This window comes from Tolumonas lignilytica (assembly GCF_000527035.1).
GTDB lineage: Bacteria > Pseudomonadota > Gammaproteobacteria > Enterobacterales > Aeromonadaceae > Tolumonas > Tolumonas lignilytica.
Genome location: NZ_AZUK01000001.1, coordinates 749728 through 865070 on the forward strand (window position 1 = coordinate 749728; position 115343 = coordinate 865070).

Annotated in this window: 105 protein-coding genes, 9 tRNA genes and 1 other RNA gene (2 of these 115 only partly in view); 63 read left to right on the forward strand and 52 right to left on the reverse strand. The window is 48.6% G+C overall.

The window, feature by feature from the left end; translation table 11 throughout:
- From infB to rlmE, 10 genes are all read right to left on the reverse strand, one after another.
- Positions 1–1562: the 5' portion of a translation initiation factor IF-2 gene (gene infB / locus H027_RS0103445; protein WP_024871142.1), read on the reverse strand. It extends 1144 nt beyond the left edge of the window; the window shows 1562 of its 2706 coding nt (coding positions 1–1562); the start codon lies at positions 1560–1562; its stop codon lies beyond the left edge, outside the window.
- Positions 1563–1579: 17 nt separating this feature from the next.
- Entirely contained in the window at positions 1580–3079 is a 1500-nt protein-coding gene (gene nusA, locus H027_RS0103450) for a transcription termination factor NusA (RefSeq protein WP_024871143.1), read from the reverse strand.
- A gap of 15 nt (positions 3080–3094) precedes the next feature.
- On the reverse strand, positions 3095–3553 hold the full coding sequence (gene rimP / locus H027_RS0103455; protein ID WP_024871144.1) for a ribosome maturation factor RimP: 459 nt from the start codon (positions 3551–3553) through the stop codon (positions 3095–3097).
- Between the two features lie 142 nt (positions 3554–3695).
- Positions 3696–3772, reverse strand: a tRNA-Met gene (locus H027_RS0103460).
- A 50-nt stretch (positions 3773–3822) separates the two neighbouring features.
- Positions 3823–3907, reverse strand: a tRNA-Leu gene (locus H027_RS0103465).
- A 6-nt stretch (positions 3908–3913) separates the two neighbouring features.
- Positions 3914–4261, reverse strand: a complete 348-nt coding sequence (gene secG / locus H027_RS0103470) for a preprotein translocase subunit SecG (RefSeq protein WP_024871145.1) — start codon at positions 4259–4261, stop codon at positions 3914–3916.
- 210 nt (positions 4262–4471) lie between these two features.
- Positions 4472–5806, reverse strand: coding sequence for a phosphoglucosamine mutase (gene glmM, locus H027_RS0103475; RefSeq protein WP_024871146.1), 1335 nt, complete (start codon positions 5804–5806; stop codon positions 4472–4474).
- Between the two features lie 18 nt (positions 5807–5824).
- The gene (folP, locus tag H027_RS0103480) at positions 5825–6667 is read right to left on the reverse strand and encodes a dihydropteroate synthase (protein ID WP_024871147.1); all 843 of its coding nucleotides are present in this window, start codon (positions 6665–6667) and stop codon (positions 5825–5827) included.
- Between the two features lie 57 nt (positions 6668–6724).
- On the reverse strand, positions 6725–8662 hold the full coding sequence (gene ftsH, locus H027_RS0103485; RefSeq protein ID WP_024871148.1) for an ATP-dependent zinc metalloprotease FtsH: 1938 nt from the start codon (positions 8660–8662) through the stop codon (positions 6725–6727).
- 42 nt (positions 8663–8704) lie between these two features.
- Complete coding sequence (gene rlmE / locus H027_RS0103490; RefSeq protein ID WP_024871149.1) at positions 8705–9334, reverse strand: 23S rRNA (uridine(2552)-2'-O)-methyltransferase RlmE; 630 nt, start codon at positions 9332–9334, stop codon at positions 8705–8707.
- Positions 9335–9428: 94 nt separating this feature from the next.
- Between rlmE and yhbY the strand changes: the two genes are divergently transcribed.
- Positions 9429–9722, forward strand: coding sequence for a ribosome assembly RNA-binding protein YhbY (gene yhbY, locus H027_RS0103495; protein ID WP_024871150.1), 294 nt, complete (start codon positions 9429–9431; stop codon positions 9720–9722).
- 65 nt (positions 9723–9787) lie between these two features.
- Here the strand turns inward: yhbY and greA are convergent, their stop codons facing one another.
- From greA to grpE, 4 genes are all read right to left on the reverse strand, one after another.
- Positions 9788–10264 carry a transcription elongation factor GreA gene (gene greA / locus H027_RS0103500; protein ID WP_024871151.1) on the reverse strand — a complete coding sequence of 159 codons (477 nt, stop codon included), beginning with the start codon at positions 10262–10264 and terminating at the stop codon, positions 9788–9790.
- Between the two features lie 147 nt (positions 10265–10411).
- Positions 10412–11542 carry a molecular chaperone DnaJ gene (dnaJ, locus tag H027_RS0103505; RefSeq protein WP_024871152.1) on the reverse strand — a complete coding sequence of 377 codons (1131 nt, stop codon included), beginning with the start codon at positions 11540–11542 and terminating at the stop codon, positions 10412–10414.
- An 82-nt stretch (positions 11543–11624) separates the two neighbouring features.
- Entirely contained in the window at positions 11625–13562 is a 1938-nt protein-coding gene (dnaK, locus tag H027_RS0103510; protein WP_024871153.1) for a molecular chaperone DnaK, read from the reverse strand.
- Between the two features lie 143 nt (positions 13563–13705).
- Entirely contained in the window at positions 13706–14299 is a 594-nt protein-coding gene (gene grpE, locus H027_RS0103515) for a nucleotide exchange factor GrpE (protein ID WP_038149149.1), read from the reverse strand.
- A 146-nt stretch (positions 14300–14445) separates the two neighbouring features.
- Here grpE and nadK point away from each other — a divergent pair, with 146 nt between their 5' ends.
- The 3 genes from nadK to H027_RS0103530 all read left to right on the forward strand — a co-directional run bounded on the left by nadK (position 14446) and on the right by H027_RS0103530 (position 17501).
- Entirely contained in the window at positions 14446–15330 is an 885-nt protein-coding gene (nadK, locus tag H027_RS0103520) for an NAD(+) kinase (protein WP_024871155.1), read from the forward strand.
- Between the two features lie 89 nt (positions 15331–15419).
- Positions 15420–17087 (forward strand): DNA repair protein RecN, encoded by a 1668-nt coding sequence (gene recN / locus H027_RS0103525; protein ID WP_024871156.1) that lies wholly within the window; start codon positions 15420–15422, stop codon positions 17085–17087.
- A 72-nt stretch (positions 17088–17159) separates the two neighbouring features.
- Positions 17160–17501 (forward strand): outer membrane protein assembly factor BamE, encoded by a 342-nt coding sequence (locus H027_RS0103530; RefSeq protein WP_024871157.1) that lies wholly within the window; start codon positions 17160–17162, stop codon positions 17499–17501.
- A 49-nt stretch (positions 17502–17550) separates the two neighbouring features.
- Here the strand turns inward: H027_RS0103530 and H027_RS0103535 are convergent, their stop codons facing one another.
- The gene (locus H027_RS0103535; protein WP_024871158.1) at positions 17551–17850 is read right to left on the reverse strand and encodes an RnfH family protein; all 300 of its coding nucleotides are present in this window, start codon (positions 17848–17850) and stop codon (positions 17551–17553) included.
- Positions 17843–18277: an SRPBCC family protein gene (locus H027_RS0103540; protein ID WP_024871159.1), complete on the reverse strand. Its 435-nt coding sequence runs from the start codon at positions 18275–18277 to the stop codon at positions 17843–17845. The genes H027_RS0103535 and H027_RS0103540 overlap by 8 nt, the downstream gene beginning before the upstream one ends.
- Positions 18278–18409: 132 nt before the next feature.
- On the opposite strand from H027_RS0103540, the gene smpB reads away from it, so the two are divergent.
- Both smpB and ssrA read left to right on the forward strand, forming a co-directional pair.
- The gene (smpB, locus tag H027_RS0103545) at positions 18410–18892 is read left to right on the forward strand and encodes an SsrA-binding protein SmpB (protein ID WP_024871160.1); all 483 of its coding nucleotides are present in this window, start codon (positions 18410–18412) and stop codon (positions 18890–18892) included.
- A gap of 46 nt (positions 18893–18938) precedes the next feature.
- Positions 18939–19298: a transfer-messenger RNA gene (ssrA, locus tag H027_RS18635) on the forward strand.
- Positions 19299–19391: 93 nt separating this feature from the next.
- Here ssrA and H027_RS0103550 read toward each other — a convergent pair.
- Complete coding sequence (locus H027_RS0103550; RefSeq protein WP_024871161.1) at positions 19392–19682, reverse strand: hypothetical protein; 291 nt, start codon at positions 19680–19682, stop codon at positions 19392–19394.
- Positions 19683–19765: 83 nt separating this feature from the next.
- Entirely contained in the window at positions 19766–20011 is a 246-nt protein-coding gene (locus tag H027_RS0103555; RefSeq protein WP_024871162.1) for a hypothetical protein, read from the reverse strand.
- Between the two features lie 460 nt (positions 20012–20471).
- On the opposite strand from H027_RS0103555, the gene H027_RS0103560 reads away from it, so the two are divergent.
- The 6 genes from H027_RS0103560 to gluQRS all read left to right on the forward strand — a co-directional run bounded on the left by H027_RS0103560 (position 20472) and on the right by gluQRS (position 25064).
- A complete protein-coding gene (locus tag H027_RS0103560; RefSeq protein ID WP_024871163.1) occupies positions 20472–20696 on the forward strand; it encodes a hypothetical protein in 225 nt (74 codons plus the stop codon).
- 236 nt (positions 20697–20932) lie between these two features.
- Positions 20933–22084, forward strand: a complete 1152-nt coding sequence (locus H027_RS0103565) for an iron-containing alcohol dehydrogenase (protein WP_024871164.1) — start codon at positions 20933–20935, stop codon at positions 22082–22084.
- A 153-nt stretch (positions 22085–22237) separates the two neighbouring features.
- The gene (locus H027_RS0103570; protein WP_038149151.1) at positions 22238–22825 is read left to right on the forward strand and encodes a nucleoside deaminase; all 588 of its coding nucleotides are present in this window, start codon (positions 22238–22240) and stop codon (positions 22823–22825) included.
- Positions 22825–23361, forward strand: coding sequence for an RNA 2',3'-cyclic phosphodiesterase (gene thpR, locus H027_RS0103575; protein ID WP_024871166.1), 537 nt, complete (start codon positions 22825–22827; stop codon positions 23359–23361). Before H027_RS0103570 ends, thpR begins: the two co-directional genes overlap by 1 nt.
- A gap of 328 nt (positions 23362–23689) precedes the next feature.
- On the forward strand, positions 23690–24139 hold the full coding sequence (gene dksA, locus H027_RS0103580) for an RNA polymerase-binding protein DksA (RefSeq protein WP_024871167.1): 450 nt from the start codon (positions 23690–23692) through the stop codon (positions 24137–24139).
- 55 nt (positions 24140–24194) lie between these two features.
- On the forward strand, positions 24195–25064 hold the full coding sequence (gene gluQRS / locus H027_RS0103585; protein ID WP_024871168.1) for a tRNA glutamyl-Q(34) synthetase GluQRS: 870 nt from the start codon (positions 24195–24197) through the stop codon (positions 25062–25064).
- On the opposite strand, the gene H027_RS0103590 is transcribed toward gluQRS, so the two are convergent.
- Together H027_RS0103590 and H027_RS0103595 are read right to left on the reverse strand one after the other, a co-directional pair.
- Positions 25061–28132, reverse strand: a complete 3072-nt coding sequence (locus H027_RS0103590) for an efflux RND transporter permease subunit (RefSeq protein ID WP_024871169.1) — start codon at positions 28130–28132, stop codon at positions 25061–25063. The genes gluQRS and H027_RS0103590 overlap by 4 nt on opposite strands.
- Before the next feature lie 5 nt (positions 28133–28137).
- Positions 28138–29295 carry an efflux RND transporter periplasmic adaptor subunit gene (locus tag H027_RS0103595; protein ID WP_024871170.1) on the reverse strand — a complete coding sequence of 386 codons (1158 nt, stop codon included), beginning with the start codon at positions 29293–29295 and terminating at the stop codon, positions 28138–28140.
- Between the two features lie 202 nt (positions 29296–29497).
- Between H027_RS0103595 and pcnB the strand changes: the two genes are divergently transcribed.
- The 8 genes from pcnB to H027_RS0103635 all read left to right on the forward strand — a co-directional run bounded on the left by pcnB (position 29498) and on the right by H027_RS0103635 (position 36831).
- Positions 29498–31015 carry a polynucleotide adenylyltransferase PcnB gene (gene pcnB / locus H027_RS0103600; RefSeq protein ID WP_024871171.1) on the forward strand — a complete coding sequence of 506 codons (1518 nt, stop codon included), beginning with the start codon at positions 29498–29500 and terminating at the stop codon, positions 31013–31015.
- Positions 31008–31493 (forward strand): 2-amino-4-hydroxy-6-hydroxymethyldihydropteridine diphosphokinase, encoded by a 486-nt coding sequence (gene folK / locus H027_RS0103605; protein ID WP_024871172.1) that lies wholly within the window; start codon positions 31008–31010, stop codon positions 31491–31493. The genes pcnB and folK overlap by 8 nt, the downstream gene beginning before the upstream one ends.
- Before the next feature lie 23 nt (positions 31494–31516).
- A complete protein-coding gene (panB, locus tag H027_RS0103610; protein WP_024871173.1) occupies positions 31517–32311 on the forward strand; it encodes a 3-methyl-2-oxobutanoate hydroxymethyltransferase in 795 nt (264 codons plus the stop codon).
- Between the two features lie 12 nt (positions 32312–32323).
- A complete protein-coding gene (panC, locus tag H027_RS0103615; RefSeq protein WP_024871174.1) occupies positions 32324–33190 on the forward strand; it encodes a pantoate--beta-alanine ligase in 867 nt (288 codons plus the stop codon).
- Between the two features lie 63 nt (positions 33191–33253).
- The gene (panD, locus tag H027_RS0103620; protein WP_024871175.1) at positions 33254–33634 is read left to right on the forward strand and encodes an aspartate 1-decarboxylase; all 381 of its coding nucleotides are present in this window, start codon (positions 33254–33256) and stop codon (positions 33632–33634) included.
- A gap of 42 nt (positions 33635–33676) precedes the next feature.
- On the forward strand, positions 33677–34270 hold the full coding sequence (gene pth, locus H027_RS0103625; RefSeq protein WP_024871176.1) for an aminoacyl-tRNA hydrolase: 594 nt from the start codon (positions 33677–33679) through the stop codon (positions 34268–34270).
- A 19-nt stretch (positions 34271–34289) separates the two neighbouring features.
- Positions 34290–35381 carry a redox-regulated ATPase YchF gene (gene ychF / locus H027_RS0103630; RefSeq protein WP_024871177.1) on the forward strand — a complete coding sequence of 364 codons (1092 nt, stop codon included), beginning with the start codon at positions 34290–34292 and terminating at the stop codon, positions 35379–35381.
- A gap of 202 nt (positions 35382–35583) precedes the next feature.
- A complete protein-coding gene (locus H027_RS0103635; protein ID WP_038149152.1) occupies positions 35584–36831 on the forward strand; it encodes a cyclic di-GMP phosphodiesterase in 1248 nt (415 codons plus the stop codon).
- Positions 36832–36875: 44 nt separating this feature from the next.
- On the opposite strand, the gene H027_RS0103640 is transcribed toward H027_RS0103635, so the two are convergent.
- Both H027_RS0103640 and H027_RS0103645 read right to left on the reverse strand, forming a co-directional pair.
- Positions 36876–39308 (reverse strand): formate C-acetyltransferase/glycerol dehydratase family glycyl radical enzyme, encoded by a 2433-nt coding sequence (locus tag H027_RS0103640; RefSeq protein WP_024871179.1) that lies wholly within the window; start codon positions 39306–39308, stop codon positions 36876–36878.
- Positions 39309–39310: 2 nt separating this feature from the next.
- Positions 39311–40225, reverse strand: coding sequence for a glycyl-radical enzyme activating protein (locus H027_RS0103645; RefSeq protein WP_024871180.1), 915 nt, complete (start codon positions 40223–40225; stop codon positions 39311–39313).
- 131 nt (positions 40226–40356) lie between these two features.
- On the opposite strand from H027_RS0103645, the gene fsa reads away from it, so the two are divergent.
- From fsa to H027_RS0103675, 6 genes are all read left to right on the forward strand, one after another.
- Complete coding sequence (gene fsa, locus H027_RS0103650; protein ID WP_024871181.1) at positions 40357–41010, forward strand: fructose-6-phosphate aldolase; 654 nt, start codon at positions 40357–40359, stop codon at positions 41008–41010.
- A gap of 171 nt (positions 41011–41181) precedes the next feature.
- Positions 41182–41258 (forward strand) — tRNA-Met (locus H027_RS0103655).
- Between the two features lie 4 nt (positions 41259–41262).
- Positions 41263–41337: transfer RNA gene (locus tag H027_RS0103660), tRNA-Gln, on the forward strand.
- Between the two features lie 15 nt (positions 41338–41352).
- Positions 41353–41427 (forward strand) — tRNA-Gln (locus H027_RS0103665).
- Positions 41428–41447: 20 nt separating this feature from the next.
- A tRNA-Gln gene (locus H027_RS0103670) sits at positions 41448–41522 on the forward strand.
- Between the two features lie 10 nt (positions 41523–41532).
- A tRNA-Met gene (locus H027_RS0103675) sits at positions 41533–41609 on the forward strand.
- A 55-nt stretch (positions 41610–41664) separates the two neighbouring features.
- On the opposite strand, the gene H027_RS0103680 is transcribed toward H027_RS0103675, so the two are convergent.
- The 6 genes from H027_RS0103680 to lrp all read right to left on the reverse strand — a co-directional run bounded on the left by H027_RS0103680 (position 41665) and on the right by lrp (position 48703).
- On the reverse strand, positions 41665–41895 hold the full coding sequence (locus H027_RS0103680) for a hypothetical protein (RefSeq protein ID WP_024871182.1): 231 nt from the start codon (positions 41893–41895) through the stop codon (positions 41665–41667).
- 110 nt (positions 41896–42005) lie between these two features.
- Positions 42006–43304 carry a serine--tRNA ligase gene (gene serS / locus H027_RS0103685; RefSeq protein ID WP_024871183.1) on the reverse strand — a complete coding sequence of 433 codons (1299 nt, stop codon included), beginning with the start codon at positions 43302–43304 and terminating at the stop codon, positions 42006–42008.
- 138 nt (positions 43305–43442) lie between these two features.
- A complete protein-coding gene (locus H027_RS0103690; protein WP_024871184.1) occupies positions 43443–44789 on the reverse strand; it encodes a replication-associated recombination protein A in 1347 nt (448 codons plus the stop codon).
- Complete coding sequence (gene lolA / locus H027_RS0103695; protein ID WP_024871185.1) at positions 44789–45412, reverse strand: outer membrane lipoprotein periplasmic chaperone LolA; 624 nt, start codon at positions 45410–45412, stop codon at positions 44789–44791. The genes H027_RS0103690 and lolA overlap by 1 nt, the downstream gene beginning before the upstream one ends.
- A gap of 1 nt (position 45413) precedes the next feature.
- Positions 45414–48044: a DNA translocase FtsK gene (locus tag H027_RS0103700; RefSeq protein WP_024871186.1), complete on the reverse strand. Its 2631-nt coding sequence runs from the start codon at positions 48042–48044 to the stop codon at positions 45414–45416.
- A gap of 167 nt (positions 48045–48211) precedes the next feature.
- Entirely contained in the window at positions 48212–48703 is a 492-nt protein-coding gene (gene lrp / locus H027_RS0103705; RefSeq protein WP_015879379.1) for a leucine-responsive transcriptional regulator Lrp, read from the reverse strand.
- Positions 48704–48865: 162 nt separating this feature from the next.
- Between lrp and ald the strand changes: the two genes are divergently transcribed.
- From ald to infA, 5 genes are all read left to right on the forward strand, one after another.
- Positions 48866–50002: an alanine dehydrogenase gene (gene ald / locus H027_RS0103710; protein WP_024871187.1), complete on the forward strand. Its 1137-nt coding sequence runs from the start codon at positions 48866–48868 to the stop codon at positions 50000–50002.
- Positions 50003–50176: 174 nt separating this feature from the next.
- Positions 50177–51133, forward strand: coding sequence for a thioredoxin-disulfide reductase (trxB, locus tag H027_RS0103715; RefSeq protein WP_024871188.1), 957 nt, complete (start codon positions 50177–50179; stop codon positions 51131–51133).
- 126 nt (positions 51134–51259) lie between these two features.
- Positions 51260–51964: a leucyl/phenylalanyl-tRNA--protein transferase gene (gene aat, locus H027_RS0103720; RefSeq protein ID WP_024871189.1), complete on the forward strand. Its 705-nt coding sequence runs from the start codon at positions 51260–51262 to the stop codon at positions 51962–51964.
- Positions 51961–52674, forward strand: coding sequence for an arginyltransferase (locus H027_RS0103725; protein ID WP_024871190.1), 714 nt, complete (start codon positions 51961–51963; stop codon positions 52672–52674). The genes aat and H027_RS0103725 overlap by 4 nt, the downstream gene beginning before the upstream one ends.
- A gap of 67 nt (positions 52675–52741) precedes the next feature.
- Positions 52742–52960: a translation initiation factor IF-1 gene (gene infA, locus H027_RS0103730; protein ID WP_015879384.1), complete on the forward strand. Its 219-nt coding sequence runs from the start codon at positions 52742–52744 to the stop codon at positions 52958–52960.
- A 62-nt stretch (positions 52961–53022) separates the two neighbouring features.
- Here the strand turns inward: infA and clpA are convergent, their stop codons facing one another.
- Positions 53023–55299 carry an ATP-dependent Clp protease ATP-binding subunit ClpA gene (gene clpA, locus H027_RS0103735; RefSeq protein WP_024871191.1) on the reverse strand — a complete coding sequence of 759 codons (2277 nt, stop codon included), beginning with the start codon at positions 55297–55299 and terminating at the stop codon, positions 53023–53025.
- A 52-nt stretch (positions 55300–55351) separates the two neighbouring features.
- Complete coding sequence (gene clpS / locus H027_RS0103740) at positions 55352–55666, reverse strand: ATP-dependent Clp protease adapter ClpS (RefSeq protein ID WP_024871192.1); 315 nt, start codon at positions 55664–55666, stop codon at positions 55352–55354.
- 214 nt (positions 55667–55880) lie between these two features.
- On the opposite strand from clpS, the gene cspD reads away from it, so the two are divergent.
- Positions 55881–56099 carry a cold shock domain-containing protein CspD gene (cspD, locus tag H027_RS0103745; RefSeq protein WP_024871193.1) on the forward strand — a complete coding sequence of 73 codons (219 nt, stop codon included), beginning with the start codon at positions 55881–55883 and terminating at the stop codon, positions 56097–56099.
- A gap of 105 nt (positions 56100–56204) precedes the next feature.
- On the opposite strand, the gene icd is transcribed toward cspD, so the two are convergent.
- On the reverse strand, positions 56205–57458 hold the full coding sequence (icd, locus tag H027_RS0103750) for an NADP-dependent isocitrate dehydrogenase (RefSeq protein WP_024871194.1): 1254 nt from the start codon (positions 57456–57458) through the stop codon (positions 56205–56207).
- A gap of 267 nt (positions 57459–57725) precedes the next feature.
- Here icd and H027_RS0103755 point away from each other — a divergent pair, with 267 nt between their 5' ends.
- The 4 genes from H027_RS0103755 (at position 57726) to purB (ending at position 61390) form a co-directional block, all read left to right on the forward strand.
- Positions 57726–58181, forward strand: a complete 456-nt coding sequence (locus H027_RS0103755; protein ID WP_024871195.1) for an NUDIX hydrolase — start codon at positions 57726–57728, stop codon at positions 58179–58181.
- Between the two features lie 67 nt (positions 58182–58248).
- Positions 58249–59358 carry a tRNA 2-thiouridine(34) synthase MnmA gene (gene mnmA, locus H027_RS0103760; RefSeq protein ID WP_024871196.1) on the forward strand — a complete coding sequence of 370 codons (1110 nt, stop codon included), beginning with the start codon at positions 58249–58251 and terminating at the stop codon, positions 59356–59358.
- Between the two features lie 2 nt (positions 59359–59360).
- Positions 59361–59984, forward strand: coding sequence for a high frequency lysogenization protein HflD (gene hflD / locus H027_RS0103765; RefSeq protein ID WP_024871197.1), 624 nt, complete (start codon positions 59361–59363; stop codon positions 59982–59984).
- A gap of 35 nt (positions 59985–60019) precedes the next feature.
- Complete coding sequence (gene purB, locus H027_RS0103770) at positions 60020–61390, forward strand: adenylosuccinate lyase (RefSeq protein WP_024871198.1); 1371 nt, start codon at positions 60020–60022, stop codon at positions 61388–61390.
- 70 nt (positions 61391–61460) lie between these two features.
- Here purB and nifA read toward each other — a convergent pair whose 3' ends face one another.
- Both nifA and nifL read right to left on the reverse strand, forming a co-directional pair.
- Positions 61461–63053 carry a nif-specific transcriptional activator NifA gene (nifA, locus tag H027_RS0103775; protein WP_024871199.1) on the reverse strand — a complete coding sequence of 531 codons (1593 nt, stop codon included), beginning with the start codon at positions 63051–63053 and terminating at the stop codon, positions 61461–61463.
- On the reverse strand, positions 63050–64576 hold the full coding sequence (gene nifL / locus H027_RS0103780) for a nitrogen fixation negative regulator NifL (RefSeq protein WP_024871200.1): 1527 nt from the start codon (positions 64574–64576) through the stop codon (positions 63050–63052). Before nifL ends, nifA begins: the two co-directional genes overlap by 4 nt.
- 357 nt (positions 64577–64933) lie before the next feature.
- Between nifL and rsxA the strand changes: the two genes are divergently transcribed.
- The 12 genes from rsxA (at position 64934) to H027_RS17425 (ending at position 76970) form a co-directional block, all read left to right on the forward strand.
- Complete coding sequence (gene rsxA, locus H027_RS0103785; RefSeq protein ID WP_024871201.1) at positions 64934–65512, forward strand: electron transport complex subunit RsxA; 579 nt, start codon at positions 64934–64936, stop codon at positions 65510–65512.
- A gap of 12 nt (positions 65513–65524) precedes the next feature.
- Positions 65525–66070, forward strand: a complete 546-nt coding sequence (locus tag H027_RS0103790) for an RnfABCDGE type electron transport complex subunit B (protein WP_024871202.1) — start codon at positions 65525–65527, stop codon at positions 66068–66070.
- Positions 66063–67511, forward strand: a complete 1449-nt coding sequence (gene rsxC / locus H027_RS0103795; RefSeq protein WP_024871203.1) for an electron transport complex subunit RsxC — start codon at positions 66063–66065, stop codon at positions 67509–67511. Before H027_RS0103790 ends, rsxC begins: the two co-directional genes overlap by 8 nt.
- On the forward strand, positions 67508–68488 hold the full coding sequence (locus H027_RS0103800) for an RnfABCDGE type electron transport complex subunit D (protein ID WP_024871204.1): 981 nt from the start codon (positions 67508–67510) through the stop codon (positions 68486–68488). Before rsxC ends, H027_RS0103800 begins: the two co-directional genes overlap by 4 nt.
- Positions 68485–69117 (forward strand): electron transport complex subunit RsxG, encoded by a 633-nt coding sequence (gene rsxG / locus H027_RS0103805; RefSeq protein WP_024871205.1) that lies wholly within the window; start codon positions 68485–68487, stop codon positions 69115–69117. Before H027_RS0103800 ends, rsxG begins: the two co-directional genes overlap by 4 nt.
- Complete coding sequence (locus H027_RS0103810; protein ID WP_024871206.1) at positions 69114–69815, forward strand: electron transport complex subunit E; 702 nt, start codon at positions 69114–69116, stop codon at positions 69813–69815. Before rsxG ends, H027_RS0103810 begins: the two co-directional genes overlap by 4 nt.
- Entirely contained in the window at positions 69815–70087 is a 273-nt protein-coding gene (locus H027_RS0103815; protein WP_024871207.1) for an RnfH family protein, read from the forward strand. Before H027_RS0103810 ends, H027_RS0103815 begins: the two co-directional genes overlap by 1 nt.
- A gap of 195 nt (positions 70088–70282) precedes the next feature.
- Positions 70283–70819: a flavodoxin gene (locus tag H027_RS0103825; protein WP_024871208.1), complete on the forward strand. Its 537-nt coding sequence runs from the start codon at positions 70283–70285 to the stop codon at positions 70817–70819.
- A 512-nt stretch (positions 70820–71331) separates the two neighbouring features.
- The gene (locus H027_RS0103830; protein WP_024871209.1) at positions 71332–72864 is read left to right on the forward strand and encodes a Re/Si-specific NAD(P)(+) transhydrogenase subunit alpha; all 1533 of its coding nucleotides are present in this window, start codon (positions 71332–71334) and stop codon (positions 72862–72864) included.
- 13 nt (positions 72865–72877) lie between these two features.
- Positions 72878–74374, forward strand: a complete 1497-nt coding sequence (gene pntB / locus H027_RS0103835; protein ID WP_024871210.1) for a Re/Si-specific NAD(P)(+) transhydrogenase subunit beta — start codon at positions 72878–72880, stop codon at positions 74372–74374.
- Positions 74375–74553: 179 nt separating this feature from the next.
- Positions 74554–75789, forward strand: a complete 1236-nt coding sequence (gene yjeH / locus H027_RS0103840; RefSeq protein WP_024871211.1) for an L-methionine/branched-chain amino acid transporter — start codon at positions 74554–74556, stop codon at positions 75787–75789.
- The gene (locus tag H027_RS17425; protein ID WP_024871212.1) at positions 75786–76970 is read left to right on the forward strand and encodes a metallophosphoesterase; all 1185 of its coding nucleotides are present in this window, start codon (positions 75786–75788) and stop codon (positions 76968–76970) included. The genes yjeH and H027_RS17425 overlap by 4 nt, the downstream gene beginning before the upstream one ends.
- Positions 76971–77005: 35 nt before the next feature.
- Here H027_RS17425 and nifM read toward each other — a convergent pair whose 3' ends face one another.
- From nifM to H027_RS0103875, 6 genes are all read right to left on the reverse strand, one after another.
- On the reverse strand, positions 77006–77845 hold the full coding sequence (gene nifM / locus H027_RS0103850) for a nitrogen fixation protein NifM (protein ID WP_024871213.1): 840 nt from the start codon (positions 77843–77845) through the stop codon (positions 77006–77008).
- Positions 77839–78303 (reverse strand): nitrogen fixation protein NifZ, encoded by a 465-nt coding sequence (locus H027_RS0103855; RefSeq protein WP_024871214.1) that lies wholly within the window; start codon positions 78301–78303, stop codon positions 77839–77841. The genes nifM and H027_RS0103855 overlap by 7 nt, the downstream gene beginning before the upstream one ends.
- The gene (nifW, locus tag H027_RS17430; RefSeq protein WP_024871215.1) at positions 78300–78626 is read right to left on the reverse strand and encodes a nitrogenase-stabilizing/protective protein NifW; all 327 of its coding nucleotides are present in this window, start codon (positions 78624–78626) and stop codon (positions 78300–78302) included. Before nifW ends, H027_RS0103855 begins: the two co-directional genes overlap by 4 nt.
- Before the next feature lie 19 nt (positions 78627–78645).
- Positions 78646–79809, reverse strand: a complete 1164-nt coding sequence (gene nifV, locus H027_RS0103865) for a homocitrate synthase (RefSeq protein ID WP_024871216.1) — start codon at positions 79807–79809, stop codon at positions 78646–78648.
- A gap of 174 nt (positions 79810–79983) precedes the next feature.
- A complete protein-coding gene (locus H027_RS0103870; RefSeq protein ID WP_024871217.1) occupies positions 79984–81366 on the reverse strand; it encodes an amino acid permease in 1383 nt (460 codons plus the stop codon).
- 191 nt (positions 81367–81557) lie between these two features.
- On the reverse strand, positions 81558–83648 hold the full coding sequence (locus H027_RS0103875) for a putative bifunctional diguanylate cyclase/phosphodiesterase (protein WP_024871218.1): 2091 nt from the start codon (positions 83646–83648) through the stop codon (positions 81558–81560).
- Positions 83649–83952: 304 nt separating this feature from the next.
- Between H027_RS0103875 and H027_RS0103880 the strand changes: the two genes are divergently transcribed.
- A complete protein-coding gene (locus H027_RS0103880; protein WP_038149155.1) occupies positions 83953–84825 on the forward strand; it encodes an SMP-30/gluconolactonase/LRE family protein in 873 nt (290 codons plus the stop codon).
- A gap of 33 nt (positions 84826–84858) precedes the next feature.
- On the opposite strand, the gene H027_RS0103885 is transcribed toward H027_RS0103880, so the two are convergent.
- Entirely contained in the window at positions 84859–85473 is a 615-nt protein-coding gene (locus tag H027_RS0103885; RefSeq protein ID WP_024871220.1) for a TetR/AcrR family transcriptional regulator, read from the reverse strand.
- A 295-nt stretch (positions 85474–85768) separates the two neighbouring features.
- Between H027_RS0103885 and H027_RS18250 the strand changes: the two genes are divergently transcribed.
- The 6 genes from H027_RS18250 (at position 85769) to epd (ending at position 90568) form a co-directional block, all read left to right on the forward strand.
- The gene (locus tag H027_RS18250) at positions 85769–86515 is read left to right on the forward strand and encodes an AfsA-related hotdog domain-containing protein (protein WP_024871221.1); all 747 of its coding nucleotides are present in this window, start codon (positions 85769–85771) and stop codon (positions 86513–86515) included.
- The gene (locus H027_RS0103895) at positions 86512–87054 is read left to right on the forward strand and encodes a hypothetical protein (protein WP_024871222.1); all 543 of its coding nucleotides are present in this window, start codon (positions 86512–86514) and stop codon (positions 87052–87054) included. Before H027_RS18250 ends, H027_RS0103895 begins: the two co-directional genes overlap by 4 nt.
- A gap of 12 nt (positions 87055–87066) precedes the next feature.
- On the forward strand, positions 87067–87741 hold the full coding sequence (locus H027_RS0103900; protein ID WP_024871223.1) for an HAD family hydrolase: 675 nt from the start codon (positions 87067–87069) through the stop codon (positions 87739–87741).
- Positions 87738–88376, forward strand: coding sequence for an HAD family hydrolase (locus tag H027_RS0103905; protein ID WP_024871224.1), 639 nt, complete (start codon positions 87738–87740; stop codon positions 88374–88376). The genes H027_RS0103900 and H027_RS0103905 overlap by 4 nt, the downstream gene beginning before the upstream one ends.
- 10 nt (positions 88377–88386) lie before the next feature.
- Positions 88387–89397: an NAD-dependent epimerase/dehydratase family protein gene (locus H027_RS0103910; RefSeq protein ID WP_024871225.1), complete on the forward strand. Its 1011-nt coding sequence runs from the start codon at positions 88387–88389 to the stop codon at positions 89395–89397.
- Between the two features lie 154 nt (positions 89398–89551).
- Entirely contained in the window at positions 89552–90568 is a 1017-nt protein-coding gene (gene epd / locus H027_RS0103920) for an erythrose-4-phosphate dehydrogenase (protein WP_024871226.1), read from the forward strand.
- A gap of 84 nt (positions 90569–90652) precedes the next feature.
- Here epd and H027_RS0103925 read toward each other — a convergent pair whose 3' ends face one another.
- On the reverse strand, positions 90653–91315 hold the full coding sequence (locus H027_RS0103925) for a sugar phosphatase (protein ID WP_024871227.1): 663 nt from the start codon (positions 91313–91315) through the stop codon (positions 90653–90655).
- 59 nt (positions 91316–91374) lie between these two features.
- Positions 91375–91560 carry a hypothetical protein gene (locus H027_RS0103930; protein WP_024871228.1) on the reverse strand — a complete coding sequence of 62 codons (186 nt, stop codon included), beginning with the start codon at positions 91558–91560 and terminating at the stop codon, positions 91375–91377.
- A gap of 131 nt (positions 91561–91691) precedes the next feature.
- Between H027_RS0103930 and H027_RS0103935 the strand changes: the two genes are divergently transcribed.
- Positions 91692–92576 (forward strand): LysR family transcriptional regulator, encoded by an 885-nt coding sequence (locus H027_RS0103935; RefSeq protein ID WP_024871229.1) that lies wholly within the window; start codon positions 91692–91694, stop codon positions 92574–92576.
- Between the two features lie 55 nt (positions 92577–92631).
- Here H027_RS0103935 and H027_RS0103940 read toward each other — a convergent pair whose 3' ends face one another.
- From H027_RS0103940 to gltX, 5 genes are all read right to left on the reverse strand, one after another.
- Positions 92632–93375, reverse strand: coding sequence for a phosphoadenylyl-sulfate reductase (locus H027_RS0103940; protein ID WP_024871230.1), 744 nt, complete (start codon positions 93373–93375; stop codon positions 92632–92634).
- Positions 93365–95053: an assimilatory sulfite reductase (NADPH) hemoprotein subunit gene (cysI, locus tag H027_RS0103945; RefSeq protein ID WP_024871231.1), complete on the reverse strand. Its 1689-nt coding sequence runs from the start codon at positions 95051–95053 to the stop codon at positions 93365–93367. The genes H027_RS0103940 and cysI overlap by 11 nt, the downstream gene beginning before the upstream one ends.
- On the reverse strand, positions 95053–96867 hold the full coding sequence (locus tag H027_RS0103950; protein ID WP_024871232.1) for an assimilatory sulfite reductase (NADPH) flavoprotein subunit: 1815 nt from the start codon (positions 96865–96867) through the stop codon (positions 95053–95055). The genes cysI and H027_RS0103950 overlap by 1 nt, the downstream gene beginning before the upstream one ends.
- Before the next feature lie 269 nt (positions 96868–97136).
- A complete protein-coding gene (locus H027_RS0103955) occupies positions 97137–97784 on the reverse strand; it encodes a TIGR04219 family outer membrane beta-barrel protein (protein WP_024871233.1) in 648 nt (215 codons plus the stop codon).
- A gap of 67 nt (positions 97785–97851) precedes the next feature.
- The gene (gltX, locus tag H027_RS0103960) at positions 97852–99258 is read right to left on the reverse strand and encodes a glutamate--tRNA ligase (protein ID WP_024871234.1); all 1407 of its coding nucleotides are present in this window, start codon (positions 99256–99258) and stop codon (positions 97852–97854) included.
- Positions 99259–99465: 207 nt separating this feature from the next.
- Here gltX and H027_RS17440 point away from each other — a divergent pair, with 207 nt between their 5' ends.
- Positions 99466–102864 carry a PAS domain S-box protein gene (locus tag H027_RS17440; protein ID WP_024871235.1) on the forward strand — a complete coding sequence of 1133 codons (3399 nt, stop codon included), beginning with the start codon at positions 99466–99468 and terminating at the stop codon, positions 102862–102864.
- Positions 102827–103822: an HD domain-containing phosphohydrolase gene (locus H027_RS0103970; protein WP_024871236.1), complete on the forward strand. Its 996-nt coding sequence runs from the start codon at positions 102827–102829 to the stop codon at positions 103820–103822. Before H027_RS17440 ends, H027_RS0103970 begins: the two co-directional genes overlap by 38 nt.
- A gap of 18 nt (positions 103823–103840) precedes the next feature.
- Here H027_RS0103970 and H027_RS0103975 read toward each other — a convergent pair.
- Positions 103841–103915 (reverse strand) — tRNA-Gly (locus tag H027_RS0103975).
- Between the two features lie 269 nt (positions 103916–104184).
- Positions 104185–104258 (reverse strand) — tRNA-Gly (locus H027_RS0103985).
- 302 nt (positions 104259–104560) lie between these two features.
- On the opposite strand from H027_RS0103985, the gene rapA reads away from it, so the two are divergent.
- The 3 genes from rapA to H027_RS0104000 all read left to right on the forward strand — a co-directional run bounded on the left by rapA (position 104561) and on the right by H027_RS0104000 (position 109056).
- Positions 104561–107437 carry an RNA polymerase-associated protein RapA gene (gene rapA, locus H027_RS0103990; RefSeq protein WP_024871237.1) on the forward strand — a complete coding sequence of 959 codons (2877 nt, stop codon included), beginning with the start codon at positions 104561–104563 and terminating at the stop codon, positions 107435–107437.
- A gap of 76 nt (positions 107438–107513) precedes the next feature.
- Complete coding sequence (locus H027_RS0103995; protein WP_024871238.1) at positions 107514–108176, forward strand: RluA family pseudouridine synthase; 663 nt, start codon at positions 107514–107516, stop codon at positions 108174–108176.
- Between the two features lie 13 nt (positions 108177–108189).
- Positions 108190–109056: a DUF3530 family protein gene (locus H027_RS0104000; RefSeq protein WP_024871239.1), complete on the forward strand. Its 867-nt coding sequence runs from the start codon at positions 108190–108192 to the stop codon at positions 109054–109056.
- A 5-nt stretch (positions 109057–109061) separates the two neighbouring features.
- Here H027_RS0104000 and djlA read toward each other — a convergent pair whose 3' ends face one another.
- Genes djlA through H027_RS0104015 form a run of 3 tightly spaced genes read right to left on the reverse strand, consistent with a single transcriptional unit; the run spans position 109062 to position 111542 of the window.
- The gene (djlA, locus tag H027_RS0104005) at positions 109062–109892 is read right to left on the reverse strand and encodes a co-chaperone DjlA (RefSeq protein WP_024871240.1); all 831 of its coding nucleotides are present in this window, start codon (positions 109890–109892) and stop codon (positions 109062–109064) included.
- Positions 109882–110562: an N-acetylmuramate alpha-1-phosphate uridylyltransferase MurU gene (gene murU, locus H027_RS0104010; RefSeq protein ID WP_024871241.1), complete on the reverse strand. Its 681-nt coding sequence runs from the start codon at positions 110560–110562 to the stop codon at positions 109882–109884. The genes djlA and murU overlap by 11 nt, the downstream gene beginning before the upstream one ends.
- Positions 110559–111542 carry an aminoglycoside phosphotransferase family protein gene (locus H027_RS0104015; protein WP_024871242.1) on the reverse strand — a complete coding sequence of 328 codons (984 nt, stop codon included), beginning with the start codon at positions 111540–111542 and terminating at the stop codon, positions 110559–110561. The genes murU and H027_RS0104015 overlap by 4 nt, the downstream gene beginning before the upstream one ends.
- Before the next feature lie 138 nt (positions 111543–111680).
- On the opposite strand from H027_RS0104015, the gene lptD reads away from it, so the two are divergent.
- Both lptD and surA read left to right on the forward strand, forming a co-directional pair.
- Entirely contained in the window at positions 111681–114050 is a 2370-nt protein-coding gene (gene lptD / locus H027_RS0104020) for an LPS assembly protein LptD (protein WP_024871243.1), read from the forward strand.
- A gap of 13 nt (positions 114051–114063) precedes the next feature.
- On the forward strand, positions 114064–115343 hold the 5' portion of the coding sequence (gene surA, locus H027_RS0104025) for a peptidylprolyl isomerase SurA (protein ID WP_024871244.1). Its footprint extends 28 nt past the window's final position; the window shows 1280 of its 1308 coding nt (coding positions 1–1280); its start codon is at positions 114064–114066; its stop codon lies off the right edge, out of view.

Genomic DNA, 115343 nt, shown 5'->3' on the forward strand with positions numbered 1-115343 from the left:
CGGTCTGGATCAGCTTCAGGTTTATCAATTTTGTTGACTGCAACAACAATTGGAACACCTGCAGCCTTAGCATGTTGAATTGCTTCAATAGTTTGCGGCATAACACCGTCATCTGCGGCAACAACCAATACAACGATATCAGTCGCTTTAGCACCTCGAGCACGCATTGCGGTAAATGCTGCGTGACCTGGCGTATCCAGGAACGTAATACTACCGTTATCCGTGTCTACGTGATAAGCACCGATATGCTGCGTAATCCCGCCCGCTTCGCCAGAAGCAACCTTCGCTTTACGGATATAATCCAGCAACGACGTTTTACCGTGGTCAACGTGACCCATAATGGTCACAACAGGTGCACGATCTTCACGGGTAGCAGTGGAATCACGATCCTGCAATACAGCTTCTTCCAGCTCATTTTCGCGGCGCAGGGTGACTTTATGACCCATTTCTTCCGCAACCAACTGAGCGGTTTCTTGATCAATGACTTGGTTGATGGTGGCCATAGCCCCCATTTTCATCATCACTTTAATGACTTCAACGGCTTTCACCGCCATCTTCTGAGCCAACTCACCAACAGTAATGGTTTCACCGATAATGATGTCACGGTTTACTGGTTGAGCAGGTTTCTGGAAGCCATGCTGCATTGAATTCGGTGTGTGAACTTTAGCCCGTTTACCTTTTCTGGCACGAGGATTACGTTCTTCACGAGCTTCATCATGCGGCGATTTTTTAGCCTTAGTGACGCCAGTACGACGACGGCCTTTGCTTTCATCCTGACGTTCGCGTTCAGCTTCTGCTTCTTTCACGAACTTAGATGCAGCTTCCCCGACATCATCACTCAATTCTGCACGACGACGAGCTTCTTCTTCCGCAGCCCAACGAGCTTCATTTTCCTCTGCCAGACGACGAGCTTCTTCAGCAATGCGCTGTGCTTCAGCCTCAGCCTTACGACGAGCCTCATCTTCCTGTTTCTTACGTAATGCCTCTGCTTCACGCTTGGCATTTTCATCTGCGCGTTTATCTGCCTCAGCTTTCACTTTTTTGGCCTTCTCATCCGGAGATTTTGCTGCATCGTTTGCAACAGCTTCTATCGATTGCTTCTTGACCTCAGCCTCTTTGCGCGCTTTATCTTCGGCTTCTTTGCGGGCTTTAGCTTCCGCGTCCTTACGCGCTTGTTCAGCTTTGGCTAATTCGTCTTGGCGTGCCTTTTCAGCGTCCAGGCGCGCCTTTTCTTCTGCTTCTTTCTGTTGAGCATCGTCAATCACTGAACGATGAACATACGTTTTTGATTTACGAACTTCAATTTGAACTTCTTTATTTTTTCCGCCAGCACCTTGAACATTCAAAGTGCTTTTGGTTTTACGCTGCAGTGTCATGCGTTTAGGTTCTGCATTATCTGCACCGTGCTGTTTTTTCAGATGTTCTAACAATGCCTGTTTTTCATGTTCGGTAACCATTGCTTCCGCATCTTTAGTCAAACCGGCATCTTTAAATTGTTGAACTAACCGGTCAACCGGTGTTCCCACTTCAATGGCTAGTTGTTTTACTGATAAATCGGCCATTCACTACCCTCCGCAGTTTACTCTGCTTGCTCACCGAACCAGCAGATATTACGAGCTGCCATAATCAATTCACCGGCTTTCTCTTCGGTCATCCCCGGAATACCACTCAGATCGTCAATGCCTTGTTCAGCCAAATCCTCCAGAGTTGGTATTCCCCGGGCAGCCAGCTCATAGGCTAAATCCTGCGTCATACCTTGTAATGCCAGCAGATCATCTGCAGGTTTAGCTCCCGCCAGGGTTTCTTCTTTTGCCAACGCCTGTGTGCTTAAAGCCTGCTTAGCTCGTTCACGTAACTCTTCAATCTGTTCATCATCTAAGTCTTCAATGCGTTGTAATTCGCTCAAAGGAACATAGGCAATTTCTTCAACAGTTGAGAAGCCCTCTTCAACCAACAATTCAGCAAAATCATCATCAATATCCAACGCCTGCGTGAACAGGTTCAAGATGCGATCTTTTTCTGCCTGATGCTTGGTTTGCATATCCTCGACTGTCATCACATTCAGCTCCCAACCGGAAAGCTGTGATGCCAGACGAACATTTTGTCCGTTACGACCAATGGCCTGAGCCAGATTGCTGGAGACAACAGCAATATCCATCGTGTGGTTATCTTCATCTACAATCAGAGATGCCACATCAGCCGGTGCCATTGCATTGATAACAAACTGAGCTGGATTATCGTCCCACAGGACAATATCAATACGCTCTCCCGCCAATTCACCAGATACGGCCTGAACGCGGGCGCCACGCATACCAACACAAGCACCTACAGGATCAATGCGGCGGTCATTGGTTTTTACGGCAATTTTGGCACGAGAACCCGGATCACGTGCTGCACCTTTGATTTCGATGATTTCTTCACCGATTTCAGGCACTTCAATGCGAAACAGTTCTTTCAGGAAATCAGGATGTGTTCTGCTAATGAACAATTGTGAGCCACGGGCTTCTGGTTTAACTGCCGCTAAAAGCCCTTTAACCCGATCGCCATTGCGGAATGATTCACGTGGCAGCATATCTTCACGATAAAGCACACCCTCAGCATTACTACCCAGATCAAGAATGATACTGTCACGGTTAACTTTTTTCACAACGCCAGTGACAATGGTGCCTTCTTGATCACGGAATTGTTCAACAATCTGAGCACGTTCAGCTTCACGAACTTTTTGAACAATAACTTGTTTTGCCGTTTGTGTTGTAATTCGGTCAAACGTGATTGACTCAATTTGTTCTTCAACATAATCACCCAACTGAATAGTAGGATCATCATATTGTGCGGCATCCAATGAAATTTCACGATACGGGTTTTGCATAATCCCGTCGCCTTCCACTACCTGCCAACGACGGAAAGTATCAAAATCGCCCGTTTTACGATCGATTGCGACACGAACTTCAATATCGCCTTCATATTTCTTTTTGGTTGCTGTCGCTAACGCAGTTTCCAGAGCCTGGAAAATTTTTTCGCGAGGGACTGCCTTTTCATTGGAAACGGCATCAACAACTAAAAGGATTTCTTTATTCATTATCCAATAGCCTCGTCAATCAAAGTTCGGAATCAAGTTTGCCTGTTGAATATTGGCAAAGGCCAGAATTTCATCTCGGCCATCAACAGTAATGGTGATCATTTCGCCATCAACCTGCTTAATGGTGCCCTTATATTTACGTCGGTTATTAACGGCCATACGCAACGTGACTGCCACGACATGATTTATATATCGGGCATAATGGGCTGGTTTCAGTAATGGACGATCCATCCCAGGTGAAGACACCTCAAGATAATATTCAGTGGTGATTGGATCTTCCACATCCAGCAATGCGCTTACCTGATGACTGACTTCTGCACAATCATCTACCGAAACACCATTTGCATGATCAATGTAAACCCGCAATGTAGAATGTTTACCGGCACGGATAAACTCAATTCCCCACAATTCATAGCCTAATGCAACAACAGGAGCATCAAGCAATTCTGTCAGGCGTTGTTCCAAGGTAGCCAATAGACCCTCCGTAAATAAAAAAAGGGCATCAGAGGCCCAATATTATGTCCACCGGATGGTGGTAACAGAATCCGGATAACAAAAAGCCCCGTTCAAAGAACTGGGGCCCGTATAGCCTGATCGCCAAGACGATCATGAAAATTGGTTGCGGGGGCTGGATTTGAACCAACGACCTTCGGGTTATGAGCCCGACGAGCTACCAAGCTGCTCCACCCCGCGTCAAATTACGCTAATGATAACATAACGAGGACTATGCTATCAAACTAAATTGGTGCCCAGCGCGGGACTTGAACCCGCACGCCTATTGGCACTACCCCCTCAAGATAGCGTGTCTACCAATTCCACCAGCTGGGCTTTATTTTAGTTTGGAACGTCAGTATTTTTCTTCTCAACCGGAGTTTTTTCTACTGGCTGTTCAGTTTTCTTTTCTACCACGGCCGGTTTCGTTAAATCCGACCAAGTATCAGCGGGCTTAGTGCGGTTATTGGTAATAGCACCCAGCACCAAGCTGATAATAAAAAATATGATTGCAAGAATCGCAGTACTTTTTGTTAAAAAGTTACCAGATCCTGATGCTCCAAATACAGTATTAGAAGCGCCAGCGCCAAACGATGCTCCCATTGAAGCACCCTTTCCCTGTTGCACCAACACTAAACCAATTAGTGCGATAGCTACTAACAGATATAAAACCAGCAGGACTTCGTACATGTTATTCCTCTAACGCCCTTAATTGAACAACCGATCTACCTCGGTAATATAAGCGGCAGGATACTAGCATCGGAAAAATATTTTCTCAATCTAACTAGTTTTATTCCCAGCTATGGCTACAAAGCGAGGCAATACTAGCCAGCCTTTCTAACTCTGACAAGCAGATTTTCAAAAAAGCCGACTAATTGCATATTTTTAAAACAAAAAAGTCTATTTTACAGCAGATACTTCCGCAGCAATTTTCTCAGCAAGTTGCTGAACTAACTGCTCGGACTCACCTTCAACCATCACTCTGATCAATGGTTCAGTACCCGATTTACGCAATAACACCCGACCTGTTTTTCCTAATCTATCTTCGACATCCCGAACAATTTGCTGTACTGATGGAGATGTCAGTGGGTTATGCTCACCTGAAAAGCGAACATTAATCAGGATTTGTGGGAATTTTTTAATGTCTTGGCGCAATTCAAACAAGGTTTGACCGGCACGACTTGCCGCTTTTAATACCTGCAAAGCAGCAATAATACCATCGCCCGTGGTGGTTTGATCTAAGCAGATAATATGGCCTGAGTTTTCGCCACCGAGTCGCCATCCCTTCTCTTGAAGCAACTCCATAACATAGCGATCGCCTACTTTGGCTCTTATTAATGGAATATCAAGCTTAGTTAGCGCGACTTCTAACCCCATGTTAGTCATCAAAGTTCCAACCACACCGCCAGTTAATGCGCCTTGTTGCTGAAGATCTCGAGCGATGATATAGAGCAATTCATCACCATCAACTTCATATCCCGTATGATCAACCATAATCAGGCGATCACCATCACCATCAAATGCAATGCCCAGATCTGCTTTTTCTTGCAATACTCGATCTACTAACGCTTTAGGGGCTGTCGAACCAACCTGATCATTGATATTCAAACCATCCGGTGCACATCCCATGGCAATGACATCCGCGCCTAATTCACGAAATACGGATGGTGCGATGTGATAGGTTGCACCATGAGCACAATCTACGACAATTTTTAATCCATCAAGACTGAGCTCGCTAGGAAAAGTGCTTTTGCAAAACTCAATGTAACGGCCTGGCGCATCATCAATTCGTGATGCTTTACCTAGCAAGGATGATTCAACGCAGCAGATATCATCATCCATTGCATTTTCAATCGCAGTTTCAATTTCGTCAGGTAATTTAGTGCCTTTAGTAGAGAAAAACTTAATCCCATTATCATAATACGGATTATGTGAGGCACTAATTACAACACCCGCTTCCGCACGAAAAGTTCTGGTCAGATAAGCGACTGCAGGTGTAGGCATCGGCCCCAGTAAGACAGGTTTCAGACCAGCAGCAGAAAGTCCGGCTTCCAGTGCAGCTTCCAACATATAACCTGAAATTCGGGTATCTTTGCCAATTAGAACTTTTTTGCTCCCCTGCTTGGCGAGAACCTTACCCGCAGCCCAGCCTAATTTCATTACAAAATCAGGCGTAATCGGCATTTCACCCACTTTGCCCCGCACACCGTCGGTACCAAAATATTTTCTGCTCATTTTTTATCCGGATAAATATTAACTAATACGTAGTTTCTGATATTGTTGTGCATGCCAGAAAACTCGTACGGCATCTGTAGTGGCCCGTACGTCATGAACACGAATAATACGCGCCCCCTTCGAAAGTGCATAGAGTGCAGCACCAATACTTCCAGGTAATCGTTCATCTATTGCACAATTAAGAAAATTACCAATCATGCTTTTTCGGGATACACCAATTAAAATTGGATGCTTGACACCCAACTCATTCATTCGCCCCAATAACTCAAAATTCTGTTCGAGTGTTTTCCCAAACCCAAAGCCAGGATCAATGATTAATTTCTCATCCGAAATCCCTGCGTTAAGACAAGCGGTGATCCTTTCATGCAGAAACGAAGACACTTCTGTGACTATATCGGTATATGACGGTTTTTGTTGCATTGTTTGCGGGTCACCTTGCATGTGCATTAAACAAACCAATGCATTATGGGATGCTGCCACGGCCAAAGCACCATCATCTTGCAATGCCTTGATATCATTAATTAAATGAGCTCCAGCTTTACAAGCCTCATTCATCACGGCAGTTTTATAGGTATCAACAGAAATCATGACATCTAGCTTCTGCGATATCCGTTCAATGATAGGTATGACTCTATCCAGCTCTTCCTGTTCTGGTACAAAGGCTGCACCGGGTCGTGTCGATTCACCGCCGATATCAATGATATCGGCACCTTCTCGTATCATTTCCTCTGCCCGGAAAAGCGCTTTATCTAATTGGTTAAAACGAGAACCATCAGAAAATGAATCTGGCGTAATGTTTAGAATCCCCATGATTCGGGGTTGTGATAAATCTAAATTTCGTCCGCAACCAGTCACTATCATTATTTTTCTCCAATAAAAAAACCCCAGACATAATGTCTGGGGTTTATATGGCCATGATTAATTTGCAGTATCAGATGGTGCTGAATGCTCTTCAGAGTTATTACTAATCTCTGAATTTTCATTGTTTCCAGAAGAATTAGAACCGCCCGCTGTTGGCGTTCCGTTATTTTGACCATAATCTGCTGGTAAGCGAACTTCTCTACGCGCCATCAAGTCATCAATCTGATGAGCATCGATAGTTTCATATTTCATCAATGCATCTTTCATCGCATGGAGTATATCCATGTTTTCCATCAGCAATTGCTTCGCTCGTTCATAATTACGGTTAATAACCTGTTTGACTTCGGTATCGATAATACGAGCGGTATCGTCAGACATGTGTTTCGCTTTGGCCATAGACCGACCAAGGAACACTTCACCATCCTCTTCCGCATATAACATCGGCCCTAACCGCTCGGACATCCCCCACTGTGTCACCATTTTTCTGGCTAGCTCAGTGGCGCGCTCGATATCATTGGATGCGCCTGTCGTTACACGCTCGTTACCATAAATAATTTCTTCCGCCAGACGTCCGCCATATAAACTGGAAATCATGGATTCCAGATATTGTTTGGAATGACTCCAGCGATCCTGTTCTGGTAAATACATGGTTACACCCAAAGCTCTGCCGCGAGGGATAATCGAGACCTTATAAACAGGATCATGTTCAGGCACAAGGCGACCAATGATTGCGTGACCAGCTTCATGATATGCCGTCATCTCTTTTTCAGATTCGGACATAACCATCGACTTGCGCTCAGCCCCCATCATGATCTTATCTTTGGCTCGCTCAAACTCCGCCATTCCGACCAAGCGTTTATTGCCACGAGCCGCAAATAATGCTGCCTCATTCACCAAGTTCGCTAAATCAGCACCAGAAAAACCAGGCGTTCCACGAGCAATCAGTGAAGCATCAACATCATCACCTAATGGTACTTTGCGCATATGCACTTTGAGGATTTGTTCTCGTCCTCTTACATCCGGCAAACCCACTACGACTTGACGGTCAAAGCGACCTGGACGCAACAACGCAGGGTCCAGTACATCAGGACGGTTAGTAGCCGCAATGACAATAATAGCTTCATGCCCTTCAAAACCGTCCATTTCAACCAGCATCTGGTTCAGGGTCTGTTCACGTTCATCGTGACCACCACCTAATCCCGCACCACGTTGGCGACCGACAGCATCAATTTCATCAATGAAAATGATACAAGGTGCCGCCTTTTTGGCTTGCTCGAACATATCACGAACACGTGACGCCCCCACACCGACAAACATTTCTACGAAATCAGAGCCAGAAATAGAGAAAAATGGAACTTTCGCCTCACCTGCGATCGCTTTCGCCAGTAATGTTTTACCCGTACCTGGCTGACCAACCATCAGAATACCCTTAGGTATTTTGCCACCCAATTTTTGGAATTTAGATGGATCACGCAGATAATCAACCAGCTCTTTGACTTCTTCTTTAGCTTCATCGCAACCAGCGACGTCCGCAAAAGTGGTTTTGATCTGATCTTCACCCATTAACCGGGCGCGACTTTTACCGAAAGACATCGCGCCTTTCCCGCCGCCCCCTTGCATCTGTCGCATGAAGAAAATCCAGACCCCAATCAATAACAGCATTGGGAACCAGGAAATGAAGATACTGGCCAATAAACTAGGTTCTTCGGGTTTATCTCCCACAACGCGGACATTGTGATTCAATAAGTCATTAATCAGTTGGTTATCTTGAATCGGCATAACGGTTGTAAATTTTTCTCCGTCACGCTTCTGACCATTGATAACTTTGCCATCAATGTGCACTTCGCGGATTTGATCCTGAGCTACATCACGGACAAAACTGGAGTAATCCAGTTGCCGCCCCGAGTTATCGCTAGGACTAAAACTCTGGAATAATGACATTAATACAACAGCAATAACTAACCACAGGATCAGATTTTTCGCCATATCACTCAATTCTCTAACCTCGCAATTGATGGCTAAGATAGTTTCAGGTTACTACAGTTTGAAACCTGTAGCCACAATATAGACTTCCCGCGAACGGGCTCGCGATGAATCAGGTTTACGAATTTTGACCACAGAAAACAATGATCTAACTTCTTTGAGGTACTCCTCAAACCCAGCCCCCTGAAACACCTTTACCACAAAACTGCCTTTGGCAGCCAGAACTTGCTTACACATATCAAGAGCCAGTTCAACCAGATACATGGATCTAGGCTGATCAACCGCTGGTGTGCCGGACATATTTGGAGCCATGTCGGAGAGTATAATATCTACTTTCTGTTCGCCAACCCGCCCCAATAACGTATTTAGTACTGCCTCTTCTCGAAAATCACCTTGCAAAAAATCAACCCCAGCAATGGGATCCATAGGTAAAATATCGCATGCAATGACCCGTCCATGTGGTCCGACCTGTTCAACACAGAACTGTGACCAACCGCCAGGTGCCGCACCAAGATCTACGACGGTCATTCCCTGTTTGATCAATTTATCTTTTTGCTGGATTTCATCAATTTTGAATACGGCACGGGAACGTAACCCTTGTTTTTGTGCTTGTTGCACATATTTGTCTTCAAAATGCTCTTTTAGCCAACGTGTAGAGCTGGCTGTACGCTTCTTTTTACTCATGCAAATGACTCTGGGTACGAACCCTATTAGTATTAAAGTGTAGATGGGGTTAAAATGTGGCGTTTTCAATATTTAATACAGAAGAAATAGTGCCATGAATTTAACAACCAAACAAAAGCAATATTTGAAAGGACTGGCTCATGACCTGAAACCAGTTGTCATGCTGGGTCAGCATGGACTAACTGAAGGGGTGCTGGCCGAGATCGATTCGGCACTAAACCATCATGAGTTAATCAAAGTTAAGGTTTCAGCGGCTGATCGCGAGACTAAGAAATTAATCGTTGATGCCATTGTTCGAGAAACCAAAGCTGTACAAGTTCAGGTCATGGGCAATGTCTTAACTTTGTTCCGTCCTTCTGAAGAAAAGAAGATCCATATTCCGAAATAAAAACAACAACGCCATCTGTTGCAACGAGTTACAGCAGATGGCGTTTGTCATTAAGGCTATCGTCATTAGATATATTCGACCTGCACAATCTCAAAATCGACTTTACCCGCAGGTGTGGTAATAGTTGCAACATCATCAACTTCTTTACCAATCAGTCCACGAGCAATCGGTGAGTTAATAGAGAGCATTCCTGACTTAATATCAGATTCATCATCACCCACAATACGATAAGTGATCTCTTCTTCCGTATCACATTTCAGTACTGTCACGGTAGAACCAAAAATTACGCGACCTGTATTTGGTAATTTAGTCACATCAATGATCTGGGCATTTGATAATTTAGCTTCAATTTCCTGAATTCGACCTTCACAGAAACCTTGTTGTTCCCGTGCCGCGTGGTATTCAGCATTTTCTTTTAGGTCACCATGTGCGCGGGCTTCAGCTATTGCCTGGATGATTTGTGGGCGCTGTACTGTCTTCAGTTGTTCTAGTTCTTCGCGTAATTTTTCCGCGCCGAGCACGGTCATTGGTGTCTGACTCATATTCCTGAACCTAATTGTACGATCAAAGCGTTAAACCAACGCAAATAAGAAAAGATGATATGAACGAAATTCATATCATCTCACTGCAAAAATGGAATGTCTGACTATACATCAGTGTCCGTCTTAAACAAACAGACACCCATCGTTTTAGCCAGTCAGATCATCAAAGAAGCGCTTAACACCTTCAAAGAATCCTTCTGCCTTTGGCTTATGTGTTTTCACGCCAGAACCATTCAAGGAGTCTTCCAGTTGTTTCAGCAATTCCTTTTGTTCGTCGCTCAGTTTCACTGGTGTTTCAACAACCGCTTTACACAGTAAATCACCTTCACTACCCGACCGCAATGAACGAACACCTTTACCCCGTAAACGGAACATCCGCCCTGTCTGAGTTTCGGATGGGATTTTCAGCATCACCCGGCCATCCAGTGTTGGTACGGCTACCTCACCACCCAAAGCGGCTGTAGTAAAGCTGATCGGAATTTCACAATACAGGTTATTACCATCCCGGACAAAAATTGGATGTTCTTTGACGTGCACCTGTACATACAAATCACCAGCCGGTGCACCGAACTCTCCAGCCTCACCTTCTCCAGCCAAACGAATACGATCACCTGTATCGACGCCTGCAGGGATCTTAACTGATAATGTTTTAGTTTTTTGAACTCGACCATCGCCATGACATTTCCGACATGGGTCAGTAATGATCTTGCCTTTACCATGACAATGCGGACACGCCTGAGTTACAGCAAAGAAGCCTTGCCGCATTTGAACTTGACCGGAACCATGACAGGTTGGACACGTCTGTGCCGATGTACCTGAACGAGCCCCGGAACCATGGCATTCATCACATTCAACCAGCGTAGGAACTTTGATCTCTTTGCTGACACCTCGAACAGCCTCTTCGAGAGTCAGTTCCATGTTGTAACGGAGATCGGCACCTCGTGCAGCTCGCTGGCTACGGCGTCCACCGCCAAAGATGTCACCAAAAATATCACCGAATACATCGCCAAAATCAGCCCCACCACCAAAACCACCTGGACCTGCCTGATTTGGATCAACGCCCGCATGACCAAATTTGTCGTAGGCGGCACGTTTCTGAGCATCGGTCAGAATTTCATAGGCTTCTTTGGCTTCTTTAAATTTTTCTTCCGCTTCCGGATTATCAGGATTGCGATCTGGGTGATATTTCATCGCCAGCCGTTTATAGGCTTTCTTGATTTCACGCTCATCGGCAGAGCGTTCAACCCCTAATATTTCGTAATAATCTCGCTTTGCCATAGTGAATTATCCATACCTTTTGGATAGACAGACGGGCGTTGGTTACCCAACGCCCGTAATTACTGCCAATGATCGTTAATGCTTATTTTTTGTCGTCTTTAACTTCTTCAAACTCGGCATCAACAACATCATCGTGAGCTTTGTTACCAGCAGTTTCCGCACCAGCCTCAGCACCTGAATGTGCGTGGGCCTGATGTTGTTGCGCTTGTTGCTGTGCAATTTCCATCAGTTTTTGAGATGCAGTCATCAGCTCTTGCTGTTTAGCTTCGATAACGGCTTTATCATCACCCTTGACGGCATCTTCCAGTGCTTTCACTGCACTTTCAATTTTCGCTTTTTCATCCGCAGGCAATGCATCGCCTGCTTCAGTGATCTGCTTGCGTGTTGCATGCACTAAAGCATCTGCGTGGTTACGGGCCTGAACCAGTTCTTCAAATTTCTTATCTTCTGCCAGATTTGCTTCAGCTTCACGAACCATGCGTTGGATTTCATCATCAGACAAGCCAGAAGAAGCCTGAATGGTGATGTTTTGTTCTTTGCCGGTATCTTTGTCTTTCGCACCAACATGCAGAATACCATCAGCATCGATGTCAAAAGTCACTTCAATCTGAGGCAAACCACGTGGTGCTGGACGGATACCTTCCAGATTGAACTGCCCCAGTGATTTATTATCAGAAGCGCGTTTACGCTCACCCTGCAGTACATGGATAGTTACGGCAGACTGATTGTCGTCGGCAGTTGAGAACACTTGCGATTTTTTGGTTGGAATCGTGGTGTTTTTCTCAATCAGCGTAGTCATTACGCTACCCATGGTTTCGATACCCAGTGACAGTGGTGTCACGTCCAGCAGCAGTACGTCGTGTTTTTCACCCGCCAGTACACCGCCCTGGATTGCCGCACCCATAGCAACAGCTTCGTCAGGGTTTACGTCTTTACGAGGTTCTTTACCGAAGAAATCAGCAACCGCTTTCTGAACCATTGGCATACGAGTCTGACCACCAACCAGAATGATGTCATCCAGTTCGCTGACTGACAGGCCTGCATCTTTCAATGCAATTTTCAGTGGTTCGATAGACTGCTTCACCAGATCCTCAACCAGTGATTCCAGCTTGGCACGAGTCACTTTGATGTTCATGTGTTTAGGACCAGTAGCGTCTGCGGTAATATATGGCAGATTCACTTCTGTCTGCTGAGCAGATGACAGCTCGATTTTCGCTTTTTCTGCTGCATCTTTCAGACGTTGCAGAGCCAGCTGATCTTTACGCAGATCAATACCCTGTTCACGTTTGAATTCTTCAACCAGATAATTGATCAGACGGTTGTCAAAATCTTCACCGCCCAAATGGGTGTTACCGTTGGTTGACAATACTTCGAAGGTTTTTTCGCCATCCATTTCATCAATTTCGATGATAGAGATATCGAATGTACCACCACCCAAGTCATAAACTGCGATTTTACGTTCGCCTTTAACTTTGTTCACGCCGTAAGCAAATGCAGCCGCTGTTGGTTCGTTGATGATTCGTTTTACATCCAGACCCGCGATACGACCCGCATCTTTGGTGGCCTGACGTTGTGCATCGTTGAAATAAGCAGGCACTGTAATTACGGCTTCAGTAACTGGCTCACCCAGAAAATCTTCCGCAGTTTTCTTCATTTTTTTCAGCACTTCAGCTGAAATCTGAGGTGCCGCCAATTTACGGCCTTTTACGTCAACCCATGCATCACCGTTGTCAGCACGCACGATATCGAACGGCATGATTTTGATATCACGTTGTACTTCTTCATCTTCATAGCGGCGACCGATCAGACGTTTGATCGCATACAGCGTGTTTTTAGGGTTAGTCACTGCCTGACGTTTCGCTGGTTGACCTACCAGAATTTCACCATCATCGGTGTAAGCAATGATGGAAGGAGTTGTGCGATCGCCTTCCGCATTTTCAATTACACGAGCGGTGTCACCATCCAGAATTGCTACACAAGAGTTGGTGGTGCCCAGGTCAATACCGATGATCTTACCCATTTGATATGTCTCCAGAATTTCTTACTGCATTTAAACCGTTATCAGCTATGTGGGGACTGAATCTTTTTTTTCAAGTTCACCCACGCAACGGCGTTGATTGTTATATGGTGTTGTCCCCGCATCGATTCAAGAGGGACAATAAATTAAACTTCTACATCGACACTGGCTGATGGCGCTTTGCTGACCATGACCATGGCTGGACGGATCACCCGGCCATTCAGCTCATAACCTTTTTGCATGACCGCAATAACTGTATTCGGTGCAACATCGGCATTCTCAACCATGCTCATGGCCTGATGCTGATTCGGGTCAAATAACTGACCTTGTGGATCAATGGCGGTCACGCCAAATTTGGCCACGCTGTTTGCCATTGATTTCAACGTCAGCTCCACGCCTTCCACCAGCGGTTTGACGACTTCATTTTCTTTATCGGCAACCAACAGAGTTCGTTCCAAATTATCCAGAACAGGAAGCAGTTCTGTTGCAAATTTCTCCAAAGCAAATTTATGTGCTTTTTCAACATCTAACGCCGTACGACGACGTAAATTTTCCATTTCAGCAACAGTTCTTAATGCGCGATCTTTTTCATCAGCAGCGATGCTGTTTGCCTGTTCCAGTTTTTGTTCTAGTTCAACAACATAAGCGGGATCAATCGCTACGCCTTCGATAGCAACAGTTTCTTGTTCCTGCGCCTCTGTAGTCTGAGTGTCCTGATTAATCGGTTCTTGATTTGTCATCTTTTACTACCTGAATATCACTGAATGGCACAAATATGGGGATGGCATTGATATTTTCAAGAGGCTATTTTGCATCTGCAGGTAATTTATTGGTTCAACAGGTAAAAGAGTTATACTGCCATCATTGTCATTTTCGGAATGTAGTCATGACTCAGACTTTTCGTACGCTGGCATTACTGGGTAAAGCAAACAATGATGAAGTACAGCAAACCATCAGAGCATTGTATGAATTTTTACATGATCTGGGTTATCGGGTACTGACGGAAACCAAATTAGCACGCCAACTCCCATGTGAACCTGGTGATTGTCTGGATATTGTCGAATTAGGGAAAATCGCAGATTTAGCCATTATCGTGGGTGGTGACGGCCATATGCTGGGCGCGGCGCGAGTTTTAGCTCGCTATGATGTACCGGTTATTGGTGTAAACCGCGGTAATTTAGGATTCCTGACCGATTTATCGCCACATGATTTCAAAACTTCACTGCAACAAGTTTTAGCGGGCGATTATCAATCCGAACATCGTTTTTTGCTAGAAACCACCATCTATCGGCATGGTGAAGTGAAATCATCGAATACGGCATTGAATGAGGCTGTGTTACATCCAGGCAAAATCGCACACATGATTGAATACTCTGTCTATATTGATGATAGCTTTGTATTTAGCCAGCGTGCTGACGGCATGATAATTTCCACCCCAACAGGGTCTACCGCATATGCGCTTTCCGCTGGTGGGCCAATCTTAATGCCACAATTGGATGTAATGACTTTAGTACCAATGTTCCCGCATACCTTGAGCTGTCGTCCCATTGTTATTGATGCACATCGACAGGTTAAGCTGGTGATATCACCAGATAATCATGACGATCAGTTGCATGTCAGTTGCGATGGCCATGTTACATTATCAGTCCATCCCGGTGATGAGATTATTATTCGGCGCGCACCACATCAGTTAACGTTACTGCATCCTAAAGATTACGATTACTTTAACGTATTGCGCACAAAACTAGGCTGGAGCAATCAACTGTTTTAATATACAGTAAAAATTCCCTCACGCCCCTTTACTGTATTTACATACAGTATATACTCAAAATAGTTTATCTGCAGAGGGGCCTGCTTGGTATGCTGACTCAACTCACTATTCATAATTTTGCAATTGTTCGTTTTCTAGAGCTGGATCTTCGCGATGGTATGACCTGTGTCACTGGTGAAACCGGCGCAGGAAAATCTATCGCGATTGATGCATTGGGTCTGTGTCTCGGAGAACGAGCAGATGCAGGCATGTTGCGATACGGTGCTGAAAAAGCGGAAGTTATTGCCCGCTTTAATATTGAAAAAAATATTCATGCTCAGCAATGGCTTCAAGCCAATGAACTAGACACTCAGGACGAATGCATTTTACGACGCATCGTGACGCAAGAAGGACGCTCCAGAGCCTATATCAATGGCACCCCCGTTCCTTTAAATCAGCTCAAGCAACTGGGCAACACCCTGATCAATATTCACGGCCAACATGCTCACCAATTATTGTTAAAGCCCGAATATCAGTTAGCGGTTCTGGATGCTTATGCCAATCATCAGGGATTACTCGAGTTAACTCGCCAGCACTACCAAAACTGGCGGAGTTTACATGCAGAACGGCAACGTTTGCGCCAAGCGCAGGAACAGCGTCAGGCCCGATTGCAGTTATTAGAATACCAAGTACACGAACTGGATGAGTTTGCTTTACAGCCAAACGAATTTATCGAAATTGAAGCAGAACACACCCGACTAGCTAATAGTGAATCATTACGTAATGACAGCCACTATTGTTTGCAACAATTACATGATGGTGACGATGTCACTATCAGTGTATTGATGAAAAATGTCCTCGATAAACTAAGCCCGTTAAGTGAATTCGACCCTCACTTAAAGAATGTCATGCAGATGCTGCAAGACGCCCAGATCCAAATTGAAGAAAGCCATTATGAATTAAGAAGTTATCTCGACAACCTGGATCTTGATCCGTCTCGTTTCGTCGAAGTTGAAACTCGTCTTTCAAAAATAATGGAATTAGCGAGGAAACATCATGTCAGACCGGAAGAACTGGCAGAAAAACACCGGTTATTACGTCAAGAATTAACTGAATTAAGTGCAGCCGATGAGCGTTTACAGGAGCTGGCAACGGCACTGCACAATGCCCGCGAAGATTATCTTGCAGCCGCCAATAAATTGTCCGCAAGCAGGCAGCGTTATGCGGCAGAACTCAGTCAGCAGATTACCGGTCAAATCAGCCAATTAAATATGCCTGATGGCCGATTGGAAATCGTGTTTCATCCTCAGGAGACTCCAACACCGACAGCTCTGGGGCTGGATATTCCAGAGTTCCAAGTTTCTACCAATCCAGGGCAGCCATTGCAAGGTCTCGCCAAAGTTGCATCCGGAGGTGAATTATCCCGAATCAGCTTGGCCATCCAGGTTATTACGGCGCAACGCGTGGCGACACCCACCCTCATTTTTGACGAAGTCGATGTAGGCATCAGTGGTGGTACAGCGTCTATTGTTGGCAAAATGTTACGCAAACTCGGCCAGTCAACCCAGGTGTTAGTTGTAACCCACTTACCGCAAGTAGCAGGGCATGGACACCAGCAATATTTGGTAGCCAAACAAACAGATGGTCAGCAAACAGAAACGTCGATGAAATTACTGGATACAGAGACACGACTGCAGGAATTAGCCCGTTTATTGGGTGGTGATCAGATCACATCCAATACATTAGCGAATGCCCGAGAGTTGCTGATCAGTGGCTAACCCTTTCCCTGAGGATATTTACCCGTTATCATCTGAGCAGCTTAATTGACTGTCGGACAAAGAAGAACAGACATGCAAAATCGCAAATGGGTAATCGCACTGTTAGCCAGCCTGATGATCTCGACCATGACTGGTTGCGTTTATCGTATTGATATTCCACAAGGTAACTATGTCGAACAGAAACAAGTCGATCAACTGCGCGTTGGTATGACAAAGGAACAAGTGGAATATGTAATGGGAAGTTCAATGGTAACTGACCAAAACGATCCCAATGTCTGGTATTACATCTATTATCTCAAACCCGGCTGGGGTGATGCGGAACGGAAAGACATGCGTCTGATGTTCAAAAATGATCGTTTAGCCGCTATTTCCGGTGATTTCCGCACTCCGGTAGATTTCTACAAACCACTCTGATTATTTGAGTGTGCAGGATTGTTTAAGCCGTCAGTTTCTGACGGCTTAATTATTTCAATGTCTGTAATTTTGCTTTTTCAGCCCGTTGTCGGCGAATTTCTTTTGGATCAGCTAATAAGGGGCGATAAATTTCAATCCGGGTTGCATGGTTAAGTGGTGTGCTCAATGGCACAACCCGACCAAATAAACCCACTTTATTCACCGCTAAATCAATTTCAGGATGTCTCGCCAATATTCCTGATTCGCGAATCGCATCCTCGACACTACATCCTGCGCTTACTTTCAACACGAGCGTTGTTTGTTGCATAGGCAATGCATAAACGATTTCAATTTGCAGCAGATCAGACACCGTAAACCTCTTTTGCCCGTTGAGTGAATGCTTGCACCATTGCACCCGTGAGTTCTTTAAATATCTTTCCAAAAGCCAATTCAATCATGACAGACTTAAACTCAAACTCTAGATCTAGTTCAATTTTACAGGCTTGTTCATCAAGTGAGATGAAACGCCAGATACCACGTAACATCTTGAAAGGCCCTTCTACCAACTCCATATTGATAGCGTTAAAAGGCATTAAGGTATTTTTGGTAGTAAATGTTTTTTGAATTCCGGCTTTAGATACGCTGACTACAGCTACCATTTGGTCAGTCGATTTTTCAAGGATCTGTCCATTGACACATCCTGGCAAAAAGAAAGGATAAGCCTCTACGTCATTGACTAATCTGAACATTTGCTCTGCACTGAACATCACCAGCGCACTGCGGTTAACTCGCGCCATAATCACTCCTTTTACTTACAACAATTCTAGCATGACGAAGCAAACATTCGCTAAACCTGTGTGGCTTTGGTTTTACAGCTTTATTACAGTACGTATAATGTAGCGCTTAAATTTATAAAAGGTTTCAGCGACATGAGTAAAGACAAAACAAAGAAAGGCGGTGACAGTACTATTGCGCTGAACAAAAAAGCCCGCCACGAATATTTTATTGAAAGTAAATATGAAGCCGGTTTATCTCTGCAAGGATGGGAAGTTAAATCACTGCGTGCCGGCAAAGCCAATATTGGTGACAGCTATGTGCTCGTCCAGAATGGTGAAGCCTTTTTGTTTGGAGCCACCATTACCCCGCTGAATGTTGCATCGACTCATGTAGTATGCGATCCAACGCGGATCCGTAAATTGCTGCTACAAAAACGCGAATTGGAACGCTTGATCGGCCTGGTTGAACGTCAAGGTTATACCCTCATTCCATTAGCCATGTATTGGAGTCGGGCTTGGGTCAAAGTTGAAATTGGTCTTGCTAAAGGTAAGAAAGAACACGATAAACGCGAAGACCTGAAAGAGCGTGAATGGCAACGCGACAAAGAACGGATGATGAAAAACAAAGGCAGATAATCTTGGATAGCATCTGTTTCTGAGGTATAGTAACAATAACACATTGGGGGCTGATTCTGGATTCGACGGGACACTCGAAACCCAAGGTGCATGCCGAGGTGCGGTAGGCCTCGTAAATAAACCGCAAAAAATAGTCGCAAACGACGAAACTTACGCTTTAGCAGCTTAATAACCTGCTCGAAGCCCTTCTACCCTAGCTTGCCTATGTCCTAGGGGATTGGAAGGTCATCTTTCATAGGATCGCGTGGAAACCTTGTCTGGGGTGGAAGCGTTAAAACTAATCAGACTAGTTATTCAGTGGCGTGTCGGTCCGCAGCTGGGTGGCGAATGTAAAGATACGACTAAGCATGTAGTACTGAGGATGTAGGTTTTTCGGACGCGGGTTCAAATCCCGCCAGCTCCACCACTTCATTAAAGCCCTGTTTTTACAGGGCTTTTTCTTTTTCGATATAAAACAAATCAAAAACTCACTCCCCCATCATAAACCTATTATCAGCAATCAAAGTTTGTGTTCCTCGAATTCCGTGATATCCGGTACATCTAACAGCAACTGAGCCCCATATTTATTAAGTAAATCAGGAGAAATCACTGAAGCTTCGGGTGATAAATAGTAAATAGAATCAGTATCTGTATGTTTGTAATAGTAACGGGCATGCTCTGGGGAGAAAGGATTGTTTATATAGGCTGTATAGAGCTCGCCAGTAAAATTCATACTTGCAATAAATTGAGTCTCATCATTATTGTTAAATATAACGACATGCCATGGTATTGCCTGAGGATGAAAAACCATAGGAAACCTTACTGAACAAGTTGAATGCTTATATTCATTTCAATTAAACGTATAAACGTCACACATGTTAATGACTTAGATCATTACTCGATATTTAAAAGACGGATTTTTTCTCGCAGCGCAACTAATACATCCTCACTTGAATCATATACAACAACTTCCAGTGTTTTAGGTATGTTGTTGCTTTTGCTGAATACAGCAATATCTTTAACCGCTTTTTTGGACGGTTCATATAAAAAATTTAGTCGAACACCCTGATAAACAGCAAAGATGAAATCAGCCTGCTCTATATGCTCTTTGGTCAATTCGTGGAATGAAACTATATTCATTTGATTCTCCAGATTTGAACAAAATTTATATATAACATAAAAACAGAAAAAGTATATTATTTATACAATCTGTAACAAAAAACCAACACTTCGGTCGCTCACGATTTTTACGCAATCAACGGGCATAGCCAATGGAAACGTGCGTTTTGTGTTCCACAATCAGCTTAAAAACACACGTAATTGTTATAAAAATGATAAAAATAATTCAGAATTATAAATATGTTTGCCACAGAGATAACCTTACTATATATTAGAAATCGCTTGATGATTGTGTCATAACCATTCTACTTCTCTCGCTACACCGTCTCTTCTGCATTTTCCTATAGAAAGTCTCGTTGTTTCAGAATAGTTCCATCGTAATGATGTTATTTCAGCGTTTTCATTCGATATTTCGTACTTTCAACTTAAATCAAACTAAAAGCCAATTCCTGTATGGAAATCGGCTTATTAAAGGACACTTATGTTTATCAATATTTCAAATACTATTAGCGTATCCAAACACATGGGACACCAACAAAACAGTTGGATCTGTTATAAGCCCCTGGATGGTAACGAACAACGAAAAAAACCATTATGGAAACGCCAAACTGGGCTAATGAGCGCCCGCGCCATGCATGATTGGCTGGTAAAGCAACACACTGATAATAATGCTGTTGTGGCTTTTCAAAACATTGCGGGGTTGTGATTCACAGTCAATGTCATGAAGATCCATCCCTCTTGTGTTCGACCACTTTAACGCTCTAAATACAACGTATTAAGCACAGTAAAATTTTATCGTTTTTTAATATTTAAAATAAAAATACTGTTAAGTCAGTCAAAGATGTTCTTGTGGTTCTGAATGAAGATGATATTAGTTTAAGACTCAATAAAGTCTTATTTCATATACATCTTTCACTTCAAAACTAACAGCAGGAGCGTTTCATGAGTGTCATGCATTTTTCTGTTCCACGCGATATCGTCTATGGCGAAAATGCCATGCAAACTCTCAGCACATTAAAGGGTAAACGTGCTGCACTAGTTACCGGTGGTAGTTCGATGCAACGCCTCGGTTTTTTAGAACAAGCACAGGCATTACTGGCCAAAGCCGGTATGACGACCATTGTGATTGATGGTGTGGAGCCTAATCCGTCTGTGGCAACTGTTCAGCGTGGTGCCAAGGCCATGCTGGAATTTGAACCGGACTGGATTGTCGCTATCGGCGGGGGATCTGCACTGGATGCAGCAAAGGTAATGTGGTGTTTTTATGAACACCCTCATTTGAAGTTTGAAGATATTATTGCGGTTGGTTCCATGCCATCGTTACGGAATAAAGCTCGCTTTGTTGCCATTCCTTCTACCAGCGGTACCGCGTCTGAAATCACCGCCTTTTCGGTCATTACCGATACCGAAAATCACATCAAATACCCGATTGTGGCCGCAGACATGGTGCCTGATCTAGCGATTCTTGATCCGGCCTTACCAGAGTTTATGCCAGCACATATTACAGCCAACACAGGCATGGATGTCCTGGCGCATGCCACAGAGGCAGTTGCCTCTATTGCAGCGACCTCATTCACCGATCCTTATGCCATTGAAGCCATTAAATTGGTTCTGGAGAATCTGGAAACCGCCTACGCAGAACCCCACAACAAAACCGCACGCTACAATATGCATAATGCCTCGGCATTAGCTGGCATGGCGTTCACCAATGCCTCATTAGGTTTAATCCATTCGCTGGCACACAAAATAGGTGGCGAATTTGGTGTCACACACGGACTGGCAAACGCAATCCTGATGCCTTACATCATCAACTTCAACCGCCAATTCACGCATAAATATGAACGTGTGGAACAGTTGCTAGGCATTTCAGATCTGGCCGAAGCCGTTCATCAACTTAACGCCAGACTCAATATTCCGCGCTGCTTTAAAGAATGTCAGGAAGTTGATTTTGATGAGAGCAAATTTCGCGATGTGTTGAATCGCATGAGCGAAAATGCACATGCAGATCCATGTACCTTGACCAACCCTGGTAAACCGACGGTGGCTGATGTCAAGGCGCTTTATATCGCAGCTTATTATGGTGCCGCAATGTAAAGTCAACCCGCTTGGATTCGGGCGGACGGTGTTTACATCGTCCGCTTTTTTATTAGCAGAACAATTTTATTAGTAGAACTAATGCTACTATGCCGCTCCGTTGATGAAATAAATCAGGAGTATCGCGTCGTGTGTCAAAACCACAATATAACTATGACTCATTCGCCACAGGCACAATTAAGTATTCATTTGCCTGACTGGATCAACGAGGTGGTGGACTGGCAACGCACATTACATTCTGATGAAGAAAAGATGGCACTGGCCATCGAACTGGCTCGCCAAAATGTGCTGCGTGGGACAGGTGGCCCTTTTGGTACCATTATTGTTCATCAGCAGACGGGCGCATTATTGAGCGTCGGGGTTAACCAGGTCATGTCCCAGAATAACTCCACATTACATGGTGAAGTTATGGCCATCATGTTAGGTGAACAACGCTTGCATCAATTCAGTTTGGCCAGCTCCACAGAAGGTTATGAGCTGTTTACCTCTTGTGAACCCTGTGCCATGTGCATGGGCGCCATTCTGTGGTCGGGTGTGAAACGTCTGGTCTGCGCCGCTACCGGTGATGATGCGCGCGCGATAGGCTTTGATGAAGGCCCCGTCTTTGAGCAATCTTATGATTATCTGCGGAATGCAGGAATTGAAGTAGAACGCCATGTACAGCAATTGGCAGGAAAAGCCGTGCTCGAATTATATCTGCAGGAAGGGGGCATCCTTTACAATGGTCAGGCCGACAGCTGATGTTACGCCGTTTGTTTTTCGCCTTACCCGCTCAGTCGCTAGCGGCTGAACTGCAGGATTGCCAACATAGGTTAAATAGTGACGGTCACCGAAAACCGGTCAAGTTGGATAATTTTCATCTAACCCTGCATTTTCTTGGCCTGCAGGATGACAATCTGTTACCCAAGTTGTACCAAGCCGCCGAAGGGGTGCACGGTTCCCCTTTCGAAGTGACTCTGGATCAATATGGTTTGTTCCGCCATGCGCAGTGTTTATGGCTCGGGCCTCAACACATCCCTGCCGCACTGCTGAATCTGGTCGATCAATTAGGTTCCGCACTCAAGGCATTGGATCTACCGGTCAGTGCGGATTATCGCCCCCATATCACCTTATTTCGTCATGCACAGGGCGTAGCTACCGTACCTGCACCCACGCTGAATTTACCCGTATCTGAGTTTATTCTGTATGAGTCGAACTCATCCGAACAGGGCGTTTGCTACACACCTTTACAGCGTTGGCCGTTAGTTGAGCAATCTCTGCAGGAAAAGCAGCAATAGTTCATATTTCTGTGACATAACCAAACGTGAATGTCTGAGCAGGACTAAAATAGTAGGAAACGGAAGCCTCTGTTTATCACTATTTTGATAATTTATTTTGCTAAAAGTATTGAAATAGTATGAGCGCATCCCCATAAAGTGGTGCCTGTTGAAAATCACAATCAGGATCCGGAATTTCTTAAAGCGGTTGTGATTAAGATCCAGGCTTGGCTAACATTTTTTGCCAACGGATTTGCGAGACGAGGCTGCATCTGATATAGATACCGGCCTCAAAATTCATCGCCAGCACACAGTGACGTGCTGTGTCATGTAAAAGTAGGAGATAGGCATGTCAGCAGAAGATAACAAAAAATCTCTGGGACCGCTGGCCATCGCGGGCGTCACCCCTTATCAGGTAGCCCCTGGTGAGGAGTACATGAATGACCAGCAGAAAGAGCACTTCCGGAAGATTCTGGAAGCATGGAAAACCCAGCTGCGTGAAGAAGTTGACCGTACCGTTGATCATATGAAAGATGAAGCGGCTAACTTCCCGGATCCTGTAGACCGGGCAGCACAGGAAGAAGAATTTGCGTTGGAATTGCGTGCGCGTGACCGTGAGCGCAAGCTGATCAAAAAGATCGAAAAAACGCTGAAAAAACTGGAAGAAGATGACTTCGGTTATTGTGAATCCTGCGGTGTAGAAATCGGTATTCGTCGCCTTGAGGCTCGTCCAACCGCAGAACTGTGTGTGGATTGTAAAACACTGGCTGAAATTAAAGAAAAACAGCTCGTAGGTTAAACAACGACACCATGACAAGGGAGCCACGGCTCCCTTTTGTTTTTATAAACAGATTATGACTTATATCGGACGTTTTGCACCCTCACCTTCCGGCCCGTTACATTTTGGTTCACTGATTGCTGCGGTAGGCAGTTATCTGCGTGCACGCTCCCAGCAAGGAAAATGGCTGGTACGAATTGAAGATCTTGATCCGCCCAGAGAACAGCCCGGTGCCGCAAAGGGCATATTGCAAACCCTTGAGCGTTTTGGATTGTACTGGGATGGCCCGATTATTTATCAGAGCCAGCGACACGAGCGTTATCAGGCCATTCTGGACGAGTTGTATCGACAAGGAAAAACCTACCACTGCCGTTGTACTCGCGCTCAGATTCAAGCCGCTGGGGGCTTTTATCAGGGAACCTGCCGCGATAAACAGTATCCAGCCAAGGATGCCGCCGTCCGCTTACGCCTTACTACGCCCTGTTATGCGTTTCATGATCAACTATTAGGTTTAGTTGACGTTGAACATCGCTTAGCCGCAGAAGATTTTATTCTTAAACGCCGGGATGGGTTGTTTGCTTACAACCTGGCCGTGGTGGTTGATGATGCAGATAGCGGTATTACCGAAGTGGTCAGAGGGGCTGATCTGCTTGAACCCACCGTGCGTCAGATCGCCTTATATCAACAACTCGGCTGGACTGAACCAGACTGGCTGCATCTGCCGTTGGCCTTGCAAGAGAATGGGCTGAAATTATCCAAACAGAACCATGCGCCTGCCATTGACGGTTTACCTGTTGTGGAAACCCTATGCCAGGTTTTGACCTTTCTGGGGCAACCACTGCCTGAATATTGTTTCGATCTGACAGCGGAAGCCCTGTTGGACTGGGCCATCACACACTGGCAGTTGTCACGCGTGCCGACAACCGCCAGTGTTCATCGCGCCTAGTGACGAAAATTAAGTTTGGCGTGCCAGGGAGCCAGATAATGATAAATCACAGGGGTCAGATAAAGCGTGACCACCTGAGACAGTAACAGCCCGCCCACGATGGCGACCCCCAGCGGTTGACGCAATTCTGCACCAGCCCCCAACCCCAGCGCGATCGGTAACGCACCTGCCAGCGCGGCAATTGATGTCATCATGATAGGGCGGAAACGGATCAAACACGCCTGATGGATCGCCTGATCCGGCGCCATTCCTTCCCGCTCTCGCTCCAAAGCAAAATCGATCATCATGATGGCATTTTTCTTGACGATGCCAATCAGCAGCAAGATCCCCACAAACGCATATAAGGTGATCGGGAATTGGAACAGCCACAGGGTCACCAAAGCGCCTAAACCGGCAGAGGGCAAACCGGAAAGAATGGTTAAGGGATGAACAAAACTCTCATATAACATGCCCAATACGCCATAAACCACCAGCAGCGCCAAGAGCAGTAACACCATCATGCCAGACTGTGAACCGGCAAATGCAGCCGCACTCCCCTGCAAGCTGGTCACCAGCGTTGCTGGCGGTAATAGATCTTCCTTCACCTTGTCTAATGCCGCCAGTGCATCACTGAGAGCCATCCCCTGACGCATATTGAAGGAGATGGTTGCCGCAGGTAATGTTCCCAGATGATTGACGGTTAACGTTTGTGGTTGTCGTGTGTAGCTGGCGACAGTATCCAGACTAATTAACACGCCATTACTATTGCGAATACGGATCCGGCTTAAATCTGCCGCTTGCTGCTGATACTCAGGTAATACCTCAAGAATAACGGCATATTGATTGGTGTCGGCATAAATGGTCGAAACTTGCCGGGCCGCGAAGGCACTCTGCAGTGTCGTTTCAACCTGACTGTAATTTAAACCATAACTGGCCAATTTATCGCGATCTACTTTAACCGCGAGACCCGCGCCCACCACTTCCTGATCGCTGGTAACATCCATCAAACCGGGGATGGCCCGGATAGCCTTCAAGAAACGATCATGCCACAGTTTCAATTCATCAAAATCGTTACTTTGCAGTGTGAATTGATATTCAGAGGCAGTCGACATACCGCCAATACGAATAGATGGCGGGTTACGCAAAAACACGTTCATACCGGGGATATGTGACACTTTCTTGCGTAACTCGGCAATGACCTGATCGGCTGACGGCCGTTGATTGCTAGGCACCAGCCGAATCGTCATGGAACCGCCGTTGGAACTGCCGTTCGGGCCGGTACTGCCGACAGACGACATAAATGCCGCAACGTTAGGGTCTTGACGGATGATCTCGGCCACCCGCTGTTGCATGCGCGACAATGTTTCAAACGAAGTATCCGGTGCCGCCTTGGTTGTCAGGGTGATTTGTCCACTGTCGGTGCTCGGCAGGAAATCTTTCGGCAATTGCTGATACAGCAACACAGAAAGAATGATAGAGGCCAAGAATACCGCAAGGACGATGCGAGGGTGGCGCAACGCGCTCACCAAAGAGAGGCTGTAATTTTCTGTCAGCGAATCAAATGCTCGCTCCAGCCATTGTGCAATAACGCCCTGTTCCTTCGTTTCATGTTGCGGACGTAATACACGACTGCAAAGCATCGGAGTCAAGGTTAACGACACCAGACCCGATACCGCAATGGCGGCGCTAATGGTGACCGCAAATTCATGCAGCAACCGCCCCATCAGCCCCCCCATAAACAACAAGGGAATAAACACGGCAACCAGAGAGAGCGTCATCGATAGAATGGTAAACCCGATTTCGCGGGCCCCTTTGCGTGCGGCCTGCAGCGCAGGCATACCCTCTTCCATATGCCGGACAATATTTTCCATCATGACAATAGCATCATCGACCACGAAACCCACAGCCAGCGTCAACGCCAGTAATGACAAATTATCCAGACTGTAATTCAGGATATACATGACCGGTACGGCACCCAATACCGATAACGGGACGGCCAGTGCAGGGATAACCGTGGCTGATAAGTTACGCAGGAATAACCAGATCACCAACACCACTAAGGCGCAAGAAAGCAGCAACGTGAACTGCACATCATGGATCGAGGCGCGTATTGACTCGCTGCGATCGTAAAGAATATCCATGTGGATGGAGTCAGGCAGAATGGCCTGAAATTGCGGTAATGCTTTTTTGACCGCATCAACCGTGCTGATGGTATTGGCACCCGGTTGACGCTGTACCGCCAGAATAACGCCCGGTTTATTCACGAACCAGCTGGCGACCCGGGTATTTTCTTCACTATCCAGCACGTTGGCGACTTCAGTCAGATAAAGCGGAGCCCCATTGTGATAAGCAATCACCAATTTGCGATACGCCGCTGCATTTTCTAACTGCCCATTACTTTGCAGACTCAGACTACGATGCGCACCATCCAGATCACCGATCGGCTGATTTACATTGTTGTTTGCCACAGCAGTCGCCAGTTCATCCAGCCCCAGATTGTGAGCCGTCAGTTTGTCGGGATCGGCCTGAATACGTACGGCATAGGGTTTGGCACCATAGACCCCAACCTGAGCCACACCAGGCAGCATGGACAGTGATTGTGCCAGCTTGCTTTCGGCATATTCCGTAACGGTTGAGATAGGTAACGAATCAGAATGAAGAGCAATATAAAATATCGGCGCATCAGCTGGATTTGTTTTTTTCATCGATGGCAAAGAGGTCATGTTCTGAGGCAGTTTGCGCTGTGCTGCACTAATGGCACTTTGCACGTCCAATGCAGCACCATCGATATTACGATCCAAATCAAACTGAATGGTGATCTTCGTCGTTCCCTGAGAACTCGTCGAGCTGATATTGTCGATTCCAGCAATTGTAGCCAGTTGGCCCTCGAGCGGTGTTGCCACCGCCGATGCCATCGTTTCCGGCGATGCGCCTGACAAACTGGCAGTGATATTGATGGTGGGAAAATCAATCTGCGGCAATTCACTGACCGGTAATGCCTGATATGCCAGCACCCCAAACAAGGTAAAAAAAGACATCAACAAACAGGTCATGACTGGTCGACGAATCGATAACATCGAAAGTTGCATGATCTTTACTCCGCAGCCGATGTTGTCGTTTTAGCCGGTTTAGGCGCTTTCTTCATCTTATCCGGATGCACGACATTCACGCTGGAACCGTCATTCAGACGAAACTGTCCCTCCGTCACAACCTGATCACCTGCCTGCAATTCGCCTTCAACGGCACTCCAACCTTCATTAGAAGCGAGCTCCTGAACTACCACTCGCGTGGCAATGCCATTATCTACCGTGAATAATTGCAACCCATCTGGCCCTTGTTGCAATGCCTGAGCGGGTACTACCAGCACCTGTTTTAACGTCCGTGGCGCCAGCTGCACCGTGACATACTGCCCCGGCAACCAGTCATTGTGTGGGTTTTTAAAATCGGCTTTTAAGGCGACGGAACCACTGTTGCTATCAACATTATTATCCAGAAATGAAACCTTACCTGAACGCTGTTCTTCCAAGCTGCCACTATTCACTTGCGCTGTTACCTCCAACGCACCGACTCGTAAGGTTTTTTCGATATCAGAGAGATATTTTTCCGGCAGGGTAAAGCTGACCGCGATAGGGTCTAACTGATTCAGCGTGGTCAATATGGTGCTATAGGCCTGTACCGTGGCGCCGACAGAGACGAGATGTGTCCCTACCCGCCCGCTGAACGGGGCTTTAATTTTGGTGTAATCCAGATTACGGGCCGCAATAGCCAAACTGGCATCATCCTGTTTAACCTGAGCGGCGATAGATTGTGCAGTTGCTTGATAACCATTCATATCGGCATCAGAGATGAATTTTTTCTGCAACAACACCTTAGCGCGATCAAGATCAGCCACCGCCTTTTTCAATAAAGCCTGATCATGTTGTAAAACTGCCTGCGCCTGCTGCCATTTATTCCGATAATCGCTGTCGTCAAGCTCAACCAGCACTTGCCCTGCAGTGACCTCGGCCCCTTCATCAAACAAAATTCGCGCAACCTGACCTTCAATACGCGGCTTGATATCTACCGAAGATTTCGCCACCACACGACCGACAGACTGCCAGCTGGCTTTAAAGTCTTCTCTTTTTACTGAGGCAACAACGACTTGCGTTGTTCTTTTTGCCGCCGCCGTCGATTGTGTTTTCTCATTTAAAGAAAATCGATAACCAACAACTGCCACCACCGCCACTAATGCGCCCCAACGCCAAATGTTCATGTTTTCTCCGTCATTGTTGTTGAACATTCCCCGACCGATCTAAGGCGCAGTATCTGTGTTAATGTTGGTAAAAGTGTGTCAAACAGTAGGAACAGCCGCATAATTTATCGGGAATTTTGAAAATAACATGATAAGTCAGCCCTGATGTTCGCATTTCGGCTGTGGTGCGCTATCATACCGCCCGCTCTTTTTTGTGTCAGAAATACCGAGGTGTACTATTTTTTCCCATATCGCCAATTTGTATCGCAAAGTGCTTGGTAAAGAAGAGACGCCAACGACACCCAAAAACACCGCTACACCACCCGCGGGATCTCAACGTCAGCGTGTTACCAACAGCAGCAAACCAGCAGCAACAGGTTTAAAACGGCGCATCTTAACCCGAGACCAGCACACGATCTCTCGCAGCATGATCAGTGATAATGCACTGAAGGTATTATACCGACTGAATAAAGCCGGGTATCAGGGCTATCTGGTTGGTGGTGGTGTTCGTGATTTATTGCTCGGAAAAATCCCCAAAGATTTTGACGTGGTAACAGATGCGCACCCTGAGCAAATCCGTAAATTGTTCAATAATTGCCGCCTGATCGGACGCCGCTTCCGTCTGGCCCATATTGTTTTTGGCCGGGATATCATCGAGGTAGCGACATTCCGAGGTCATCACCATCAGGTTCACACCAGCAAAAACATAGCGGAACAATCGGAAGAAGGCATGCTATTGCGTGACAACGTATATGGCACTATTGAAGAAGACGCCGAACGCCGCGACTTCACCGTCAATGCGTTGTATTACAACATTAAAGATTTTTCACTGCATGACTTCCATGGTGGTCTGGACGATCTGGCTGCCGGTAAGCTGGAGCTGATCGGCGATCCGGAAACCCGCTATCGGGAAGATCCGGTCAGAATGTTGCGTGCCGTACGATTTGCCGCAAAACTGGGCCTGACAATCAGTGAGCGCAGCGCAGAACCGATTGCACGCCTAGCCCCCCTGCTGCAAGACATTCCTGCCGCCCGTTTGTTTGAAGAAACGATCAAGTTGTTTCTGGCCGGACACGCACTCAGCACTTACCATCTGCTGCGGAAATTTGGCTTATTCCAGCAACTGTTCCCTCAGGTTGCCAAACTGCTGACCCCCGACAGTAACTCGGCTTACGAACGTTTTCTGGAAAAAGCCTTATCCAATTCAGATAAACGCGTCGCATCCGACCAGCCGGTGACCCCGACCTTCTTCTATGCCACCCTGCTCTGGGGTGTTGTCGCATTGCGTCAGCGCGAAATCAGCAACGAAAGCAATCTGCCGTTTCAGGATTCCATGCAAATGGCCATGAATGAAGCGATTGAACAGCAAATTCATACGGTTGCTATTCCGCGTCGTTTTACCAGCGATGTCCGGGAAATCTGGTTATTGCAGGAGCGTCTACCCCGTTATTCCGGCAAACGTGCAGAGAAACTGTTTGCACAACCGAAATTTCGTGCGGCGTTTGACTTCCTCGAATTGCGAGCGCATGTCGAACCACGTCTGCGCGATATTGTTGCCTGGTGGCAGGATTATCAGCAAACGCATGATTTTGTTCGCCCCGAGCCTTCGCATGTCCGGCCGACTCGCGGCACTGCCGCAGCGACGGAGCAGCCGGGTCACAGCGAAGAGCATCCACCACGAAAACGTCCACGTCGCCGCCGCCGTTATCCGCAGCAATCAGGCCAGCGTCGTAATGACTGACGTCTTTGTCGCTCTCGGCGCGAATCTGTCTAATCCGAAAAAACAGATCCTTCGCGCCATTGATGCATTGCAGCATTTGCCAGACAGCAAGTTGATTGCCTGCTCGCCACAATACAGTTCTGCCCCGATGGGACCGCAGGATCAGCCGGATTACGTGAATGCCGTCGCGCAACTGCAGACGACCTTATCTCCGCATCAGCTGCTCGATGAGCTGCAGCGCATAGAGCTGGAACAAGGTCGTGTACGGAAAGATGAGCGTTGGGGCCCACGGACGCTGGACTTGGATTTACTTTTATATGGACAGCAAGTGATTCAGGATGAACGTTTGACCGTTCCGCATTACGGCATGACACAGCGTGCTTTCGTACTCATTCCGTTATACGACATAGCACCCGCACTGATCTTACCGGATGGCCGTCAATTAGCTGAACTCGTTGCTGCTTGTGATAGCAGTACGCTGTTCCGTCTACCTGATTAATTATCGATTCGCAGGAGTCCCCAATGAGCAAAATAAGCCTGACCCAAATTCAGAACATGAAACAAAGCGGTGAAAAAATCGCGATGATCACCGCTTATGATGCCACTTTCGCCCGTCTTTTTGATGATGAAGGGGTTCATTCCATTCTGGTTGGTGATTCACTGGGCATGGTGGTACAGGGACATAATGACACGCTGCCCGTCACGATGGATGACATGGTCTATCACACCGCTAACGTTGCCCGAGGGGTTCAAAACGCGCTGCTCATCGCTGATTTACCCTTTATGAGTTATAGCGATGTGCAATCGGCTTGTATCAATGCCGGTCGTTTGATGGCAGCCGGTGCCAAGATGGTGAAAATTGAAGGCGGCGACTGGTTGTGCGAAACCGTTAAACAACTGAACCGCAATGGCGTTCCTGTTTGTGCTCATCTGGGTTTAACACCACAATCGGTACACTTGTTCGGCGGTTTCCGCATTCAAGGTCGCGATGCCCAACGAGCAGAAGAAATTTATCATCATGCGCTGGCGCTGCAGAATGCTGGCGTCCAGATGGTGGTCTTGGAATGTGTACCGGAACAACTGGCCGAGCGCATTACCAAGGCGCTGCGGATCCCAGTTATTGGCATCGGTGCCGGCGCGCAAACAGACGGTCAGGTGCTGGTGATGCAAGATGCACTGGGTGTCACAACCGGTTACATACCTAAATTCAGCAAAAATTTCTTGGCAGAAACCGGAGATGTCCGCAAAGCGATCCGCCTGTATGTGGAACAGGTCGCTAATGGTCAGTTCCCGGCTGCCGAACATACCTTCAACTAAGGAAGTCTGATCGTGTTAGTCACAGAACAGATCGACGCCCTGCGCGCCGCTATCCGGGATTTTCGCCAACAAGGGAAACGCATTGCGTTTGTCCCAACAATGGGAAACCTGCACCATGGTCATCTGACGCTAGTCCGTCAGGCCAAACAACATGCCGATGTGGTTATCGTCAGTATCTTTGTCAACCCGATGCAATTTGACCGGGCGGAAGATCTGGCAAACTACCCACGCACCTTGCGTGAAGACTGTGCGTTGCTGGAACAGGAAGGTGTTACCGCGGTATTCACGCCAACACCGGCCATCATGTATCCGCAGGGGCTGGAGAACCAAACATTCGTTGAAGTGCCTGGTATTTCCTCACTGCTGGAAGGCGCCATGCGTCCGGGTCATTTCCGCGGCGTCAGCACCGTTGTCACCAAGTTGTTCAATATTGTGCAACCCGATATCGCCTGTTTTGGTCAAAAAGATTACCAACAACTGGCATTGATCCGTAAAATGGTACGGGATATGGCCATGCCGATCGAAATCATCGGTGTGCCGACTGTACGCGCAGAAGATGGATTAGCACTGAGTTCCCGTAATGGTTACCTCACGCCAGCAGAAAGAGCGCTTGCTCCTGAACTTGCCAAAGTGATGACCTGGCTGGGTAATGAATTATCAGCCCGTCAACACGCTATCCCCGCATTAATTGCAGAAGCCGCTGACAAACTGAATGCTCAAGGTTTCCGTACTGATGCCATTGATGTTGTTGATGCGGAGAGTTTATTGCCGCTGACCAGTGACAGCGCTCAGGCAGTCATTCTGATGGCCGCCTGGTTAGGCCCGAAAGCGCGTCTGATCGATAATTTAGTGGTCAATTTGCGTACAACCACCAGATAGTTTATAGTCGCGCCGCAGGTGTGCTCTAGACACACCGTAGCCGTGTAATGTAAGGAAAAAGCAATGCAACGAATCATGCTGCGAGGCAAACTGCATCAGGCCCGTGTTACCCATGCGGTTCTGAACTATGAAGGCTCCTGTGGTATCGACCAGGACCTGCTGGATGCTGCCGGTATCGTCGAATATGAAGCGATTGATATCTACAACGTTGAAAATGGCGAACGTTTCTCCACCTACGCTATTTCCGGAGAACGCGGCTCTCGCATGATCTCTCTGAACGGCGCTGCCGCCCGCAAAGCCGCCGTCGGCGACCGAGTCATCATCTGTGCCTATGGCCCAATGAGTGAAGACGAAGTCAAACAGCATAAACCCCGTCTGGTTTATCTGGATGCCGAAAACACTATTGTTCGAACCAGTAAAGACATTCCGCTGCAACTGGCCTGATAAAGGCCAGTTTTCTTTCTACCTGTCGGAATAGAATTGACCATGACACAAGCCATACAACTGATTGTCGGATTGGCTAATCCAGGGCCGGAATATGCCCACACCCGCCATAATGCCGGCGCATGGTATGTGGCCGAGCTGGCTGCCCGTTATAACGGGAGTCTGCGCGAAGACCCTAAGTATTTCGGCATTACCGGTCGCATACAGATCAACGGTCAGGATGTTCGTTTATTGATCCCGACGACCTTTATGAATCTGAGTGGGAAATCTGTCGCCGCATTAGCCAAATTTTTTCAGATCCCGCCGGAAGGCATTCTGGTGGCGCATGACGAACTGGATTTGCCTCCCGGAGTGGCCAAATTCAAGCAAGGCGGCGGCCACGGCGGTCACAATGGCCTGAAAGACATCATCAGCAAACTGGGTAACAACAATCAATTTCACCGCCTGCGCTTAGGAATTGGCCATCCCGGCTCGAAAGAGCAGGTCGTCGGCTTCGTGCTGACCAAAGCGCCCAAAGCTGAACAACAACTGATTGATGCTGCGGTGGATGAAGCCGTACGTGCAACTGATATACTATTCACTACTGATATGACCAAAGCCATGAATCGCTTACACAGCTTCAAGGCTACAGCCTGATATTGAGGAATCAACCACTATGGGTTTTAAATGCGGCATCGTCGGCTTGCCAAACGTAGGTAAGTCCACCCTGTTCAACGCACTAACGAAAGCGGGCATCGAAGCAGCCAACTTTCCGTTCTGCACGATCGAACCGAATACCGGTGTGGTTCCTATGCCTGATCCTCGCTTGGATCAACTGGCTGCGATCATCAAGCCTCAACGCATCGTACCCACCACCATGGAATTCGTAGACATTGCCGGTCTGGTAAAAGGTGCGTCCAAAGGTGAAGGTCTGGGTAACCAGTTCCTGACCAACATCCGCGAAACCGAAGCGATTGGTCACGTCGTTCGTTGTTTTGAAAACGACAACATCATCCACGTTTCCGGCAAAGTCAATCCGGCCGAAGATATTGAGACTATCAATACCGAACTGGCACTGGCGGATCTGGACACTTGTGAACGTGCCATCCAGCGTGTACAGAAGAAGGCCAAAGGCGGCGATAAAGACGCTAAAGCCGAACTGGAAGCACTGGAAAAATGTCTGCCGCAGCTGGAACAAGCTGGCATGCTGCGTGCGCTGGATCTGAGCGATGCGGATAAAGCAGCCATCCGTTACCTGAGTTTTCTGACGCTGAAACCAACCATGTACATTGCCAACGTCAATGAAGATGGTTTTGAAAACAACCCATACCTGGATCAGGTACGCGCGATTGCAGAAAAAGAAGGCTCCGTGGTAGTGCCAGTCTGTGCCGCCATCGAAGCCGATCTGGCGGAAATGGAAGATGAAGATCGTGCTGAATTCATGGCCGAGTTAGGTCTGGAAGAACCCGGTCTGAACCGAGTGATCCGTGCTGGCTACAAACTGCTGAACCTGCAAACCTATTTCACTGCGGGCGTCAAAGAAGTGCGTGCCTGGACCATTCCTGTGGGTGCAACCGCACCTCAAGCCGCCGGTAAGATCCATACCGACTTCGAAAAAGGCTTTATCCGCGCGCAGACCATTTCGTTTGAAGACTTCATCACCTACAAGGGTGAACAGGGTGCAAAAGAAGCCGGTAAAATGCGAGCCGAAGGTAAAGACTACATCGTTAAAGATGGTGACGTACTGAACTTCCTATTTAACGTCTGATACGTACGCCTTTCTGTTCCCGATGCCCGCTTTTGCGGGCATTTTTGTTTAAATTCAAAAAGAAACCACATTTTTAAAATAATAATTTATTGCACATCCCCGCTTCCTCACGTACAAATTAACTCCTCCTTGTTATTATTCAGCGACTACTATAATTATATAATTTCAATAATATCGTTCAGCTAAGAGAGAGCCGCAGTCGATGAGCCAGACAACTTCGATTCCTGTTGAGCAACTTAAAATCGGGCATTATGTCGTCTTACCCTTTGGCTGGAAAAATCATCCCTTCCTGTTTAGCTCTTTTCGCATCAAAGACAATGAACAACTGAAAATCCTGCGCTCTCTGGGTGTAAAAAATATTCCGGTTGATCTAAACAAAAGCATGGTTGAAGACAGCGAACCGCTCGAAGCCACCATTCCGGAATCCCCTCCCTCAGAAGCAGAACCTGAAATCGTCTTGCCGGATCCCCATAAGGCGCAACAGCAGGCAGCCCGCCGCTCAATCCGCCAAGCCGAACGAAGCTTCAGCAATGCAATTTCACCGTTGCGAGAGTCACTGACCAGACTGAATCTGAAACCGGATGAAGGATTAGCCACTGTCGCCGAGTTGATCCGTAATGCCGCTGCCACGCTGAATGCCACCGAAGGTTCCATTGGGTTTCACTTGGTACGGTCTGTACGTAATGGCGATCCGTTATTGTTGCATAGTCTCAATGTCGCGTTTATTGCGATGTTAATTGCCAAGGAAGCAGGTTGGGAGCCGTTAGCTATACAAGATGCTGGATTAGCCGGGTTAGTCCATGACATCGGTGAATTACGCATTCCTACGCAGGTCAGCCGGAAACGGACGGAATTAACGACGGCTGAAACCAATTACCTGAAAATGCATGTCCAATATGGCTATGAACAGTTAACCCAGTTAAAAGCATTTAATCCGGCTGTGCGTCAGGTTGCCCTGCAACATCATGAATGTCAGGATGGCTCTGGCTATCCTGCCGGATTAAAAGGGGATGATATTCCGCTACTCAGTCGTTTGATTGCCGTGGTCGATTATTATGAAGAGCAACTGCACCCACGAAATGGACTGGGTTCCTTGCATCCAAATCAGGTGATCGCCGGATTATACAAAAAGGCAGGCAAGCAATTTGATGTCCAGTTGACCCAACTGCTGATCAAAGTACTGGGGATCTATCCACCGGGCAGTCTGGTAACCCTCAGCGACAATACCCTGGCGCTGGTGATGTCCAGTGAACCATCATCTCCGTTGAAGCCGATGGTTTTACCCTATGAAAAAGGTCGGGTACCGGAAGGCGTTGATCTGATTTCATTACAGAATGACGAGCGTACTATTACAGGCATTGTTGCTTCCGATGAATTGAACTCACAGCAAATTGAATACTTCGGATTAACCAAACACGCCTGTTACTATTTCTCTTTACCGCACCAATAAAAAAGGCCCGGCAACCTCTGCCAGGCCTGTATTTCATCACAGGTTTAATGCAGGGTGTGTTCTGTACGGGCAATAATGTCATCCTGCGTATCCGGCGATAATGCCGTGAAAAAGGCAGAATAACCCGCAACACGAACAACCAGATCGCGATATTGATCAGGATGCGCTTTCGCTGCCAGTAATGTCTCTCGTGAGACAATGTTATATTGCACATGCCAGCCTTTGTGCACCTCAAAGAAAGTGCGCAGCAATGTCATCAGTTTTTGCCGGTCACGCGGTTGCTCCAGACTGGTCGGGTTCAACTTCTGATTCAGCAATACCCCGCCCAGAATGGCGGCTGTCGGCAATTTACCAAGCGAATTAAAGACGGCCGTCGGACCATGTGTATCCGTGCCGGATGATGGGCTGGCCCCCTCCGCCAGCGGTGTTCTGGCTTTCCGTCCATCCGGCGTCGCCATGGTGCCTGCCCCGAACGGCACGTTGGCAGAAATTGACGAGGTGCCTGCATAATATCCCCCGCCAATCGGACCACGGCCATAGCGGGTATTATGGAAATGGCTGATTTCATCGATGTAACTCTGATAAGCACCCACCAGTAATTCATCTACAGAATCGACATCATTTCCATATTTAGCGGCACGATTTAATAACATCTGCCGTAATGCTTCGCCCTCTTCCCCGGCGAAATCGTCGGCCAGTTTTGCCGCCAGTTCCTGTTGGGTAATTTTACCGCTGAACACAAAATCGCGAACTGCGGCCAGGCTGTTTCCCGTATTGGCGATCCCGACCTGCAGACCGGAAACCCAGTCATATTTTGCCCCGCCTTGCTTCGCGGTCTTACCGCGTTCAATACAGTCATCAATCAGCGCGGAACAGATGATATCGTGGGCATTTTCTTCCAACATGGTGTCAATGACACAATCAATTTCAATGGTCTTGCGCGCGTAATAACGCACTTGCCGATCCCAGGCTGACATCACTTCATCGAACGTGCTGAAGTTCCCTAATGTCAAGCCTTTATCCTGTGGCAGAAAGGTTTTTCCGGTCGTGGCATCTGTTCCTTGTTCCAGTGCTGCCAGCATGACCCTGGTAAAATTAAGGAAACTCATCCCCGTACAGCGATATCCCCACTTGCCGGGCACCGCCGTTTCAATACAGCCTATCGCGGAATAGTTATAAGCGTCCTCTTTTTCCACCCCCAATTTAATAAATTCAGGAATGACAATCTCATCGTTATTAAAGGCCGGCATACCGAAACCGCAGCGGATCACCGACATGCAGGCATCCAGAAAATCGTTACTCATCCCTGCGTGATATCGCACGCTCAAGTTTGGCTGAGTAGAACGTAACCGGCCACACGATTCCAGAATGGTATAAGACAGCGGATTCACGGCATCGACCGGTTCCCCATGATGCAGTTTTTGTCCACCAATCGTAACGTTCTGATACATCGGGCTGCCAGCAGAAGACTTGGAGTGCAAGCCTGAACGGATCTTGTTGACCTCCAGCAGTTTCAGCCAGCAGCTATGGAATAACTCGATAGCCCGTTCCCGTGAAAGTGTGCGCTCTTGCTCTACATCGCGTTGATACCAAGGATAGAGATACTGATCCATCCGGCCAAATGAGACTGAATGACCATTTGATTCGATCTGCAAAAACAACTGAATGAAATAACACAGCTGCAATGCCTGCCAGAATGTTTGGGCGGGTTGTTCTGCAATCACGTCGCAATTTTCGGCCATCGCCAGCAATTCATCCCGACGGTCTAAGCGTTCTTCTTGGCTGGCCATCTCACGCGCTAAGGCAGCATACCTGCGGATGTGATCTGTCATGGCACTGAACGCAATATCCACTGATTTCAGAAATTGTTCACGGTGCAGATCAGCCCAGTCAGCCAGATCCAGACGTTGTCGACGTTCTGCCACTTTCTGGCGAACCCCTTGGATGCCCACTTGCAGGATCAGTTCATAATCTACAGCCATATGCGCATCACCGGAATTCATGTTGCCTTCAGCCTTAATGATGCCTGATTCCAGTAATGCTTTGTGGTCCTCTGAAAATAGCGCATAGCAACGGTCACGCACCGTTTGCCCCATCCAAAATGGAGCGATGTCATGAATAATGGCTTTATCTTTCTCTGATACCGAAAAACCGGCACCAGGACGATCTGCCAGTTCATTAATTTCCTTCACTACCCAGTCCATTGTATATTCGGGGAAAATTGGTGCCGCACGCAGATAAGCCGCCTGATTACCAATAATCAATTCGTCATTATCAATCCAGATGCTCCGTTCTGCCAAATGGTGTGCCAGTGCCAATGCCCGACGCACCACGACTGGCTTATCCAGATTCGCCTTATAAGCCTGTGTATAATGCAATGCCCGTTCGGTACAAACTGGTGGCGATACAATATCCACCAGACAGCGTTTGTGATTGCGGATACGTTCCGTCAATGTGGTCAGATCCAGTTCAGTCATCATTAACCTCTCAGAATTGCAGTCAGGCCGAAGTCTTTCGCTTTCTGCTCTGCAAAAGCCAATAACTCCGGGCGCTCAAGTGGTTGTCGGGCACACTGATAATCAAGCCCGAGTAAATGGTATTTATGCATGCCATAAGTGTGATATGGCAGAAAATGGATTTCCCTGTTGCCGCCATACTGATCGTAATGTGCCGATGCTTGCTGAATGATGGCAGTCAGTGTCGGCTCGTCGTCATTAAACTCAGGGATGATCGGGACACGAAACTGCACATTGGCCGCATGCTCGCCCAGTTGCTGAATATTGCGTTGAATTAACGCCAGCCGGCCGTTCGTCCAGCGCAGAAATTTGTCCGCATCCACATGCTTGATATCGATCAGCCATAAATCGACCAATGAAATAGCCGGTTCAATGTGATGCCATGGCACATGCAGGCAACTCTCCACAGCCGTGTGGATACCTTCCGTACGGGCGAGATGTAATAACTGTTGGGTCATCTCCGGTTGCATGAATGGCTCACCACCGGATAATGTCACTCCCCCGCCACTACGTTGATAAAAAGTGTTATCCCGAAGCACCTGCTTCATGATTTGTTCTGCGGATATGACTTCGCCGCACAAAGAAAGTGCTCCACTCGGACAAATATCAGCCGCCTGCCGCATCATCGTTTCTGTGAGTTCGGCTCGCATAATCTGCACAGCACCGGTGGTATCATTTCGGTGAAAACCAACACTTTTGGCCGAACAACGCTGGCATCCGGTAAGACATAACCGCTCGTCATACAGCAGATCCGCTTTACGCAAACGACTCTCAGGATTTTGGCACCAGCGACAACTCAACGAACAGCCTTTCAAAAACACGACTGTTCTGATGCCAGGGCCATCATGTGTGGCATAACGTTGCAGGTTACAAATCATAATTGATCCTGTCTCTTTATTTCACTTTCATTTAAATACTTTCACTTGAAACTTATTTTGATCTATATCAATAGCGTTCCAGATCCATCTTTATATAGTGAGATCTGTAAACTGACTCACAGGAGAAATATATGGAGCTTTATCTTGATAGCGCTGATCTGAATGCCATTGAACGATTAGCGCGTTTTATGCCGATTCACGGTGTCACCACCAACCCAAGCATCATTGCCAAAGGGGGACAATCCCTGGCGCAAGTATTGCCTGAGTTACGGGCAATGCTGGGAGCAGAGAAGATCCTGTTTGCGCAAGTCATGAGTGATAAAGCGGAAGCCATGGCGACAGAAGCAGAGCATCTGCAAACGTTGGATCCACAACTTGTGATAAAAATTCCTGTTACACCGGAGGGATTGCGTGCCATTCAGCTATTGAAACAACGCCAGATCAAAACGTTAGGCACAGCCGTTTATTCTCCGATGCAAGCCCTGTTAGCCGCATTAGCCGGGGCCAGCTATGTCGCCCCTTATGTCAACCGGATTGATGCTCAAGGCGGCAGCGGCATTAAATGTGTTCAAGAATTACAACAACTTCTGACCTTGCATGCCCCCGAGTGCCAGATTTTGGCCGCCAGCTTTAAAACACCCCGCCAAGTGCTGGATTGTCTGCTGGCCGGATGTACCAGTATTACCCTGCCGATAGATGTGGCTGAACAATTAGTGCGTAATCCGGCCGTAGATATGGCCATGGCACAATTCAAGCAAGATTGGCAGCAAGCGTTTGGTGCTTGAAATCAAAACAGATCGCAGCTCAGCCAATAGATAAATTGAGCGATCATGGGTATTACGGATAAGTTTTAAGCACACGGAACAGGATGATTAAAAAAGGGTTGACGGTAACAGCGCATATACGCATAATGCGCCCCGCACAGTTCAGCAGCCTTGCTGAATTGTTCAGGTGTTGGCTATGTAGCTCAGTTGGTTAGAGCATCGCACTCATAATGCGGGGGTCACAGGTTCGAATCCCGTCATAGCCACCATTACTGGGGTGTCGCCAAGCGGTAAGGCAGTGGATTCTGATTCCACCATACCAAGGTTCGAATCCTTGCACCCCAGCCAATTTTCATTCTCAGTTGGGGTATCGCCAAGCGGTAAGGCAGCGGGTTTTGATCCCGCCATACCCAGGTTCGAATCCTGGTACCCCAGCCATCTTAATGAAAATCTCCAGTTGGGGTATCGCCAAGCGGTAAGGCAGCGGGTTTTGATCCCGCCATACCCAGGTTCGAATCCTGGTACCCCAGCCATGCTTTTTATGGCTATGTAGCTCAGTTGGTTAGAGCATCGCACTCATAATGCGGGGGTCACAGGTTCGAATCCCGTCATAGCCACCATCCCCTCTCTTTTTATTCTTTATCTATTTATTTCTCGCTGACACAACATACTCATTCAGCCCTGTTTTTGTTCTGAATTTTGTCTTTGTTTGGCTACTTTTAATTCCTGTTGTTCTTGCTGCTGTTTGGCTTTCAATGTCTTTAGCTCAACCGTCAATGCATTCATTTTCTGCGTCAGTAATAAGACATCGGTATCGAGTTTATCGTCATTTGCATGACTGGCACAGCCGGTCATCAGTGCAGACAACAAAGGTACAGAGACAAAGGCAATCTTTTTCAGATACATGATCCAACCTTATCATTACACTGGAAAATCATATTTCCATCAGATGAAGATGTAAAAAAAGCAGATCAAGTCAATGATCTGCTTATGCAACATAACTGGTAAACCAATCGTTAACCAATATGCGTCAAACCACTCATATAAGGTCTCAACACTTCCGGTACTTCAATACGACCATCGGCCTGCTGGTAATTTTCCAATACCGCCACCAGAGTACGACCCACAGCCAAGCCTGAACCATTCAGCGTATGCAGTAATTGTGGTTTACCGTCAGCACTACGTACACGGGCTTGCATGCGACGCGCCTGGAAATCAGTACAGTTAGAGCAGGATGAGATTTCACGATAGGTATTCTGGGCTGGCAACCACACTTCCAGATCATAAGTCTTCGCCGCAGAGAAGCCCATATCGCCTGTGCACAAGGCCATGACACGATATGGCAGACCTAACAACTGCAATACCTTCTCAGCATGACCGGTCATCTCTTCCAGCGCATCCCATGATTTTTCAGGATGAACCAGTTGCACCATTTCGACTTTATCAAACTGATGCATACGGATCAGACCACGGGTATCACGGCCGTAAGATCCAGCTTCTGAACGGAAGCAAGGGCTGTGCGCAGTCATTTTGATCGGCAGTGTTTTCTCATCGTAAATTTCATCACGCGCGATGTTGGTCAACGGCACTTCGGCGGTCGGGATCAGTGAGAATTTACGCACCTTGCCCTCTTCATCGCCTTCCCCATTGATGGCGGTGTGGAACAGATCTTCTGCAAATTTCGGCAACTGACCGGTGCCCAACAAGCTGTCTGCATTCACCAGATACGGCACGTAGCATTCGGTATAACCGTGCTGCTGTGTGTGCAGATCCAGCATGAACTGCGCCAATGCGCGGTGCATACGCGCGATCTGTCCTTGCAGCACCACAAAACGGGAACCCGAAATTTTAGTTGCTGTCGCAAAATCCAGACCACCGTTAGCTTCACCCACCGCTACATGGTCTTTGATTTCAAAATCAAATTGACGAGGTGTACCCCAGCGACGTACTTCCACGTTTTCGTGTTCATCTTTACCGACTGGCACCGAGTCTGCCGGTAGATTCGGTACTAACAGGGAGATCTGACGCAGTTGTTCCAAGATCTCATCTTGTTGTTTTTTACATTGTTCCAGCTCATCACCCAGTGAACCGACCTGAGCCATCAGCGGAGCCACATCTTCACCACGACGTTTCGCTTCACCGATAGCCTTAGAGCGTGCATTACGCTCGGCTTGTAATTCCTGAGTACGGGTTTGAAGCACTTTACGCTGTTCTTCCAGCGCATTGATGGTAGCCACATCTAACTTATAACCCCGCAGAGCCAAACGCTCAGCAGCAGCCTCAATGTCACTACGCAGAAATTTAGGATCAAGCATGATAAACCTGCTGTTATGCAAAAAATTATTGGAGTAATAGAACGAATCCGCGACTAAAAATGTCGTCGATGACTGCAGTTTACCAAAAGCCGTCAAAGCCGGGTACGTCCAAACGAGGATTATTCTGTTTAGCCCGCATTACGAACGGGATTTAGGATAACGCTGGAAAGTGGTTTGTGCATCCAATTCAGCCAGATAGTTCAGTTTTTGTGCAATCTGTTTTTCAGCCCCGCGCTCTGATGGCAGGTAATATTCCCGGCCTTCGAGTTCCGGCGGGAAATAACACTCACCAGCAGCATAAGCGCCGGGCTCGTTGTGGGCATAGCGGTATTCTTCCCCATAACCCAGTGACGCCATGAGCTTGGTGGGCGCATTACGCAGATGAGGCGGAACCTCATAATCCGGCTGGTTTTTGGCGTCTTGCAATGCCGCCGCCCAGGCAACATAAACAGCATTGCTTTTCGGTGCACACGCCAGATAAACGACAGCCTGGGCAATTGCGCGTTCACCTTCGGCCGGCCCTACCCGCTCAAAGCAATCCCAAGCTGCCAGTGCAACCCGCATGGCATTAGGGTCAGCATTACCAATATCCTCTGACGCGATGGCTAAAAGACGCCGGGCAACATAAAGTGGATCGCCCCCGGCAGCGACAATGCGTGCATACCAGTAAAGCCCGGCCTGCGGATCTGAACCACGGATCGATTTGTGAAATGCCGAGATCAGATCGTAATAAACATCCCCTTGATTATCGAAGCGTGCGACTTTCTCGCCGGAGACAGCCGCTAGTAGCTGGCGATCAATCCGTTTTACTCCATGACGGAGCTCCGCCATATCATTCAAGAGTTCAAGATAGTTTAATGCTTTTCTGGCATCGCCATCGACCAGTTGCACCAAAGCATTCAAGACACCATCATCAAATTGCAGCGGCTCACCGGCCAACCCTCTCGGGTCAGTTAACGCCTGTTGAACCACTTGGTGAATGTCGTCTTCGGTCAGGCGTTTCAGCAAATAAACTCGGGCTCTGGATAACAGTGCATTATTCAATTCAAAGGAAGGGTTTTCTGTCGTGGCGCCGACAAAAATAATCGTGCCATCTTCGATATGCGGCAAAAAGGCATCTTGCTGACTTTTATTAAAGCGATGCACTTCATCGACAAACAGCAAGGTTCGTCGGCTGCGATAACTGTTGTCTTTCGCCCGTTCAATCGCAGCCCGGATCTCTTTCACCCCAGACGTGACCGCCGAGATCCGCTCTACGTCTGCCTGACAGTAACGCGCCATTAACTCGGCTAATGTCGTTTTACCTGTTCCCGGCGGCCCCCACAGGATCATCGAATGACAATGGCCCGCCTCGATTGCGCGTCGCAGTGGTTTTCCTTCAGCCAGCAAATGACTCTGACCGATATACTGATCCAAGCGCTCTGGCCGCATCCGCGCAGCCAGAGGGCGAAAATCAGGCGCAAAATCCAGCGACAAATTGCTCATCAGCGTTGGTCGTCAACCGTCACACCTTCCGGTGTCTTGAAATTAAAGGTATCTGCTTTAATTGTCGGATTCTGATTAAATGACGACAGCGTAAATTCGCTACGCTGCCCTTGAGCTTCGTTGACTTCCATCCGGGTAATATGATTTTGATTATCAAACACCATGCGCAGTGACTCAATGCGCTGATCTTTTTGTTTGCTGGTAATCGTAAACGCTAAACCATCTTGATCGATTTGATAGTTTTTCCAGATTTTGTCATCCGTACTTGAAATCAGCAGAAAGGGTGTATTCACGACCGCTTTGCTCAAACTCATAACCGTTACTTGTTCAACAAACGGATCATACAGCCACACCGCTTTACCGTCTGACACAATTAGATTGTCATCCGGTTTTTTGGCTTCCCAGCGAAAACGATCGGGCCGTTGCACTGTCATGTCACCACTGCCTTTTTGCAATGGTTTACCCTGTGCATCAACGACCTCCTGTTCAAAATGGGCACTGAACTGGCGAAGACTCGCCAGTTTCTTTTTTAATGCCGCACTGTCATCGGCCAATGCCTGAAAACTCAGCGACCAAATGCAAGCCGCAATACCAACCGTACACAACTTAGTCATAGTTTTCATATCAATCTCTCATAGAAGACGGTGCCAGCACTTCACGTTGTCCGTTACTGCCGGGAGCACTGACAATGCCTTGTGATTCCATCTGCTCAATCAGACGCGCTGCACGGTTGTAACCTATTTTAAAACGACGTTGGACACTCGACGTAGAACCACGGCGTGACTCAACAACAAACTCCACGGCTTCATCAAACAGCGGATCTAAATCTTCATCCCGGCTGGTTTGTTCGCCCGGCAATGCATTTTCCGCCGTAATTTCACCATTCAGGATTTCATCAATGTAATTAGGTTCGCCACGCAGTTTCCAATCATCAACCACACGATGCACCTCATTGTCGCTGACAAAAGCACCATGAACTCGCGTTGGAGTACTATCGCCAGCAGGCATATACAACATATCCCCCATGCCCAACAAAGCCTCAGCACCCTGCTGATCCAGAATGGTTCGTGAATCAATCTTAGAAGAGACTTGGAATGAAATACGAGTCGGAATGTTTGCCTTAATCAGACCAGTGATCACATCCACCGAAGGACGCTGGGTCGCAAGGATCAGGTGTATACCAGCCGCACGCGCTTTCTGCGCAATACGGGCAATCAACTCTTCTACTTTCTTACCCACCATCATCATCATGTCGGCGAATTCATCGACAATCACGACAATATGCGGCAAACGTTCCAGATCTGGTGCTTCTTCATCAAAAGAGTCGCCCGGACGCCAGAATGGATCTTTAATTGGGTTGCCAGAGTCAATGGCCCCACCAATCTTGGCGTTATAACCTTTCAGGTTACGCACCCCCATCACCGACATCAGCTTATAACGCCGTTCCATCTCACCCACACACCAGCGCAGCGCATTGGCTGCATCTTTCATATCGGTGACAACTTCAGTCAGCAAATGAGGAATGCCTTCATATACAGAAAGCTCCAGCATTTTAGGGTCAATCATGATGAAACGAACATCTTCCGGTGTTGCTTTATACAACATGGAGATGATCATGGCATTCACGCCCACCGATTTACCTGAACCGGTGGTTCCCGCCACCAGCAGGTGTGGCATTTTGGCCAGATCAACCACCGACGGCTCGCCAGCAATATCCTGCCCCAATACGAGCGTTAACGGGCTGCTGGCATTGTGAAAAGCTGGGCTATCAATGACCTCGCGCAGATGTACGGTCTGACGATAGCGATTTGGTAACTCCAGGCCAACATAAGGTTTCCCAGGGATCACTTCCACTACACGCACACTCACCGCCGACAGTGAACGGGCCAGATCGCGGGATAACCCGGTGATTTTGCTGGCTTTCATACCCGGTGCCAAATCAAGCTCAAATCGCGTGATCACAGGGCCTGGATACACGCCAACCACGCGTGCCTGCACATTGTAATCAGCCAGTTTCGACTCAACCAGACGAGCAATGCGATCCAATTCGTCCTTACTCATGGTCTGTACTTTAGCCGGTGGATTATCCAAGAGCGTGAAAGCAGGTAAATCACCGATGGCTGCTTTTTTGCGCGCCTTTTCAATCAGTGCTTGTTCAGCTTGCTGTAAGGGAGTTAACGCAGCCGGAGTCGCAACGGGTTTGACCGCTGCTGGCGCGGGAGAAACAGACGACGCAGGAGATACTGAGACCGTCGACATTGCCGGTTTAGCATCCTGCTCATTGCTCCATGGTAAGACGGGCTCCCAATCATCTTCGTCTTCTGCGGCTGACCAACCAGAGGTAAAGGTCGGCTCACTGCGTGTTGTCGTCGCACTCTTAGCTGAATTCAGGTTGAATTCGGGTTCACGACGCTCACTGACGGAAACAACCTGTGTTACCTCATTGTCATCATCCGTCAGATCTTCATCGACGATAGCTGATTTGCGGCTGAAAGAAAAACGAGGTGCACTCCGACGCGGAGTTAAATCGTCATCAACACCAACCGTTGCCGGAATAAAGTCATCGTCATCATCATCGACAAACTGATCGTCATCTTCTGCATGTGATTCATCGACGCGTTGGTAGCCCGCTTTTCCCGCAAACCAACCGACGATGCGGCTTGGTAAGGTATAGACAAAATGCAACGAGCCCGTGACCGCCTCACCAATCTTTTCGGCCAACATAAGCCATGACCAACCGGTGAATAACGTAATACTGGCCGCAATCAGACACAACAGAACCAGCGTTGTCCCTAATTGACCAAAAATAGGCAGAATTGCAGTGTAAAGCATGTCACCGATTAACCCGCCCGATGAAAAATTATGAATATCCGTGAAATTCATACTGCCCATGGCGGACATGGATAAAAACAGTGCGATAAAACCGATGATCCGCAAACCCAATGCGAAGTAATCGACTTCGAGCAAGCGATATGGTTTCCAGAAAATCGCCCAGCCTAGCGCGACCAGCAATACGGGAATGGCATAGGCAAACACGCCAAATACAAAAAACATCAAATCAGCCAGCCATGCCCCTGCATTGCCGCCAGCATTATGCACCTTTACGCCCCAGGCAGTCTGCGACCACCCCGGATCAGAGGGATGATAGGTAAATAGTGAAAGCAGCATAAATAACGCGGCAACAGTTAAAATTATTAGCCCCGTCTCAAAAATCCGCCGTAAACCTGACATCGGCGTAAACTTTCCAGCAGCCAAACCTATACTCCTTATTGGAAAGTAATAATTGTGCGTCTGAGATAATTGAAGATAACGATACCCAGACTTGAGATCTGCGGCATATTATAAGCTGTCGTGAAGGAATAGGTACAATTCTGTTGCGTGGAATAACAGACAAAGCCCGTGCACAAACACGGGCAGAATGCTTAACGGGTATTAATAACCAGGCGGCTGGTCTGTTTTACCTCTTCCATCACCACATATGTGCGAGTATCACTCACACCGGGTAACCGCAGCAAAGTCTCGCCTAACAAGCGACGATATGCAGACATGTCCGGAACGCGCGTCTTTAACAAATAGTCGAAATCACCAGAAACTAGATGGCATTCCTGTATTTCTTCTAATGACAGAACGGCTTTATTAAATTCCTCAAATACGTCTGGAGCTCCTTTCTGCAAGGTAATTTCAACAAATACCAGCAAAGATGCTTCCAGATAATGGGGGTTAAGAATAGCTGTATAACCCTCAATAAAGCCTTGTCTTTCAAGACGTCTTACACGTTCTAAACAAGGAGTTGGACTTAAGCCAACACGTTTGGACAGCTCGACATTAGAGATACGGCCATCTTTTTGCAGTTCATTCAGGATGTTTCTATCTATACGATCCAAATCCCTGAGTCTGATCTGTTCTTCCAGCATTTCCTTCCACCTTAGATATGAAACACAGTGATAATCACTATTTGTTTTATAATGAACAAACTAAACTTTTATAAGATCATAACAATACTATGTCAATATTCCTTTATTTCCAACATTACAAGCAAACAGAATAATCATCTGAATTAACAAGGAGATACCAGCATGATCATCGGAGTGCCAAAGGAAATAAAAATCCATGAATATCGCATAGGTATGACACCATCCAGTGTACGCGAATTGACCGCAAGAGGCCACACTGTACTGGTAGAAACTAATGCGGGTAAAGCAATTGGTTTTACAGATGAGCATTATTTAGCGGCTGGCGCTGATATTACTAGCACTGCGGCTGATATTTTTGCCACTGCAGAAATGATTATCAAGGTAAAAGAACCACAGCCGAACGAACGTAACTTATTACGTCCGGGGCAGATTTTATTCACTTATTTGCATCTGGCACCCGATCTGCGCCAAACGCAGGATCTGCTGAAAAGTGGGGCCATCTGTATAGCTTATGAAACCGTAACGGATGATAAGGGCGGATTACCTTTACTAGCCCCTATGTCAGAGGTTGCAGGCCGCATGGCCGTGCACGCGGGTGCGTCCATACTGGAGCGCTCTCACGGCGGCGCCGGCATCTTATTAGGCGGTGTGCCCGGCGTTGCACCCGCTAAAGTCACGATCTTGGGCGCGGGCGTCGTGGGTTCGAATGCGGCGCGTATGGCCATCGGGATGCGTGCAGATGTTACGGTTTTAGATCGCAACACCGATACGTTGCGACGATTGGATAGCGAATTCAAAGGTGCAGCAAAACTGATTCATTCCACTACGGAATCCATAGAACGCGCCGTTCTTGAGGCTGATTTGGTGATCGGCGGCGTATTGCTACCGGGCGCCACTGCGCCGAAACTGATCACCGCCAGCATGGTCAAAAAAATGAAAGATGGTTCGGCCATTGTTGATGTTGCTATCGATCAGGGCGGATGCGCAGAAACCTCTCGTCCAACGACGCACAGCGATCCGACCTATATTGTCGATGGTGTCGTACATTATTGCGTGGCCAATATGCCGGGAGCGGTGGCCAGAACCTCTACCCAGGCATTAAACAACGCAACCTTGCCATTTATTATCAAACTGGCTAAGCAGGGTTATGTGGAGGCTTTTCGGAATGACCGTTTTTTACGTCATGGCTTAAACATATTTAAAGGTCAGCTCACCTGTGCTGAGGTGGGACAAGCCCATTCGTTGGCAACATGCTCCCCCGAACAGGCGCTAGGTCTGGATGAAGAAAAAACATCGTGAACCTTAACAACCGGCATGAGCAGATAAACTGTATTTTATTTGCTCATTTTCCGGCTCACTTATAAAGATTTGCTATTTAATAGATAAAACCGATTGGTTTAATCGGTTTCTCCTGCTTTACCCCACCAATTTCATTTTCTATTATTCGGCTACAAGTTATTTAAGGATGCCATCATGAGCCAAGTAAAACACAGTAAGCTGCTAATTCTCGGATCGGGCCCGGCAGGATATACCGCAGCCGTCTATGCGGCACGCGCGAATTTAAATCCTGTCTTGATCACGGGCATGCAGCAGGGTGGTCAGCTCACCACGACGACCGAAATTGAAAACTGGCCGGGTGATGCAGAAGGATTGACTGGCCCGGCATTGATGGATCGCATGAAGGCCCATGCTGAGCATTTTGATACTCAAATTATTTTCGATCATATTAACGCGGTAGAACTGCAACAGAAGCCGTTCCGTCTGATTGGGGACAGTGGCGAATACACTTGCGATGCTTTAATTATTGCCACTGGCGCATCGGCCCGTTATCTGGGGCTGGAATCCGAAGAGGCATTCAAAGGCCGTGGCGTCTCAGCCTGTGCAACCTGTGATGGCTTCTTTTATCGTGGTCAGAAGGTTGCTGTCGTAGGCGGCGGTAATACAGCCGTTGAAGAAGCGCTGTATCTGGCAAACATTGCCTCTGAAGTACACCTGATCCACCGCCGTGATACTTTCCGTTCCGAAAAAATACTGATCAAACGTCTGTATGACAAGGTGGAACAGGGCATCATTAAATTACATCTGAACCGCACGCTGGAAGAGGTGCTGGGTGATGAAATGGGTGTAACCGGTGTGCGTCTGCGCAGTACAAAAGATGAATCAACCGAAGACGTTGAAGTCATGGGCGCATTTATTGCCATTGGTCACAGCCCGAACACCGCCATTTTTGAAGGTCAGCTGGAGATGCAAAACGGCTACCTGAAAGTAAAAGGTGGTAGCGACGGTTTTGCCACACAAACCAGTATTGAGGGTGTGTTTGCCGCCGGGGATGTCGCCGATTATGTCTATCGTCAAGCCATCACCTCCGCCGGTACCGGTTGTATGGCCGCACTGGATGCCGAACGCTTCCTTGATGGTCAGGCAAAATAAGTCATCTGTTATCGATTTAAATGCCGCTTTATGCGGCATTTTTTATCCCTGCGACATGGTGCCATGACAAAACCAGATAGGCTGGTTATTATCAAATAAATGCGTCTTTTCGAATGAATGCTGTAAATGACGATTTATCTGACACAACTGGATTCGACATTGTACTTTCCCTCACCGGAAGAGGCATTACTCGAACCAAACGGACTCCTTGCCATTGGCGGCGATCTTTCCTCTGCCCGACTGTTGGCGGCTTACTATAACGGTATTTTTCCCTGGTACAGTGCCTATCAGCCCATTCTCTGGTGGTCTCCTGATCCGCGGGGCGTATTGCCTGTGGCGCAATTGCATATCAGCCGGTCATTACGCAAAACACTGGCGAAAACCTCGCTGCGATTTACGGTCAATCAGGCCTTTATGGATGTGGTAAAAGCCTGCGCTGAACCCCGGCGTTACTCTGATGAAACCTGGATCACCCAGGAATTCATGCAGTCCTATGCCATTTTGCACGAGATGGGCCAAGCCCACTCCATTGAAGTATGGGATGACGAACAGTTGGTTGGCGGGTTATACGGCATCACGGTTGGAAAATTATTTTGTGGCGAATCCATGTTCCATCGCCAGCCGGATGCCTCGAAACTGGCGATGGTGGCATTGTGCCGACATCTGGCACGCTATAACGCCCCCTTGATCGATTGTCAGATGCAAAACAGCTATCTTGAGACGATGGGCGTTCAGGAGTTGCCCCGCGACATCTTCTTGCAACAACTGGCTGAACTGCGGGAGCAATCCTTTCCGGCTGAATGCTGGCAACCACAGGTGCTGATATTATGAACTCGACACCGTTAAGGGTTGGCATAACCCCCTCACATACATGCAGCTACCTGCCAGACCAGTATGAACAGCTGATTGTCTTGATGGATGAAAATTACCGGACGGCGACCGGTTATGAACTCTTGTTGCAAGCCGGCTTTCGTCGTAGTGGCAACGATGTTTATCGGCCGCACTGCACACAGTGTTCAGCCTGTCAGTCGTTGCGCATCAACGCTGCCGAATTTGAACCCAGCCGGAAGCAACGGCGGGTGTTGCATAAAAACAGTGATATCAGCTGGCAACTGAATGATACCGATAAACCGGTCTACTACGCGTTATACGAGCGTTATATCAACCAGCGTCATGCTGATGGCAGCATGTATCCACCCAGTTATAGCCAATACAAACAGTTTCTGCTCTCTGACTGGCTCAAGCCGGTATTCATCGAATTTTATCATGGTGAAAAACTGATCGCTGTGGCGGTCACCGATGTGACACCACATAGCCTGAGCGCCATGTACACCTTTTATGATCCTGAATATGAAGCCCGCTCACTGGGTACTTACGCCATTTTGACTCAACTGCAGCTCACATTACGAATGGGGCGTACCTATCTCTACCTCGGCTATCAGGTCGATGGTTGCCGGAAGATGAATTACAAATCTGGCTATCTGCCTCATGAACGGTTGGAAAATAAAGTCTGGAAAAAATACGGCATTACGACTGACTGAACTTTACACAACCAGCGAAATCCGGCATGATCCAGCAGATTTTTTTGGTGGTAATTACGAGGATTCAATGTCTAAAGAAGACAGTATCGAGATGCAAGGGACGATTCTGGAGACCCTGCCTAATACAATGTTCCGTGTTGAACTTGAAAATGGTCACGTGGTAACGGCTCATATCTCCGGTAAAATGCGCAAAAACTACATCCGTATTCTGACTGGTGATAAGGTGACAGTGCAGCTGACCCCCTATGACCTGTCTAAAGGTCGCATCGTATTCCGTTCTCGTTAAGATCCAGATAGAAAAAAGCCCCAGTAGTATCCGGGGCTTTTTTCTTTTGGTCTTAACCGCCGTTATGGCTGTAAGACACTCTCTTTGTTGGGCGCAAAATCAAATTTCAGTTTGTCGTCGAGCAGATAAACCTTCACACTGCCCCCTGCCACCAGTTCGCCAAACAACAGCTCATTGGCCAGCGGTTTTTTCATCTGTTCTTGGATCAGACGCCCCATAGGACGAGCGCCCATGGCCTTGTCATAGCCTTTTTCTGCCAGCCAATGCCGAGCCGCAGAGGTGACTTCCAATGACACGCCTTTAGCATCCAGTTGTGCCTGCAGTTCAACAATGAATTTATCCACCACCTGATGGATCACATCCATATCCAGATGGTTGAACCAAATAATATTGTCTAACCGGTTACGGAATTCCGGTGTAAAGGTGCGGTTGATTTCCGACAACGCATCATGGCTATGATCCTGTTGCTGGAAGCCGATGGATTTCCGTTGTGTTTCCTGAACACCACAGTTGGTGGTCATCACCAGCACGACATTTCGGAAATCGGCCTTACGACCATTGTTATCGGTCAATGTACCGTTATCCATGACCTGTAACAGCAGGTTAAAGACATCAGGATGCGCTTTTTCAATCTCATCGAGCAAGACAACGCAGTGCGGTTGTTTGATGACGGCATCAGTCAGTAAACCACCCTGTTCATAGCCGACATAGCCCGGAGGTGCGCCGATCAGACGTGATACGGTATGGCGCTCCATATATTCCGACATATCGAAACGTAATAACTCAATGCCCATTGCTTTCGCAAGCTGCAACGTGACTTCGGTTTTACCGACACCGGTTGGCCCGGCAAACAGGAACGAACCGACCGGACGGCGTTCATTACCCAGACCGGAACGACTGAGACGAATGGCATCGGTCAGGACTTCAATCGCTTTATCCTGGCCAAACACCACCATTTTCAGATTCCGTTCCAGATTACGCAGAATATCCCGGTCACTGGAAGAAACCGATTTTTCCGGGATCCGGGCAATTTTTGCGACAACGGCTTCAATATCCGGCACATTGATCACTTTTTTACGTTTGCTTGGCGGCAGCAGACGCTGGCTGGCACCAACTTCATCAATCACATCAATGGCTTTATCCGGCAAATGGCGATCATTGATATATTTGGCCGCCAGTTCAGCCGCCGCGCGTAACGCCTTATTGGTGTAACGCACATGGTGATGTTCTTCATAGCGAGGCTTCAACCCAATCAGGATTTTGGTGGTGTCATCCACTGAAGGTTCCACCACATCAATCTTCTGGAAGCGACGTGCCAGCGCATGATCTTTTTCAAAGACCTGTGAATATTCCTGATAGGTGGTTGATCCCATGCAGCGTAACTGGCCGGAAGACAAAATAGGCTTGATCAGATTGGCTGCATCCAGTTGTCCGCCAGAGGCGGCTCCGGCACCGATGATGGTATGAATCTCATCAATAAACAGGATCGCCCCTTTTTCACGTTCCAGTTGTTTTAATACCACCTTAAAGCGTTTCTCAAAATCACCACGATATTTGGTACCGGCCAGCAATGAACCCATATCCAGTGAATAAACGGTGTTGTCAGCAATGACTTCGGGGACATCGCCATGCACGATACGATAGGCCAGCCCTTCCGCAATGGCAGTCTTACCGACTCCGGCTTCGCCGACCAGCAAAGGGTTATTTTTACGGCGACGGCATAGGATCTGAATCGTACGATTAACTTCCGCGTCACGGCCAATCAGCGGATCAATATTCCCCTCAACCACTTTCTGATTCAGGTTGGTGACAAAGTTTTCCATCTGGTTGGCGGCGGCTTCTTCACTCATGCCCTCGCCGTCACCGGAATCCTGGCTGGAATGTGAATCATCCTGATGTGGTACATCCTTCCGGACGCCATGAGAGATGTAGTTGACGACATCCAACCGGTTAATATCCGCTTTTTTCAGGAAATAGACGGCCTGTGACTCTTGTTCGCTGAAAATGGCTACCAGCACATTGGCGCCAAACACTTCATTATGACCGGAAGATTGCACATGAAAGACGGCCCGTTGCAATACCCGCTGGAAACCCAGTGTCGGTTGAGTATCCCGTTCAGGTTCTTCAAGCGGGATCATCGGGGTGGTCTGTTCCAGAAATACGGTGAGTTCTCTGCGCAGTTGGTCAACATCCGCACCACATGCCACTAATGCATCATGCGCCGAATGGTTATCAATTAATGCCAGCAACAGATGTTCAACGGTCATGAACTCATGACGTGCATCTCTCGCTGCCTTGAATGCCTGGTTAATAGACTTTTCCAGTTCTTTGTTTAGCATGGGCACCTCCCAAACCAACTGACAACAACGCTATGCAAGAGGCACCTGATTATCAGGCTTGTTCCATAGTACACAGCAACGGATGTTCATGCTTACGCGCGTAACGGTTAACTTGATCAACTTTTGTTTCTGCTATATCAGCAGTATAGACGCCACACACCCCTTTGCCCTCATAGTGCACAGCCAACATGACCTGTGTCGCTTTTTCCAGATCCATACGAAAAAAACGCTGTAACACTTCAACGACAAAATCCATCGGGGTGTAATCATCATTCAGTAAAATCACCTTATACATCGACGGCGGCTGAATTTCGGTTTTACTCTCACTCACCGTTTCCGTGGTCGGTGAGACACGCGTTTTACTCATTTACGACTACCTTTTTCTTTCATTACTACTGAGATAAGAATAGTTGTCAATATACTATTTGAAATAGCTCTTGCTTTAGAGATCTGCTACTTGACTGAATTGCTTTTTGCACTAGATTGATGATTTGGTGACCAACTGACAGCTCTTATTTGAGGTCAGTGGTGCATCATCTCAACGGCGTTTAAAGTAATTTCATCTCTGAGGACGTAGATGTATGGCTACTGGAACCGTAAAGTGGTTTAACAATGCGAAAGGATTTGGATTCATCTGCCCCGATGGTGGTGGCGATGATATTTTTGCTCATTACTCCACTATCGACATGAACGGGTACAAGACGCTGAAAGCGGGGCAACCTGTTGAGTTTGAAGTACAAGCAGGGCCTAAAGGGTCACATGCCACCAGCATTGTCCCTACCTCATCCCAGGAATCATAATAAAGAGAACGGGATGTACTCTAAATGAAGAAGCGGGAACCCAGTTCCCGCTTCTGTTTTTCTGCGCGAAGATAACCACCGCCTAAAGCGGCAGTTATCCTGTCATTACATCTGGCTGATCATGTCATCAGCAAATTCAGAGCATTTACGCAGTGTCGCGCCGTCCATCAGACGTTCGAAGTCATAGGTCACTGTCTTGTTACGGATAGCGCCTTCCATGCCTTTAACGATCAGATCAGCCGCTTCAAACCAGCCCAGATGACGCAGCATCATTTCCGCAGACAGGATCAGTGAACCTGGGTTAACTTTGTCCTGACCGGCATATTTCGGCGCAGTACCGTGAGTCGCTTCAAACAGTGCCACACCGTCACCGATGTTCGCGCCTGGCGCGATACCGATACCACCCACCTGTGCAGCCAGTGCATCAGAGATGTAGTCACCGTTCAGGTTCATGGTGGCGATAACATCGTATTCAGCCGGACGCAGCAGGATCTGTTGCAGGAACGCATCAGCAATCACGTCTTTAACGATGATGTTTTTGCCGGTTTTCGGGTTTTTGAACTGGCACCAAGGGCCGCCATCGATCAGTTCAGCACCGAACTCTTCACGAGCCAGCTGGTAACCCCAGTCTTTGAACGCGCCTTCGGTGAACTTCATGATGTTGCCTTTGTGCACCAGTGTCAGCGAGTCACGATCGTTGTCGATCACATATTCCAGCGCCGCGCGAACCAGACGTTTGGTGCCCGCTTCTGACATTGGTTTGATACCAATACCGCAGTTGTCAGGGAAACGGATCTTCTTCACGCCCATTTCGGTGCGCAGGAATTCGATGACTTTTTTCGCTTCGGCAGAATCGGCTTTCCATTCGATACCGGCGTAGATGTCTTCCGCGTTTTCACGGAAAATAACCATGTTGGTCAGTTCAGGCTGTTTAACCGGGCTAGGTGTGCCTTCATAGTAACGAACCGGACGCAGACAAACATACAGATCCAGCTCCTGACGCAGAGCTACGTTCAGAGAACGGATACCACCACCAACCGGGGTAGTCAGTGGGCCTTTGATACCCACGTGGTATTCACGCATGGCATCCAGTGTTTCGGCTGGTAACCAAACATCATCGCCGTACACTTTGGTTGATTTCTCACCGGTGTAGATTTCCATCCAAGAGATTTTCTTTTCGCCTTTGTAGGCTTTCTCTACGGCAGCATCCACCACTTTCAGCATGGCAGGAGTCACGTCCACACCGATACCGTCACCCTCGATGAAAGGAATAATTGGGTTATTCGGTACAACCAGCTTACCTGCTGCATCTACAGAAATTTTTTCGCCTGTAGCAGGTACTACGATTTTACTTTCCATCTGTGTCTCCTGACTTCCGGTTATTGTCTTGCTCAACCAACCACCCTCACACAAGAGAGTCTCTTGCTCGGTTGTGCACACTTTGCAAATTATTATTGTGACCGTCATCTTAGCCCATCGGCCAATTTCTGCAAACGTCACACCCGCTTACAAGACCAATTTCATGAAAACAAGTCGCATTTCACCTGTTTACCCTCCCCCGACAGACGAAAGATGACGGAGGGATGACTCTTCATGTAATCTATGATCGTTTGCAAAGGGGCTCCCATGACTTTTCGTCCAAATGTAACGGTTGCAGCCGTTATCCGTTATCAAGATCGTTTCTTATTGGTGGAAGAGCTGGATCGCCACCGTCACGTGTTCAATCAACCGGCAGGTCATTTGGAAGCCGGAGAATCGATCTATCAGGCAGTCTGTCGTGAAATCAAAGAGGAAACCGGACTGACTTTGACGCCAGATGGCTGGCTGGGCACGTATATGTATTCCAGCCCCTATCGCAAACTGACTTATCTGCGTTTCTGTTTTTATTGTGAATTGCAGGAAGCGCCGGGCGAACATCATCCGCAGGACCCGGATAACGACATTCTGGCTTGTCACTGGAAAACCATCGATCAGATCCGTGCTCTGGGTCGCCAGTTACGCAGCCCGCTGGTGATGGAATGCTTTAATGATTATCTGTCTGGCGTCAGGCTGCCGCTGTCGGCATTGAAAGATCGCCGTTGAGATTGTAGGCGTCAGTGTGCTTTTTTGCTAAAATGCGCGTCGATTTTCCATCTTTACTGATATCCCGATGACAAACAACAGCCAAATCAAAGTCATCGTCGGCATGTCCGGCGGTGTAGACTCTTCTGTTTCAGCATATTTGCTTCAGCAACAAGGCTATCAAGTCGAAGGCCTGTTCATGAAAAACTGGGAAGAGGATGATTCAGACGAGTATTGCTCTGCAGCAACCGATCTGGCCGATGCCCAGGCTGTTTGTGACAAGCTCGGGATCAAACTGCATACCGTCAATTTTGCTGCCGAATACTGGGACAACGTGTTTGAGCTGTTTCTGGCGGAATACAAAGCCGGACGCACCCCTAACCCCGATATTCTGTGCAACAAAGAGATCAAATTTAAAGCGTTTCTGGAATTCGCCGCCGAAGACTTAGGTGCCACTTATATTGCGACCGGCCATTATGTGCGCCGCGATGACAGCACCGGCCAATCCCGTCTGTTACGCGGCTTGGATAACAACAAAGATCAGAGCTATTTCTTATATACGCTGAGTTCAGAGCAGGTATCACAAAGCCTGTTCCCGGTCGGTGCTCTGGAAAAGCCGCAAGTGCGTGCCATTGCGGAACAGTTGGGTCTGGCTACCGCCAAGAAAAAAGACAGTACCGGTATCTGCTTTATCGGTGAACGCAAGTTCCGTGAATTTCTGGCGCGTTATCTGCCCGCACAACCCGGTGTCATCGAAACCGTCGATGGCAAGGTGATTGGCGAACATCAAGGGCTGATGTACCACACCTTAGGTCAGCGCAAAGGTTTAGGTATTGGTGGTCTCAAAGACGGTGATGAAAACCCGTGGTATGTGGTGGATAAAGACGTTGAACGTAATGTGCTGGTGGTGGCCCAAGGCCATGATCATCCGCGTCTTTATTCTGATGGCCTGATTGCCAAACAACTGCACTGGGTGGATCGCAACATTCGCCGTGAACCGTTTGATTGCGTGGTGAAAACCCGTTATCGCCAGCAAGATATTCCCTGTCATGTGGAACCGATTGATGATGACACCATCAAAGTGACGTTTGCGACACCACAGGCTGCGGTGACCCCCGGCCAGTCAGCGGTGTTTTATCTGGGTGAAGAGTGCCTGGGCGGTGGTATCATTGAACAACGATTCTCCGGGAGTGTGTAATCATGCAACATAAACAGGCAATGCAAACAATGGCACTGGCCGCTGTCTGTCAGGCCGCCTGGTTAGTGCAGCAAGTTGCCCGTAACGGAAGCTGTGACGAAGATTCTCTGCGCTGTTTGTTGCAAGGCGTGCTGATCACAGACCCGGACCATGCCGCGTCGGTGTATCCCGAACCCCGGTTATTACGCGATGGCTATAAATCGCTGGTGGAACAGCTAGGTAATAACCGCAATCCCAAAAATATTGAACTGACCCGCTATGTCATCGGCATGGTGGCACTAGAGCGTAAACTGAGCAGCAAACGCCGGGTGCTATCAGTACTTGGTGAGCGTGTCGGTCAGGTTAAGCGTCAGGCATTTCATTTTGATCTGCTGTCCGATACCGTCATGAGCAATCTGGCTGGGATCTACAGCGATACCATCAGTAACCTGGGTCCGCGCATTCAGGTTTCCGGTGCCCCGCTTTATCTGCAACAGCCACAGGTGCAACATAAAATCCGTGCGTTGTTGCTGGCCGGGATCAGAGCCTGTGTGCTCTGGCGACAACTGGGAGGTCGTCGCCGTCAGATCCTGTTCTTCCGCAAAAAAGTCATTGCCGCTGCCGAAGCTGCATTGCGCCAACTTTAATTTTTCAAAGACCGAAAGTGTCGAGGAGTGATGTGATGGAACTGTCAGCCCTGACTGCTGTTTCCCCGATTGATGGTCGTTATGGTGATAAATGTACCGACCTGCGGCCGATTTTTTCTGAATACGGCCTGTTACGTTTCCGCGTGGAAGTGGAAGTACGCTGGTTACAACAGTTAGCAGCCCACCCTGGCATCCCGGAAGTTCCGGCGTTCTCAGCTGAAGCAAATGCATTGCTGGACAGTATCGTCAGCAACTTCAATGAAGAAGATGCAGGCCGCATCAAGACCATCGAAAAAACCACCAACCACGATGTGAAAGCGGTGGAATATTTCCTGAAGGAAAAAGTCACTGCCAATGCCGAACTGCACGCTGTTTCCGAGTTCATCCATTTTGCCTGCACGTCAGAAGACATCAATAACAACTCGCACGGCCTGATGCTGAAAGCAGCCCGTGAAGAGGTTATTGCCCCTTACTGCCAAAAACTGATCGATGCCATCAAAGGTCTGGCCAAGCAATACCGTGACGTGCCAATGCTATCACGCACCCACGGCCAGCCAGCCTCTCCGACTACGCTGGGTAAGGAAATGGCGAACGTAGCTTACCGTCTGGAACGCCAGTACAAACAGATCATGGCGGTGGAATTCCTCGGTAAGATCAACGGTGCTGTTGGTAACTATAACGCCCACATCAGTGCATATCCGGAAGTGGATTGGCATGCGTTTGCAGAGCAGTTTGTCACCGGATTGGGTCTGACCTGGAACCCATACACCACACAGATCGAACCACACGATTACATCGCGGAACTGTTTGATGCCATTGCCCGCTTCAACACCATTCTGCTCGACTTCGATCGGGACATCTGGGGTTACATCTGTCTGGGTCACTTCAAACAACGCACCATCGCGGGTGAAATCGGCTCTTCAACCATGCCGCATAAAGTCAACCCGATTGACTTTGAAAACTCTGAGGGCAACCTGGGGTTAGCCAATGCCTTGTTTGACCATCTGGCAGCCAAACTGCCGGTTTCCCGCTGGCAGCGTGACCTGACCGACTCAACCGTACTGCGTAACCTGGGTGTGGCCGTAGGTTACTCTCTGATTGCTTATCAAGCATCACTGAAAGGGATCTCCAAGCTGGAAGCGAACGAAGCCAGCATGGCGGCGGATCTCGACAGCAACTGGGAAGTACTGGCTGAGCCTATTCAGACCGTGATGCGTCGCTATGGCATCGAGAAACCTTACGAGAAGCTGAAAGAGCTGACCCGTGGTCGCCGTGTCGATGCTGCTGGTATGCGTGAGTTTATCGATACGCTGGAACTGCCGGAAGACGTCAAAACTGAGCTGAAAAAACTGACACCGGCCAACTATATCGGTCGTGCGGTACAACTGGTCGATGAACTGAAATAAGTTCTCAACCGTTAACGTGTTATCCCAGAGGCATGCATCGCATGCCTCTGTTGTTTCTGCGGAAAAGAAATCACATACGCCGCATATTGATATTCATGATTTGAATGCGATAAGCAATTTGTCTCGGTGTCATGCCCAGTAAACGGGCTGCCTTGGCCTGTACCCAGCCGCAACGCTCTAATGCCGCAATCAGGCGCTGACGTTCATCCAGTTGCGGATCGTTAAAATCAACGTCAGTGGCGATCGCCGGTTTATTCACAGCAACCGGAGTAGTGAAACCGGGTTGCGGACGATCGTTGGTATGAAACAAGATAACATCCCGGTCAATCAGGCCGGTTTCCGACATGATGGAGGCACGTTCCAGACAATTCTCCAGTTCACGCACGTTGCCCGGCCAATCATGACTCAGCAACATGCGAATTGCGCCATCGCTGATCTGGATCTGACGGCCCTGTTTTTCCGATAATTTCTGCACCAGAAACTTCGCCAGTTCAGGAATATCTTCTAGACGATCCCGCAGTGGTGGTAACTGGATCGGCATCACGTTCAGACGGTAATACAGGTCTTCACGGAAATTGCCTTTGCGAACTTCCTCTTCCAGATTGCGGTTGGTCGCGGTCACGATACGGACATCTACTTTTAGCGTATCCGTGCCACCGACACGTTCCATTTCCCCTTCCTGCAGAATACGCAGCAGCTTGGCCTGGAAAGAGGCACTGATCTCCCCGATCTCATCCAGGAACAGTGTGCCGCCATCGGCCATTTCAAAACGGCCTTTCCGTTGCTTCACCGCCCCGGTAAAAGCCCCTTTTTCATGACCGAACAGTTCACTTTCCAGCAAGGTATCGGGCAATGCGGCACAGTTCAATTTCACAAACGGCCCGTTCGCACGCGGCGAGTTATAGTGGATCGCGTTTGCAATCAACTCCTTACCGGTACCACTCTCACCGCGCACCAGCACGGTGGTATCCCATTTCGCAACCTGACGAATGGAATCAAAGATCTGGCGCATGGATTGTGTTTGGCCGACCATATTGTCAAAACCATACTGACTGCGCACTTTACGCCGCAGGCTGTCACGTTCGGTTTTGATGGCTTCATGTTCACTGTGAACCTTACCGATCAGACGAACCGTCTGACCAATCAGATTCGCCACCATTTCCATGAAACGGGTGCGCGCCGGTAATTCAGACTCGTCATTTGACTGTGGTTGCGCGGCCAGTACGCCGATAGGCTGGCTGTCAGCACCCGGAATCGGCACACAGATAAATGGCAAACCATAGTCGTACAGGTTCAGCCGATCCAGAAAGCGCGGATCGTCAGCCACTCGCGGGATCACCAGCGAATGCCCCTGATGCATCACGGTTCCCATGATGCCTTCACCCATGCGATAACGGACACTTTTGACGTCTTTGACCACTTCGGCATCAATGCCATAAACCGCCTGAATAAATAAGGCACTGCGGTTGTGGTCAAACAGAGAAACCAGCCCATATTGCATGTGGGCAATATCGCTTAATGTTTGCAGCATGCTGCGTAGCGTCTCTTCCAGATCCAGTGAACGGCTGAGCACGATACTGATCTGATGCAACGCATTAAGTTGCTGCTGCATGCTGAGACTTTTATTGGCGTTGGCGGAAAACAGGTTGGCTGGCGTACTCATTTTTTATCCTCCTTGATAATGGTGCGCAAAGGCAACCTGAGTCGGATGCAACTCCCCCCTAAATCACTCGTTTCCACTTCGATCACTCCTCTATGATCGTTAACGATATTCTGAGCAAAACTCATCTCCATCATGTCATTGCGTTTACCACCGTTTTCATCCTGCGGTTGCAGTAAACGGTGTGTCGCTGTAATGAGTGGTGCAGTGCCACTGTCATGCATTTCCAGGCAAAGTTCCTGTTCGCTCTGGTAAGCACAAATTTTCAACCGGGCAGAGGTCTGCTCCGCCACTGACTGACAGGCGCGTTCGAACAACAAACACAAACCGGTCAGCAGGCGGGTACGCTGCATGAACAGGGTTGGCAAACCAGCTGCGATATCGATCTGCATCAGCACATCAAGATGTTCCAATCGCAATACCTGCATGTCGTGCAGATCGGCGAATAAGCCGAACAAATCGAAATCAGAGGGGGGTTCTGTTTTCGAGGTCGGACGATAAAGCGCCAGACGTTTCATCGCTTCGTGGCCCGCATCCAGCGCGGTATTGATCGCCATCGCAGCCCGACTGTCATTGTCCGACTCCAGCCGTAATGCCGCCTGTAGCATATTCAGCGGAGCCTGACTCTGGATCATGGCCACATCCAGAGTTTCGCGGATGGCGGACAACAGCGTCTGCTCTTCCACCTGCATGCGTAATTGCTCCAGACGGGATTGTTCCATCTGCTGCCGCCGCTCGGTTTGATCAGTGATCAGCAGCAAAGTACAAGGGCGCTTACCTTCACCGAAATAGAGTCCAGCCTCTTCGTTGAGTTCAGACAACGGCTGAACCGTGATGCTGAACCAGCGCTGACGACCACGGATGGTCAAGGGCCATAACTGATCCCGTTCCGGATTTTGTTGTCCGGGGATAAATCCCAGTACCATGAAAGGTTCCGAGCCACGCAGATCGGTACGCAGGGTTTTGTAGGTCAGGTTGTCGAGTACGACCTGATTGTGTTCGTTCAGCACGGCGATCGCGGTGGGGGCCGCATCCAGCACCGCTTCTATCATGGCCTTCTGATTATGAACACGCTGTTCCAGCGCAAACTGTTCGCTGATATCACGGTGCATGCCAAGAAAATGCGTGATGATGTTGTCATTGTTCAATACCGGCGTCACCGTGACTTCAGCCAGATAGAGCGAACCATCTTTCCGTTTATTGATTAAGCGGCCAGTCCAGGGCTGATGTTGTGTCAGGTGATGCCACATAGTCTGATAACGAGATTTGGGTGTCTGCTGACTGGCCAGAATGTTGTGATTCCGATATTGCAGTTCACCACGCTTGTAGCCCGTCAGACGACAGAATGCCGTATTACAATAAAGAATATTGGCTTTCGGATCGGTAATAGAGATACCAATGGAGGATTGTTCCACTACACCATAAAACAGTTCCATCGGCAGCAGTGACACCATTTGCTGCAAACTGGCACTGTTGATGCACACCGCTCCGGTAGTTTCAGGGGTGTAGTTTTGCAGGATCGTCATACCCTCTCCTTCATGCGCAGAACCCACTGCTGTGAGCAATCAGACAAATTGTCGATCTTGGTGAATCTGTACGGTTGTTACCGCCAGTTATCTGAGATAAAAGCAAGAGTCATTCCGCAACACACGTTTCCCTGTTATCTGCTGCAGTGCTTGTCGCAACCAGCACAAAACCATACAAAAATTAGGTCTATTACAACAAAAATAGCGTGCTCTTGTCTGGTTTCCTGCAATCAGACATCCCCTGAAACAACAACCATTGCATTGTTATGGTGCATTTGTTCACTGTGATGCAGCACACACTTTTTGGCATAGGTTTCGCATTTTGTCTCACATCTGGGTTTGAAAGAGGCAAATGGAATGCGTGAACTACTGCTGATCATTCTGGCCAACGGGCTGGTAAATAATGTCGTGCTCTCCCGGTTTCTCGGGTTGTGCTCATTCATGGGGGTAACTAATAAGATCGAATCGGCGATCGGCATGGCAATGGCGACAACCTTCGTTATTTCCGTGTCCAGCTGTGTCAGTTGGATATTGAACTATACCGTGCTGGAACCACTGGGGTTGGGTTACCTACGCTTGATTTCCTTCATCATGGTTATTGCCTCTCTGGTGCAGTTAACTGAACTGTTTGTAGCAAAATACAGCCCGGAACTGTATCGCACACTGGGTATTTTTCTTCCGCTCATCACCACCAACTGTGCCGTGTTAGGGGTAGCGCTACTGGTGATTGAAGAGAACCTGAATTTCATTCAAAGCCTGTTCTTTGCCTTCAGCTCTGCTCTCGGCTATTCACTGGTAATGGTGCTGTTTTCCGGTCTGCGCGAACGTCTGGAACGCTCGCAACTTCCAGCCCTGTTTAAGGGCGTTCCACTTAACTTTATTACTGCAGGCATTCTGGCGTTGTCGTTCGCCGGTTTTGCCGGGCTTGCCGGTTAAGGAGATAAGAGTATGACAACCTTACTGACTTTATTGGCTATCCCGCTGTTTGCTGCCGCCATTGGCTATGCACTCGGCTTTGCCGCCATTCATTTCAAGGTAGAAGGCGATCCCCTTGCCGAAGCGGTTGCCGAGCTGCTACCTCATGGTCACTGCGGACAGTGTGGTTATCCCGGCTGTGCACAGGCAGCTAAAGCCATGGCCCGCGGAGAGGCTGCACCGGATATCTGCCCACCCGGTGGTGCCGTGCTGGCACAAAAAATAGCTGCGGTATTGGGAGTAAGCCTGAATGCCGCCGATCAGCAGGGACCGATGGTGGCAGCAATTGATATGAGTAGCTGCGATGGTTGTGGTCGTTGCATCAAACAATGCACCTATGACGCGATTGTTGGCGCAACCCGGCAGCTACATGGCGTGATTGCCGATGCCTGTACTGGTTGCGGTGCCTGCGTCAAGGTCTGCCCACATGGCGGTATCAACCTTTATCCCGATCCGGCCTTAACCATGCGGGTAACCAAACCCGGGAGCAGCCCTGCAGGAGAATTGAACCATGCTTAAAGCCAAAATAAAACCTCATGGTGGTGTACACCCTGATGGGCATAAACATCTGACCAGTCAGAGTGCAATTAAACCAATCAAATTACCGCGTCGGCTGATTGTCTCACTGAAACAGCATACCGGTGCGGCAGCGATCCCAGTGGTTGAAATCGGTACCCGGGTTATCGGCAACCAATTGCTCGCCAGAAGCAATGGTCGCGCTTCGTCACCAATCCACGCCCCGCTTGCTGGTGAAGTGACCGAAATTAACCTAGAAAAGCAGACCATCACTATCAAGGTTGACCAAACCAGTCAACAGAGCAGCAAATCGCTGATGCGCTACGAAGAGTTGCCGGAGCGGGATGCGCTGTTGTCACTAATCGAACAGGCCGGGATCGTCGGCATGGGCGGGGCGATGTTCCCGGCAGCAGATAAAATCCGTATGAGCCTGCGTTACCCCATTGAAACGCTGATCATTAATGGCAGTGAGTGTGAACCCTATCTGACCGTTGATGATCGCCTGATGCAGGAACAGGGTGAACAGCTGATTGGTGGGATCCGTTATCTGAAACAGATCACCAAGGCGAAACAGGTTTATATCGGTATCGAAGACAATAAGCCGGATGCACTGGCGGTACTCGATGCGCTGTGCGAACTGGAACCTAACATGGACGTGGTAGCGCTGCCAGCACTCTACCCGATGGGTTCCGCCAAGCAGATGATTGAAGCCGTTACCGGGATGCAGATCCCGCAGGGTAAACGCTCTACCGAAATGGGCGTACTGGTACAGAACGTCGGTACTTGTATCGCTATCTTCAACGCCATCCGCTTTGAAAAACCGCTGACTCACCGTGTAGTGACCGTCAGTGGCGGGGCTATTGAACAACCAGCCAATCTGATGGTGCCTATTGGCACACCTATTTCTGAGCTGATCGAACAGTGCGGGGGATTGAAAGAGGATGCGGCCCGTATCGTGCTGGGTGGCCCGATGATGGGTCGTGCCGTCAGCGATATTCATGAGCCAATCACCAAAGGAACCAGCGGCTTACTGCTGCTGACCAAGGACGAACTGCCCAATCCGCACGCCAGTGCCTGTGTACGCTGCGGCCGCTGTATGGATGTCTGTCCGATGAGTCTGCCGCCTTTAGACATGGTGGTGGAACTGAAAATCGACAATCTGGAGAGTGCGCAAAAGATGGGGCTGGATGAATGTCTGCTGTGCGGCTCCTGCTCTTACGTCTGCCCGGCCGCCATTCCGCTTACCAAGTATTTTGACTGGGGACAGCAGGAGTTGAATCGCCAGTGGCGTATGGAACAAAAAACCAAGCTGACCTGTACCAACAGCGCAGCGCACCGTGAACGCATGGAACGCGAAGCCGCCGAACGCGAAGCCGCAAAAGCCGCCAAACAGCAATCCCGCAGACCATCCCGTCGCACCGCAACTCAGGAGGATGCATCATGACATTAATGGCCCCGCACGCACACGAGGGTCTGACGATCCAACGTGTTATGTTCAAGGTAAATCTGGCACTCGCGCCTGCTGCTATTCTGGGCATATTGCAGTTTGGCATGCCATCCTTGTTTCTGATGTTAAGCTGCATCTTGAGTTGCTGGATTTGTGAAGCTATTGCTTTCAGATTAAATCCCCAGGCCGGCGGCGAGCTGATCGATGGAGCTTGTCTGCTAACTGCACTGATCCTTGCGATGAGTCTGCCACCGCATGCCCCGCTCTGGCTCGGCGCACTGGGCGGGATGATTGCTATTCTGTTCGGCAAGCACGTCTATGGTGGTCTTGGGCAAAACCCGTTTAATCCGGCAATGCTGGCGCGCGTGGTGCTCTTGATTGCGTTTCCGGTCGAGATGACGCATTGGATTGAACCAAGCGCCTTTTACGACGGTCATTTTTATAAAATGGGGATCGATGGCGTTTCCGGTGCTACCACACTCGGCTATTTCAAAGAGAGCCATCACCAGAGTTTTAACTGGATGCAGCATCTGCTGGGTACCAGCAAGGGCAGCATGGGTGAAACTTCTGCCATCCTGCTGCTGTTAGGTGGTTTGTGGCTGTTGCAGCAAAAAGTCTTTACCTGGCATGCACCACTGGCAACACTGGCTGGCTGTCTGATCCCCGGATCGCTGCATTGGCTGATTGCCCCGGCTTCAATTGCCGCACCACTGGCACAACTAACCAGCGGTGGCCTACTGCTCGGTGCATTTTTCATTGTCACCGATCCGGTCACTACACCAAGCAGCAGCAAAGGTAAGTTGGTGTATGGCCTGCTAACCGGTTTTCTAATCTACATCATCCGCAGTTTCGGTAATTTCCCCGAAGGCGTGGCCTTTGCCGTGTTACTGACTAACGCAGCAACTCCGCTTATCGATAACTTTACTCGTCCGAAAGCCTACGGCTATCAAATGAAGAAGGAGGGCCAGTCATGAGTTCTCAGGCAATTCCATTACGTGATCAACCCTATATGCAGGCGCTGCGCTTAGGCGTGTTTACCCTGCTGGTTTGTCTGCTGGTCTCCAGCATCGCATCGATGACCAAAGAGCCCATCAAGAAGCGTCAGCTGGAAGATACCCAAAATATGCTCTCTCAGGTATTTCCGGCCAATTTGTATGACAACCACATCAGCAAGGAAGAGTACACCCTGACATTGGATGGTAAGCCGGTGCATTTTTTCCTTGGCCGCAAGAACGGTGTACCCAGTGGGGTTGTACTGTTTGCCGATGCAACCGGCTATTCCGGCGCCATTAACATGCTGCTCGGTATCGATGCCAACGGTGTGCTCACCGGTGTGCGCGTCACCAACCATAAAGAAACACCGGGTCTTGGCGATCTGATTGAACCGAGCAAGAGCAAATGGATTTTCAGTTTTGACGGCAAATCCCTCGACAACACCTCGCAGAAAAACTGGCATGTGAAGAAAGACGGTGGTGAATTCGATTCTTTCACCGGTGCCACCATTACGCCGCGTGGTGTAGTGAAAGGGGTTTATGAAGGACTGACATTGTTTGCCCGCCACAAGGCTGAAATTTTGGGCGTAAAGCAGGGAGCTAAATCATGAGTAATATAGAACCTCGTTATTCTGACATCTTTGCCGATGGTGTCTGGCGCAACAACGTCACCTTTGTCCAGATCCTCGGGCTATGCCCGCTGATGGCCATCACCACCACGGCAACGAATGGCTTGGGCATTGGCGTTTTAACCATGATGGTAATGACCGGTGCCAATCTAATAGTGTCGCTGTTGCGCAAGATGACACCGAATCAGATCCGTATTCCGATCTTCATTGTGATCATCGCTTTTCTGGTGACACTGCTCGATCTGACCATGAATGCCTGGATGCACGATTTACACAAGGTACTGGGGTTATTCATTCCACTGATCGTCGCTAACTGTGCCCCTCTCGGGCGAACCGAAGCGTTTGCCATGAAGAACAAACCTCTTGCGGCCGCACTGGATGGTTTCGCCACCGGAATAGGTTTTACCATCGGGGTAACCAGTGTTGGTGCTGTTCGTGAAATCATCGGTAGCGGCACCCTGTTCTCCGGTGCATCACTGCTGCTCGGCCCCCATTTCAAGTTTATGGAAATGCATGTACTGCCGGGCTACCACGGTTTCCTGCTGATGCTGTTACCTCCAGGAGGCTTTGTGGTGATGGGTATTCTGCTCGCCGCCATTCGCCTGCGCAAACGTCTGTTCAGCAAGCAAGAGAGCCCGGCGATAGCCGGAAAAACAGCCACCGCCGGAGGATGCCATTAATGAAAATCAGTGTCGCACATGCTCGGGGCGCCAAAGGTAACTGGTATCAGCTCGATTTACCGGAGCCAGTTACTGCAGCAGAAGCTCTGCGGGCCTCCCCCTTATTCCAACAATATCCGGATCTCGATCTAACGACCCACAAAATCGGAGTATTCGGTAAAATCTGTACGGCTGAGACGCCATTAAAAGAAGGCGACCGAGTCGAAATTTATCTGCCGATCCAACGTCAGGCATCCGCTGATGATGAAGATGATGAAGATGATGAGGACTAATCATTTACCATTCCTGCAATGACCACCAAAACGGTGGTCATTTTTTTGCGCATTTGTCACAGATTGTGAGGTTCATCACAACCACCACCAAAGCCAACAAGAAATAAATCCATATAAATCAATGCATTAAAAAACAAAACAGACGGCATTATTCCTGCACTAGTTAGAAAAACACCGTATTCAAGGAGAGACACCATGGCTAAAGTCGGCATTTTCTTCGGTAGCGACACAGGTAAAACCCGCAAGGTAGCAAAACTGATCCAAGACGCATTTGCCAGTGATGAAGTGGCAGCACCCGTGAATATTAACAAGGCTGGCATCGATGATCTGTTGGCCTATGATTACCTGATTCTCGGCACCCCAACACTGGGGGATGGTGCCTTACCGGGTCTGGATGCTGACTGTCAGGCTGAAAGCTGGGCTGAATTTGTGCCAGAGTTGGAAGCGGCTGACCTGAGCGGCAAAAAAGTCGCCTTGTTTGGTCTGGGCGATCAAGCCAGCTACGGTGATGCCTTTGTGGATGCACTCGGTGAGTTATATGACATCGTTTCTGAAGCCGGCGCGTCTGTGGTGGGTTTCTGGCCTAATGAAGGTTATGAATTTAACAGCTCGAATGCGCTCGATGGTGATGACTTTGTCGGTCTGGTCATCGATCAAGACAACCAATCCAGCATGACCGCAGAACGGGTCAAAACCTGGGTTGCTGCACTGAAATCTGAATTCGCGCTCTGATACTACTGTTCCATCCCGCTAACAAAGGGGCTCGTCAAGTTTGAGCCGCAGAATCCTGCATCTGCGGCTCCTTTTTCAGTTTCAGTATAAAACACCTTCCTATTGGCCTGTATTTTAGCAATGGCAGATTAATGCACTCACCCTCGTCGTCTGCTTGTTCACTTATTTCTAGATGGTCTGATTTGTTATTCCAATAAAGTCTTTGTGCGAACCCATCTGGCTACCGCATTATCCCGCATGTACTGCCTTGATCGATTTTGTGCTGAACAGCACACTTTTCCTGCAAATTGTCATTTTCAACGCACATGGAATCGCATGTTTTAGATTTTAAAAAATGTGTATTTACAATGCATTACAAGCTAAATAAATGTTTTTATTATTGTTAATTCTCATCTGGGTAATTATTTACGCACAGACATCATAACTAGAATACTTATTGCACTGCATATCGACCTCGCTTTGAGGCTGTTTTGTACAGCATAACTATTCCTGTTTGGTACGAGGACTCATGCATGTTAATTGGAATACCGAGAGAAAGCCTTGCCGGTGAGACACGGGTTGCCGCAACCCCGAACACCGTTGAGCAACTAAAAAAACTCGGCTTCGACGTGGTTGTCGAGTCTGGCGCTGGCGCTCTGGCCAGCTTTGATGATGCCGTTTATCTGGCCGCGGGCGCCACAATGGCAAAAGCGGCCGACATTTGGCAATCCGATATCATTTACAAGGTCAATGCGCCGTCTGATGCCGAAATCGCTTTGATCAAAGAAGGGGCGACCCTGGTCAGCTTCCTGTGGCCGGCGCAAAATCCTGAGCTAGTGGCCAAACTGTCCACCAAAAAAATCAATGTGCTGGCCATGGATATGGTGCCACGTATTTCCCGTGCTCAGTCACTGGATGCGCTCTCCTCCATGGCCAACATCGGTGGTTACCGCGCTGTCGTGGAAGCGGCTCACGCCTTTGGTCGCTTCTTCACCGGTCAAATCACAGCCGCGGGTAAAGTGCCGCCGGCGAAAGTACTGGTTATCGGTGCCGGGGTGGCTGGTCTCGCCGCGATTGGTGCCGCCGGTTCGCTGGGCGCGATTGTGCGTGCGTTTGATACCCGTCTGGAAGTGGCTGAACAAATCGAGTCCATGGGTGGCGAGTTCCTGAAACTCGACTTCGGTGGCGAAGACGGTTCTTCTTCTGACGGTTACGCCAAAGTCATGTCCGATGAATTCATCAAAGCGGAAATGGCGTTATTTGCCGAGCAGGCCAAAGACGTGGATATCATCATTACCACGGCCCTCATTCCGGGCAAACCCGCACCGAAACTCATCACCAAAGAGATGGTCGATTCGATGAAAGCCGGCTCGGTGATTGTAGACTTGGCTGCTGCGACCGGTGGTAACTGCGAATATACCGTACCGGGCGAACTGTCCGTGACCGCCTCCGGGGTGAAAGTGATTGGTTACACCGACCTGCCGGGTCGTCTGCCAACCCAATCTTCGCAACTGTATGCGACTAACCTGGTGAACCTGTCGAAACTGTTGTGCAAAGAGAAAGACGGCAATATCAACCTCGACTTTGACGATGTCGTCCTGCGCAACATGACTGTGGTGCATCAAGGTGAAGTGACCTTCCCGCCACCGGCGATCAGTGTCTCTGCGGCGCCGAAACAGGAAGCCGCGAAACCGGCGGCGAAGAAAGCCGAAGAGAAGAAACCGTCCAAGCTGAAATACTGGCTGGGTGCGCTGGGTTTGGTGCTGTTTGGTATGGCGGGTCATGCGGCGCCGCCGGAGTTCCTGTCACACTTTACCGTGTTTGTGCTGGCCTGTGTGGTCGGTTACTACGTGGTGTGGAATGTGACGCACTCACTGCATACGCCACTGATGTCCGTAACCAATGCGATTTCCGGCATCATCGTGGTAGGGGCGCTGTTGCAGATTGGCAGTGATTCCGGTCTGGTCAAAGGGCTGGCGTTCTTTGCCGTACTGATTGCCACTATCAACATCGTCGGTGGTTTCACCGTCACCCAGCGTATGCTGAAGATGTTCCGTAAAGGTTAAGGGGAGCTCTGACATGTCTCAAGGTTTAGTTACTGCATCCTACATTGTGGCGGCAGTTCTGTTTATTGCCAGTCTCGCCGGGTTGTCAAAACAGGAGACCGCCAAATACGGTAACCTGTTTGGTATGACTGGGATGGCGATTGCGCTGATTGCAACCATCGCCAGCCCAAGCGTACATGGTGTGATTTTTATTCTGGTAGCGATGGTTATCGGGGGAACGATTGGTGCTCGTCTGGCACTGAAGGTCGAGATGACCCAGATGCCAGAGCTGGTTGCTATTCTGCACAGCTTCGTGGGCTTGGCGGCGGTTCTGGTGGGCTATAACAGCTTCATCGAACTGTTGCCTGCCAATGCGGCACAACAACTGGTGCTGCCACTGAACGGTTCACCGGCAGAAATCATGGCCGCCGCTCAGGCTGCCATCAATCAGCTGGCACAGCAAACCACTAATGGCCCGAGCCATCTGAGCGGCGCCATGCTGAACATCCACCTGACTGAAATCTTCTTAGGGGTGTTCATCGGTGCGGTGACCTTCACGGGTTCTATCGTGGCGTTCGGTAAACTGCGTGGCATCATCAGCTCCAAACCGCTGAACATTCCGCACAAGCACAAGCTGAATCTGCTGGCGGCCATGGTTTCTTTCGCGCTGATGCTGTTCTTCATCCATGTGAATGGTTCTACCTTCGCCATCCTTCTGATGACGCTGATTGCGCTGGCGTTTGGCTGGCATCTGGTGGCCTCTATCGGTGGTGCAGATATGCCGGTGGTAGTTTCCATGCTGAACTCCTACTCTGGCTGGGCAGCCGCTGCGGCGGGCTTCATGCTCTCTAACGACCTGCTGATTGTGACCGGTGCACTGGTCGGCTCTTCAGGTGCCATCCTGTCTTACATCATGTGTAAGGCGATGAACCGTTCGTTCATCTCCGTTATCGCCGGTGGTTTCGGTACCGACGGCTCTTCTTCCTCTTCATCTTCTGAAGAAGTGGGCGAATACCGTGAAATGTCACCGGAAGATGTGGCGGATCTGCTGAAGAACTCCAGCTCCGTGATCATCACCCCGGGCTATGGCATGGCGGTGGCCCAAGCGCAATATCCGGTGGCAGAAATCACGCAGAAACTGCGCGAGAAGGGGATCGAAGTTCGCTTCGGTATTCACCCAGTGGCAGGTCGTCTGCCAGGCCACATGAACGTGCTGTTGGCGGAAGCGAAAGTGCCTTACGACATCGTGCTGGAAATGGACGAAATCAACGAAGACTTCCCACAAACCGACACCGTGCTGGTTATTGGTGCGAATGACACCGTGAACCCGGCGGCGATGGAAGATCCGGGCAGCCCGATTGCCGGCATGCCGGTGCTGGAAGTCTGGAAAGCGCAGAATGTGGTGGTGTTCAAACGTTCAATGAATACCGGTTACGCTGGTGTGCAGAACCCGCTGTTCTTCAAAGAAAACTCACACATGTGCTTCGGCGATGCGAAAGCCACGGTGGAAGCGATCCTGAAGGCGCTGTAATTTCTGCGTTGCCTAAAAATGACAAAGGGAGGCTTCGGTCTCCCTTGTTACTATGTATGCGATATTCCGAATATCAACTGCGGCTCCTTTTTCTGCACAAAGTAACGACCCTCTCGTTTTGCGCTCCCCCACAGTTAAGTGCATAATCGAATCCCATTTTGTTTATGGTTTTCTTCCTGATGTCTCATCTGAAGCAACATATTGGCCTATGGCAAGGCACGGGTTTGCTGGTATCTACTCTATTGGGTTCCGGCGTATTTATTGTTCCGGCAATGACAGCGAGTCTGGCCGGGCGGTGGTCACTGCTGGCCTGGGCGCTGATGGGAATATTGATCCTGCCCATCGTGTTTACCTTTGCGTCACTGGGCAAGCGCTATCCTGATGCTGGTGGCACTGCATTTTATGTCGAACAAGCTTTTGGGGAACGAGCCGCCGATGCGATCAGCTGGCTTTTTCTCTCAGTGATCCTGATCGGGCCGCCAGTGGTGATCATTACCGCGACCGGTTACCTCTGCCAGACATTTGGCTTGCCGCAAAGCCAGCAAGGATTCTGGCAACTGATGCTGCTGGGCAGCATGCTCTTGCTGAATTTGCTTAACCGAAAAACCGCCACCTGGATCCAGAGTTTTATCAGTTTCGGTATCTGCACGACCCTGCTGCTGGTGATCGGCCTTTATCTGTATGCTCATCCGGTTTCACTGCCGCCGACCCCGTTTTCTCTACCGACACTGGCACAGGCAACCGCATTGATTTTCTGGTGTTTTGTCGGTGTCGAGGCCATTGCGCATCTGAGCGGCGAGTTTCACCATCCGGAACGGGATTTTCCCCGCGTCGTGATGCTGGGTGTGGTGATCGCCCTGATCCTCTATCTTTGCCTGAGCACCGTTCTGCTCTCTTCCGGCTTTTATGGCAATGAGGCGCAAAACCTGACATCGGTGATACAACTGATGAGCTCCCTGACCGGCCACGCGGGTCATCTGCTGGTTGGCTTGTTTGGCCTGATGACCTGTTATATTGGTGTGAATACCTACATTACCAGCTTCTCCCGTCTGTTTTACAGCATGGCGGAACGAGGACAGATCCACGGTTGGGCGGGAAAACTCAACCGTTTCGGAGCGCCGGCTATGGGTCTGTACTTTACCTGCGGGCTGATCGCGATCACCCTCGTCATGCGTCTGTGCGTCCATTTACCGCTGGATGGTCTGATCGGTTATTCCAACGGGGTGTTTGTGCTGATCTATCTGGCCGCATCATTATCCGGCCTAAAATTGCTCACCGGACGTGGACGCTGGCTGGCCATCATTGCCACCGGCGTTTGTCTTCTGGTTGCAGCATCGCTGGCCTTGCACACCCTATATGCACTGGCGGTATTGGCAGCCTGTATGCTGCATAAAAGGCAAGTTCACAACTTATGACGATCAGTACCACTCTCTGGTTCGTTTACCGCGGCATGATGTATTGCGGTCTGTCCGGGCTATTGTTGACCCTGATCCCGCATATGCGGCTGCACAAACGGGCGCTTCAGCTTTATTGGCTTCTGAATCTGCTGATTATGGGAAGCTGGTATGCCTCTCAATTTTCAACCACCAACTGGCTGGTGGTTTCAACGTTGCCGCGCTGGATCATTGCTCTGTGGCTGAACGCCAACATGGCTTATGCCGCCTTAGGCGTCGGTTTTCTGGTGCTCAGCATGCTGTTGCGTTTGCTACGGCGCAGGTCTCATCATCTGTTCTGGCGGCAGCCTAATCCGTTGTTGATCTCGACCGCCTGCATGCTGTCCGCATTCGGGGTTTATGAGGCCATGTCGCCTCCGTTGCTGCGTCAATATGATGTTTATCTCGATCAACTGCCACCCGCGCTGAATGGCATGAAGATCGCGCAGATCACCGACAGCCATATCGGCGATTTTGTCAGTAGTGACGATCTGAAAACCGCCGTTAAGCGGCTCAATGCTGAAAAACCGGATCTGCTGGTGATGACCGGAGATTTACTGGATGACGAGCGACAGTTACCGAGCGCCTTCTCCGCGCTGGCACAAAGCAATGCCCCTTTGGGGGTGATCGCGATTCTGGGCAATCATGAAAAATATCATGGCCTCGATGTGATCTTGAAAAAATACCAAAGCGCCGAGTTACAACAGCACATCCGTCTGCTGGTCGATGAAAGCTTGCCGCTACGTTATCACGAGACTGAATTTCAGATAGTGGGGGTTGATTACCCGCTACCGGCGAACAGCCGGCGCAAAATGGCAGAAACCGCCGAGCTGGATTACATGCAACGTTCCGCTGCCAAGGCGTTCCGTGCCGTAAATCAGCAGGAATGGATCCTCTGTCTGACACATCATCCGGATTTTTTTGATCTGGCTGCCGCGAATCACGCCAGTCTCAGTCTGGCCGGACACACACACGGCGGGCAAGTGCTGCCGCTTGGTTATACCGTGGGTAAACTCTGGTTCCACTACCTGAAAGGCTGGTATCAACGTGCTCCTAGCCAGTTATATGTCTCTACCGGCATGGGTCATGTCTGGCCCTATCGACTGGGTGTTCCAACCGAGATCACGACCTTTACGCTGCACCCCAGAATAGACACAAAGTGATTGCGGCAACTTCAGGTACGAAAGGTATAGGAGGCCTAGGCCTCCTGTTGCATTAACCAATTCAGCCACTGTTTCTGAAGCTTTTTCTTCGCATGATCCAGTTGCGCGGCAATGATTTTCGGTATCGCTTCGTCTAATGGCATGGGTGCTGCCGCATGAATTTTTTCACACCACAACAGATGAAATCCCATCGGGCTACGCAGGATCTTGCTAAACCCCCGTTCCGGTAACTGAAACAACGCAGCATCCAGTTCCGGATAAAGCTGGCCCTGCTTGACCAGACCAATCTTGCCTTCATTGACTGCCGTCGGACATTCCGAATACCGCATCGCCAGCTCGGCAAATTTTCCCGGCGTCTGGATCAGTTGCCCACGCAGTGTCTGCAAACGTGCATATGCGGTCTCTTCATAATTGTCGGGATTCTCTTCATCAATCGTAATCAGAATGTGTCGTGCCATCCGACGTTCGGGCTGCAAAAACTGGCGCGGATGGTCCAGATACCAGGCTTTCGCGGCCTCTTCCGTCAGCGGTTTGATATTCTCGACCACCTTATCCATCACCTGAGACACCAGCAATTCACGGCGTAATGCCTCTTTCAGGCTGGGTAAATCCAGCTTCACCGTCGCCATTGAGGCTTTCCAGGCCTCTTCATCCGGATAGGCTTTCTTTACCTCGTCCAAAGCAACGTTCAGATCAGCCGCCGTCACCGTCATCTCGGCCTGTGCGGCATACTCCAGGATCCGTTCTTCCATGGCTAGCTGATGCGTCAGCATGGTTTCTAACCGTGTTGCTTCTTCCGCCGACAAGTCAGCCGGCACTTTACCGAAGTGCTGCGTTGCCAGTTTTAATTTAGGATAGGCTTGCCAGTTCAGCATATCGCCTCCTCCGTTCGTTCCGCCTCCGGCGGCCAGCAGATGGCGGAAGCCGGAACCAGCAACATCCGGTCACGGAACAACACTTCATAGAGGATGGGGTCTAAATCACGACGCACCGACATCACCTGACCTTCCGTTCCGGCTTCGGCAATGATTTCGCCCTTGATAGCTAAATGATTTGCCGCCCGGATCCAGTCACCGAATTCAAATTCGCTCTCGACCCAGGGTTCATCTGCAGAAATCAGCTCCTGACTGCGACAGCCGACGATCAGATCTTCGTCAATAAAATGCACCTGATAGATCAATTGATCTTGCAAAAACACACCCACATCCCGCACATAGCCGGTACTGCCCTTGCGCACGATCAGGTCACCGCGTTGTTTGCCGGGGAATGTGCCATCATCCCGAATATTACGGACGACACGCACCACTTCACCATATTCATATTCAGGTTTCACAGGCATACCTCCTGTAACTGCGTCAGGGCAACAAAACTCGGTGTTAACCGACTGTACACGCCCAAGGTGGAATGCTCTTTGACATCCTGATGATGAAATGCCTGATAGCTATCGGCCAGCAAGGTTTTCGCCAGCAGGAAACGATCCTGTTCATTCAGGCAACGATCCGCCTTGGCTGTTTTAATCTTCTGATTGAAATGATGCATGATGTGCAGCCGTTTACTGCGAACCTGGGCCGCTTCATAGGGAATACCGAAATAATCCAGAAAGGCTTCGGCAGTCTCTAACTCGTCAACACCATCCAGTGAGGTAAACCAATCCATATTGACTCCTTGGCCTGCATTACAAGGCAACACGTTGAGGGGATTTAAACAAACGCTGATAGACCCAGCGTAATTCTGATTCGGTAGGGTTACGTTTGGAACGCTCTGCGAAATAACGGATTTGCTCCAAAACCAGATCGATTTGTTCATTGGCCAATTGATAGCCCAGTGTGGCAAACACCGAACGCACCGCGTTGCGCCCGGAGTGTTTTCCCAGCACCAGTGTATGTTCACGACCTAAACTGGCGGGATCCACGCCCTGATAGTTGTTTTTATCTTTGAGCAGACCGTCGACATGCACACCCGATTCATGGGTAAACACATATTCGCCGACCAGCGATTTTTGTTTCGCAATGCCCCGTCCCGAAGCCTTGGCGACATAATCACACAAGGTTGGCAGACGACGGCTCTGGATCGGCAACTCCAGACCAAAGCATTGCTTCAATGCCATCACCACCTCTTCCAACGGGGCATTACCAGCGCGTTCGCCCAAGCCAATCACGGTGGTATTTGCATGCGTGGCACCGGCCCGATACGCCGCCAGCGTATTGGCAGTGGCGAGACCGAGATCATCATGGGCATGAATTTCTAGTTGCAGGGGCCAGTATTGACGCAGTGCCCGGATACGATCATGGGTCGTAAAGGGATCGAGGATGCCGACGGTATCGGCATAACGCAGACGTTCGGCACCGGTACGCAGCGCCAGATCAGCCACGACCCGCAGATCGGCCAGTGAGGCCCGGGAAGCGTCTTCACAGCCGATACAGACATTCAGCCCCAGCGATCTGGCCAGCGAAACATGATCGGCCAGTTCCTGCAGCACCTGATCCCGACTCCGCGCCAGCTTGTGTTCCATCATTTGTTCAGAAATGGGAATGGAAATATCCACCCAATTCATCCCCAATGCGGCCGCCTGTCGGATATCCGTGGCATGCATCCGGCACCAGACCATGAGTGTGGCATCCGGTAATGCCTGACGTAATGCACCGATACGCCGGCATTCATCCAACCCCATGGCCGGAATACCCACTTCCAGCTCAGGGACACCGATCTCCCACAGTTGACGGGCAATCGCGATTTTCTCTTCCTGAGTAAACGCCACCCCCGCAGACTGTTCGCCATCACGCAACGTCGTATCATTGATAATCAGCGATGGTTTCTGAAATGTGGTTCTTCGGGCCATAATGCACCTCCTGCATAACAGGATTCAGCAATTCCCATTCCCGAAATAATGCGTTGATTTTTAAAGAATATTTAAATGAATGGCGCGTCAATATTGAAACATACTGACGTGTTTGTTGCAGATACGACAAAAAAGGGATGTCACCTGACATCCCTGCATAACTACTCGGATCTATTACTGATTAATAACTACGCTATCACCTGAGCTATCGCCTAAGGTACGGCATTTGTAACGATAACCTATCCAGTTCAGCACCAGCCAGACCGGCACCAGCTCTACTGCAATGGTTTCACCGCTGATATACAGCAACACCAGCAGCAAGCCCATAAAAGCCAGACACAGGTAGTTGGTCATCGGGCTCCAGAAGGCCTTGAAGACAGGTGTCACACCTTCACGGACTTTCGCGGCGCGGAATTTCAGATGCGCCAGACTGATCATGCCCCAGTTGATGACCAGCGCAGCCACCACCAGTGACATCAGCAGCGGGAAGGCCTTACCAGGCAGCAAATAGTTGATCACCACACACAGGAACGTCACCAGTGCCGACAGCATGATCGCCGGAACCGGCACCCCACGTTTGTCTACTTTACCCAAAATACGGGGAGCATTGCCTTGTTGCGCCAGACCATGCAGCATGCGGCTATTGCAATAGACACCACTGTTATACACCGACAACGCCGCCGTTAAGACCACGACGTTCAGAATGTTGGCGGTTGAACTTTCACCCAACGCGGAGAAAATCATCACGAATGGGCTGCCACCTTCGGCCAGTTGGCTCCAGGGGAACAGCGACAGCAGAATAGCCAGCGCGCCAATATAAAAAATCAGAATACGGTAGATCACCTGATTAACGGCCTGTGGAATGCTCTTGCGTGGATTATCCGCTTCCGCCGCCGTGATCCCCACCAGCTCCAGACCACCAAACGAGAACATGATGATCGCCAGCGACATGATCACACCATGCCAGCCATTCGGCATGAAACCGCCCAGCGCCCACAGGTTGCTGATCTTCGCCTGTTCGCCACCCTGACCGCTCAGCAGCAGCCAGCCACCAAACAGGATCATACCGACAATCGCAACCACCTTGATGAGCGCAAACCAGAATTCCATCTCACCAAACATTTTCACGTTGGTCAGGTTAATGGCATTGATCACAACAAAGAAAACCAGCGCAGAAACCCACGTTGGTACATGCGGCAGCCAATATTGGACATAAATGCCGACCGCTGAAAGTTCCGCCATTCCCACCAGCACATACAGTACCCAGTAGTTCCAGCCTGAGAGAAAACCCGCAAAATCGCCCCAATATTTATAAGCAAAATGACTGAATGAACCGGATACCGGCTCTTCGGCAACCATTTCACCTAACTGGCGCATGATGAGAAAAGCAATCAAGCCACCTAAGGCATATCCCAGCAATACAGCCGGACCTGCAATTTTGATGGTTTGCGCGATGCCTAGAAAAAGCCCTGTGCCAATCGCACCACCTAACGCGATCAACTGAATATGGCGGTTTTTCAAGCCACGTTTCAGTTCACCCTCAGTTTGAACTTCCATGAAAACCTCTGTCACGAATAAATACTGGCCAGAAGGCCAGCGAATTGAATAATGTTCCTGTCATTACAAAAACCGGCGATAGAATAACCTGAACCACCACACCAAGACAGTATGTAGTGTGCATTCATTACTCAAAATTAGAGTTAACATGGAGTTTTTATGCAGAAAAATGGAATGTTAAGCTAAGTCATCTACAAGTGAGGTAATTTGAGTTCCTCCGCCGGCACCGGTTTACCAAACAGATAACCCTGATAGCTGTAACAACCATGTCCGGCCAGACAATCACGCTGCTCCTGCGTTTCGACCCCTTCCGCGATCACCGATAAGCCCATGCTTTCTGCCAAGGCCACTATGGTGCGGGCAATCGCATTGTCATTGGGATCGGTTAACAGATCGCGGACGAACGATTGATCAATCTTGAGTTGATCCAGCGGCAAACGTTTTAAATATGAGAGTGACGAATAGCCTGTGCCGAAATCGTCCAGCGAAAAACCCACCCCGGCCCGTTTCAATTCCGTCATTTTTGCAATGATGCCTTCCACGTCCTGCAGCAGCATGCTTTCTGTCAGTTCCAGTTTCAGCAAACAAGGGTTGGCACCCGTTTCAGCCAAGACCTGAAGGACGTTTGTAACAAAATCACTCTGGTAACATTGCCTGGCACTGACGTTTACCGCGATGGTCAGATGCTGATAACCGGGTTTGTCAGCCCAGACCGCCAGTTGCTGACACGCGGTTTTTAAGGCCCAATGCCCCAGCGCCAGAATCGTTCCGCTGTCTTCCGCTACCGGAATGAATTCGGCTGGTGAAATCAAACCCCGTTTCGGATGTATCCAGCGTAACAGTGCTTCGGTGCCGATCGCTTTCCCGGAATGATCGACCTGCCATTGATAATAGAGACGGAATTGATTTTCCCGCAAACCAATCAACAAATCGGAAGCCAGCGTCGCCCGGTGTGATATTCGCTTCTGCATCTCCTGGTCAAAGAAGCAGAGCATGTTTCGACCCGATGCTTTTGCCTGATACATCGCAATATCAGCACGCTTCAGTAATTCATCACTGTTTTCCTGATGACCATTGAATAACGTAATACCAATACTGGCGGTGGTGCTGTGTTCTATGCCATCAATAAAATAGGGCTGGCTGAGAACGCGAAGAAATTTCTCCCCCACCTGACGACTCGTCGTAACGGCAGAACTGGCACAATGCCCCAATTCCTCCAGCAGCACGACAAATTCATCTCCGCCTTGGCGAGCAATCAGATCCGTGTTCCGAATGCAGCCTGACAAACGTTGGGCCACCAGCGTGAGTAAGCTGTCACCCTTTTCATGACCCAAGGTATCATTCAGCGTCTTGAAATTATCGAGATCGATAAAAAAGAGAGCACCATAATGTTCGTGAGTGGCGCTTGTTGTTAATGCCTGAATTAACCGATCTCCGAAATGACGACGATTCGGTAACCCGGTCAGCGAATCGTAAAAAGCCAGATGCTGAATTTCCGCCTCGTGCTGCTTACGCTCGGTAATGTCTTCCACCATGGTGGTCACATACTCGATCTCGCCCTCTGCGTTACGGGTGCAGCGCACAATCACCCGCACCGGGATACTCTTGCCGTTCTTATCGATATAGCGCTTTTCCAGCGTATAGCCCTCTGTTTCGCCGGATTGCATTTTTTGGTAGGCCAGCAAATTATCAGCCAGATCATCAGGATGTGTGAGTTCAACCCAGGTGAGTTGCAGTAGCTCACTTTCAGAGTATCCCAGTAAATCAGACAAATAGCGGTTTACCCGATACCATTGTTTACCACTCAGGCTGAACGCAAACCCGACAAAACCCAGTTCATAAACGGAATTTAACTGCGATTCGATTTTCAATCGGGCCAGGTCAGCCTGTTTTCTTTCTGTGACGTCACGCGCCAGAAATACAACAGCCCGACGCCCTGACACCAATTGCGACAACGGTTGGGTTCGCCCCTCAAACCAGCGCAGCCCTTGTGTGGTCTCACGTTCATATTCCATCGACTGAGATTGGTTGGTGCGCAGTGTTTCTTGGACGATGTGATAAAAGCGATCTGCCATTTCCTGTGGCCAGATATCGTGGATCCGGTTACCGATAAAATGAGCTGTGTTCATTCTGGCGAGATTTTGATCTGATGACAGGATGCTGATATAGCGGCCATCTTCATCAAAGACGAACAGCACATCAGGCATCGCTTCCAGCAACGAATTCAAAACTGTGTCACTTTGCGTCAGCAAATCTAGCCCCAGGCTCACTTCATACGGCATACAGGCGAACTCTCTCATTCTGGTGGGGATGGTCGCGATGACCGAGGATGTAAGAACCCGTATTCGGGTGGTGGTTCATCATCAGTTCTACTTGCACCGTATTTCATTTAGTTGATTAAAACTTATTTAAGGCTTGTACACAATCCACCGGGTGTCAATTGCTAAAAATCTAATATAAACAAGGCATAATGCCCTATGTGCTTCATATTATTGCATTTGATGCTGATCACAATAAAACCGGTTTCAGTTTATGTTACCGGAAACATTTGTTACTCTGCTCTAAGTCACTTAGGGAGAGATCATCATGCAGGCAATATCAGCGCAACGCGATCAGTTAGGTGAATGCCCCCGCTGGCATGCAGAGACACAAACCTTGTGGTGGGTCGATATTGTGAAACATCAGATCCACCATCACCACCCGGCCAGTGGCAAGCACGGTATGATTCAGTTGCAGGAAGAGATCGGCTGCTTTATCTGGCGCGAAAAAGGTGGGTTACTGGTCGCACTGCAATCCGGATTCCATTTTATTGATGATTTAAACAACCCAGTATTAACACCGATCGTCGATCCGGAAGCCGATAAGCCTTGGCAGCGTTTTAACGATGGTCGCTGCGATCCCAAAGGCCGTTTTATTGCCGGCACCATGAATGCCCGCAAGGATGAATCATTCGGCACGTTTTATCAGTTAAATCCTGACCTGAGTGTCCGCCCGTTAATCGGGAAAAGCTGGACCTGCAACGGCATGGCATTCAGCCCAGACGGCAAAACACTCTACTGGTCTGACACTCCCATTCAGAACCGCAATATCTACCGCTGCGATTACGATCCGGAAACGGGAGAAGTCAGCAATCAACAACTGTTTTTCCATGTACCAGAAGGCATGGGTCGCCCGGATGGTGCAACCGTCGATAGTGAAGGCAACTACTGGTCGGCGCAATATGCCGGCAGCCGTGTACTGTGTATTAGCCCACAAGGTGAATTGCTGCGTGAGATCATGCTGCCCGTGACCAATCCGACCATGCCCTGCTTTGGCGGTGCCGATCTGAAAACGTTATACGTCACCAGTGCCAGCCAGGGGATGTCGGCAGAACATCTGGCGGAACATCCGCTGGAAGGGGCTGTACTGGCCATTCCAATGGACGTGGCCGGTCTGCCGGAAGTGGCTTTTGCCGGATAAGCGCATTACTGTGTTCAGACAAAAACAGGGGCATCAGCGCCCCTGCATCATCATGGCAATATGTTGTTGCAGCAATATATCGAAATCGAGCCGAAAGCAGGCCAGTTCGGGAACCGCTAATGCTTCATTCATCATCGGCGACATATGACAAATATGCCAGCATCCCACCAATGTCACTAACAATTGCATCAGCCACAGCACTGCCGCATCCGGTGTATAACCATGTTCACTCACCAGCGTGACCACACAGGGTTCAAGTAACTGCAGCACGGTTAATTTGAACGATCTCGCCTCTGCCACGGTGAGTGGACGTTCCAGCACGGTCGTCAAAATAGCGCTGAGCCGACAAAATAACGGGCGTGAAGACAATAAGGCTGACAAACCGGCCGCATCCTGTTTCTGCAAGCACACTTGCAGCTCCGGCACAATATCTGTCAGCTGGCGTTTATATATCTCAAGAAAAATCAATTCCTTGCATCTAAAATAACGATAGAGTGCCGTTTTGGTGATACCAACGTCGGCAGCGATCACATTCAGATTGCACGCCTCATACACATTTTTAGCAAACATGCTTTCGGCTGCCGATAAGATACTGTTCAGCCGCTGATTTTTTTCTTCGTGACTGCGGGCACGTTGATAATTTCGCATAGGTAATGATCTAAAACTAAACATACTCAGCATAGTATCAATAATGACTAGCCAATCTCTTCCGAACACATCAAAAACTACACTAATTTACCTCGCTTGATATTGCATTTAACTATTGCTGTATACGGAATAGATCGTTTCTGAAACACCATCCCAGAAGTTCACTAGATTGAAATATACCCGTAAAGAATACTTCATTTGGAGCTATTGACACAATAAGATACCAAGGGTAACTTATATTTGTTTGAGCACCTAATGACACCGAGCACGGGATAATAAATAAACGGGAGCTGTAATGAAAATCACATATGTTGTCGGAGAGATGTTTTCTAACTGCGATCAGCTTGATAATTTTATGTGTTTTAAAAATTGGTATCAGTTACACAGCGAAAAACATATTGAAGACGTGGTATTTTTACCAGGTCAGGGTTTAACTCTTCCACAAAGAAATTTAATTACCGCCACCTGTAAAAAAGATTATGCAAGAATACTAATAAATGATCTCCCTATGGCCAGGAAGTCGTTATCGCATAAACAAAATCACATAAACACATTAATTACTGAACCTGTTAAAGTTAATGATAATGTCTATATTTCAGATTTAATCATTCAGCACAACAATGAATTAACTCTTGACCACACGACAGGAATACATATTCAGGGAATGATTTTTCTTGAAGCAACCCGACAAATGGCATCGGCAGTTACTGAACTCTATATGGCAAAAGAAAAGCAATCCTTTGCTATAAATAATATATATGCAGATTATATGTCATTTGCTTTTCCTGTAGAAACAAAAATATCATTAACAATATCAAAAACAGAAAAAGACTCTGAGTATGTGGTTGAACTATCTTTCTTTCAGTCAGATAAATTGGTGGTCAAGACAGGAGGAAGATTCACTTCTGTAGATAAAGATGAACTATCAAAAAAAGAAATGAGACTGGCAAACTTGTTCATGACCAAACATAACAAAACACAGAACAAAACAATAAATAAATTCATAATTAACAATGAAGAGAGCACGGAGATAACCATATGAGAATTTTAATAGCAATTATAGCAGTAATAATATCGCTGCATTCTTTTGCCGGAGAGCTGTACGATCAACTTAGTGGGAAGTCACCTAAAAAAGTGGTTTTTGCCTTGTTTGACAAAGAGAATTTTGGTGCAAGTGATGTAGCAGATTTAGATAAATTGTGGCTTGAATATAATTTCAGTGAAAATGATATTGTCAAATATTTCGATGAGTATCAAAAGAAAAACAATAAAAACATATATTCATATCAAGAAGTCATTCTATGGCATACCAATGAAGATTTAATCCCAGCAAGCACATCTGATGAAGACTTCAGACAAGTAGCAGCGTTATTTCATGAAAAGTCTAGTTTATTTCATGGTTCAGTTCGTTTAATTGGTGGCTTTTTGGATAATGATAAAGAATACCGGCATGGTATATGCCGCTGGACAGCACCGAATACATTCCTAATGCTATACGTGGTTAAACTAGCCAGAGCACCTTATTTAGGGGATTACTTCCCCAAAGATGGCGGTTCAATGTTATATCAAACTTTACATTGAGATTATTTAACCATGCACAGAATTAAACTGATCGCCATCGATATTGACGGGGTTGTACTAAAAGATACTTATAGCCCCGTGTTAAAAAAAGTTATTGAGAAATACAATGGGGTCTACACTAGAGAATTAGAACGAAATGCCTTTTCAAGAAATAGAAAAGAAGCAGCCATGTATATAGCCAACGCCTTAAATATTAAACTAACCCCAACACAACTTATCGGTGAATATTTCAAAGAACGAGAAGAGTACATGACCACGCATGAAAGTGGCATAGAAGTTGGAGCCGTTGATTTTTTAAGAGACATTCAAGAGCTGAATACTGATATCATATTTTATGGCGGGTTATCAGAATCAGAGTTGCATCATGATATAAAACCATGCATGAAATATGTTAATGAATATATCTGCACCAATGATTTCAGACCTGGAATAAATGAAATTTCCAAAATGTATGGTGTTCAACCATCAGATGTTTTGTTCATAGATGATGTTGCTTTTTTTGCTGAAAATGCAAAAAAAACAAATGCCCTGTTTATCGGCGTACCCAGCCATTTTCCATTTAGCTACCAAAAAGAAGAAATGCATCATCTTGGTGTGCAATACATGGTCGATTCCATTTCATCTATCTCAGTTGAGATGATCCGTGATATCGACAAAAATGGACAATGCTTCAGGAATACCCTATGAAAAAATGCCTGTTACTGGACTTCGACGGTGTGATCAGCCGGAGCAGTACTGCTGATATCATGAACGCAACATACGCCTTTATATCTGAATACAAAGACATCAATCGAATTTTATTTGATGAATTATTTAAGGCTTTAGTTCCGTTCCCTTTATTTGAAAGTGTTAATTTTTTCATGTCTTCGATAGGTTTAGAAGACAAGAAAGAATTGCTGTTGTTAAAAATAAAAGAAATAACCCATGATACCAGCGAGTTTGAATCTTTAGTTGCTGAATGGAGTAAACTCGGATTTATCATTAAAATATATTCATCATCTCGCCATTATGGTGACAATAACTCGCCCTTTACCACGCAGTTACCAGAAGATATTTTTATTAAAACCGATTCCCACTCAAAAATAGATCCAAACTCATTTCGGAATATAGCTGCCAATTTAGATGTATCGCCAGAAAACATTGTTTATATCGATGACTGTCCGATGGCTGTTTGCGTGGCCAGAAGTATTGGCATTAAAGCCATTATGTTCATAAACAACGTTTATACAATGAGTGATTTCAAAAAAACATTAAACTATAACTGTAAAAGCATTACCTCACTCTCACAATTAACTCCTTTATTATTTGTTAACAAATTCTGAGATATCAATCATGCAAAATAAAGCGTTTGTCACGGGTGCCACTGGGCACTTAGGTTCAGCTTTGACCCAGAGTTTATCAGCTCAGGGTTATCAAGTCACCGCAGGTGTCAGAGATATTACCAAAGCAAAATTGAATAATAATATTGCAGGTAAGATAACGCACGCAGACCTACTCAAACCAGAAACGCTGTCTGCAGCAATGGATGGTTCCAATATCGTCTTTCAGGTAGCTGCCAATTTTTCGCACTGGTCAAAAAACTCACAGAGAGACATCATTCAGGCTAACAGCAACATGGTAAAAAATATTTTTGATGCTGCACATGATACTTCGGTAAAAAAAATAATCTTTGTCAGTTCAACAGGTACATTGGCCAGAAATACGACTGGCGAGATAATCCCACCAAATTCATGGTGTGAAAACACTTATGGCAACCCTTATTTTCAATCAAAGATAGAAACGGAACGTTTAGCTTGGTCATTAGCAGAAAAATATAATATCGAAATGGTAAGTGTTTTACCATCAGCCATGATTAACAGTGATCTCTCGCACAACACACCAACGACACGTTTCCTGCAATCCATCTTTAAAGGTGAACTGCTACTCGATTTAGAATTCAATTTTAATCTGGTACACGTAAATGATGTCAGCGATGCCATCGCCAGAGCTGGTTATGCCGGTAAACCATCACAACGTTATATCCTGGCTAATCCTCAGGGGCTAAGCATCAATGATATCACCCGGTTGGCACAGCAATATAATTCAGCTGTAAAATTACCACGCCGAGTCGGAAAAAAAGTTTTACTTTTTATCGCTACGCTGGCTGAATTGAGCAAGTATTTTAATATTGAACCTAAACTACTGAAGAGTCAGATTCATTTTTATTTTAATCAGAAAGAAAATTATGATATTTCACTTTCCAGCGAACATCTTAATTTTTCGCCTCGTCCTATGACAGCATGTCTGCATGAATATTTTTCTGCTCTGTCCTCCTTTGACCCATTTTTAATACAAGAGCTGTAATCAAAAAACGCGACCGTAGATCCTACTGGTGAAACTGATATGCTGACCATAATCTGAAAACTCAGTCATGATGAAAATGCCAGAAGATGATTCAATCATGCTGCACATTGAATTACTCTACAGCATTGTCATCCGCATATAATCAGGGAACAGCATGACCATCCGTATCGCCATCAATGGCTTTGGCCGCATAGGCCGGAGTGTCTTACGCGCATTGTATGAATCAGGACGCCGTGCCGAAATCAAAGTCGTTGCCATTAACGAACTGGCTGAAGCTGAAGGCATGGCACACCTGCTGAAATATGACTCGACGCATGGCCGATTTGACTGGGAAGTACGGCAGGAACGGGATGTGCTCTATGTCGGTGATGATGCGATCCGTCTGTTGCATCAGAATGCGATCCAGCAACTGCCGTGGGGCGAACTGAGTGTCGATATTGTGCTGGATTGCAGCGGCATCTACGGCAAACGCGCGGATGGTGAATTGCATCTGGCAGCGGGCGCCAAGAAAGTGTTGTTCTCGCATCCTGGCAGCAGCGATCTAGATGCCACGGTGATCTACGGCGTCAATCATCAACAGTTACAGCAGGCGCATCGTATCGTCTCTAACGGTTCCTGCACCACGAATTGCATTATTCCTATTATCAAATTGCTTGATGATGCGTTTGGGATCGAATCCGGCACCGTCACTACTATTCATGCCTCGATGAATGACCAGCAGGTGATTGATGCTTATCACCCGGATCTGCGCCGCACTCGTGCCGCCAGCCAGTCGATCATTCCGGTCGACACCAAACTTGCCGCAGGCATCACCCGTATCTTCCCGAAATTCTGTGATCGCTTTGAAGCCATCTCCGTGCGCGTGCCCACTGTTAACGTAACGGCAATTGATTTAAGTGTCACCGTGACGCATCCGGTCAGCGTCCTAGATGTCAACGATGTCTTACAACGCGCCGCCCACGGCAATTTTCGCAGTATTGTCGATTACACCGAACTGCCGCTGGTCTCCATTGATTTCAACCACGATCCGCACAGTGCCATTGTCGACGGCACACAAACCCGCGTCAGTGGTAAACACCTGATCAAAACACTGGTCTGGTGCGATAACGAATGGGGTTTCGCCAACCGTATGCTGGATACCACGCTGGCGATGGTGAACAGCGGGCTCTGAGCGTGCTGAAAAACAGAGCAGGAAACCGCGAAAACCATCAGCCAGCTTTGCACTGACTGATGGTTTCATTAAATTTTCATCGGCTTATTGATTAACGAGAGATATCGAATATTCGCTATTCGGCTCCGCGTCCACCCTGACGCCGGCCAGTGACGTTAAAATCAAATCGACTTGATCCATCCCCGCTGCCTCTGCCGGCGCATTCACGGCAATGACCTTACAACCGGCAGCCAGGCCCGACAAAACACCGGCTGGCGCGTCTTCAACCACCACACATTCTTCCGGTTTCAACCCTAACCGTTGCGCGCCTAACAGATAAGGATCGGGATTCGGTTTGCCACGTGCAACTAATTCTGCAGTGATAAAGATTTCTGGTGTCGCCAGTTCACCAGCCGCATGTCGTGCATGAGCAACCGGCACAGAACCGGAGGTAACGATAGCCCAAGGCACCGACAATTCATTTAAGCGATGCAGCAGTTCGGCGGCCCCCGGTAACGCCGAGATACCAACGGTATCTTCCGCTTCCGCTTTTTCCAGCAACTTGAATTGCTGCTGAATGCTCTCTTCGCTTTCTCCCGGCATGAAATGGCGCAGCGAAGTAATCGCCTGCTTGCCGTGAATAAATCCAAGAACCTCTTCCTGATCCAAATCCCGGCTCTGGGCCCAGTTTGACCAGGCCCGCTCTACGGCCGGTAATGAATCAACCAGCGTGCCATCCAAATCAAAGAGAAAACCTTTACATTTCATTCCGATAATCCTGCCTAGTGGGTATGTTCTGCACTCAGGCAGAACCTGATGAAAATAGATTAATCCTGCTGTAACTCGTGGTATTTCGCCATCGCTTTCCTGTCATTGTCGGCATAGACCTGATGGCGGGCCATATAAAAACCCTGTTTCAATAATTGCTGAGTGATCTCTTCGCTGTAGGGCTCGCTCAGACAAATTTGTGTAACGACCCGATCCTTGATCAAAAATATAAATTTCTTAGTCATATAACCTCCGGTTACATTGCTTTCGTTATTCATCTTTGGCATCAAGGTTAGGCCTAACCGATGTAGTGATTACAGCAGAGGTCTGGTATTCTTTAAAATGAATAATTATCCATCAGTGATAACCAAACGGAATGGAACTACGTCAGTTACGCGCTTTTGTGACTTTGGCGGATTGCCTCAATTTTACGGAAGCCGCTCAAAAGTTATTTATTACCCAGCCTGCGCTGTCTAAACAGATCCATGCTTTGGAAGAAACGCTGGGCGGATTGTTGTTTACCCGCAATCGGCGGGGTGCTGAATTGACCCCTTTAGGAAAAGAACTGCACGAACAGACTCGTTCGTTACTACTGCAAGCCGATCAGTTAAAACGGCATGCACAACGGGTATTAAAAGGACAATCCGGCAAGCTGGCGATCGGCATTGGGCTTTCCAGCCTGCGTCTGGCCTCGTCGTTTACCGCACAATTTCGCGCGTTGTATCCCGACGTCACGATCACCTTTCAGGACACCTCGTCTGTCCCGCTAATTGCGCAGTTATTGGCCGATCAATCGCAACTGGGGTTCCTGCGATTACCGATCGACCCGCCCTTGATCGCCCATAAATTACTCACTGATCAACTGGTCTTGGCGGTAAACCGGCACCATTATCCCGGCCATGATGAAGCGGATTTCCTGCGTCAGTTGGAGCAATTACCGCTGCTGCGTTTAACGCCAACGCAGGGACAACGCTTCAACCGACAGATTGATCAGTTTCTGGCTTTTCATCATTGTTATCCTGTGGTGGCACAGTACGCGGGCGATAATCAGACGTTGCTGGCCCTGGTCGCCGCCGGGCTGGGCGTCGCCATTGTGCCGCAGAGTGCGGTGTTTATTGCACCGGAAGAGGTAGATATCATTGCCTTATCGGGCGATTACACCCAGTGGGATATCGGTATTGCCTGGAATCCGCATTACGATAACCCGATCCGCGATGCATTTATTCAGCTGGTATTACAGCGTGAGACGGATAAAACATGACAGATAAAAACTGACGGACATAAAAAAGGGCGCCTGATGCGCCCTGATGAGTCATTTATTTCTCTTCGTGCAAGCCGCACTCGCGTTTCAGGCCGAAGAAACGGGTTTGCTCTTCCGTCATCCCCGGTTCCCACTTCGCAGTAGTCTGCACGTCACCGACTGACAGGTAGCCTTGCTCCCACAACGGGTGATACGGCAGATCGTGTTCCTTGAAATAATAGAACACGTCTTTGTTGGTCCAGTCGATCACCGGCAGGAACTTGAAGATGCCGCGTTGTACCGCCAGCACCGGCAATTCACCGCGGGTGGACGACTGTTCACGACGCAAGCCGGAGAACCAGGTTTTAACGTTCAGCTCTTGCAGTGCCCGCGCCATCGGTTCAACCTTGTTGATCTGATTGTATTTCTCGATGCCTTCCACACCCTGTTCCCACAGTTTGCCGTAACGGGCTTCCTGCCAGGCCGGAGTGATCGGTGCCTGATATACTTTCAGATTCAGTTTCAGACGTTCAGTCAGCTGATCAATAAACTGATAGGTTTCCGGAAACAGATAGCCGGTATCAGTCAGCACCACCGGAATATCCGGGCGTACCTGCGTTACCAGATGTAGCATCAGGGCGGCCTGAATGCCGAAGCTAGAGGAGAGAATAAACTCCCCTTCCAGATTAGCGAAAGCCCATTGCACACGCTCTTGTGCGCTGAGCGCCTCCAGTTGCTGATTCACCTCAGCCAGCTGAACTGTCTGTTCTTCTTTAGAGAGCGCAGCCAGTGCGCCCAGCGACAAAAGATTATGCGGCATAGAAATCCTTAGCTGAGTTAACAACAGGTTTCACAATTCCGGCACGGATGACGAAATCACCAAAGCCTTCATTTTCATTACGTTCTTTCGCCCAACGGCCCAGTAAGGCATCGATCTCTTTTAAGATCTCAGCAGAGCTGATGTTTTCACGGTATTGGCGCGGAATACGGGTACCTTCGCGGTTACCGCCCAGATACAGGTTGTAACGATCAATGGCCTTACCAACCAGACCGATTTCCGCCAGCATGGCACGACCACAACCATTCGGGCAGCCAGTAACACGCAGGATCACATGCTCTTCTGACAGGCCGTGGTTCGCCATTACCGCGTCGATCTGATCGATGAATCCCGGCAGGAAACGTTCGGCTTCAGCCATTGCCAGTGGGCAAGTTGGCAGTGCCACACACGCCATCGAGTTCTTACGCTGTTCGGTGATGCCATCATCAATCAGACCATGTGCACGCGCCAGCTTCTCGATTTTGGCCTTCTCTTTTTTCGGTACACCCGCAATGATCAGGTTCTGGTTCGCGGTCATGCGGAAATCCCCTTTGTGGATCTTCGCAATCTCAGCCAGACCGGTTTTCAGCGGTTTGCCTGGGAAATCCAGAATACGGCCGTTTTCGATAAACAGAGTCAGGTGGTATTTACCATCGATGCCTTCTACCCAGCCAAAACGATCGCCACGGCTGGTAAATTCATACGAACGGCTTTCTTCAAACTTAATACCGGTGCGTTTTTCCACTTCCGCCTTAAACGCATCGACACCGACACGTTCCAGCGTGTATTTGGTTTTGGCATTCAAACGATTTGAACGGTTACCCCAGTCACGTTGTGTCGTCACCACCGCTTCGGCAAATTTCAGCGTGTCTTCTTTGCGGATAAAACCGAAATCATCGGCCTTACGCGGGAAGGTTTCTTTATTGCCGTGGGTCATCGCCAGACCACCGCCGACCAGCACGTTGAAACCAACCAGCTTGCCCTCTTCGGCAATCGCTACGAAGTTCAGATCGTTGGCGTGTACGTCGATATCGTTATGCGGCGGGATCACTACCGTCGTCTTGAACTTACGCGGCAGATAGGTCGAGCCCAGAATAGGTTCTTCGTCCGGCCCCAGCTTCTCGCCATCCAGCCAAATTTCGGCATATGCACGAGTTTTTGGCAGCAGGTGCTCGGAGATCTTCTTCGCCCATTCATAGGCTTCCTGATGCAGCGCTGATTCAACCGGGTTAGACGTACACAGCACGTTACGGTTTACATCCCCTGCGGTAGCGATCGAGTCGATACCGTATTTGTTCAGGGTCTGATGTGTCAGTTTGATCTTTGGTTTCAATATCCCATGGAACTGGAACGTCTGCCGCGTAGTCAGTCGAATGCTGCCATACAGGGTATTGTCATGCGCCAGAGCATCGATGCCTAACCACTGCTCCGGCGTGATGATACCGCCCGGCATACGAGCACGCAGCATCACGTTATGCAGCGGTTCCAGTTTCTGCTGCGCACGTTCTGCGCGAATGTCGCGGTCATCCTGCTGATACATGCCATGCAGACGGATCAGCTGGAAGTTGTCACCGGTAAAGCCACCAGTCAGTTCGTTTTTCAGATCATGTTCGATCGTACCGCGCAGGAAGTTACTTTCCGCTTTCAGACGTTCGTTGTCAGATAATTTTTGCTCGCTCATCAGTAGACATCCCTCTGGTAACGCTTGGCACGACGCAGTTCATTCACATATTCTTCGGCTTGTTCGGCGGTCTTGCCGCCGTGTTCTGCCACGATATTCACCAGTGCTTCGTGAACATCTTTCGCCATACGGTTGGCATCGCCACAGACATAGAAATGCGCACCGTCCTGCAGCCATTGCCACACTTCGGCGCCTTTGGCTTTCAATTTATCTTGTACGTAGATTTTCTTATCCTGATCACGGCTGAAGGCCAGATCAATCTTGGTCAGCAGACCGCTCTTCACGTATTTCTGCCATTCCACCTGATAGAGGAAATCCTGCGTGAAATGCGGGTTGCCGAAGAAGAGCCAGTTTTTACCCGCTGCGCCCTGTGCATCACGTTCCTGAACGAAAGAACGGAACGGCGCAATACCAGTACCTGGCCCCACCATGATCACAGGGGTATCAGGATTCGCTGGCAGACGGAAGTTGTCGTTGTGCTCGATGAACACACGCACTTCACCACCTTCCAGTACGCGATCAGCTAGGAAGGAAGACGCGCCACCAGAACGCACAGCACCATCCTCTTGCGGATAACGCACGACACCGACGGTCAGGTGCACTTCTTCTTCGACTTCAGCCTGAGAAGAAGCGATGGAGTACAGACGCGGGCTCAGTGCACGCAGCAAGCCAGCCAGTTGTTCTGCAGTCAGTTTGGTCGGAAAGCGTTTCAGCACATCGACAATCTGCGCGTTCGCCGCCAGCTTGCGAGTTTCGTCTTTATCCGCCGCTAATTTCTTCAGTTTCTTATCCGAGGAAATTTCGGCTAAGCCCGTGATAAAAGCAGCATGCAGGCGGGTCAGTTCAAACTGATTGGTCAGCGCATCACTTAATGCCGCTGCTTTACCTGATACGGTAACTTGTTCATCACCGGTCAAACCGGTAAGTGCCAGAATTTCCGCAACCACAGCAGCGTCGTTATCAAACCAAACACCTAAGGCATCCCCCGGCTGGTAGGTAATACCTGAACCTTCCAGATTGATCTCAAAATGACGGATATCTTTGGTGGAATCGCGACCGGTAATTTTCTGATTGGTATTCAGTGTTGCCGTGAACGGATTGAATTTATCGTAGGCACTGTGCCCAGTAACGACAGCACTCCCTGCAACGGCTGTCGCGGCAGGCACAGCTGTCAGAGCAGAAGCCAATTTATCCAGGAAAGTGGTAGCCCAGGCTGCGGCGGCGTCGCGATAGTCAACGTCCAGAATGGCCGGTTCCTGCAGACGGGTCGCTTCGGCTTTTTCAAAGAACGCATCGAAATCTTTCGCCGTCTGGCAGAAGAATTCATAAGAGGAATCCCCTAAGCCCAGCACCGCAAATTGCAGACCAAACAGTTTGCCAATCTTGCCGCCTTTCAGTTGTGCATGCAGATCGGCGGCGGCTTCCGGCGGTTCGCCCTCACCGTAGGTGCTGGTCACAATCAGCACATGCGTTTCTTTCTTTAGCTGTTTCGGCTTGTAATCATTCATCGCCACCAGCGAAACCGGAATGCCCCGCGCTTCCGCCTGTGCTTTCACGCTTTCCGCCACGCCTTTGGCATTGCCGGTTTGTGAAGCAAACAGAATCGTCAGGTTACCGGTTGGCTGGGTTGCTGCCGGCGTCGCGGCAACGTTGGCACCCGGTGTCACACCATGAGCGGCACCTTGGCTCTGTGCCAGGCCAAACAGATAGCCACTGGCCCAAATCAGTTCAGATTGCGTTAAATTTGCAACGGCTTCCGCCAGTTTCGTCAGATGCGGTCCGCTCAATGGACCTAAAGAAGATTTGTCGCTCATATGCCAATTCCTGCATTAAGAATGGGGTTAGCTTACAAGCAAAACAGGTGACCGACAAAGAATTAATCGAATTTCTTCATATAGAAATTTCATATCTATAGTCAATTTGTGGATATAGATCGGCAATGCAACGGCAAAAAACAGAAAATTTCAGCCTGTATGCTGATAAATACGGCAAAATCATGAAGAATTGAGCATAAAAAAAGAGAATGCGCTTTGGCATCCTCTTTTTTGGTTATCGGTTTTATCTTTTTTCTATATCGAAAAAATTAATAACGCAGTTCTGCACCCAGGAACCAGTTGGCCATATGCTGGGTCAGATCAATGCTGTCCTGATGGTAATCGACACGAACATTGCGATAACCAGCACGAACTTTAAATTTCAGCGTATCTTCCGGGAACACGTTATAGCTCACGCCCGCTTTCCAGTCGTGAGAATGGTCGTTGTCCCAGCGGGAAATACGGGTATCGGCAAACAGACCGAAATCGCTATCAGGAATAGGTGCTTCGGCTGAACCGTACAGCATGATGGCATCATTGGAGTAATCCTGACTGTGATTCAAGGTGCCTTCATAACGGCGCACGTTCAAACCCGCATTCAATGTCAGTTCCTGCAGCTCGATTGGTGAATAATACAATGCAAAATCGTACGTTCTCAGCTTGTTATTGAAATTCGCCGCATTCGAAGAGAGATCGGTAGCTTGAAAATTAACATTCGGCACCATCAACAGCGGGTGACGGAAATCCAGAAAAGTTGTCCAATGGCTGTTTTTGTCAAAATCGCCCTGACCTTGCGCAGTACCACTCATGTCGGAATACATGTAGTCCAGACCGCCGCCGATGCTAATGTCATCAGCGTGTGCGGCACCAGCCGCCAGTAAAGATGCAGCCAGCAGACTTAAGCTGTATTTGTTCATGTGGAGCTCCCATCATTATCAACAAAGAAACGGTAATACTTGGTGCACCGTTTCTGGTCATTAAAATTTATTCCGCCGCTGGTAATTGTGCCAGCACTTTGTCCAGACGCGCCAATACGCGCTCTTTACCCACCAGTTTCATCACAGCATCAATCGATGGTGACTGACCCAGACCGGTAACGGCAACGCGCAATGGCATACCAACCTTGCCCATCCCCAGTTCCAGCTCAGTCGCTGTATCCTGAATGATGTGATGCAGTGCTTCGGTTTCCCAGTTTTCCTGCGCAGCCAGTTTGGTACGCAGTAACGCCAGTGGCGCACGTGCAGCGGCTTTCAGGTGTTTCTTCGCTGCCGCTTCGTCAATGGCTTCATATTCTTCATAGAAGTAACGGCTCTGTTCTGCGACTTCACGCAGTGTCTGGCAACGTTCAGCCAGCAGACCGATAATCTCGGTCAGTGCCGGACCATTTTTGTAATCGATACCCAGATCGTTCATCTGCCATTCCAGATGCGAAGCGACATAGACTGGGTCCATGGTACGGATGTAATGGTTGTTCAGCCATTTCAGCTTTTCAGTGTTAAATGCTGATGCTGATTTGCTGATGTTGTCGAGACTGAACAGCTTGATCATCTCTTCACGGCTGAAGATTTCCTGATCGCCATGCGACCAGCCCAGACGCACCAGATAGTTCAGTACCGCTTCCGGCAGATAGCCGTCATCACGGTATTGCATCACACCGACCGCACCGTGACGTTTTGACAGTTTGGCACCGTCGTCACCCAGAATCATCGACACATGGGCAAACTCCGGTTCCGGCGCGCCCAGTGCTTTGTAGATGTTGATCTGACGTGGGGTGTTGTTGATATGGTCTTCGCCACGCACCACGTGCGTGATCTGCATATCCCAGTCATCTACGACCACACAGAAGTTGTAAGTCGGTACACCGTCAGAACGGCGGATGATCAGATCATCCAGCTCGGTATTGGCAAATTCGATACGGCCACGCACGTGATCGTCAAAAACGACAGAACCTTCCTGCGGATTGCGGAAACGCACGACATACGGTTCGTCATCAGCATGCTGTTCGTGGCTGTCACGGCAATGACCGTCATAGCGTGGTTTTTCGCCATTCGCCATCTGACCTTCACGCAATGCTTCCAGACGTTCTTTGGAGCAATAGCATTTATAGGCTTTGCCTTCCGCCAATAGCTGGTCGATCAGCTGGTTGTAACGGTCAAAACGCTTGGTCTGATAATACGGGCCTTCATCCCAGTCAAACCCTAACCAGGTCATCCCTTCCATGATGGCGTCGATCGCTGCCTGCGTTGAACGTTCCGTATCGGTATCTTCGATACGCAGAACAAATTCACCGCCCTGATTTTTAGCGTATAACCAGGAATAGAGTGCAGTACGGGCACCACCAATGTGCAGCAAGCCGGTCGGACTCGGCGCAAAACGGGTTTTGACTTTCATGGGCTTCCTTGTGACTGGAAAATTTCAGGATTCTAAGACAGATCACATTCTAACACTGGCATTGCCAGAGAAAAACCATCGGCAACAGATGAATGGCCTCCCGGCAGAATAAATCCAGCTACACTCAACTCAAGCGACACCGCAATGAGTCAGCGTGGGTGGATGTCAGCAACCAAATAAAAACAGAATCAGCACTGAGAAATGAACATGTTATTTCCGATACAGTTCTGGCATCCCCGCAATGATCAGGCATTACTGATTATGGGCGACTATAACCCCGGGTTGGTCTTGCTATCGATCCTCGTTGTTATTTTTGCCGCTTTTATTGCCTTACTGATTGTTCATCAGGCCCAACAAACCACCCAGCCACTGACCAGAAAAATAATGCGGCTGGCAAGCGGCATCGGACTAGGCGGCGGTATCTGGTCGATGCATTTTATCGGCATGCTGGCCGTCCAGTTTCACAGTGATATCAGTTACAACCTGCCGCTGACCTTTTTATCCCTGCTTCCCGGCATCATGGCCGCCAGTCTCACGCTGTTTCTGCTCAAAAAAACATCGCCTTCACTCCTCCGGATCTGTCTCGGTGGGGCCCTGTTCGGATCAGGCATCGCGGTGATGCACCTGACCGGTGTCAGAGCCATCCAAACCGATGCCGCTGTGAGTTATGATGCGTCGCTGTTTTGGCTCTCGGTCGGTATTGGTATCTTATTTTCGACACTGGCACTGTGGCTATTTTTCGGTGCCTCTGCCTGGCTGCAAACAGTCAGATATAAAACCAAACTGCTTGTCAGTAGCGTGCTGATCGGCACCGCAACCGTCGGCATGCATTACACCTGTATGGCGGCACTCCGTCTCATTGCCCTGCCGCATCAGGAACACGCGATTACCAATGTGCAGCCCGAATATCTCAGCCTGGTGATTGCGCTGATCACACTGGTCGTGATCCTGCTGATTGCCGCCAGCAGTGGCTTAATGCATTACCGCGACATGCTCGCTCATTTGCGCAACAGTGAAAATCGGTTCCGTTCTGTGATTGATACGGCAGGAACTGGGATCATCATTACCGATTCGCGGGGCCATATTCAGCAGTTCAATCATGCCGCAGAAACCATCTTTGGTTGGAAAGCCGAGGAGATTAAAGGAAAAAACGTCAATCGACTGACTCTGATGCCGTTACTACTCAGCCGCATGGTCTACTCCCAACAGCAAAATACCAATCCCGATAAAACCTGGGTCATCCAAGGGATCCATAAATCCGGCCGAACCTTTCCGCTCCAGCTTTCCGTCGGCTATATGCAAATTCCCGACGAAGCCCTGTTTGTCGGTTTTGTCGAAGACATTTCCGAACGCCACCAGATTGAAGAAGCCTTGCGTGACAGTGAGCAACAGTTCCGTTCGCTTATCTCGAATATGCCGGGCGTCTCCTACCGGGCATTACCGGAAGATGATCGTCCACTGGTATTTGTCAGCGATGCCGTCTTGGAATTGACCGGTTATCCGGCGACCGATTTTATCAATAAACGCAACGAACTGAACTTCAATAACCTGATCCATCCTGACGATTGGGAGCGGGTGCAGGAAACCGTAGCCGACGGGGTCTGGGCCCGACAGCATTACACGATTGAATACCGACTGAAACATCGCAACGGGGAATACCGCTGGGTTTGGGAACATGGCAGCAGTGTCTTTGATGAGCGCGGACAACTGATCTGGCTCGATGGGGTCATCTTTGATATTTCAGAACGTCATGCCATGGAGCAGGCGCTGCTGGAAGCCAAGAACAAGGCAGAACAGGCGGCAGCAACCAAAACCGCGTTTCTGGCCAACATGAGCCATGAAATCCGAACGCCGATGAATGCGATCATCGGTTTTACGGAGGTGGTGCTCGCCTCTGAACTGAAGAAAGAGCAGCAACAACATCTGCTGACGATCCGTCAGTCGGCCAAGTCACTGCTACGTCTGCTGAATGATATTCTGGATACCGCCAAAATGGAGCGTGGCAACATCGAACTGGAATCGCTCAATTTTTCCATCGCCGCGGTCTTGCAGGAACTGATTGCCGAATCGGAAGGCACCGCCCGCGCCAAAGGGCTGCAATTACACCTGCAGATGGCCGATGATCTGCCGCCGTATCTGAAAGGCGATCCACTGCGTTTAAAACAGATCCTGAATAATTTAGTCAGTAATGCCATTAAATTTACCGAACATGGCGAGGTGACATTATCCGTCAGCAAAGAAGAGGAACGACTTCATTTTCTGATTCAGGATACCGGGGTGGGGATCGCCACCGAACGTCAGAATCGTATTTTTGATGCATTTACCCAGGCCGATGCCTCGGTCACCCGACGCTTTGGCGGCACTGGGCTCGGCACTACCATCTGTAAACAACTGGTCGAACTGATGCAGGGAGAGATCTGGCTGGAAAGTGAAGTCGGTAATGGCACCAAATTCCATGTATTACTCCCCATCGTTGTCGGTGAAGAGCCGAAGCCGGAACATCAGCAAGGCGCACTGAATCTGCCGCCGCTCAATATTCTGGTGACCGATGATGTCCAACAGAATCTGGATCTGTTGGAGTTAATTCTGAGAGAGCTGGGTCATAAAGTATCTTTAGCACATGATGGACAAGAAGCCGTCGACTTAGCGCAACAACGGTCATTTGATTTGATCCTGATGGACATACAGATGCCTGGGATGGATGGTTTGACCGCCACCCGTCTCATCCGGCAAAACCAGCAGGAAAACCATCAGCCCCGAATACCCATCATTGCCCTGACGGCCAGTGTATTTCAGGATGATCGTTATGCCGCACAGGAAGCCGGCATGGATGGCTTTGCCTCCAAACCCATTGATATCGAAAAGTTAATGCAGGAAATTGCTCACGTCCTGCATCTGGATCTGACCACTCAACCGGCCCCTTCCCCATCAGCCACCACAGAACCGCAGGCTGAAATCCACGACATAGTCATGATCCCTGGGTTGAACTATCAGCAAGGATTAAAAATCTGGCGGCAACCGCAAGCCTATCGGCAGGCACTGTTACATTTTGCCGATGAATACCAAACTTCATTTCCCGAATTACAAACCCTGTTTACCAATACTGAACAGGGCCGCTATTACGCGCATAAATTAAAAGGCGTTTGCAACAATCTGGCCTTAAAACAGTTGGCCTCTCTGGCTCAGGAGCTGGAAGGTTATTGTCGTGCCCATCAGCTCATTGATATCGCCTTGATCCGCAAGCTCAGTGATTTGCTCAATAAAACGGCACAGGCGCTGCACAACTGGGGCAGCAATAAACCGATCCCTATGACCGACAACTCAAAATTCTATGATATTCCATTAGATAGCCATGCACTGCTCAAAGCTGCGCTAGAGTTAAAAGAAGCACTGCAACACGGTGAATTAAATGAAAATGCTTTACAGACCATTGCACAAATATTGCCGGATAAAGAACAAGATACAGGCTGGATTGCATTGCAGCATGCCGTAAACAGCTTTGATTTTGATGAGGCATTACAACTGCTGGAACGTATCTGCCAGCCCTATCAGATAGCGGAGACAACGCATGATTATGGACACCCGGCCCGTATTACTACTGGTTGATGATGAACCATTAAATTTGCAGGTATTACGTCAGATCCTGCAGGATGAATACCGTCTGCTATTTGCCAAAGATGGTTTAAAAGCTCTGGAACTGGCCGCCAAAGAAATCCCCGCCCTGATCCTGCTCGATGTCATGATGCCCAATATGAGTGGACATGAAGTCTGCCGCCGACTGAAACAAAACCCAGAAACCATGCGTATCCCGGTCATTTTTGTCACCGCACTGGCTGAAGACGTGGATGAGGCACAGGGGTTTAATGCCGGTGCCGTCGATTACATCACCAAGCCTGTCAGCCCATTGGTCGTCCGCGCACGCATCAAAACCCACCTGACACTGGTCAGTGTCGATGAACTGAAAGAAACCCGGCTGCAGATCGTGCAACGCTTAGGGATGGCGGCAGAATATAAAGACAATGAAACCGGGCGCCATGTCATCCGCATGAGTCACTATTCCCGAATTATTGCCCTCGGCGCAGGTTTTTCCGCCAATTATGCTGATGAGATCCTCAATGCCGCTCCCATGCATGATATTGGTAAAATTGGCGTCCCCGACCATATTCTGAAAAAGCCCGGCAAATTTACACCGGAAGAGTGGGATATCATGCGCCGGCATCCCCAGATTGGCGCAGATATCATCGGTCATCATCCTGCCGGATTATTACGTATGGCGCACCTAGTGGCCCTGACACACCATGAGAAGTGGAATGGCACCGGTTACCCCTATCAGTTGGAGGGTGAAGATATTCCGATTGAAGGCCGGATTGTAGCGATTGCCGATGTATTCGACGCGTTAACCAGCGAACGCCCCTATAAAAAAGCCTGGAGCGTTGATGATGCTGTGCAACACCTGAAAGATGAATCCGGGCAGCATTTTGACCCGCATCTCATCCCCGTCTTCATCGACCACCTAGACGAGATCCTGCAAATAAAAGAGCGTTGGCCTGAGAATATAAAATGATGAAGTACAAGAAGAATTTGGAGCGGGCAGCGGGAATCGAACCCGCATCATCAGCTTGGAAGGCTGAGGTAATAGCCATTATACGATGCCCGCAAGGCATGACCGGTTAAATAAAACACAGTAACATCATGATGTTACGAACCGGCTGATAAGACGGCGGCTAATCTATCAAACTCAGCATCAAAGAACAACCTTTGTTTCGCCCAATCTGATGCATAAAACAGCAAACAGCAAACAGCAAACAGCAAACAGCAAACAGCAAACAGCAAACAGCAAACAGCAAACAGCAAACAGTCATGCGAGCCGATAGTCAGATTCGGTAACAAGTGTGAAGATGGAAAAAGAAAGCAGAAGAAGCGAATTGGAGCGGGCGATGGGAATCGAACCCACGCTATCTGCTTGGGAAGCAGAAGTTCTACCATTGAACTACGCCCGCTTGATTGAGGCGTGCAGATTACTCCAGATTGCCCCAACCTACAAGCCATAACCTATTAACATCTATCCATTTTCTTCACGCCTGATAACGCCATTAATCCGTTGTGCGTTTTTTCAACTATCCTTGAGTTTTGGTTTCGTGCCGTCACCACAAAAACTTTACCGGATTACGGATGACCCTTGAAGATGCTTCGGGTAATATAGCGCCCCCTTTTTCGGGTCATTTATCCGAGTCGCTGCGGCGGCTCATGTTTTAACTGCCTGGCAGTTGCTTTCGAATTTTTGATACATGTGGAGTTGTAGATGTCCTTTGCTCTAGGCCAGCGCTGGATCAGTGATACAGAAACTGATCTTGGATTAGGTACCGTGGTAGCACTAGAGGGTCGAATGATCACTTTATTGTTTCCGGCTAATGGTGAACAGCGTTTGTATGCCCGTGACAGTGCTCCCGTTACTCGCGTCCGTTTTAACGAAGGCGACCGCATCACCAGTCACGAAGAGTGGCAAATGGATGTGCGAGCGGTAGAGGAAACTGAGGGTCTGCTGACTTATCATGGCACTCGTGTCGATACCGGGGCTGAAGTGTCACTGCGTGAAGTGATGCTAAACAACTTTATCAAATTCAATAAACCACAAGACCGCCTGTTTGCCGGACAGATCGATCGCCATTCACGTTTTGCCCTGCGCTATGAAGCCTTGACGCATCAGCACGCACGTCGTCGCAGCCCAACCCGCGGACTGGCCAGTGGTCGGGTCAGCCTGATCCCTCATCAGTTACACATTGCCCGTGAAGTTGGTCACCGTCATGCTCCACGCGTCTTACTGGCCGATGAAGTCGGCTTAGGTAAAACCATCGAAGCCGGAATGGTCATTCATCAGCAATTGCTGTCAGGCCGCGCGCATCGCGTTCTGATTTTAGTACCAGACTCGCTGCAATATCAGTGGCTAGTCGAAATGCTGCGCCGTTTCAACCTGATGTTCTCATTATTCGACGAAGAACGCTGTGTTGAATCTGAACATGATGCGGTAAACCCGTTTGACACAGAGCAGCTCGTGATTTGCAGTCTTGACTGGCTGCGAAAGAAAAAGGCTCGTTTTGAACAGGTTCAGGAATGTGAATGGGATCTGCTGGTCGTCGATGAAGCGCACCATCTGGTCTGGAGCGAAGACGCACCGAGCCGTGAATATCAGGTGGTGGAAGCACTGGCAGAACAGATCCCCGGCGTCTTGTTATTGACCGCGACCCCCGATCAACTGGGCCATGCCAGCCATTTTGCGCGTTTGCGGCTGCTCGACCCTGAACGCTTCTACGATTACGATGCGTTTGTCGCTGAAGAACAGGCCTATGGCCAGGTGGCTGATGCCGCCCAACCGTTGCTGAACGGCGATCCACTCAATGCAGCACAGGTTGAGGTGCTGACGAATCTGTTACCGGAACTCAACACCGCACAATTAGACGATGATGCCTATCGTGACGAAGTCTTGAAAGACTTGCTAGATCGTCACGGTACTGGCCGTATTCTGTTCCGTAATACCCGTGCAGCCAGTGCCGGCTTTCCAGTACGCAAACTGAACGCGTATGCCATGCCGCTACCGGAACAATATAAAACCGCGATCCGCGTCATGGGGATGATGGGCGGCAATACCGGCGATGCGTTGGTCAAAGCCAAACGTTACCTCTATCCGGAAAAAATCTTCGGTCAGTTTGAAGGTGATAACGCATCATGGACCCAATTCGATCCTCGCGTTGATTGGTTATTGCATCTGATCAAAACCGAACGTCATGAAAAAATTCTGGTGATCTGTTCTGAAGCGGCCACCGCGCTGACATTGGAAAATACGCTGCGCACCCGTGAAGGTGTACGTTGTACCGTCTTCCACGAAGGGATGAGTCTGTTAGAGCGGGATAAATCCGCCGCCTATTTTGCCGATCCGGATGGTGGCGCGCAGGTCATGCTCTGCTCTGAAATTGGCTCTGAAGGTCGCAACTTCCAGTTCGCCCGTCATTTAGTCTTGTTCGATCTGCCGTTAAATCCGGATCTACTGGAGCAACGCATCGGTCGTCTGGATCGTATTGGCCAGAAGAACATTGTTCAGATCCACGTCCCATATCTGGAAGAAACTCCGCAACGCACCTTGATCAACTGGTATCACGAAGGGTTGGATGCCTTTGAGCACACCTGCCCGACGGGCCGTGTCGTTTTCGACGAGGTACAGGAACAGCTCTTCTCGCTGCTGGCGGAAAACCAGAGCAGTGACGAAGCCATGGCCTCCCTGCTGGATCAAACCCGCAGCCTGCACCATGCGCTGAAAGCCAAATTGGAACAAGGTCGTGATCGTCTGCTGGAAATCCAGTCCAGTGGCGGCGCGCATGCACAGCAGTTGGTTGAACAACTGGCCGAAGAAGATGATGACACCAGTCTGGTCGCTTTTGCACTGCATCTGTTTGACGATATTGGCATTGCGCAGGACGACCGCGGTGAACAAGCGGTAGTGCTGACACCGACCGATCACATGCTGATCCCAAGCTTCCCTGGTCTGCCGGAAGATGGCGTCACCGTGACCTTTGAGCGTGATGTGGCACTGAGTCGTGAAGATTTAAGCTTCCTGACCTGGGATCATCCGATGATCCGCGGCGGTATCGATCTGGTACTGGCTTCTGAAATCGGCTCAACCGCCGTGTCCTTGCTGAAAAACAGCAAGATGCCAGCCGGTACGATTTTCCTTGAACTGATCTACGTTGCCGAATCCGTCAGCCATCCGCAGTTGTATCGTTTTATGCCACCTACACCAATCCGCTTACTGCTGGATAAAAACGGCAATAATGTTGGTGAACAGGTGAATTTTGAACAATTCCACCGTCAGCTGATGCCAATCAACCGCCAGCTGGCAAGTAAATTGGTCGCCACCTCCCAGTCAGTGATCCACGAACTGATTGGTAAGGCGGAACAAGCCGCGCACCCTCGCATGGAACAGATCGTCGCAGAAGCGCGTCAGACCATGCAACATACGCTGGGCGCTGAACTCAGCCGTCTGGAGCAACTGAAGGCCATTAACCCGTCAGTACGCGACAGCGAATTGACTCATCTGCGGGAATTACAGCAAGAACTGAATCATTTAATGGATCAAACCCAGCTTAAATTGGATGCGATCCGTTTTGTTGTAGTCACCAACCAGTAATTTGCGGCAAAATAGCCCCATTCAGGGTGCCGGCCTTCGGCACCCTTTTATCCTCTGATGAATACGCGGAAACCTCATGAGTACCTTTGTTTACAATCCTCCAATGGAGCCCTATCTCGACATCCTGTATGAGGATGAGCACATCATTGTGATGAACAAACCAAGCGGTTTACTCAGTGTTCCCGGTAAAGCAACCGAACATGCCGATAGTATTGCCTGGCGTGTACGTCAGCGTTGTCCGGAAGCAGGCAGTGTCCACCGACTGGATATGAGCACCTCCGGCGTGATCCTGATGGCCAAATATGCCAAAGCTACCGGCATTTTGGGAAAACAGTTTCAGGAGCGTAAAACCGAGAAATTTTACTACGCCTGGGTATGGGGTCAGGTGGAAGGCAGTGAGGGCATGATCGATCTGCCGCTTTGTGTTGATTGGGAAAACCGCCCGCTGCAGCATGTGAATTATGAACATGGCCGCCCGGCACAGACTTATTGGCAACGTATTCGAGTTGAAGCGGATCGTACTCTGATGAAACTCACCCCCTATACGGGCCGTTCGCATCAGTTGCGTGTTCATATGCGTGAATTGGGCCACCCCATCCTTGGAGATCATTTATACGCGCCCAAAGAAGCGCAAGATCTGGTGCCTCATTTACAGTTGCATGCCGCCATGCTCAGCTTTTATCATCCGGTAACGGGTGAACAAATGCGTTTTGAAGCCCCGGCACCGTTTCCGATGTGAGAAGAATACAGCCATGAAAAGTTGGATCCTCTGCTTCTGTTTACTCTGGATAATTCCGTTTACGTTCATTGAGGCAGCTTCCAACTCCCCGACGCCGCAAGCCAGCGCCGCCGTAGCAGTTACCAGTGGTGCAGGTTCATCGGCCTCTGCCGCCAATCCAGCCACTGTCTCGGCATCTGCAGCTTCTGCCGCTGATACCACCAATCAAGATCCGGAATATCTGGCCCAAGTGCAGGATTGGCAGCAATATCCTGATACACTGCAATTTGGTAAAGAATGGGTGTTGTTGCACAAGAGCGAACAATCCTACCAGCAGGGTGTGGCGATCTTATTGCCTGAGTGGCAACAAACCGCTTCCCTGCTCCCACTCTCGAAAGCACTCAGTAAACAAGGGTTTGATTGTGTGGTGTTATTGCCTACGCCGGATCAGCTGAGAGTCAATCCCGGTGATGAAAAGCAGTCCAAACAGGTTCAGCAGCAGCTTGAACAATGGAGCGCCCGTCTGGCTGGGGTAGATGAGAATATGAACACAGTCAAAGGTCACCGATTACTGATCGCTCAGGGCAGCAGTGCGGTCTGGGTCAGCCAACTGTTGGCCACCGAGAAAATGATCAAGCCAGATGCCATCGTCTTGTTGAATGCCTTCTATCCCGACAAACAGGCTAATGCCATTGAGGCAACCCAGCTCAGTAATGACCTACTGCCAACGCTCGATTTATACCAAGACGACAAAACTAATTGGTTGCAAGAGGCAACTCGCCAACGCCTGAGCGCCGTAAAAAGAGCCACCAAACTGAACTGGCGCCAGCAAACCATTCAGGATTTGACTGACGCACCGATGCAAATCAGCGACTGGCTCACCACTCTGGGCTGGAAATAATCGCTCTAACGGATACCTCGCGCCTGTTTTATCAACTCCCAGGCTTGCTGGATTTCCTGCGCTTTCTCTTTGGCCATATTCATCATTTCCGGTGGTAGCCCTTTTGCCGCCAATTTATCCGGATGATGCTGCGACATTTGCTTGCGATACGCCTTTTTGACATCACTGTCAGAGACATCGGCTGAGACACCTAAAATCGCATAAGCGTCTTTTAAACGATCGCGCGGCGGTGTTTGCTGTGCACTGCCGGACGAATAGCTGCGTTGTTGCTGTCCCTGATGCGAGAAATTAAAGCCGGCTTCGGTCATCGCCAGCAATTGCTCCAGTTCCCAACGGGAGAAACCGAGCAATTCCGCCACTTCCAATAAGCGCTGACGCGATGCTGAATGCAGAGCACCGTTGGCAAATGCGGCCTGCAACTGCATATCCAGAAACACCCGCAACAGATCGGGGCGGCCACGGCAGGAGCGACGAAACAACCCCAGCGCCCCTTCCAGATCATAATCCGCCTCTTTGCCTTGTCGAAATGAATCCTGCGCCTCACGGCGAAGGTCACCGCTCAATCCCATACGATCCATAAACAAAGTTGCGATCTGGATCTGCTGTTCAGTCACGCGACCCGATGCTTTGGCAATATGTCCCATCACCGCAAAGGCGGTATGCAGAAATAAGGCTTGTTCTTCCCGTGTAGGCGCACGCCAGCGGCCAAATCCACCGCGTTGTAACTGTAATCCCTGATCATAAACATGGCCTATCCATAACCCCAATAATGCACCGGGGATATTTAAGATCCATAATCCGATCAGAAATCCGATAATTTTGCCCTTAACCGGCATGTTGACCTCGCTGTAATGCCTGATCTAATTCATAGAGTCGTTGTGGTGTACCAATATCGCGCCAGTCGGCCTTCAAATAAGAGCCCGCCACGCGTTGTTCACTCATCCATTGCCGCAATAATGGTGCTAATTTATGCACGCCGGGCTGCAAAGAGAAAAAAACGGCCGGACGATACACCCCCACCCCGCTGAAGGTTAACCCGGGAATATCCTCTACCCGATCCCCTTGCAGGCTAAAATCACCTTCTGGATGATGTGGCGGATTATCTACCAGCCAGAGATGAGCATGATCCTGACCAGACAAGGTATAGGAACTAAACAACTCATAATCAGTGTCCAGCCAGATATCACCATTAATGACCAAAAACGGTTCATCGCCAAACAGTGCTAATGCCTGTCGGATCCCACCGGCTGTCTCTAATCCCGATTCGCCTTCCGCCGACCAGTGGATCGTCACACCCAGTGCAGAACCATTGCCCAGATACTCCACCAATTTATATCCGAGCCAGGCATGATTAATCACTAAATCCGTAATGCCTGCCGCCTTCAACTTTTCAATATGATGCTGAATCAGCGGTTTTCCGCCAACTGACAATAAGGGTTTCGGTTGATGATCTGTGAGCGGACGCATCCGTTCACCACGTCCTGCGGCTAATATCATGGCTTTCATGCTGTGGTTTCCATGGCAAACGCAGGCAAAACCCGTTGTTGTAACCACTCTGAAAAGGCGGTCAACTGCGGGTAACGATTCGCCACATCACGCACATAACCCAGCGTGCGGGGAATATCGTTTAGATAGCCTGATTTGCCATCCCGGTGATGTAAGCGGGCAAAGATGCCAGCGGCTTTCAGATGCCGTTGCATCCCGGTCAAATCCAGCCACTGGCCGAATTGTTCCTGAGAGATAGTGTCATTTAATACTCCGGCCTCGCGATATAATTGCCAGACCTGTTTTACACCCAGCGCAATCACCTTATCGGGCCAGCGACAATAGCAATCTTTCAGCAGTGAAACCGCATCATAGGTGAGCGGTCCCAGCACCATGTCCTGAAAATCAATCACCGCCAAGGCATCCTGATCGGTGATCATCAAATTCCGGCTATGAAAATCACGATGCATCACGACTTGTGGTTGTGACAAATTATTCTGCGTTAACAATGCAAACGTATCAGACAACACCGATTTATCTTCTGCCGATAGCGTCAAAGCTAAATGCTTTTCCAACAACCATTCAGGGAAAATGGTATTTTCCCGCGCCATAAAGTCAGTATCAAAGACAGGTAAAGCCATCTGAATCCGGGTTAGTTGCGGTAATATCTGCAAAGCCTTCGCATACCAGTCGGAGACAGAATCATCGGTGAGATAGGATAACAGTGATCGGTCACCTAAATCGGATACACATAAAAAGCCATTATCCAAATCGGCATGCAACACTTTCGGTGCCGGAATGCCCGCCACAGACAATGCAGCCGAATTAGTGATAAATTCGTGATTTTTTTCCGTCGTTGGCGGCGCATCTACCCAAATACAATTAGCCGCACGATAATATTTGCGAAAACTGGCATCGCCAGAGATCAATTGTAAAGATAGCTCATAATTTTGTTCAATTTGTTGCGCCCATAACTGTAATTGGGCATGGCGTTGGCTCATCATGCAGGCAGGCTCTTACTCGGTGTTAGCCGTTATCGGAATAATGCTTTATCATAGCCCGCTACCATAAAAGAATGACCGTGAAAGCACAACTGCAGAAAGGTTATGTGCTTCAGTTGCCAGGGGATCTAATAACCAATGGTGTTTCGTATCAACGCTATCACAGCAGCGCTTTTTTCTGTTTCTGCCGGGCTGGCTATTATACCGCATCCTGTTCAGGCTGCAGATAACAGTGCCAAAGTTCCCCCAGCGTTACGGGCGGGTGCTTTTGATGAACGCTGCTACAGTGATGTTCCTCCCGCAACCCCCACTGAATACAGCCGGACGACTCCCGTTGAGGTCTCTGCAGATAAACTAAATGCAACCCGAAATGGTAAAGCTGTCTATCAAGGCGGTGTAGAAGTCAGTCAGGGTAACAAATATTTCAGCTCCGATTATACAGAACTGGATCAGGTCAGCCGGGATGTCTTGGCCCATGGCAACATCTTTTACCGTGATGGTCAGGTGACATTAAAAAGTAATGATCAGTTAACGACCAATCTGGATACCAAAGAATCGCGACTGGATAATGCTAAATATCAGTTACATGGTTCCCCTGCACGCGGTGAAGCCAAGAAAATTGTTTTAGACAACCAGAAAAAAGAGTTAACTCTCAGTAAAGCCCGTTTCACGACCTGCCCTGTCGGTCAGGAAAGCTGGTGGTTGAGCGCCAGTGAAGTGAATGTGAATCAGAAAGAGGTTTTTGGTGAAGCGTGGAATGCAACACTGTGGCTGAAAGACATTCCCATCTTTTACACACCCTATATCACCTTTCCGATCAAAGACGAACGGAAATCCGGGCTTCTGTATCCCACCTTTACAAATAGCTCAAGTAACGGGTTTGATATCAGCACCCCTTATTATTGGAACATAGCCCCCAACTACGATCTGACATTTACACCACGCGTCATGTCAGCACGTGGCACGATGGAACAAGTTGAATATCGTTACATGCCGGAACTCGGACACAGCGGTACGATCTATACCGAATACATGTCCAATGACCGAAAAACGGGAGATAGCGAACTCAATCCACGCTGGTTAATGAATGTTCGTCATAACTCTAAATTTGAACAGGGTGATTTACGCTGGACACTCGATTACACGCGCGTCGATGCCAATGACTACAACTATTTTAATGAGCTGCATCCGCCAGTCGGACAGATCGTAGACAACCAACTGCTGCAGTCGACCACAGCCGGGTATTACCAGAAAGACTGGAATTTCACGACAGAAGTTCGTGATTATCAGATCCTGCTGCCTAACACTCCGGCACCGCATCAACTGTTGCCACAGCTCACATTTAATCAGTATCACACGGCGGACCAATACAGTTTTAGCTTTAATTCCGAAGCGTCTAATTTCGGTAACCGTTCTGAGCAATATAAAGCCTATACCGGACAACGTTTGCACGCAGAACCGGCCATTTCGGTCCCGATTCTGCAAGCACCAGGTTACTCCCTCGACGCTGAAAGCAAACTGATGGCCACCTATTATCAGCAGAATATTCCTGATGATATGTCGTCGTATTACAGCTCCACATTAGGTTTAAACCATCTGGCCTCCAGTGTGAACCGCACCTTACCGGAAGCCCGGGTGCACGGCACAATGAGTTTTGAACGACAAACCGCCTTTAACGACCAATCGTTTACCCAGACATTGGAACCTGAGGTTCAGTACCTTTATATTCCTTATAAAAATCAAGATAATATTGGTTTATATGACACAACCAATATGCAATCTGATTATTACAACTTATTCAGTGATCGTCGTTTTGCCGGATTAGACCGCATCAGCGATGCGAACCGAATCAGTTATGGTGCCACAACGCGTCTGTTCGATTACGACAATACGGAACGTGTGCGTTTTACCATCGGGCAGGCATATGATTTGGTGGCCCCCAAAGTCACCTTATTACCGAATGATCAAAAACAGACCAATTCGCGTTCACTTTTATCGGTACGTGCTGATACTCATCCGACCGATGATTGGTACACGCATGCTGGTACGGAATACAACACCCAGACCAGAAAAGTTTCATCAGGAAACGGGGCTGTAGAATATCAGCAGCAGAAATATACAACACAAGTGAATTATCGCTTTGTCAGTAAAGAAAACTTCGTCGTAGATACAGCCGATGACCGTCGTGATGTCAGTCAATTCGGTACCGTATTAAAAGTACCGCTTAACCGCGACTGGCAGCTGATTGGTGCTCACTATCGGGATACGCAAACAGGCAAAAGTGTGGATAATTTGCTAGGAGCCCGTTATGACTCTTGCTGTTGGGCCGTGAACTTTACTTTTGAACGCAATAATACGCCAGATAACACCACCTTAACTGCGAAACCGGAAACATCCTATGGTTTGCAGTTTGAATTTAAAGGCTTGGGTAGTGTAGGTAATGGACCGAAATACAATCTGAACACTCGGTTGTTACCTTATTCCCGACCATTTAACCTTAATGACTAAATAAGGTATTTTCATGCAGTTAAAACACTTTTCACTAAAATGGTTACTGACCGGCGTGTTATTTGCGCTTCCTTTTTGCAGCCAGGCCGCACCCCAATCTCTGGATAACGTTATTGCTATCGTCAATAAAAATGTGGTGTTGCAAAGTGAATTAGACAGTCTGATGCATAAAGTACAAGCGGATGCCGCAGATCAGCACCAAAGCTTGCCACCTTATCATCAGTTATATAAACAAATTCTGGATCGTCTGATTGACGACAGCCTGATTTTGCAACTCGCAGAGCGACAAGGTTTGCGCATTGGTGAAACCGAGGTTGATCAGGCGCTGGCCTCTGTGGCAGCAGAAAAAGGGTTAACCGTTGCACAGATGCAAGCCAAAGCGGAACATGAAGGTTTATCACCTGCCGAATTCCGGGAAACCGTCCGCAAAGAACTGTTGATCTCCGAAGTACGTCGCAACCAATTGCGCCAGCGGATCAATATTACGGAACAAGAAGTCAAACAGTTGGCTAAACTGATCAGTGAACAAGGCAACAAAGGGCAACGCTTCCACATTGAACATATTTTGCTGAGTCTGCCATCTGATGCTAATCGTGCAGACCAACAACGTGTGACAGAAAAAGCCAAACAGTTATTACAACAACTAAAAAATGGTGCTGATTTCCATCAATTAGCCGTTGCAGAAAGTGCGGACAATAAAGCACTGGAAGGCGGAGACTGGGGATGGATGACCCTTGAAGAAATGCCGTCGCTGATGGCAGATGCAGTCCATAATGCCCATAAAGACCAATTTATCGGCCCATTACGGTCCGGTGCAGGTTTGCATATTATCCATGTAAAAGATATTCAAGGGCAGCAAGCCATTGAATTACAGGAAGTCAATGCGCGCCATATTTTGTTGAAAACATCGGTGATCCTCAGCGATCAGAAAGCAGAACAGATGCTGAAAGGCTTCCTGCATGATATCCAAACGGGTAAATCCTCTTTTGCAAAACTGGCAGAAAAATACTCTGATGATACCGGTTCAGCGACGAAAGGCGGCGAGCTGGGTTGGGCAAATCCAGATATGTACGTTCCAGAATTCCGAGATATGGTGAAAAAACTGCCTATCGGACAGATCAGCCAACCTTTCAAAACCATGCATGGCTGGCACATTGTTCAGGTCGAAGATCGTAGAAATCAGGCCAATACCCCTGAAGCACTGGAAAATCGAGCGTATCAGTTGATTTATAACCGTCGCTTTGCCGAGGAAGCACAGACCTGGATTGACGAACTGCGGGATGAGGCTTTTAT

Bases quoted from the DNA above. Each gene is read 5' to 3' on its own strand.
- H027_RS0103690 (WP_024871184.1), bottom strand. From the start codon at position 44,789: ATGAGCAATTTGTCGCTGGATTTTGCGCCTGATTTTCGCCCTCTGGCT.
- epd (WP_024871226.1), top strand. From the start codon at position 89,552: ATGACCATCCGTATCGCCATCAATGGCTTTGGCCGCATAGGCCGGAGT.
- H027_RS0103590 (WP_024871169.1), bottom strand. From the start codon at position 28,132: ATGCAACTTTCGATGTTATCGATTCGTCGACCAGTCATGACCTGTTTG.
- H027_RS0103530 (WP_024871157.1), top strand. From the start codon at position 17,160: ATGCAAAATCGCAAATGGGTAATCGCACTGTTAGCCAGCCTGATGATC.
- H027_RS0103565 (WP_024871164.1), top strand. From the start codon at position 20,933: ATGAGTGTCATGCATTTTTCTGTTCCACGCGATATCGTCTATGGCGAA.
- lptD (WP_024871243.1), top strand. From the start codon at position 111,681: ATGGTGTTTCGTATCAACGCTATCACAGCAGCGCTTTTTTCTGTTTCT.
- panB (WP_024871173.1), top strand. From the start codon at position 31,517: ATGAGCAAAATAAGCCTGACCCAAATTCAGAACATGAAACAAAGCGGT.
- H027_RS0103910 (WP_024871225.1), top strand. From the start codon at position 88,387: ATGCAAAATAAAGCGTTTGTCACGGGTGCCACTGGGCACTTAGGTTCA.
- H027_RS17440 (WP_024871235.1), top strand. From the start codon at position 99,466: ATGTTATTTCCGATACAGTTCTGGCATCCCCGCAATGATCAGGCATTA.
- H027_RS0103940 (WP_024871230.1), bottom strand. From the start codon at position 93,375: ATGCCGCATAATCTTTTGTCGCTGGGCGCACTGGCTGCGCTCTCTAAA.
- djlA (WP_024871240.1), bottom strand. From the start codon at position 109,892: ATGCCGGTTAAGGGCAAAATTATCGGATTTCTGATCGGATTATGGATC.
- H027_RS0103895 (WP_024871222.1), top strand. From the start codon at position 86,512: ATGAGAATTTTAATAGCAATTATAGCAGTAATAATATCGCTGCATTCT.
- H027_RS0103950 (WP_024871232.1), bottom strand. From the start codon at position 96,867: ATGAGCGACAAATCTTCTTTAGGTCCATTGAGCGGACCGCATCTGACG.
- H027_RS0103680 (WP_024871182.1), bottom strand. From the start codon at position 41,895: ATGTATCTGAAAAAGATTGCCTTTGTCTCTGTACCTTTGTTGTCTGCA.
- H027_RS0103815 (WP_024871207.1), top strand. From the start codon at position 69,815: ATGAAAATCAGTGTCGCACATGCTCGGGGCGCCAAAGGTAACTGGTAT.
- H027_RS0103825 (WP_024871208.1), top strand. From the start codon at position 70,283: ATGGCTAAAGTCGGCATTTTCTTCGGTAGCGACACAGGTAAAACCCGC.
- H027_RS0103935 (WP_024871229.1), top strand. From the start codon at position 91,692: ATGGAACTACGTCAGTTACGCGCTTTTGTGACTTTGGCGGATTGCCTC.
- H027_RS0103540 (WP_024871159.1), bottom strand. From the start codon at position 18,277: ATGGCGCGAGTTAACCGCAGTGCGCTGGTGATGTTCAGTGCAGAGCAA.
- H027_RS0103885 (WP_024871220.1), bottom strand. From the start codon at position 85,473: ATGCGAAATTATCAACGTGCCCGCAGTCACGAAGAAAAAAATCAGCGG.
- H027_RS0103970 (WP_024871236.1), top strand. From the start codon at position 102,827: ATGATTATGGACACCCGGCCCGTATTACTACTGGTTGATGATGAACCA.
- purB (WP_024871198.1), top strand. From the start codon at position 60,020: ATGGAACTGTCAGCCCTGACTGCTGTTTCCCCGATTGATGGTCGTTAT.
- lolA (WP_024871185.1), bottom strand. From the start codon at position 45,412: ATGAAAACTATGACTAAGTTGTGTACGGTTGGTATTGCGGCTTGCATT.
- H027_RS0104000 (WP_024871239.1), top strand. From the start codon at position 108,190: ATGAAAAGTTGGATCCTCTGCTTCTGTTTACTCTGGATAATTCCGTTT.
- nadK (WP_024871155.1), top strand. From the start codon at position 14,446: ATGACTCAGACTTTTCGTACGCTGGCATTACTGGGTAAAGCAAACAAT.
- smpB (WP_024871160.1), top strand. From the start codon at position 18,410: ATGAGTAAAGACAAAACAAAGAAAGGCGGTGACAGTACTATTGCGCTG.
- greA (WP_024871151.1), bottom strand. From the start codon at position 10,264: ATGAGTCAGACACCAATGACCGTGCTCGGCGCGGAAAAATTACGCGAA.
- rsxA (WP_024871201.1), top strand. From the start codon at position 64,934: ATGCGTGAACTACTGCTGATCATTCTGGCCAACGGGCTGGTAAATAAT.
- trxB (WP_024871188.1), top strand. From the start codon at position 50,177: ATGAGCCAAGTAAAACACAGTAAGCTGCTAATTCTCGGATCGGGCCCG.
- cysI (WP_024871231.1), bottom strand. From the start codon at position 95,053: ATGAGCGAGCAAAAATTATCTGACAACGAACGTCTGAAAGCGGAAAGT.
- panD (WP_024871175.1), top strand. From the start codon at position 33,254: ATGCAACGAATCATGCTGCGAGGCAAACTGCATCAGGCCCGTGTTACC.
- hflD (WP_024871197.1), top strand. From the start codon at position 59,361: ATGCAACATAAACAGGCAATGCAAACAATGGCACTGGCCGCTGTCTGT.
- H027_RS0103560 (WP_024871163.1), top strand. From the start codon at position 20,472: ATGTTTATCAATATTTCAAATACTATTAGCGTATCCAAACACATGGGA.
- clpS (WP_024871192.1), bottom strand. From the start codon at position 55,666: ATGAGTAAAACGCGTGTCTCACCGACCACGGAAACGGTGAGTGAGAGT.
- ychF (WP_024871177.1), top strand. From the start codon at position 34,290: ATGGGTTTTAAATGCGGCATCGTCGGCTTGCCAAACGTAGGTAAGTCC.
- grpE (WP_038149149.1), bottom strand. From the start codon at position 14,299: ATGACAAATCAAGAACCGATTAATCAGGACACTCAGACTACAGAGGCG.
- H027_RS0103570 (WP_038149151.1), top strand. From the start codon at position 22,238: ATGACTCATTCGCCACAGGCACAATTAAGTATTCATTTGCCTGACTGG.
- ald (WP_024871187.1), top strand. From the start codon at position 48,866: ATGATCATCGGAGTGCCAAAGGAAATAAAAATCCATGAATATCGCATA.
- H027_RS0103755 (WP_024871195.1), top strand. From the start codon at position 57,726: ATGACTTTTCGTCCAAATGTAACGGTTGCAGCCGTTATCCGTTATCAA.
- yjeH (WP_024871211.1), top strand. From the start codon at position 74,554: ATGTCTCATCTGAAGCAACATATTGGCCTATGGCAAGGCACGGGTTTG.
- H027_RS0103725 (WP_024871190.1), top strand. From the start codon at position 51,961: ATGAACTCGACACCGTTAAGGGTTGGCATAACCCCCTCACATACATGC.
- murU (WP_024871241.1), bottom strand. From the start codon at position 110,562: ATGAAAGCCATGATATTAGCCGCAGGACGTGGTGAACGGATGCGTCCG.
- H027_RS0103900 (WP_024871223.1), top strand. From the start codon at position 87,067: ATGCACAGAATTAAACTGATCGCCATCGATATTGACGGGGTTGTACTA.
- glmM (WP_024871146.1), bottom strand. From the start codon at position 5,806: ATGAGCAGAAAATATTTTGGTACCGACGGTGTGCGGGGCAAAGTGGGT.
- infA (WP_015879384.1), top strand. From the start codon at position 52,742: ATGTCTAAAGAAGACAGTATCGAGATGCAAGGGACGATTCTGGAGACC.
- nusA (WP_024871143.1), bottom strand. From the start codon at position 3,079: ATGAATAAAGAAATCCTTTTAGTTGTTGATGCCGTTTCCAATGAAAAG.
- mnmA (WP_024871196.1), top strand. From the start codon at position 58,249: ATGACAAACAACAGCCAAATCAAAGTCATCGTCGGCATGTCCGGCGGT.
- icd (WP_024871194.1), bottom strand. From the start codon at position 57,458: ATGGAAAGTAAAATCGTAGTACCTGCTACAGGCGAAAAAATTTCTGTA.
- H027_RS0104015 (WP_024871242.1), bottom strand. From the start codon at position 111,542: ATGAGCCAACGCCATGCCCAATTACAGTTATGGGCGCAACAAATTGAA.
- H027_RS0103955 (WP_024871233.1), bottom strand. From the start codon at position 97,784: ATGAACAAATACAGCTTAAGTCTGCTGGCTGCATCTTTACTGGCGGCT.
- serS (WP_024871183.1), bottom strand. From the start codon at position 43,304: ATGCTTGATCCTAAATTTCTGCGTAGTGACATTGAGGCTGCTGCTGAG.
- rapA (WP_024871237.1), top strand. From the start codon at position 104,561: ATGTCCTTTGCTCTAGGCCAGCGCTGGATCAGTGATACAGAAACTGAT.
- nifM (WP_024871213.1), bottom strand. From the start codon at position 77,845: ATGCTGAACTGGCAAGCCTATCCTAAATTAAAACTGGCAACGCAGCAC.
- lrp (WP_015879379.1), bottom strand. From the start codon at position 48,703: ATGCTGGAAGAACAGATCAGACTCAGGGATTTGGATCGTATAGATAGA.
- nifL (WP_024871200.1), bottom strand. From the start codon at position 64,576: ATGACGATCCTGCAAAACTACACCCCTGAAACTACCGGAGCGGTGTGC.
- nifA (WP_024871199.1), bottom strand. From the start codon at position 63,053: ATGAGTACGCCAGCCAACCTGTTTTCCGCCAACGCCAATAAAAGTCTC.
- gltX (WP_024871234.1), bottom strand. From the start codon at position 99,258: ATGAAAGTCAAAACCCGTTTTGCGCCGAGTCCGACCGGCTTGCTGCAC.
- dksA (WP_024871167.1), top strand. From the start codon at position 23,690: ATGTCAGCAGAAGATAACAAAAAATCTCTGGGACCGCTGGCCATCGCG.
- rsxC (WP_024871203.1), top strand. From the start codon at position 66,063: ATGCTTAAAGCCAAAATAAAACCTCATGGTGGTGTACACCCTGATGGG.
- H027_RS0103880 (WP_038149155.1), top strand. From the start codon at position 83,953: ATGCAGGCAATATCAGCGCAACGCGATCAGTTAGGTGAATGCCCCCGC.
- fsa (WP_024871181.1), top strand. From the start codon at position 40,357: ATGGAGCTTTATCTTGATAGCGCTGATCTGAATGCCATTGAACGATTA.
- H027_RS0103555 (WP_024871162.1), bottom strand. From the start codon at position 20,011: ATGAATATAGTTTCATTCCACGAATTGACCAAAGAGCATATAGAGCAG.
- H027_RS0103550 (WP_024871161.1), bottom strand. From the start codon at position 19,682: ATGGTTTTTCATCCTCAGGCAATACCATGGCATGTCGTTATATTTAAC.
- H027_RS0103645 (WP_024871180.1), bottom strand. From the start codon at position 40,225: ATGATTTGTAACCTGCAACGTTATGCCACACATGATGGCCCTGGCATC.
- dnaJ (WP_024871152.1), bottom strand. From the start codon at position 11,542: ATGGCAAAGCGAGATTATTACGAAATATTAGGGGTTGAACGCTCTGCC.
- pth (WP_024871176.1), top strand. From the start codon at position 33,677: ATGACACAAGCCATACAACTGATTGTCGGATTGGCTAATCCAGGGCCG.
- H027_RS0103995 (WP_024871238.1), top strand. From the start codon at position 107,514: ATGAGTACCTTTGTTTACAATCCTCCAATGGAGCCCTATCTCGACATC.
- gluQRS (WP_024871168.1), top strand. From the start codon at position 24,195: ATGACTTATATCGGACGTTTTGCACCCTCACCTTCCGGCCCGTTACAT.
- H027_RS0103870 (WP_024871217.1), bottom strand. From the start codon at position 81,366: ATGGAAGTTCAAACTGAGGGTGAACTGAAACGTGGCTTGAAAAACCGC.
- H027_RS0103595 (WP_024871170.1), bottom strand. From the start codon at position 29,295: ATGAACATTTGGCGTTGGGGCGCATTAGTGGCGGTGGTGGCAGTTGTT.
- H027_RS0103925 (WP_024871227.1), bottom strand. From the start codon at position 91,315: ATGAAATGTAAAGGTTTTCTCTTTGATTTGGATGGCACGCTGGTTGAT.
- nifW (WP_024871215.1), bottom strand. From the start codon at position 78,626: ATGGATTGGTTTACCTCACTGGATGGTGTTGACGAGTTAGAGACTGCC.
- folK (WP_024871172.1), top strand. From the start codon at position 31,008: ATGACTGACGTCTTTGTCGCTCTCGGCGCGAATCTGTCTAATCCGAAA.
- secG (WP_024871145.1), bottom strand. From the start codon at position 4,261: ATGTACGAAGTCCTGCTGGTTTTATATCTGTTAGTAGCTATCGCACTA.
- folP (WP_024871147.1), bottom strand. From the start codon at position 6,667: ATGATAGTGACTGGTTGCGGACGAAATTTAGATTTATCACAACCCCGA.
- H027_RS0103930 (WP_024871228.1), bottom strand. From the start codon at position 91,560: ATGACTAAGAAATTTATATTTTTGATCAAGGATCGGGTCGTTACACAA.
- H027_RS0103635 (WP_038149152.1), top strand. From the start codon at position 35,584: ATGAGCCAGACAACTTCGATTCCTGTTGAGCAACTTAAAATCGGGCAT.
- dnaK (WP_024871153.1), bottom strand. From the start codon at position 13,562: ATGGGTAAGATCATCGGTATTGACCTGGGCACCACCAACTCTTGTGTA.
- rlmE (WP_024871149.1), bottom strand. From the start codon at position 9,334: ATGAGTAAAAAGAAGCGTACAGCCAGCTCTACACGTTGGCTAAAAGAG.
- H027_RS0103640 (WP_024871179.1), bottom strand. From the start codon at position 39,308: ATGACTGAACTGGATCTGACCACATTGACGGAACGTATCCGCAATCAC.
- cspD (WP_024871193.1), top strand. From the start codon at position 55,881: ATGGCTACTGGAACCGTAAAGTGGTTTAACAATGCGAAAGGATTTGGA.
- H027_RS0103790 (WP_024871202.1), top strand. From the start codon at position 65,525: ATGACAACCTTACTGACTTTATTGGCTATCCCGCTGTTTGCTGCCGCC.
- recN (WP_024871156.1), top strand. From the start codon at position 15,420: ATGCTGACTCAACTCACTATTCATAATTTTGCAATTGTTCGTTTTCTA.
- H027_RS0103800 (WP_024871204.1), top strand. From the start codon at position 67,508: ATGACATTAATGGCCCCGCACGCACACGAGGGTCTGACGATCCAACGT.
- rsxG (WP_024871205.1), top strand. From the start codon at position 68,485: ATGAGTTCTCAGGCAATTCCATTACGTGATCAACCCTATATGCAGGCG.
- nifV (WP_024871216.1), bottom strand. From the start codon at position 79,809: ATGGCCCGAAGAACCACATTTCAGAAACCATCGCTGATTATCAATGAT.
- H027_RS0103875 (WP_024871218.1), bottom strand. From the start codon at position 83,648: ATGCCGTATGAAGTGAGCCTGGGGCTAGATTTGCTGACGCAAAGTGAC.
- H027_RS0103810 (WP_024871206.1), top strand. From the start codon at position 69,114: ATGAGTAATATAGAACCTCGTTATTCTGACATCTTTGCCGATGGTGTC.
- yhbY (WP_024871150.1), top strand. From the start codon at position 9,429: ATGAATTTAACAACCAAACAAAAGCAATATTTGAAAGGACTGGCTCAT.
- pntB (WP_024871210.1), top strand. From the start codon at position 72,878: ATGTCTCAAGGTTTAGTTACTGCATCCTACATTGTGGCGGCAGTTCTG.
- clpA (WP_024871191.1), bottom strand. From the start codon at position 55,299: ATGCTAAACAAAGAACTGGAAAAGTCTATTAACCAGGCATTCAAGGCA.
- H027_RS17425 (WP_024871212.1), top strand. From the start codon at position 75,786: ATGACGATCAGTACCACTCTCTGGTTCGTTTACCGCGGCATGATGTAT.
- H027_RS0103905 (WP_024871224.1), top strand. From the start codon at position 87,738: ATGAAAAAATGCCTGTTACTGGACTTCGACGGTGTGATCAGCCGGAGC.
- H027_RS18250 (WP_024871221.1), top strand. From the start codon at position 85,769: ATGAAAATCACATATGTTGTCGGAGAGATGTTTTCTAACTGCGATCAG.
- aat (WP_024871189.1), top strand. From the start codon at position 51,260: ATGACGATTTATCTGACACAACTGGATTCGACATTGTACTTTCCCTCA.
- H027_RS0103830 (WP_024871209.1), top strand. From the start codon at position 71,332: ATGTTAATTGGAATACCGAGAGAAAGCCTTGCCGGTGAGACACGGGTT.
- thpR (WP_024871166.1), top strand. From the start codon at position 22,825: ATGTTACGCCGTTTGTTTTTCGCCTTACCCGCTCAGTCGCTAGCGGCT.